The organism is Leptotrichia trevisanii DSM 22070, assembly GCF_000482505.1.
In the GTDB taxonomy this organism is placed as follows: domain Bacteria; phylum Fusobacteriota; class Fusobacteriia; order Fusobacteriales; family Leptotrichiaceae; genus Leptotrichia; species Leptotrichia trevisanii.
In genome coordinates, this window is sequence record NZ_KI519443.1 from 1 (window position 1) to 115,343 (window position 115,343).

The window sequence follows — 115,343 nt, forward strand, 5'->3', positions numbered from 1 at the left end:
CATTAATTAATCATTTGAATAATTTAAATTATTAAATTATCTATTTTGTTATGCAAAAATTTACATAAATTCTTCAAAAAAAATTTTTGCTTTTTTTTGAAAAAAAACTTGACATTATATAGTTAGTCTTTTTATTTTTATTGTTATTAATTAATTTTTATGATATTATCTAAGTAATAAAATACTGGAGGTTTTTTTATGTTAAAATATTTAGGTTCTCTCTTAACATCCGCTTTCGCTACTTCAATAATGGTTGTACTTGTTGATAAGGGATTCTCTTATTTCCTTAATCGAAACATTTCCTTTAGGGAGGAAAATAATCAGGTAAAAATACATAACATTATTGACGGCTACCATAATTTTATGGCTTTACTGCCTGAAATCTTTAATCATATAGGCTTCATCTACAATACGCTATCCCAGTACAAATCCATAATATTAGATAAGGATATGTATAATTTTCATCGTAAGAATGTAGGAGATCCTGATGTTGATTATCTAAATCATCTTACCAAAAATTTATATAGTCTTGATTCCATTATAAAAAAAACTGATAAATTTTCAGCAGATTTATTATTTTTTGACAGAAAATCCTTTAATGCCTATACTGATTTTTGCACCTATATTTTAAATGGTGAAAATGCTAAAAATATTAATTATCAAGAAATTAGCAAAGAAAAATTAATCATCTTCTTAAAAATTTTCTCTAAAAACTTTTCCTTGAAAAAAGATTATGATTTTCACAATTTAAACTGGTTTACCGATATGTTAAGATACAATACTGTCATTCTTGATAAATCACTTGTTGAAAATAATGAAATAACCCGTTAGAAATACTATCATTATCAGCAATATAACAGGATAATATAAATATTTACTTTTTTCTTTAGTTACGAAAGTATATACTAAACCAAAAATAAATAATATTATTCCTGTTGCCGCTAAGTAAATCAGAGTATTTATATATGTCGTTCTGTCCATTTCTTTTTCTCCGTTTCAAATCTAATTTCCTAAACTATACTCTTATATGTTCTCAAATCAATTTTAAGGGGGTAATTTTACTCTCAAATCAATTTTTGGTATAAATGGTTGCCTATTACATAAAATTCTCTTAAAATCAAAATTTAAGTGTTTTAGATGTATTTTCATTTTTTACCCTCTCTTCTGAATAATCATAAATTTTTTCTAATACTGCCTTTTCTGGTATTCTTCCCTTTATAAATCTAAATCCTCTTTCTAGCAGTTCCTTTTTTATAGTTGAATGAATTTCTTTGGCTTCCCATTCTTTTATTTTAAATTTTTTCTCCAAATCGTTAATTGTTAAAAATTTTTCATCATAATATCTTTCCCTAAAAAATTTTCTCCAAATTTTTGCACGAAAAATAATATAACTCTTTTTTTCTTTTTTATTAATTTCTTCAAGTTCCTGATTTAATTCTTTTATAATTTTATACGCTGTCTGTAATGATATTCCTGCAACTATAATTAAATCTTCAGGAGAAAAAACTACATCTGAATGTGTTATTTTACGCATTTTTATCATCCCTTATTCCAAAATTCTTCAAATAATTTCTTTCCTATTTCCCTTCTTCTGCTTTCCCACACAAATTCCAATGTATCCAATCTCTCACGAAATCTATCTATCAAAGCATCATTTCCTTGAGTATCCATAAAATCAGCAATTTCTTCTTTTTCTAAGTTTGTTGATATAATAATACATTTTTCTTTTTCATAGAAAAAATTAAATATTGTATATAACTTTGACTTTCCCCAAGTTTCTGATATATTTTCCTTTCCCAAATCATCCAGTATTATTAAATCTGCCTCAAGCAAGTCCTTAAAGACTTTTTCCTCAGTTAGATTATTAAAATTATTGAAAGTTGACTGGATTCTCTGATAAATTCCATTTAAAGTTGTTCTATAGACTTTATAATCATTTTTTAGCAACTCATTGAAAACACATAGACTATAAAAACTTTTTCCTGTCCCTACTTCTCCACAAAGATACAATCCTAAGCCCTTACTTTTCGCTTCCTTAAAATGTCTGCAATAATATTCGAGCCTGTATTTGATTTCATTCTCTTCTTCTGATAAAACTTCTGATTTTTCAAAAGTCTTCTCCCACCAGTTTGCAGGCAGATTAGAAATTTTAAGAAAATATTTTATTTTCTCCTTCAATTCCTGTTCCCTAAGTTCCCTACTGGCTTCCATTGCTTCCCTTAACCTGTCATTGTTCAATTTATTATTAGAATCCATACTCCTTTTTTGCTCCTGCCGATTTTGCAATTTTTGCACTTTGTCTTTTGCCATTTGACTTAATTCCATCATAATAAGCTCCTTCCAGTATCTTTATAAACTTTTCTTCATTTAGAAAATCATCAAACGAAATTTTCCAATTAGACTTTTCAGTTCTTCCAAGAAGAAAGTTTATGTTCTTTATTTTCATCATAGTTTCTATTATCTCCTCTTCAGTATACTTCTTAAGTAATTCAGATAATTTTTTCTTCCTATTCTCTGTAAAAGATTTAATTATACTTAACTCACATTCATTTGCTAATTCATTCCATTTTTCCATAAAGAGAGAATAAGTATTTAATAACTTAGTATTTAATTCTTTAGTACTTAATGTATTAGTCTTTAATTGTGGTTGATTTTCAACACTTTGGTTTTCAACATCTTCATTTTCAAGATGTTGATTTTCAACACCTTGATTTTTGCTATCTTGCTTTTTTTGCCTTTTTTCAATGCTAATAGGAACTTCGTATATATTGTATTCGTATTCTATTTTTTTTCTGTCTGAATCTGGATACAGTTTTTCTATTCTCAAATATCCAAATTCTTTCAATTCATCCAAAGCATTCCTAATAGCCAACCTGTTTTCAACACAAATAGAAATTAATCCTTTGATTGAATAATCCCAATCTTCTGGTAAACTTAACATTAGTGTCAATAATCCTTTTGCTTTTAAAGACATTTTCCTTTCTTTTAGATGAATATTTGAAATAACTGTAAAATTTTTATTTTTATTTATTCTAAATGTAGACATCTATCCACCTTTCTTTATTGTATTAATTAAAATACTATAAAATAATAATTTTTGAACTTATAAAGTGCTTTTTTTCATCTTATTGTACTTTTTTGTTAATATATGGTATAATTTATTAATTTAAAGGAGCTTCGTTATGAATAAAAAAAATATTGGAGAAAGAATATTAAGTTTAAGACTTAAATTTAATATAACACAAGAAGAACTTGCTAAAAAATTAAATATTAAAAGACAAACTATACATAAGTATGAAAATAATATTATTAAAAATATAAAATATGAAACTGTCGTAAAATTAGCTAAAATTTTTAATACTACTCCTGAATATCTTTTAGGCTTAGATGATAATGAAAATGAAGATATTATCATTTCTCAAGAAAAACTAACTAAACATAATATGGCTTTTTTCAAAGCCAAAGATATTAGTGATGAGGATAAGAAAAAAATGATTGAATCAATGCAGGAGTTTTATTATAAGCAGAAATTAGAAAAAGATAAAGAGTAATTTTTAATAATTATTTATAAAATAGTACAAAGTAACTATAAAAAGGGGGAAAATCTGATAAGGAGAGTTCGATGAAATACATATTTGATGATTTTGTTACATACTATAAATTTGTGTTAGATAAAAAAATATCTAGAAATGCTGATATTGAAAATCAAGTAGATGTTTCAATGCAAAAGGAAATTTTGAATAAACTAAGCCAATATACAAAGAACAAAAAGGAACTAATTGATTTATTTCCTGAGATTTTGAATTTTAATTTTTCTCCAAGTCCTAATAATTATAAAATTAGTTGGATAAGTGGATATAATATTGGAAAAAAAATAAAAGAAGATTTGAATAAATTGAAAATTGGAGAAGAATTTTATATTATATCCCCATATATTGGTGATAATGATTTTTCCGACTTATCCACTATAATTATGTCTTTAATAGAAAAAGGTGTACAAGTAAAAATATTAACCACTTTTGAATTACAAGATAACAAAAAAGAATTTTTTAAAAAATTTATAAAATTCAACAAAAACCAAAATGCCTATTTTTTGGTTTATACTAACGGAAGAACTACAAAATTTACCGATAAGAAAATAAATTTTTATATTATTGAAGGTATCAATTTACATAGTAAAATTTATATAATCAACAACACTATCTATGTCGGTTCTAGCAATTTTACAGGAGATGGATTTTACTCAAAATTAGAAACTATCAATAGAGCTGAATTTATCGGAACTAATTCAAAAGAAAATGTTAAAACAATTTTTATAGAAAAACTTGATTTATATAAAGAATTTTATAATACTTATTATTCTTCAAATTTTGAAGACTGTCAAGAAATAGGTAAACAAATATATAAGCAAAAAAGTGTAAAATCGTAACCTACCTTTATTTTTCTATAAAATTTATTTTTCTCACATATGAGAAAATCAAAAATTGTATTAAATATTTATATAAGTAAAAACTATATGAAATAAAAATAAATTGTTGTATTATTATTTATGGAAAACTACATAAAGGAACAAATAAAAATTTTAATGCTTCTTCATAATACCAAAGATATTTATTTTTTGTGTAGACACTATAAAATTCATATATTATACAATAATTTTGTTTTAAAAGGCTCTTTTTTTATTGATGAAAATAACACAAATTTTATATTTTTGAAAAAAGGACTTTCTCCTCAAGAAGAAATTGATATTCTAATACACGAGTTTGGACATTTTATATTGCACAGACAGTATTTATTAAATCGGAGAGGCTGATAAATATAATCATTTAATGGAAAAAGAAGCTAAGTTATTTGTAAAATATTTTAAAAATTATAAATTAAAATAACAAAATTTGATTTTCCCACGTGTGAGAAAAATTACAACATCATAATGAGGTGTTAAAAATAGGAGTTTATAAAGATAAGATACTGAATGAAGAATTAATTATTAAAATAAAGGGAGAAAAATGGAAATATTAAATATATTTAAAAATTTATCATTTACAAAAATGTATAACAAAAATGCTATGGCTGTACTAGGAGACTGTTTAGATATTTTACGTTCTATTAAGGATAACTCTATTAATCTTATTTTTGCTGATCCACCATATGGCATTGGAAAAAATTTTGGTAATGACAGTGATTTTTTTAAAAATAAGGAAGAATACTTTGAATGGGCAAAAAAATGGATAGATGAATGTATGAGAATCTTAAAAGAAGATGGAACAATGTATTTCATGACTTCAACTCAATTTATGCCTTTTCTCGATGTATATGTTGATAATAATTATTACATAATCAACAGAATTATATGGGCTTATGATTCCTCTGGTGTACAAGCCAAAACTAAATTTGGCTCTTTATATGAACCTATTTTGATGGTTACCCATTCTAAAAAAAGCAAATATACGTTCAATTATCAAGATATTTTAATTGAAACCAATACTGGGGCCAAAAGAAAATTAATTGATTACAGAAAAACACCTCCACAACCTTATAACACTAAAAAAGTTCCTGGAAATGTTTGGGATTTTAGCAGGGTTAGATACAGAATGGATGAGTATGAGAATCATCCCACACAAAAACCAGAAGAATTGCTTAAAAGGATTATTTTGGCTTCAAGCAATGAAAACGATATTGTTTTAGATCCTTTTAGTGGTTCTTTTACAACTTCTGCTGTTGCTCTAAAATTAAATAGAAAAACGATAGGAATTGAAACTAATTTGGAATATTTTAAAATAGGATTGAGAAGACTAAATATTACTGATGAATACAACGGTGTCAAACTTGAAAAAGACAAAAGTAAAAAAACAAAAAATAAATCAAAAAAAGATCATATTTCTGAAACTCAAATTATATAGATTGAAAAAAGGAGTATTCAATGAAAGACTTTATAAAAGACATATTATTTCAATATTTTCCTAATGATTATTTATACATTTATGAAAACAGTCCCTTAATCAAATATTTAGATTCTAAAATGGGGGCTGTATATGGAAATTCTAAAACTAGACGTAATTTAGGTAATATATATGCCATATATTCTATTTTATTTTATTATAATCAAAATTTTTTTAATAATCCTGAAGAATATAGAAACTTTGAAGGCTATGAATTTACTCTGTTATTTAATTTTTGCAGAAGTCTTTATGGTGGAAGCAAATTGCAGAATCATGCACTTAATTCACGAGTTAATGGAGAATTTAAAAATAAAATTGTAAAAGAAAATGATAATGATTTAATTATAATAAATTCAGGAAATTATTTATTGCATATTGATTATTTATACGTAAATGATACAAATAATCTGTCTTATGACATAAGTAGAGTTGCTATTGAAATAATACAAAAATATATAGAACTGCTAAAAGAGAAAGATTCTCAATTAATAAAAAAATTAGAAGAACTGATGTCTATTGGTATTTATCCTTTTAAAATAATAAAAATTTCAGAACTGCTCACTGAAAATGCGGAAGCTAGAATTTTTGAAATAATTTCATATGCTATTTTAAAAAATCATTATAAAAATACAAAAATATATATCGGATATTCTCCTGATCAATTAGAGGAACAATATTTAACATTATATAAAACGGGAAGAACTAATGCTAACGATGGTGGCATTGATTTTGTTATGAGACCTCTTGGAAGATTTTTTCAAGTTACAGAAGTGAACGATTATGGGAAATATTTATTGGATATTGATAAAGTTTTACATTTTCCAATTACTTTTGTGATAAAAACTGAAAAACCTAGGTTCGTAATTCAAAGTGAGATAAACAATTATATAAATTTTAGATCGAGTGGAATGAAAGTTATTCAAAAAAGATATATTCAAGCTATTGAAGAAATTATAACCATAAACGAATTAAAGGACTGGTTAAATAATTTGGATAATGAAGCAATAGATCAATTAATAAAAGACATTGATTTTTATTATAAATTAGAATTGAATATTTTATAAAACTATATTTTCGATTATAATAAATGTAGTTCTATATTTTCTCAAGTGTGGGAAAATCAATGCGAGGTGTTAAAAATGGGAGTTTATAAAGATACTGAACGAGGTACTTGGTTTGTTCAGTTATGGTATAAAGATATTTTTGGTAATAACAGGAAAAAGAAAAAACGAGGATTTAAAAGACAATCAGATGCTAAAAAATGGGAAGTTGAATTTATTAACTCTCTTTCTTTAACTTCAGACATTACTTTTGGTAACTTATACAAAGAATTTATTGCTGATTTTAAAGTTAGAGCCAGAACATCAACTGTAAAAACTAGAAAATTAATTGTATATAAACACATTTTACCATTTTTTGAAAATTTTAAGATTAGAGATATTACACCTAAGATTATTCGAGAATGGCAAAATATGTTATTAAATCAGAACTATTCTTTAAATTATTTGAGAACTATTTCTCAGTTGCTTTCATCTATTTTCAAATATGCTGAAAGATTTTATAACTTAAAAAATAATCCTTATAAAATAAGCGGTCCAATTGGAAGTACTGAAAGAAAAAAGGAATTTAATATATGGACAGAAGAAGATTTTTCTATTTTTATAAAAGAGATTAAAGAGCCTGTTTTTAGTATTGCATTCAAAATTTTATTTTTATGCGGATTGAGAGTTGGCGAACTATTGGCACTTACATTTGAAGATATTAATTTTAAAACCAATGAAATTGATATTAACAAAACAATTTCAAGGGACATTACTGGAACTACAATTGCTCCTCCCAAAACAAAAAATTCAATTCGTACCATTTATTGCCCTGAAGATCTTGTAAAAGAAATTGAAAATTATAAAAATTCTTTTTATGAATTTAATGAAAAAGAGAGATTATTTCCTTTTTCTTATGATGCTTTACGAAGAAGACTTGTTTCTATTTCTAAAAAATGTGATTTAAAACAAATAAGAATTCACGACTTTAGACATTCGCATGCTTCTTATCTTTTATATAAAAAAGTCGATATTGCAGCCGTTTCAAAAAGGCTAGGACATAAAAATATAAAAGTAACTTTAGAAACTTATGCTCATCTAATACCTAAATCAAATGATTATTTACAGGAAGTATTAGATGATATTTGTTTTTAGTCTTAAATTTGCCCCCAAATTGCCCCCACAAAGCAAAAGGAGAGATTTTAAGAATCTCTCCAACCCCTATTTATACTCATTCAAGTCAATCCCCTGATCCATCGCAGCAAACACGCAGCCACAATAACACTGCCTATACACATCATATTCTGCACACATATCTATCGAACGTTTATATCCGTTATTTTTCTTAAAGTCGGATGGAAGATATTTTACGTCAAAGATTTCCTGAATTTCCAGCCCCAACGTGTTTATTAATTGGCTATTCTTATGCGGGCTTAACGTCAAGGCACTTCCAAAATAGTCAAACCCCAATTCCTGAGCCTTTTTTGCCACAATGTCAAGCCTCATCTGAAAACAGACTGTACATCTTGCTCCACCCTCTTTTTCCTTTTCCAGCCCTTTCACAGCCTTATAAAAGTCCATCGGCTTATACTCATCCTCAATAAATCCAACATTATTTCCAGTACGCTCATTAAACTTTTTGATAAATTCTTCCTGCACTAAGGCTCTTTTTTCATATTCTGCCTTCGGATGAATGTTGTTATTTGCAAATAATACTGTTACATCTGCATACTGTGTAAGAAATTCCAATGTATATGTGCTGCAAGGAGCACAGCAGCTATGAATCAGTATTTTGGGACGAATATGTTTATTTCCCCAATCTGAAATCAACTTTGTCAAAATTGTATGATAATTGATTTTCTGGTTAGGATTCATTCTTTCCAGAATTTCCTTTGCGTTTTTTATATCCCTTTCAATATGGCTTTCTGTACTTTCCGTCTGTTCAATATTTTCATTGTTTTTCATCAAATTAATTTCTCTCCCATTTTTAAGCTATGTTCAAATCCTTTTAAATTTATTATAAAATTAGACTTGCTTTCATAATCACAAAAAAATTCCATAATTTTGAATTACTAAACAAGTCTACAAAAATTTTAAAAACTATTTTCTTTTATTGTATTCTTCCAATGACTTTTTTAATACCTTCATTCCATTTTCAATTTCAATCAGGTTATGTGTGCAGAAAGAAAATCTTGCTTCCTTCGTTCCTTTTCCTGGCGTTGTATAAAATCCAGGCCCTGGTGCAAATGATAATGTCTGATTTTCATATCTAAATTCTGTTAATAGCCAGATTGCAAATTTTTCAATATCATCTACTGGAAGTTCTGCAATCAGGTATAGTGCACTGCTTGGCTTGTACGTTACAACTCCTGGTATTTTTATGATATTGTTATAAATCATATCACGTCTTACTTTATATTCTAACTTCGTATTGTCAATGTAAGTATCCAATGTATTAATTAAGTTTGTACTTGCATATTGCTCAATTGTTGATACTGACAATCTTGCTTGACAGAATTTTAGTGCCTGTGCCAGAAAATCCTCATTTTTTGAGGCAATAACTCCGATTCTTGCTCCACATGCACTGTAATGTTTTGAAATACTGTCAACTAGAATTACTCTGTCTTCAATTTCGGGAATTGACATAAATGACTGATAACTTTTTTCAATTTCCTCATCATAAATAAACTGTCTGTAAACTTCATCTGTAATAATATACAAATCATGTTTTATTGCAATATCCTTTATCAATTCCATCTCTTCCTCTTTAAACACAATTCCTGTTGGATTGCTCGGATTTGAAAACATTATTGCCTTTGTCTTTGGAGTGATTAATTTTTCAATTTCTTCTCTTTCAGGTAAATGATAATGATTTTCAATGGAAGTTTCAATTGGAACCAATTTTGCATCGGCAATTCTCAAAAAACTGTCATAATTCGTATAATATGGCTCAGGAACTAAAACTTCATCTCCTGAATTGCAAATTGTCTGAAGTGTAATCTGAATAGCTTCACTTCCACCTTGAGTAATCAATATATTCTCAGGCAAAATATCAATTCCCACTTTTGCATAAGATTTTGAAAACGATTCCCGCAATTCCATTATTCCGGCCGAATTTGTATATTTAACAATTTTTTCCTTATAATTATTCAATCCTTCAAAAAACGTATCTGGCGTTTCCACATCAGGCTGTCCTATATGTAACTGGTACACTTTCACACCAGATCTCTTAGCTTCATCAATGTACGGCACTAATTTTCTAATTGGTGAATAGTGCATGTTCAAAACTCTGTCTGAAAATTTTTTCATCTTGTAATTTTCCTTTCCTTACTGTAAATTTTTTAAATATAATTTTTAAAAAGGGGCAAATTACCCCTTAATTAATTATTTATTATTATATTTTTCGTTTAATGCCTTTAAGATTGCAAAAGTTTCCAAATCAAGTTTCCCATCATATTTTGCTGGCCTGAAGTGATACTGGAATACCTTTATTACATTTTTAGTTTGTTCATCCCATCTTCCTGTTGCATTGATGGAATATCCAAATTTACTAAATTCTGCCTGCACAGTTGCGGCTGGCAATGTGTTCCAGGTGCTTGCATATTCGCTTTCATATGCTGATTTTCTATCATTGTCATACCACATTCCCAAGTTATATTTTTTGTATAATTCTTCCCATGGGAATAATGGACCCGGATCAGGCTTTCTTTGAGGGGCGATGTCTGAATGTCCTAAAATATTTGTTGCGGGAATTTCGTACTTATCAGCCAAATATCTTACAAGAACTGCCACTTCCTTAATTTGAAAATCTCTAAACGGCTCAAAATTTCCACTTACATTTCCATTATTAACAATTTCAATCCCAATTGAACTGTCATTTAGATTTTTACTTGTTTTCCATTCACTTGCTCCAGCATGCCACGCCCTTCTGCTTTCATCCACGAGTGAATAAACTGGATCACTCTTTTTATCCGAAATTAAATAATGGGCACTTACCTCATCAGTTGTCAAGACTCGAAGAGAGCTATCCCTGTTCAACGCTGTATAATGTAATATTATGAATCTTTGTCTATAATTTTGCCCTTTTGATGTATAAGAAGAATCCACTGTTATTGAACCTGCTGAATTTCTGACTGTCTGAGTTCCACCTCTTCCTGCCTGATTATTATTGTTACCACTATTATTGCTGTTACCAGTCTGTTCTTTTATTACTTGTCCATTTCCATCAATACGTATATCTATTGATGGTTTTTTCACATCATTGGAAACATCTTTGTTATGGGCATTCAAAATACTTCCGACTGACAATATTGATGCCAGTAATAATAATTTTGTTATATTTTTTTTCATTACATTTGTCCTCCTTCTATTTATTTATAGTAAAACTATTTAATATTTTCAAGTTCTGGATTATCAGTTTGTTTAAAACTGTATTTTATAATGTTCTTTAAAAGAATATAATAAACAATTGCCAAAATAGCGATAATAATTCTCATGATAGCTGTAATATTTGCATCAAAGTCCAGCCAAATCATTACTGAAACTCCCATATTTAATACTGAAATGGAAATTAAAAATACATTTCTTCTGCTTACTGCAATAAAAATAAATACTATTGTTGAAAAAATGAATAGAACTCTTGTCCCACCAAAAAATAAAACATACGAATTTACTGTTGAAACAACATCATTCATATACGGCGAACTTTGTAAAATAACACGTGAAATATTTACACAGATTAAACTTACTAAAAATATTGAAAAACAAATCAGTAAATCACGTATATCCTTTCTTTCCTCCAGTTCAACAGCTTCTCTGCCTTTCCCATCCAAATTATTGCTAATATTTCTGTTTTCCAAATAAAAAACCGAATAAAGCAACATAATCCAGAAAAGCACTTCCACAATCCCAAGCCACAGTGTTATTTGAAAAATTCTGTCATTTGTATATTCGTGAAAAATAGAATTATAGAAATTGTAGTTTACAAGGATGTAAAAAAAGGATATTATTATTGCCAATATTTTTTTATAATAAAAAAACATAGTTATTCTCCCGAAAATTTATTTATCCAGCTCAAATAATTTGAATCTGTAATATTCAGAGCTTCTATATTTGCCTGAAAATTAATGTCATCATCATAGATTTTGAATATAATTGGTGCAAGTATTTTTAGTGTCTGTGTCTCAAAAATACCATGAATATTCATACTATAAATGATTGGCTTCTGGAATTTCAGCAACTGGCTGTTTGTCTGTTTTATTTCGTACAGAAGCTCCAGCAAGTTGATTTTTTTCAAGTCGTTATTTCTATCTTCCAGAACTACGTCAATCTGATCAGAAAGTAATTTTTTGTACCGCCATGACTGGTGTTCCTTATGAACCTTGCTTTGAATTAAAAATTTCATTTTAGGTGAAAATAAAATCAAATTATCCAAATTTTTTTCATATTTTATTGCAAAATCCCTTTCAAAAAAACTGCTTACTGATTTTAATAAATCATTTTGAACATTATAAATTGTATTTTCATCATAAATTTTATTAATCAAACTTGATTTTTGTTCATTAAACGTATCATACAAATAAATCTCAATCTCATATTTTTCAACATTAGGCATTTTCAGAATATTTCCTGCCAGCACAAAATTCAAATTATTATTTTGCTGTCTTATTAACTTCATATAATCCGTACTGTATCGCTTTTTCGACACAAATAAATTTTCATTGTTATAGGCAATTGCCAACTGATAATTCAAATTTGTCTTGTAATGTAAATTTTCATTTAAGTGCAAAGGCAACGATACTGCAAGATTTTCAGCCAGTTCCGATTTTTCTCCAATCGAGGTAAATGTCAAAATAAGAATATTTGGTTTCACACGTCTATTTTGATTCAGCATAAATTCAGGATGATTAAATTCATAGTACCACAACGGCTTATTTGTCGAGAAAAAGTGATTTGCTGTATTCACCTGTTTATCCTTACTTTCCGCCTTCACCTTTAATTTCCAGAAATAATCCTCATACTGCATAAACTTCTTATAATGCTCTATCCAAGGAAATTTTGAAGTAAATTTACAAAGTTCCAGCCCTTCTTTATACATATTTTTTACTTTATAATACTTTAATACATTTAAAGCAGTGTGGGCATTATGATTTTCAGGATTGTAATATGCCAGAACATATTGCTTAAATTCGTCATAAAGCTCGTTCAAAATATAAATACTTGACGTAATGTACATTACTTCCGAATTGTAGCCAGACTCCTTCAAGGCTGTTATCAAGAAATAATTTCCAGTTTCCTTGTCGCCCTTTTTGAAATAAACAATCGCCTGCATCATTTTCGCCCGCCAGTTTCCTCTTATTTCAGAAAGTTTTTCCATTTTATTTTCATATTCACTACTGCTTCTTTTTTTCACAATATCAAAATATTTTTTGAATGCTGTTGCAGAATTTGGATTTATTTCCAACGCCTCGTAATATTTTTTCTCAGAATCCGCTGCCCTTCCACAAAGCTCCAACGCCTCAGCATAAGCTATACAAAGTCCTTCCGTCATATTATTAATATTCAGATTTTTTTCATACAGCTCAACCGCATTCTGATAAGCACCTGTTCTCACATGATAAGTTCCAAGCAAAATCAGCTTTCTCTCAAAATCCTCATCAGCCGCATAAAATCTTAGCACAGCTTCCTTTATTTCAGGATAGACTTCCTTTGAAAAAGCGTCCTGTATTATAGGATATAACCCGTCCATATTGCTCCAGTTCTTCCTTACAGATGGATACAATTTTTTATTAAGCCAGTCCTTTTTGGGCATTTTAAATTCTTTTCCAAATTCATCATAATAGGAAATTTCCTTAAAATCATCTGAATAGCTATTATTTTCCATAAGTTCTGATTCACTATTTACAATATCATAAATTTCCCGTCTAATTTGACGATTAGGCTGATTAGTATTTATATTATTCTCATTTATTTCCTTATTTTTATTTCTCTTTTTATCAGAAGATTTAAAAAAATCAAAAATCCCCATACATCCTCCTATCTAAATTAGTTTTTTACAGCAATTTTCTTTTTAAAATATAATCACCATAATATTGTCATAATATAAGTATAGCATAATTTATTTATTTTTGTTATATTTTTTTTAAAAATTTTCTAAAAAAGTGGAACTATCCAAAATTCCACTTAATTTATATTTTATTCCAAGTTATCATCTTTATTTTCAGTTTCACTCTTAAATTCATCATCTAGAACATTATCATTTTTTTGTCTATTTTTCAAATTAAATTTACTGTATTCACCTTTATTTTTTAAATAATCATTTTCAACATTTAAAAATATTACAATATTTAAAATTTCCATATACACTATAATGATTGCGGTAATAGACAAGAAAACAAGAAAACTCAATATTGACATAACAGTTATCATTTCTGATTCATCTTTTAAAAGGAACATAAGCAGTATAACTTCCAAAATAATTACTATAACAGTTAAAACCATTGGAACTATTACTCTCGTTCTATTTCCCTTAGATAATTCCATACTATATTCTATTGACTCTTTAAGTCCAAAACTACGAACATAATAACCTTCAATATATAACAATGCCCATACATATACAACTATTAATAAGAAATTGAGCATTCCAGCTACTTTATCATCAACAAAAAAGAATACTAATCCTAAAACTAGACATATTCCCAATGTTATAACAACTTTTATAAAAAGTTCAGATAACTTTAAATTACTTTTGTTATTCTCCATTTTGAACGCCACTTTCCTAAAAAAATACCCTTTAAAAAAGCTAGAAATCATATTAAACAGTAACAATATAATACTCATTATCATCAATCCAGCCGCAACATCCTGCTCCCATCCTCCAATTTCCAACACAATCTTTAAAATCTGTACTACAACCACCAACGTTACAGTAAAAAATGTAATCAGAAACGAGAAAAACATCAAAAATTTATTTTCTTTTAAAAGTATTTTAAAAGCATCAAATGCAACTCCAAAATACTCCATTATATTCATTTTTCTTTCAAACAATTCCTGTTGTAAATTCTTTAAATTCATAATTCACTTTTCCTCTCTTTAATCTTATATTTCTATTTATTTTCATCACTTTTGCTAGTATTTTCATCTTTATTCCTACTCAAAAATCTATTTAAGACTTGAGGATTTCCTTCAATTTTATCGACATTTTTAAAATTAAACTGACTATCTTTATGATTTTTGAAATAATCATATTCTACATTTAAGAATATTACTGTGTTCAAAGCATATGTATAAATACCAATGAAAGTTAGAATAATCACTAAAACGACAGAAATTAATATTTTTACAGAAACAACAGAAACATCTGTTATAAAAATTTGTAAAATAGCATAATAAACTCCTATTGCTCCAATTTCAAAAACAATCGTAGGAAATATTTTTCTAAACCTGTTTTTATCACATAATTTTAAGCTGTAATCCGCTAAATCCAAAAGTCCAATATCCCGAATATAATATGCCTCAAAATACAAAAATATCCCTACACTCAGACACAAAGTCATAACAATGCAAAACATAGCTATAATTGCCCCAAACATTCCTAAAAATCCTAAAATCACCAAAATAACCTCTCCAAAAACAATTAACCCTATCAAATTTAACATCTTTAGGAAAAAATCCTTTAAATCCATTTCATTTTCCCTATTTTCAATCTTCAATGCTATTACTCTATGAAAATATCCCGAAAAAATAACCGTAATTATAAAAATCACGAAATTCAAAGCATCAAAAACTTTTTTTAATGTTGCAATTATCTCAAACTGTTCCCCAGAAATATTATAATAATCTATGTCTATTGTATACTTATATTCTAATCCACTCATTATAATTCTTGCCCCTATTATCAAAAATGCAAAAACTACAAACAGCTTATTCTCTTTCAAAATTACTCTAAATACATCAAATGCAACTCCAAAATATTCCATAATCCGCAATTTCTTTACAGCCAGCTTACTATGTATATTTTCCAAGTTCATATTCTACTTTCCTCTCTTTATCTAGCCATTATCAGCTTCATTTTTATTCTCGTCATTATTCAAAATTTGATTATTCTCATTCGAGATATTTCTACTTCCAAATTTTAATTCTTCATTCAAATTTTTTCCCAAATAATCATACTCCACATTTAAAAATATTACAGTATTTAAAATTTGTGAATACAGCGCTAATAAAGTAAAAATCATCACAAAGACAAATACTATTATTAAACCTGCTGCAAAATTCTCTATGTTTAAAACATTGAAAAATATCCTTGTCATAATAATAAAAATCAGAACTCCTAAAGCAATAAAAAATCCCGGTAAAAATTTTCTAATTCTATTTCCACCAGACAATTCCAAACTGTAATCAATTGATTCCATAAGTCCGAAATTACGAATATAATAAGCCTCAAAATACCAGAAAGCCCAAAGTGCCACACAAAGCACAACAATAGAGAATATAATTAAAAAAATACTCCCAATTATTGAATTTTCCATCTTATTCCCAATAATCCCTGCTACAAAAATTATGACTGACAGTATCAAAGTTTTAAAAAATAATTCCTTTAATTTCATATTTTTCCCATTTCCTTCAATCGTTAATGCTACTTTTCTAAAAAAATAGGCTGTAACAAAAAATGAAACTGTCGAAGCGACTGCATTTAAAACATTAAATATTTTAGCCCATAATATCATTATTTCATTAGCCCCATAATAAACCAGAAATTCCTCATTCAATTCTGAATGCATAATTCCTATTACAATTAATGCAACCATAAATACAAACATTGAAACCATCATTACAGGATTTTCCTTCCAAAATCCTTTAAATGCCTCAAAAGCCACACCAAAATATTCCAAAGTAGTCAGTTTTTTCTCCATTAATTTTTCTCTTACATTTTCCAGACTCATAATTTCACTTTCCTTTCCATAAATTAAATATTTTCTTCAATTTTTCTCATTTCTTCATCTTGTTTTTTTAAATAATCGTATTCCACATTCAAGAATATTATCATATTCATTATTATACTGACTAAACCTAAAACAGAAGAAATTATCCCACATATTATAGAAACAGGAAATACAATATATGATGGAATATAAATAAAACTTTGTATAAATAGTGGTATTATAAATATACAATTTATCAATCCCAAAATGAGCTGTGGAACCAATATTCTCAATCTGTTCTTTTTAGATAAACTTAAATTATACTTGAAGGTGTCTATTACTTTCATATCTCTTGCATAAAAAGTTTGTATGAAATAAAGAATGTTTAAAACTATCAAAAATATAATAATTAGATACATTGTCATTGATATTATCAAAGGTAGATACTTAAAAAATCCTATTTCTGTATTTTTTGTTAATACTAAAAAAATAATCGTTGTTATTGTTGCTAACAGGGATACTACAATTCCAATAATTAATACAGATAACAAATATATTCCTATAAACTTCAAATATTTAAGAGCTACATTTTTAAATCTGTACTCATTTTCCCTACCTTCTATTTCACAGGCGATTTTTGAGTATACAACTGCTCTTATTAATCCCGTACCAGCTGAAATCATTAAAACTCCAACTGAAAGTAAAAAACTTAACATGCTTCCTCTTAAAATAGCATCTGTATCTCCAACCTGACTTGCAACCTTTATCTCTGCTTTAATAATCTGTTGTAAAATATTGAAAAAAAATGTACATATATTTGCAACAACTAATAAACTTACTACTTTTTTGTTTTTCTCAATAAAAACTTTCAAACTCTCAAATGCTCTTTTAAAATACTCCCCCATTTTTAACTTTCTCTCAAATAACTCTCTTTGCAAATTTTCAAAATCCATAATTTATTCATTTCCTTTCAAATTTATTTTTAATTTTTATTTTTCAAATAATCATATTCTACATTAAAAAATATTATAACCTCCATTACAGTTGCAAAACTTCTTATACAACTTAAAATAATTCCAGAAAAAATAGAGATTCCACACACAACAGGTAATGGAACATTATGGGAAACAAAAAATCCATTAAAAAACGGCACCATAATTCTAGCTTCCATAAATCCTAATATAATAATAGGTATCAGTATTCTTAATCTATTCCCTTTGGATAATTTTAAATTATACTTTAGTGCATCCATTATTTTCATATCTTTAGTATAATAAGTTTGCACAAAATATAGAGCATTTAATACGATTATTAGCCATAAAAAACTTGTTATACCCGATATTGCAGATAAAATAATCATCAAAATTTGATTATTTCCTGTTTTAAAAATCACATTATCTCCTACAAAACCAAGTATAAATGTAATTGACACATATATTGCTGTATATTTTACAAATTTTAAAAAAATATTTTTAAATTTATAATTCTCTTCATCATTTTCAATTTTTTTAGCAACGTTTGTAATTACAACTGCGCTAAAAATATTAACGAATATCGGTATTAATGCCTGACGAATCGTAAAAATTCCAATGTATTCAAATATTGAAATTTTTAACATAAACATAGAATTAATTACACCTAAAAATAACCATCCTGCATTTACCATTATAAAAAACATTACCCAAAGCACATTTTCCTTCATAAATACCTTCAAAACTTCGAATGTCCGCTTAAAATATTCTCCCATTTTCAATTTTCTCTCAAATAACTCTCTTTGTAAATTTTCAAAATCCATAATTTATTCACTTCCTTTTAAAATACTTCTTTCTCAAAGCTATTATTCACATATTCTCAGATGGAAAGATATTTTTCTTGTAAATTATTTCTTAAATCCATCAAAACTATCTTTTTCTATAAAATCAAGTTTAAAATTTTCTAATGTTAAAATTATAACATATTTTATTTGTTTTTAAAAATTATTTTTCTAAATCAAGTAAAGGAAAAATTTTCATTTTTATTCTAAGATAAATATAATTAATTTTTGATATAATGAAAATAATGTTAGAAAAAGGAGGCAAATTTATTATGCTAAAATCATTCAAAAAATCAATGGTTGTTTTATTTTCATGTGTATCTGTGAGTATGCTGGCTTCTGCTGCAACCCCAAACGTTACACCAAAAAGAAGTAGTGAATATTTATCACAGTCATCACGTGCATTAAGCTCACATTACAGCACTGTTGCTGATGTTACTATTTCTGGAAATCTTGCAACTTTAAAGGAAACTGGACAGCCATTTACTGGGACTTATGTTGAATTTAATCAGGCTGGAAATGCCCAAGCAGTAAGAAATTATCAAAATGGTGCATTAAACGGGCCTATGTTCCTATACTATGAAAATGGAAATTTACTAAAAGTTGTAAATTATACAAATGGTGTTAGAAATGGTGAGGACATTGACTTTTACGGAAACGGAAATTCAAAAGCACTAAAAAATTATCAAAATGGTGTATTAAATGGGAAAAGTTATGAATTTGACGAATTTGGACGTTTAACTTCTTCTCTTGAATATGCAAACAACACTAAAAACGGAAAAGAAATAAAATTTTCAAACGGTGTTGTAACAAATGAAAATACATACGCCAACGGACAATTAAACGGTGAAGCAAAATCATACTATTCCAACGGAAATGTACGTTCAAACGGAAATTATTCACATAATTTAAGAAATGGACAATGGACTTGGAATTATGAAAATGGTTCAAAAAAACTGATTGAAACTTATCAAAATGGTTTAGTTACAGAAATTTTAGGATATTCAAAAAACGGCGGAAAAGAACGTGAAATGAAACTTACAAATGGAAACGGTAATTTTACCCAATATTATGATAATGGAAAAGTTAAAGTACAAGGTGCATTAAGAAACTATAAAGCCTATGGTAACTGGAGTTTTTACAACAAAGACGGACACTTGACTGATACTCAGGGATTTTATTAAAAATAGTTGATTTTTTTAGAAAATGGTGTATAATGACAATAGGAAAACTTTAAAAACAAGTAGAAAAAATTAAAATAAAATTAGTTTATATATGATTTTTAGTTAATTTTTATAATTTAATTTTAGAGTAATCCGAATATATATTTAAGGAGATTTGAGAAAAAATTTTTATTTTGGAAAGTGGTGTTGAATATGAAGAAATTATTGTTTATATTAATGCTTTTACTAAATGTTTTGGGATTTTCGGCAATGAAAAATGGTATTTATTCTGTTGAGAAGAAATATGATGGCAACTGGACTTCATTCGTAAAATTAACAGTTAAGGATGGAAAGATAATTGGTGCCCAATACGATAGAAAAAACCAAAAAGGTGAATTATTCTCAATGAATCAAAATTCATTCAGAGATGTAGCCCTTGAAATTTCAAGAAATCTTGTAAATTCCCAAAATGTAAGTTCCCTAAAAGGAAAAGATGCAAAAGCAGTATCAGAATTTAAAGAAATGTCAAACTTTTTAATTAATAAGGCCAACAATGGCGAAACTGGAAATTTCAAAATGTAATTAAATTAAGAAAATAAATAAATTTTGATTTCTGAAAAATTAAAAAGTTAAAGTAATAAAAAAGGAGTCTTCTCATCATTAATTTGAGATTGCTCCTTTTTTCATTTTATTTATTTCTATTCCATATCATAAATATCTTCTATTTTAAAGCGTTTAACCCTGCTAAATTCAAGAAATTCCAAGGCTTGTTATAATGAGGCTGGAAGAAAAAGTCTACAAATGCCAGTTCTTCTACAGTCATTTTATTTTGGATACATACTGACAATGTGTTAATTGATTGTGTCAAATCAATTTTAGAATTTAACTGTGCTCCTAAAATTACTCTGCTATTTTTGTCATAAACTACTTTTAATGTTACTTTTTCATAAGTCGGCATAAATTCAGGACGATAATTGTCAACTGCTATAATACTTTCCACTTCCAGTCCATTTTCTTTCGCAGCTTCCTCTGTCAAACCAGTCGCCGCCATATTATTTTCATAAATTTTTATTCCAGAGGTTCCTTGAGTTCCCAAATGTCTTATTTTATTTTCAAGCAAGTTTATTCCAGCTAGTGTACCCATTCTTACAGCATTTGTTGCAAGCGGTATATAAACTTCTTTTTGTAAAGAATTATAAAATACTGAACAGCAATCTCCAGCAGCCATAACATCCTTGTTGCTTGTTCTCATGTATTCATCAACTTTAATCGCTCCATTCGGTAACATTTCCAACTGTCCTTTAAACAATGAAGTGTTTGGCAAGAATCCAACACACATAATTACCATATCTGCCTCATACACATTTTTATCAGTAACCACTTTTGTCATATTTCCATCGTTTCCTTCAAATTTTACAACCTTTTCTCCAGTTGCAATAATAATTCCCCTATGTTTAAACGATTCTTCAGCAATATCTGTAAATTCCTTGTCAAAATATTTACTTAAGATTCTTTCTTCGGCATCCACTAAGACAACTTCCTTCCCATTGTCCCTAAACGCTTCCACAAGTTCCACTCCAATGTACCCTGCTCCAACAACAACAACTTTTTGAGAATGTTTTGTTCTTTCAATAATTTCATTTGAATGGTTATAATTTTTACAAAGTAAAATGTTATTCAGATCAACTCCTTCAATTGATGGGATAATCGGCCAAGAACCAGATGTTATAATCAATTTGTCAAAAGTTTCGTTAAATTCAATCCCAGTTTCCAAATTTGCCACACGGATTGTTTTCCCTTCAATATCGATATTTTTCACATCGTGTCGCATTCTCATGTCAACATTCAATTCTCTCAGTTTTTCAGGCGAAGAATAAAATAACCCTTGAGGATCTTTTACAACTCCCCCCACATACAAGGCAATTCCGCAAGATAGAAATGAAATGTTATCATTTCTCTCAAACACCACTATCTCAGCCTCAGGATTTGTTTTTCTCAAGTTCACAATCGCAGCCGTTCCAGCATGCGTACATCCAATTACTACAACTTTCATACTTTTAAATTCTCCTTTACAATATCTAAATTTTAATTTTTATCCCAGATTTCAATAATTTTCAAATCAAATTATTTTTTTCTCAATCTATTTAAATTATACTATATTTTGAAAAAAAATCAATAGTATTTTGAAATTTTTACAAATTTATATTCAAATTATTTTAAAATAGAAAAAGGTTACCTAAGAATTTGTCTCAGATAACCTTGATTTTATTAAAATATTCTTACAATATCCCTTGATACTTTATCCCATTTCCCCAATACACATTATTCACCATAACAGTTTCTTCTGGCAAATTAACATCTTTTAGTGCCCACTTCTTAAATTCTTCAAAGCCTGTTCTGTCAACAATGTAACCAATATGTTCTTTTGGAAGACTTCTGTCGATGTATTTATCAACATATTCGTAAGTATTTTTTATTATTTTTATTATTGATTCCTCATCTGCCCAGAATAACCAGTCTTCTGCCAATCTTGGATTTTGTTTTCCACTTCTTCCCATTATTGCAAGTTTATAATACTTTTTAGGAGATCTTGTCCATGCTCCTGTTGGGCAGTTCAGTACACATTCTCCACAACCAATACATCTTTGGTGATCTCTTACAGGTTTATAGTTTTTATATGAAATTGCTCCTGTTGAAAGCTTTTTACATTTTCTTTCACACATTCCGCAAGAAACACATTTTGATTCATCCAGTTCAGGCTTTGCCATTCCGATTATTCCAAAATCGTGCATTCTAACTTTTTGACAGTCATTTGGACAACCTGTTAATGCCACCTTAAAGTGAAAATCATTTGGAAATATTGCTTTTTCGATTTTCTTTGCAAATTCTGTTGTATTATAGGCGGCTTTTGGACACACCTTATTTCCGATACAGGCAGCAACATTTCTTGTACCAGCAGCGGCATATCCCTTATCTTTGTCCTTATAATTAATTTCCAGTTTTTCCATAATCGGCTGCACCATCTTATTGACTTTCTCAATATCGTTCCACGAAATTCCCAATACTTCAAAACCTTGACGAGTTGTAATATGAACATTTCCATCTCCATAAGTATTAGCTATTTTTGCAACCATTTCCATTACTTCTCCAGTAATCGCACCTCCTGGCACTCTCACACGCAATGCCGTTTTAGATCTGTCCTTTGTTACCCTGAACGCATTTTTGGTAACTGTTTTTCTATTTATATCCATGCTCATTTTTTTACCTCTTCTTTTGTTTTTTCTTAAAATTCATATCTTAATCAAGCAGTTTTTTTGCAAAATCATATCTAAATACTGGCCCTTCAAGGCAAATATATGTTTCATCAATTTTACAATGTCCGCATTTCCCAACGGCACAGGACATCTTTCTTTCAAAGGAAACCCAGATTTTTTCATCTGGAATACCTGTTTTTAATATTTCAAGGCAAGAAAAATGCATCATTACTGGAGGCCCTACAACAATATATTCGACTTCATCCATATTTTCAGGAATCTTTAAGTCTGGAATATATTTTGTAACCATTCCTTCGTGCATTTCATTTTCTGTCTTTCCAATATTTCTTGCTGTTTCTACATTATCCAATGTTACAAGTATTTCAATATTTTCTCTCCAACGTGAAAATTCCTCTTCAAAAATAACACTTTCATAATTTTTATATCCAACAATGATTTTAAAGGACTTCATTTGATCAGGATGCTTTGTAAAATATTCGATAATTGGGCGAACTGGAGCAATTCCACTTCCTCCAACAATCATTACAATATGTTTATTTTTGTATTGTTCAATTGGAAAACCGTGTCCATAAGGTCCTCTCAAAAAAATTCTATCTCCTGCCTTCAGTTCAAAAATCCTGTCTGTAACTTTCCCAACTTTTCTAATCAGAAAATCAAGATAGCCTTCCTCCAAGTCAAAATTTGCAATGGAAATAGGAGCTTCCCCAACTCCCGGCAATGAAACCTGCATAAACTGTCCAGCATTTACACTTCCATTTTTATATTCCACACGAAATAGCCATTCCAACCCGGTAACTTTCTCAATAGACAAAAGTTTGTGAACAGTTGGCAAATATACGTTCATATCCATTATAGCCTGTTCATCCATATTTATTGTATTTAATGTGTTAATTGCTGTCATTCTGATTTTCCCCCCTTTTTCTCAGCTGAAATTTTTTTTAGTTCGGCACTTAGTTTATTAATACAGTTTGAGAATGAGATGTATTCAGGACAGGCATCATCGCATCTTCCACAGCCTGTACACATCTGATAGCCAAATCTCTTTTTAAAATCAGATATTTTGTGCATCACTTTAAATCTCATCCTATCTCCGTGTCTTTGTCTAAATGAATGTCCACCAGCCATATCCGTAAAGCCGTTTACATGACACGAAGCCCATACACGCCGTCTTTCTCCATTATTTTCATTCTCAGTGTAAAAAATGTCCTGTGTAGTCGTACAAGTGCAAGTTGGACAAACAAAGTTGCATTTTCCACAGGCTATACAACGGCTGTCGTATTCACGCCACAAATCCAGATTTATAATATCCTCAAGCTCAATATTATCAGGAATATCCACGTGAATTTCATTGTCTTCCACAAATTCCATTTCAAATTCCACATTTTCTTTTATTTTATTGTTATTATTTTCAGCGATAAGCTCATCAAAATACACTTTCAGCTCATCATCTCTTATATCAGCAAATATTTCCTCTTCTGTAACCTTTATTCCAATATTATATTCATCAGTCCTGTTAGTCCCCATATCCACACAAAAACAGTTCTCAAATGAATTTGGGCATCCAAACACTACAAATTTAACCTTATCCCTTACTCTTTTATAATAAATATCCAGAAACTTGTTATTCAAGTAAACTTCATCAACTCTTTTTACAGAATGTAAATCACAGCTTCTAAGAAATATTAGATATTTTTCATCTTGCTCCTTAGACATTTTGCATCCTTCTTCTGTAAAATAGAACATTGTCTGTGTTATTGGCAACATTACTTCCTTTGCTGAAAAATTGGATTTCTTGTCAAAACATATTTCATCAATCTTGTCAATTTCAGAATATCTGATGACAGAAGTATCTGAAAATGTCCCACGAAACGGTATCTCAACTGGTGCATATATTTTATATTCCTTTTTCAGCTTTTCAAGTACCAAATCAAAATTTTCACGATTTAAGCTAATTTTCATTTTCCCTCCAAAATTTATTTATTTCTCTCTCTATTAATTTTCTATCCAAAATTTTTTTATTCCAATTATTATTTATCCTTTTTTGCCAAATAATAACAGGCAAACCCAATAAATCCTCCCCCAACAATATTCCCCAGCGTTACAAAAAGCAAATTGTAAAAATATCCATTTAATGTTATTTCCTTTGCCCCATCATATATCATTCCCATCAATAAAAGCGTCATGTTAGCTACACTATGCTCAAATCCCGCTGTTATAAAGGCAAATAGACACCAGAAAACCATAATTAATCTGGCAGTTTCCTCTTTTAATTTCATTCCTGCCAAAACAGCTAGACAGACAAGAATATTACACAAAATCCCCTTAAAAAATAGACTTTGTGGTGAACCTCCTATTTTTGCCTTTGAACTTTTTATAATAAATTCTACAACTGGTTTTGAAGCCGCATTTGACATCACATAAATAACAGCTGTTGCAATAGAGCCCACAAGATTTCCCAGATAAGACACTATCCACAAAAGCAGTACATCTTTTATACTCAAAGCCTTATTCAAAAATCCAGCTACCCCAACCAGATTGTTCCCCGTAAATAAGTCTGTTCCGAATATAACAACAAGACTTAACGCAATCCCAAAACTGACACCCATAAGAATCTTATTAGTTGGCAAACTACTGCTAACTCCTCCCACTGTAAAAGCCAGCAAAATTCCAATCCCAATAAACATCCCTGCCAAAAAGGCTGATAAAAAATATTTCCCCTTACTTTCTTTTAAAAGCCCTATTTTACTTTTTGCAGCATTCGTCACTAGTTCTAAAGTTTCTTTATTTTTCATTCTTTTATACTGTAATAAAACTGTTTTTTATTACATTCTCCCTTCCAGTTAAATTTATTTGTGAAAAATTTCTTGTATTAAATTATCACATAAAAATTTAAAAAAGTCCACAAGGAATTTTATTTATTTTATATTTGTAATTATAATATTTTGAATATCTAAATTATAATAAAATCACTTTAAAATTGAACTCAAAAGTTATAATTATATTCCTTATACTAAACCCTATTTAAATGGGAAATAGTATTAAATTTCAAGAACATTTAATTTTAATAATTTACTACTAGATATAAATAAAACTATTTTAAAATTAATTTTAGTAAAAAAAATTAAAATTTCACAAAAAAGACACAATTTTTCCATTTTTTTGTCAAAATTTGTTGATATTATATTCTTGTCAATAAGAAATGACAAAAAATAAAACTATGAATAAATAATCGGAGGAATTATTATGAAAAAAATAGATAAAAATAAAATTTTAGGAATTGCTATATTAACCTCACTGTCAGTATTTGCAGGAACTACCCTTACAGCTGCAAATAGTACCGGCAGAACAACTACTACTGCAAACAGTACACCTAGTGATGAATGCAAACCACCACATAAATTACAACAAAAAGACAGTAATGGAAATATTATAGATGAAAACGGAAATATTATAAAAAAACCTGATTTTACTAGAATCGAAGAATTAAAGAAAAAATTGAACAATGGAAAAATTACAAAGTCTGAAGGTACTGAAATTGCAAAAATGCTGGAAAGAAAAGGACAACATAAAAAACCAAACGATAAATGTAAGCCAAAAGATGTACCAAAAAAATTAACTGATGCAGAAATTCAGTCATTAACAAATTCATTAAATAATGGAAAAGTTTCAAAAGAAGAAGCTGCTAAACTGATTGAAATGCTAAATCATAAACCTAGAGAGCCTAAACCCAATGATATGCCACCTTTAGACTAATAAAACAATCATACTAATAATAATGCTAACAAATATATTTTTAATAATTCATATCTTGAATAGTGAATTATTCTAATTCTCTCTCCATATTCACTATTTTAAGAAAAAAATGGCAATCCTGCAAGTTATAAAAAATTATAATTTAGGACTGTCATTTTTTTATTTTTTAATTAATCCATTTTTTATCAAATATTCCTTTGCCACATCATAAGCCTTTTTACCATTGACTCCTACTTCAAAGTTCATCTTACGCATTTCATCATCTGTAACTTTATTATGTAATTTATTCAAAATTTGCTCTAATTTTGGATATTTTTTCAGAGTTTCTCTTTTCATTAAAGGAGCTCCCTGATATGGAGGGAATAAATTCTTATCGTCTTTCAGAACTGTCATTTTATACTGCTCCAGCTCACTATCCGTAGAATAGGCATCAATCACATTTATATCTCCACTTTGCACCGCCACATAACGTAATTTTGGCTCAAATTCCTTCACACTTGAAAATTCAAAGTTATATAATTTCTTCATTCCTTTGTACCCGTCCTCCCTGTCAACGAATTCTCTTGTGAAACCAATTTTAGCCTTATCTTTTACTCGTGCCAAGTCTGATATTTTTGTAATATTATTTTCACTTGCAAAGTTTTGTGAAACTCCGACTGCATAAGTGTTATTATATGCCATCGGTTTTAACAGTACCATGTCGTATTTTTTCAAGATTCCATTTCTAGCCTGCTCATAAACTTGCTCTTTTATATTGCTTACTGGCGTTTCGTTAAGGAATGTAAATACTACAGTCCCTGTAAATTCAGGATAAATATCAACTTCTCCTGATTTCAATGCATTAAAGTTAAATGATGTAGTTCCAAATCCTGATTTTAGTTCCACATCTACATTCATTTCATCCTCAATAAGAAATTTATACATATTTATCAATATTTCCGGCTCTGTTCCCAATTTCCCTGAAATTACAATTTTATCTCTTTTGTTTTGCTTATTCATAACTAAATTTCCAGAAAAAAATATTATAAACAGACTTATAAATGAAATTATAATTACTTTCCAGTTTTTATTTTCCAGTTTTCTCAACATAAAATCAAATAAAACTGCTAATAATGCAGATGGAATTGCTCCAAGCAAAATTAAGTTCATATTATTTCTGTCAAGCCCAAGCAAAATCAATTTTCCAAGCCCTCCTGCACCAATTAACGAAGCAAGTGTCGCTGTCCCAATGATAAGAACTGTCGCTGTACGGATTCCTGCCATAATTACAGGCATCGCAAGTGGCAGCTGAATTTTAAAGAGCTGTTGTGCCTTATTCATTCCCATAGCCCTTGAAGCCACCATATATACTGGATCTACTCCATTTATTCCAGTATACGTGTTTCGCAAAATTGGAAGCAAGGCGTAAATTACAAGTGCTGTAATTGCAGGTTTTCTACCAATTCCCATAACTGGAATCAATAATCCAAGTAATGCTAGTGAAGGTATAGTTTGCATTATCGCTGTAAGTCCGATAATTATTTCTGCTATTTTCTTATTATATGTCAAATAAATTCCAAGCGGAATTGCAATAATCAAAGCAATTACAAGTGCATAAAATGAAATCTGCATATGCTCAATAACAGCCTTGAAAAACTCTTCTTTACGCTCATAAAATACTTGAAAAAAGTTATTATTCATTATTTTCTCCTTTTATTTCTAAAATTTTATCATTTAAAGTTAAATCAGGGAGTGTCTAAAAAATTCAAAATCTATGTTGTATTTTGTTTATGAATTGTTATAAAACTAATACTGTTGTTTTTGACTTAAAAAATTTTCAAAAAATCATCATTTTAATAGTTTTCAGCATACCTAATTATGACTATTTATTTAGAGTTTTATCTAATCTTATAAATTATTTTCTATATATTCTGCATATTTTTTTGCACTTTCAGCAATTTTTTCATCGCTTAAATCTGGCATTACTCCAAATAATGAATAAATTGGCAATTCAATACCTTCAACATAAGCTATGCTTAATAAAAACGGCTTTAACACTTCTTTTATTGTCAATCCATTTGTTCCATCATATCTTGATGCAATTCCTCCAGTTGTCACTGCAACTCCAATTTTTTTACCTTTAAGCACTTTATTTTCGCCATAATGAGCTGCCATAAATACAGTATCTATCCATTCTTTAAGCAAAGATGGACAATTAAACCAAAATAAAGGAAACTGCAATATTAAAGTCCCTGTTTCAGACAATAATTTCAGTTCTTTTTCAACGTCAATCTTTCCATCAGGATATTTTTCATAAATATTATACAATTCTACATTTGATAATTTTTCTGCTTCTTCTTTAAAGGCTTTGTTCGCTCTTGAATTTTCCATATCAGGATGTGCCATAACTACTAATGTTTTTTTCATTTTTATTTTCCTTCTTTCTTTCAAATTTTTCATATTTGTTTTATTAATAATTCATTTTCAAAAATTATTAAAGTTACTTCTTTATTAAGGTATGTCCGAAAACTATTAAAATGATGATCTTTTGAAAATTTTTTAATCTTTACTTCTACAATTTTCTATTTCCATAACCAGTTTTGCATATTCCCCATTTTCCTTCAGTTTTTCAATAATTTTTTTATCAATTTTATTTTCCGAATTTTCATTTGTTTCCAAACTAATAAATTCCCTTACAAATTCATCCTTCGGATTATTAATTAATTCAGATTTCGTTCCAGATTGAAGAATTTTCCCATCCCTAATTATAAAAATCCTGTCTCCTAAATAAAAGGCTTCCTCAATATCGTGCGTTACAAAAACAATCGTTTTATTGATTTTCTGTTGTAATTTTTTTATATCCTTTTGCAAACTTTTTCTTGTAATCGGATCCAATGCACTAAAAGGCTCATCCATCAATATAATTTCAGGATCTCCCGCCAATGCCCTTGCTATCCCTATTCTCTGTGCTTCTCCACCAGACAGCTCAGCTGGCATTCTTTTCAGATATTTTTCACTTTCCAGTCCAATCATTTCCAGCAATTCCTCTGTCCTTGCCTTAATCTCTTCTTTCTTCCACCCTTTCAGCTCAGGTACAACACTTATATTTTCTTCTACTGTCAGATGCGGAAACAAAGCCACCTGCTGCAAGACATACCCCATATTCCAACGCATTTTATAAATATTATATTCAAAAATATTTTCCCCTTTTATTTTTATTTCTCCAGAAGTCGCATCTTCCAACCGATTTATCATTTTCAAAGCTGTAGTTTTCCCACTTCCCGAAGTCCCGATAAACACAATAAATTCTCCTTCATTTATCGAAAAATTTATGTCTTTTACAGCTTCATTTCCATTTGGATATTTTTTACTCACATTCTGAAATTCTATAATTTTTCTCATATTTGCCCCTTTCTATCAATATTTCTACTTTTTGTTTTTCTTTTTTTCAGCTTTCTCTAAATTTTGCGAAATCCTTTCCAAAAACTCTTCACACATTCCAATTTCCTCTTGAGAAAACCCTTCATAAACATAATTTGTCATAGTTTCAGAAATTTCCTCATATTCCTTTTTAAAGCCCTGTGCATACTCTGTAAGTCTTATCAGCACTTTCCGCCTATCATCAGGATGTGGCGCTCTTTCTATTAGCCCAGCCTTTTCAATTCTATCTAACATCGGTGTAAGTGTATTTATCGCAAGCCCAGTTTTTTTCGACAATTCCTTGCACGTTACATTATCCTTTTCCCAGAGTATATGCAAAATTTTTCCACGCTCACCATTAAAAACAGTAATTTCTCTTTTTGAGAGAATATAATTTAAAATTCTATCATGTGTCTGCTTAATTTTGCTTATATATATTCCCAAATTTACTTTTTTATTCATTATAATCTCCTAATCTACACAAAATTTTCTTGACTTATTAGTTCTATATAGTATAATACTATAAAGATTTATTTTTGTCAATTAAAATTTAAAATGTAAGAAAGGAATTTTATTATGTTAAACAAAAAAAATACTATGAAAGCCGTTGTTCTTGAAAATCCTTGTACTGCTGATGAACTAAAAATTCAAAATATTGAAATTCCGAAAGTAAAAAATGGCTGGGTTCTTATAAAAATTAAGTCTTTTGGAATAAATCGGGCTGAAATATTTACTAGAGATGGGTTTTCTCCTTCTGTGAAATTGCCACGCGTGATTGGAATTGAATGTGTTGGCGTTATTGAAGATGCTTCTGATAGCCATTTTCAGAAAGGAAATAGAGTTTTCACAATGATGAATGGTTTGGGGCGTGAATTTAATGGAAGTTACGCCGAATACACGCTTGTACCATCTTCTCAAGTTTATCCAATAACTCTTTCAGAAACAGACTGGGTAAAACTTGCAGCATATCCTGAATTATACTACACAGCTTACGGCTCTTTATTCAAAAGCCTGCAGTTAAAAAACACTGACACTCTGCTGATTCGTGGCGGAACAAGTTCAGTTGCCCTTGCTTCAATCCAGCTTGCCAAAAGTTTTGGAAACACCGTGATTGCAACATCAAGAAGTAAGACTAAAGTTGAATTTTTAAAAGAAATGGGAGCAGATTTTGTCCTAATTCAAGATGAAACTTTTGACACTCAGTTACAAGAATATTTTCCAGACGGAGTTGACAAAGTCCTTGATTTAATCGGCACTCCCACTTTGAAAAATTCTTTAAAATCTGTGAAACAAGGTGGAATAGTCTGTATGACAGGCTGTCTTGGAGGATGGGTAATCGAAAATTTTGAACCACTTGACGAAATCCCTTCAGAATCCTACCTAACTTCATTTAACAGCACAATTGTCAAAAAAGATACAATAAAAGAAATGTTTGATTTTATTGAAAAACATCTCATAAAACCAAGAATTGCAAAAATTTTTACATTAAATGAAATTTCTTTGGCACATAAATTTTTAGAAACGAATAGTGCTAATGGAAAAGTTATTGTAGAAGTAAAATAATTGATTTTGAACTATTAAATATGCTATAAATTCAATTTAATTTACTTTAATTTAGTTGTTTCAAACAATTTTATAAGTTATACTTTCGTTTAATTAATCTAAAATTAATTTTTTAAAAATTAAAATAAAAGACAATGTTGCTATAATATATTTACCAAAGTTCAAAGGTAGATTGGAGGTTCTAATGAAGAAAATATTGATGCTAGCTGGAGCTTTAGTTATATCTGCTGTATCATTTGCGGATTTACAAAATACAATCAAAAATCATTATAGTAATAAAACTATAGATTTAACTGTTGTATCAAAACCAAGACAAGAGGTGAGAAGTAGTGGAAGTTCTTCTACAGCAGTAAGAGATCAAATTATCTCTTTCGCACAAACAAAATTAGGTTCACCGTATGTTTGGGGAGCAACTGGTCCTAACAGTTTTGATTGTTCAGGCTTCGTTGGTTACGTATTCAAAAAAGCTGCTAATGTAAACTTGCCTAGAGTTTCAAGTTCACAAGCAACATTTAAACCAAGAATTTCATCAATGAATATGACGAAAGGCGATTTGGTATTTTTTGAAACAACTGGAAAAGGGCGTATTTCTCACGTAGGTATCTACATGGGTAATAGACAGTTTATTCATGCTTCTTCTGGAAGTAGAAGAGTAACAGTTTCTAGTTTAGACAGTAATTTTTACAACAAGACATTTAGATGGGCAATTAATCCATTTAGTTAATCTATGAATTAATTTCTTATAAATAAATATATTCTTTACATAAAATTCTTGTATAACAAGTAAAAATAAAATCATATAGATTTTAAAAAATATAAAAAACTTTGGAATGAGGAGTTATATCTTAACAGAGATATTACTCCTTTTTTTTCTCAAATTTCAAATGATACTAAACCTAAAAACTGTTATTGCGAAATAAAGGAAAATGGCGATCGATTTCCCTTGCTTATATAAAAAGAAAAAATATAGAATTATGAAAAATATTAATTAACAATAAGAAGTTTTTCAAATTCTGAATAAGAATCCCTTATATGGATACTTAAAAATTAGATTTGATTTTTTTTTATGAGGTTATCAGATTAATTGTTATAAAATTTTATTTCTATTTTTTAAATGGGGTTTAGTATTATTTTATAAAAATAAAACAGGAAACTCCATAAATTAGAATTCCCCGTTATTATAAACTATTATTTTTTCTCAGCCACCTTTTTTACAGCTTTACTTTTCTTCGCTTCTTTCTCCACAAAAACAATCTTTTTCACATCATCATAAGTTTTAGCAAAGTAGAATTTCATCTGGTCTGCAATTTCCTTTGGCAATTCCTCTGTATCAACTTTATTGTCATAAGGAAGCACAACATCTCTTATACCAACTCTGTGAGCCCCAATTACCTTCTCCTTGATTCCACCAACTGCTAAAACCTCTCCAGTAATCGTTATTTCTCCAGTCATTGCCACATCCTGTCTAACTTCCTTATCCGTCAATACTGAAATAATTGCTGTTGTAATTGTGATACCTGCTGATGGCCCGTCTTTTGGCACTGCTCCTTCAGGGAAGTGTAAATGAACATCTGTTGTTTCGTTAAATTTTTCCTTGATTCCAAGTTCATTCTTTATATGCCGTACGTAAGAATAAGCCACTCTAGCTGATTCCTGCATTACATCTCCTAGTTTTCCTGTAAGCTGCAGCACACCTTTTCCTTCCATTTTTACTGCTTGCACTTCTAAAGTTGTACCTCCAACTGCTGTCCATGCAAGTCCATTGACAACACCAATTTTACCTTCTTTTTCTTTAACTTTATCTACTCTGAATTTTGCATTTCCTAAATATTTCTTGATTTTTGCTTCAGAAACAGAAATCTTTTTGCTGTCAGATTTTGATACAAGTATTTCTTTTGCTATTTTTCTGAACAATTTACTAATTTCTCTTCGTAAATTTCTTACTCCAGCTTCCCTTGTGTATTCGTTTATAATCTTCATAACTGCTTTATCAGAAAATGAAATTTTATAATCCTTTAATCCGTTTTCTTCTTGTGTTTGAGGTATCAAATATTTTTTTGCAATATTTAATTTTTCAAATTCTGTGTAAGATTCGATTGAGATAATCTCCATTCTATCACGAAGTGGACCTGGAATTCCGCCCAGATCATTTGCCGTACAAATAAAGAATACATTTGACAAGTCAAAAGTATGATCAATGTAGTGATCTTCAAATGAATTGTTTTGTGCAGGATCTAAAACTTCCAGCATTGCTGAAGCAGGATCTCCTCTAAAGTCAGAAGCCATCTTGTCAATTTCATCAAACAGCATTACCGGATTATTTACTCCAACCTGTTTCAATGAGTTTATAATTCTTCCTGGCATTGCTCCCACATAAGTTCTTCTATGCCCACGAATTTCGGCTTCATCTCTTACTCCACCAAGTGAAATTCTTGTGAATTTTCTATTCATTGAACGTGCCACCGAATGTGCAAGCGATGTTTTCCCTACACCTGGAGGCCCCACAAGACAGATAATCGAACCTTTTAATGTCTTATTTAATTTTTTAATTGCCAAAAATTCCAATATTCTTTCCTTAACTTCTTCCAGCCCATAATGATCTTCGTTTAGAATTTTTTCAGCTTTTTCAATATCAATTTCATCATTAGTTGAAACTTCCCACGGTAATTCAAGTACAGTTTCAAGATACGTTCTGATTACCGAAGATTCAGCAGAAAAATCTGGCATTTTCTTCATTCTCGAAAGCTCTTTTACCAACTTATCCTTTAGCTCCTGAGGAATTTTTGCATCCCGAACTCTTTGATCAAGTTCCTCCAGTTCCTCGTCTGAATCAGTTCCTTCTCCCATTTCTTCACGCATTACCTTGATTTTTTCACGCAAGTAATAGTTTTTCTGAACTTCTGCCATCTGTTCTTTCACACGATTTTCAATTTCACGTTCAAGCATAAAAATCTCAATTTCTCTTTCAAGAATACTCAAAATTTTATACGCTCTTGCCTCCACATCCAATATTTCCAATAATTCCTGCTTTGTTTCAACTGCTATCATCAAATTCGTACAAATCAAGTCGAAAACCTTGTCAATATTGCTAATCTCTTTTATATTGTAAATAATATCAGGCAGCACCTTATTAGTTTTTTGTGCATAATTTGAAAATTCATCAATTACCCTACGTTTCAAGGCCTCAGCTTTACTTTCGTCGATAGGCTTTGAAAAAATTTCTTCATATTCAGCATAAACAACGCCATTATCATCTTTTGGAAATTGATTGATTAAAACTCTATGTTTAGCTTCAACCAGTACCTTTACATTTCCATTTGGCATTTTCACTGTCTGTATAACGTGAACTAAAACTCCAGTTTCATAAATATCTTCTGGAAATTTTGGCTCTTCCACATTTGCATCTTTTTGTGCCGAAAGAATTAGCTTGCTGTCAAATCTTGAAATTGCTTCTTCAAGACTTTTCAGGCTTGACTGCCTACCGATAAAAATCGGAGTTACAACACCTGGAAATACAACTAATTCTCGTGTAGCTATAAATGGTTTATTTTGCATAATTTCTCCTTTCATACTTCTAAATCCATTCTTTAAACAGTTACAATAAAACAATTTTAAATTTCTATTATTCAATAATTACTTTTTCTTTATCCGTAACTGCTTCTTTCGTAATTATCACTTTCTTAACATTTTCCTTCGATGGAATTTCATACATCAAATCAGTCATAACACTTTCAATAATTGAGCGAAGCCCCCTCGCCCCAATTTTTCGTTTAAGTGCCAGCTGTGCAATTTCAACAATTGCATCCTTCTCAAATTCCAGATCTACATTTTCCATTTCAAAATATTTTTTATATTGTTTAACAAGTGAGTTCTTAGGTTCTGTCAATATTTTTATCATTGCCTCTTCATCCAGTCCGTGAAGTGCCGTAATTACCGGTAAACGTCCTATCAATTCAGGAATTAACCCAAATTTTATCAAATCTTCTGGCAACACATTTTCAAACAAAGTTAAGTCATCCAGTTTCGTATTATTTGTTTCAAGCCCAAATCCAACTCTTTTTTCATTAACTCTATCCTTAACTTTCGCTTCCAGTCCTTCAAATGCTCCACCAACGATAAATAAAATATCCTTTGTATTAATTTCAATCATTTCCTGATTTGGATGTTTTCTTCCACCTTGTGGCGGCACACTTGCAACAGTCCCTTCAATGATTTTAAGTAACGCCTGCTGAACTCCTTCTCCAGAAACATCCCTTGTAATTGACATATTTTCCGATTTTCTAGCAATTTTATCAATTTCATCAATATAAATTATTCCATGCTCTGCTGCTTCAATATCATAATCAGCCGCTTTTATCAGTTTTAAAAGTACATTCTCGACATCATCCCCAACATATCCTGCTTCTGTCAATGTTGTTGCATCTGCAATCGCCAAAGGCACATTCAATGTTTTCGCCAATGTCTGTGCAAGCAAAGTTTTCCCGCTTCCAGTAGGTCCCACCAGCAGCACATTTGACTTTTGCAGTTCCACATCATTATCTACATTTTTTTGTTTGTGCATTATTCTCTTAAAATGATTATAAACCGCCACAGATAACACCTTTTTAGGCTGTTCCTGTCCGATAATATATTCATCAAGTTTTGCCTTTATTTCTTTTGGCTTTAACAGCGTGATTTCCCTGTTATGCTCATTTTCATCATATTCCCTAAAACTGTCCAGCAATTCCGCACTGTCTTCTATACATTCATTACAAATAAACACATCATCCTCTTCAGGACTCTGTATCAACCGTTCCACTTCATGCTCTTCCCTGCCACAAAATGAACAGTAATTTTTTTTCTTATTTGCCAATATTTTTCACCTCGTTTTTTCTTTATATATAATTTACTATTAACAATAAATTTATTTAGCAACTTCATCAAGATGTTATAATTTCAAAAAATTAAATACAATCTTTAAATATTTATGTAAATGATTTTTCTTTAGATTTTATAAAGTGAATTATATTATATAGATATTTTTTCTTTTTTCTACGTAAAGGGGATCAATCGCCATCCCCTTTACAATCCCCGCTCGTCTAAGTATTTTTTGAAAATAAAAATTAAACTCACTTCGTTCAGACAGAAATTTTTATTTCCAAAAAATCACGACATTTTTAATCCAATTATAAAAGCCTTTACAAGAAATACTTAATGATAAATTTTTAATTTAAGAACTGTTTTTAAAGTTACCAAATAAGTTTTACAATATCTTATCTATTAATCCATAATTTACAGCTTCTTCTGGTGACATAAAGTTGTCTCTTTCAGTATCTGCATAGATTTCTTCTACTGATTTTCCAGTTGCTTCTGATAAAATTTCGCTTATAATTTCTTTCATTCGTTCGATTTCTTTTGCTTGAATCTGAATATCCGTTGCTTGCCCTCTTGCTCCACCTAGTGGCTGGTGAATCATTATTCTTGAGTTTGGCAATGAATATCTTTTTCCTTTTACTCCAGCTGACAATAATACTGCTCCCATACTTGCTGCCTGTCCTACGCATACTGTAGAAACATCGCTTTTAATGTGACGCATTGTGTCATAAATCGCAAGCCCGGCGGTAATTACTCCTCCTGGACTGTTTATATACATAACTATATCTTTTTCATTATCCTGTGCATCTAAAAATAATAATTGAGCGACAATCGCATTTGCCATTCCATCCTCAACTTCTCCACTTACAAAAATTATTCTATCCTTCAAAAGTCTTGAATAAATATCATAGCTTCTCTCCCCACGTCCATCATTTTCAATAACTACTGGACTATATACTGACATATTATTTCCTCCTCTTTCTGTCAATTTTTCTTTCATTTTTTATTTTTTCTCATTATTGTAAAACTACGTAATACTAAACCCTATTTAAAAAAACAGAAATTATATTTTATGTTATTTGCTAACAAGGGCTCTTGACCCCTTGCTAAAAAAATTCATAACTAACCTGCTATTCAAATGGAAAATAGTATAAAATCATTTTAAAATTTTGCAACTTAAATATAGAGAAAAAGAATTTCGCAATAAACTATTTTATCACAAAATTCTTCTAAAATCAAAATATTCTTTTTATTTAACAATTTTTTCAAAATTACTATTTAACTTTTGCTTCATTTACTAATAAATCAATTGTTTTTTGATTTACTAATCTGTAGTTTGTTTCATCAATGAATCTTTCATAATTTCCATTTTTTCTTACATCAGCGATTAATGCATCTTTTTCAAGTCCGTACATTGCAGCCAATGTTTCTATTTCTTTTGATACTTCTTCATCAGTTGCTTTGATTGATTCAGCTTTTGCAATTTCAGCTAGTACTAATTCTGTTTTTACTGCTTTTTCAGCATTTTCTTTTGAGCTTTCTCTCATTGCTTCCATTGTTTGTCCAGTCATTTGGAAATATTGGTTAAGGTTGATTCCTTGCATTTGTAATTGTTGTGCAAATCTGTTGATTTGGTAGTCAATTTCTCTTTGAACTAATGCTTCTGGCACTTCAACTTCTGTTGCACTTACTACAGCGTCAACAACTTTGTTCTTGAATTCATTTTCAGCTCTTGCTTCTTCTCTTTTTGTAATATTTTCTCTAGTTTTAGCTGTCATATCTTCAACAGAGTCAAATCCCAATTCTTTTGCCAAATCATCATTTAATTCAGCTTCTTCTTTTCTCTTAATTGAATTTACTTTTACTTTGAATAAAGCTGGTTTTCCTTTTAGGCTTTCAGCGTGATATTCTGCAGGGAATGTAACATTTACATCAAATTCATCGCCTTTTTTGTGTCCTGCGATTTGATCTTCAAAAGTGTCAATAAAGCTGTGAGAACCTAATGTCAAGTCATACCCTTCAGCTTTTCCTCCGTCAAATGCTTTCCCATCTATAAATCCTTCAAAATTGATGTTTACAACATCATCATTTTTAGCTTCTTCATTTTCTGCAACTTCTTTTAATTTTGCAGCATTTTCTCTTAATTTTTCGATTTCTTCATTTACTTTTTCGTCAGTAATTTCCACTTTTTCCTTTTCTACTTCCACACCTTTATATTGCCCTAATTCAAATGAAGGCAATACAGGTATTGTAAATACTACTTCAACTTTGTCATCATTAAGCTCATATTTTTCAAGTTTAATATCAGCAATTGGTTTTAATTCATTTTCTGCAATCGCTTTTCTGTATTCGTCAGAAATAATATGGTTTAAGATTTCCCCTTCAATATCTTTCTTAAATTTTTTTTCAATAACTTTTGCAGGTACATGCCCTGGACGGAATCCGTCAACTTTTGCATCTTTGAAATGTACTAAAACGTGTTCCTTTAAGTGTTTTAATTCTTCTCCTTCTCTAACTGCTGATACTTCATAAGTAGATTCATTTAATTTTTTTACTGCCATTTCTTTAATTCCTCCTAAATTTTTTTATTATATATAATTTTTTTTAATTAATTCATTTTATTTAAAATCCTTTATTTTCAGTTCGATAAATAAATCCGAATGAACAGATTTAAATATCGGTGTATAAACCATTTTAAACTTTTTCTTATAAAAATTATTTGTCTTCAATTTATGTCCTAAATTATATCCAATTACCGAAATAATACGGTTATTCTTTCTGACAAATCCCTTAAAATGCCGATTATTTATCCCGAATCTCGTTAAATTCAGAAAATTAATGTCTGAATCCATAAAGTTTGGTTCCTGATTATCCAGCCCAAAAGGTGATAGCCTATTTATCTCATGTAATTTTCTTTTGTTTAAATGCTCGATATTCAGCCATGCATCTACATGTAAAGTTTTTTGCACATTTTCCCTGTTCTTTTTAGCAAGCCTTTGCCGCAAATGTTTTTCAATTTCGCCTAAATATTTTTCCGAAATAAGAAATCCTGCCGCCAAGTCATGTCCTCCAAATCGCTCCAATTTATCTGACACACTTTTTAAAATATCAAAAATGTTAATTCCTTCGATACTTCTACACGATGCCTTTCCATATCCGTTTTTTATTGAAATAAGAATTACTGGAATATTGTATTTTATTGAGATTCTTGAACATACTACACCTATTACGCCAGAATGCCATTTCCTGCTTTTCATAAAAATATATTTTGGACGTTCTAGTCGCTGTATTTTTTCTTCCAGCTCATTATAAATCTCATTTTCCAAATAACGTCTGATTTTATTAGCTCGCTTCATTTCCTCAATAATCGAGAAAAGTTTAAAGTCATCTTCCTGAATAAAGAAATTTACAACAATTTTTGAATTATCAATTCTTCCAAGTGCATTAAAAATTGGTGCAATGAAAAATCCAATATCACTGGTTGTTATATTTCTAGGATTTATCTTCAAATAGTTAATGATATACTTCAAACCTTTTATTTTGGTTTTTTTTAGGTTATTTAACCCTTTTTTTATGATAAACCTGTTTTCATCCGTCATTGGCACAACATCTGCAACTGTCCCAATCATTATAATATCCATATAATCATACAGTATTTTTTTATTTACACCATATCTTTCATAGACAGCATCAGCGAGTTTAAAGGCAACTCCTGAGCCTGACAGGGATTTATTAGGATAAGTCTCACTAGTCTTTGGATTTATTGTAAGAATGCCTAATTCTTTTTCCTGCTCCTTATCCTCCAGCACCCCAATCTGTCTATGATGATCCGTTATAATTATGTCAATGCCACTATTTTTTAACATTAATATCTCTTCACGGTTATTTATTGAAATATCAACTGTTATAAACAATTTTGCATCCCGTTTTTTCAGAAAATTCAAAAGATTTTTATTTATACCTATTCCCTCGTGAACACGATTTGGAATGTAATAATCGACATTAAGCCCCAATTTTCGAAGCATTATTACCAGATATGCCACTCCAGAAATACCGTCAACGTCATAATCTCCATAAATTACAATTTTTTCTTTATTTCTTCCAGCTTTTTTTATTCTTTCTACGACTTTTTCCATATTTTCAAACAAAAATGGATTATGTATGTCCCCCTTGTCTGAATTTAAAAATTTAGAAACTTTTTCCTTCGTATTAATTTCCCGATTTAAAAGCAATCTTGAAATTAACCTGCTTTCACCAAATTCAGAACTTTTTGATGTCAAATAATCTTCATTATAGCTTTTTAATTCCCATTTCATTACAAGATTAATCGCTTCCTTTTTTGTATAGTTGCAGGACTGCCTCAAAATTCAATTTATTTTTATAATTTTCAAAACAGCCCAGTATTTCTGTTATTCGATATTGTCGTTTTCCTTTTTTATTTCATTCAATATCGAAGCAATTTTCACACCATATTCAACGCTGTCATCCAGATGAATCCTTACTTCTGGAACAAATCTTATCGACAGCTGTGAACCAATTTTTTTTCTAAAAAAACCTTTTAATTTATTCAAATCTTCAGCGATTTTTTCCTTGTTTATATTATCTTTCAAATCCAATATCGAGAAGGTTAAATCAAGGTATCGCCCATCTTTTGTCAGCTCAACCTTGTGAATTGACACAAGATTTTTTATTTTATCATTTTTTATATCTGTCAAAAGCGTCATTCCGATAATTCTTGATATTTCCTTCTCCAGTCCTCTTTTTCTTCTGTCATTCATACAATTATCACCTATCTATCTGTTATCTTGGGATTTCTTCCATAATGTATGATTCAATGATATCCCCGGCTTTAATATCATTAAAGTCCTGAATACCAATTCCACATTCCTGTCCCGTTACAACTTCCTTAACATCATCCTTAAATCGTTTCAATGAACCTAATTCACCGTTAAAAATAATAATTCCATCACGAATCACACGAATTTTCGAGTCTTTTGTAACTTTTCCGTCAACAACGCTAGCTCCAGCGACATTCCCAACGTTTGATACCTTGAATACTTGCTTAACTTCGATTCTTCCGTAGTAAACTTCCTTGTATTCTGGATCAAGCATTCCTTTCATCGCTTTTTCAATTTCCTCAGTTGCGTGGTAGATCACGTTATAGTTTCTAATTTCCACTCCCGTTTTTTCAGCAATGATTCTGGCTGGTGTCGTTGGACGCACGTTAAATGCGATTATAATTGCATTCGATGCTTCTGCAAGTTTTACGTCCCCTTCCGTTACAGCTCCTGCACTTCCCTGAATTACATTAATCACAACTTTTTCAGTATTAAGTTTTTCAAGCGATTCCCTAAGCGCCTCAACAGAACCTCTTGAATCGGCCCTTATGATGCATTTCAATTCTTTTAATTCCTGCTCTTCCAGCTCTTGAGATAAACTTTCCAGTGAAATATGTTTTTTCTTGTTCTGCTCATTTACTTTTCTTTCCCTGATAAAGTCCTCAACAATTTTCTTAGCCTGTTTATCGCTTTCTACGCCGTACAAAATATCCCCTGCATTCGGCACGACATTAAATCCTATAATTTCAACTGGCTGTGAAACGATAGCCTTGCTTATCTTTTTACCTCTGTCATCAAGCATTGAACGGACTCTCCCATGAGATTCCCCTGCTACAAACACATCTCCTATTTTAAGCGTTCCTTCCTGCACAAGCACATCAGCAACTGCTCCCATTTTCGGATCCAGTCTTGATTCCACAACAACCGCTTTTGGACGTTTGTTTGGATTAGCCTTCAATTCTTGAAGTTCCGCTGTAATTAATATTGTTTCAAGAAGCTCTTCCAGATTAATTTTCTGTTTTGCAGAAATTTCAACAAATTCAGTAGTTCCTCCCCATTCAGGTGACATCAGACCATATTCAGTCAATTCAGTTCTAACTTTCATAGGATCCGCACCTGGCTTGTCAATTTTGTTAATTGCAACAATTATTGGCACACCAGCCTCTTTAGCATGCGAAATTGCTTCCACAGTCTGAGGTTTTACCCCGTCATCAGCTGCTACAATCAGAATCGAAATATCAGTAATATTCGCACCTCTTGCCCTCATTTCAGTAAACGCCTCATGCCCTGGAGTATCAATAAATGTAATTCTCTGTCCTTTCCAGTTTACTTGGTAAGCCCCGATTTTTTGTGTAATTCCTCCAGCTTCGTCGCTCATTACGTTTGTATGTCTAAGCGCATCCAGCAATGAAGTTTTACCATGATCGACGTGTCCCATTATCGTAATAACTGGTGCTCTAGTTACAAGTTCATCGGCTGTGTCTTCCTGTTCAAGCTGATATTTTTCACCATAACTGATTTCCTCTATTACTTCCTTTTCTACGATTACTTCATATTCAAGTGCTACTTCCTCGGCTTCCTCGAATGATAAAATAGCGTTTGCAGTAAGCAGTTTTCCTTCCATAAAGAATTTTTTGATTATATCAGAAACATTGATTCCCAGTTTTTCGGCCAAGTCCTTAATAACAATTTCTTCTCCAATTGTTATCATTCCTATGCTCTCTCCTTCAATTCTGACAATTTCATCCTTGACAACTTTTTCCTGTTTCTTATTTTTCTTTTTCTTTTTGTCATCTTTTCTAAAGTCAGAACGAAGTTCTTTTTCCTGCTGTTCCCTATCTCTTCTGTTTTTCTCGTATTTTTTCTTATCGAATTTTCCTTTTCCCTTTCCACCTGCTTTTCCTTTTTCAGCCACTGTCGCTGCTGGAATTTCAGATGATGTTTCCTTTTTGGCATTAGAAAAGTTTCGACTGTCTTTTCTAAAGTCATCTCTGTCCTTATTAAATCCACCTCTATCAGAAAATCCTCTATTATCCTGTCTATCTCTAAAATTTCTTCCGCCACTTTGGTTATCTCTGTCTCGATTTTGAAAACCTCTGTTATCACGACTATCTCTTGCCTGATTGTTTCCATCTTTATTAAAGTTTCGATTATCTCTTCTAAAGTTATCTCTTCCTTCTTTTCTAAAGCCTTCTTTTCTGTCTTCCCTATTTCGATTATCTCTATTTTGAAAATTTCTTCCACCGTTTTCTCTGTTATCTTTACTATCTCGGCTATCTCTATTTTGAAAACTTTGCTTTTCCCTATTTAATTCATTCGCTTTATTATTTTGGCTACTCAAATTAACTTTCATCTCCATTTTCTTATTATTTTCTTTTTTATCAAATCTATTTGGTTTTTCAAATTTTTGATTTTTATTATTATCTAAATTTTTTGTATTATTCAGATTACTCTTATTAATATTACTGTTATCTGATTTTTTTTCTACATTTAGTTTAATATCTTTTTCCAATGGCTGTTTTGGTTTTTCATAATTTTTATTAATGTTTTTATGCTCACTAATTTTACTGTGTTCAGCATTATTGTTTTTTTGACTGTCTGAATGGCTACTTACCATTTTTACAATATTTTCTTTTGTACTTTCTGTTGTTTTATTTTCACTTTTATTCAGATTTTCTGTTTTACCGTTATTTTGATTATTTTGGACTCCCTTTTGAAGTTTTTTCCTTATAAGGCTTACTTCTTCATCACTTAGTACATTCATATGATGTTTTTTATCTATCCCAAATTTTCTGATTTCCTCCATAAACTTAGTTGCCGTAAAACCATTTTCCTTTGCTAATTCATGCACTTTCATCCATTCATCACCTCCACTTTGCTTAATATTCCTTTTATTACTTTTTTATTAAAAATACCTATAACATTCACATCTCTTGAAAAAAGCCTTATTAATTCTTCCTTCTTTTTAATGAATATAATTTCAAAATTAAAATTTTTCTTCAATTTTTCAAATTCATCAATATATTTTGCCTTTATATCCGCTGGAATAATCACAAGTTTTATCTTTTCACGCTTTATTCCCTCAAAAACTTCATCTATTCCAAAAACAAAATATTCAGAATTTTTCATTGGCTTTAAAATATTAATTATATTTTTTTTTTGTTTTTTTACCTCTTCCAGCATTTGCACAAGCTGTTCCATTTCAATATTATATTTCTTATGTTTTGAAAGCCTCTCAATACATTCATTCATTTTACAGACATAAAATCCTCTTGCCTGCATCTTCATTTCCTTATCAAAAACATATTTCCCGTCTTGTTCGGCTATCCTTAAAAAATCCGATTTTTCACCTTTTTTTCTACAACAAATGCACATTCTCTCAGGTTTGTTAATTTCTCTTTTTTCTTTTCCCAATGTATCCAAACTCTCTAATCATCTCCTTGTTTGATACTTTTTTAATACTTATCATTTATAATTTTTTTTGTAAAATTAAATTTTATTCTTCTTCATGAAGCCCAGCAAATGCACTTTCCTCAACTTCATAATCATCATTTGAATCAGAAGTTTCTCCAACATTTTCAATTTCATCTTCAAACGAATCGTTAAAAGCTGTATTTTCTTCATATTTTTCAATTTCAGCAGCTTCTGTATGAATATCAATTTTCACACCGCACAATCTTGCCGCAAGCCTCGAATTTTGCCCTTTCTTACCGATTGCAAGTGATAATTGATTTTCTGCTACAAGCACTCTTGCAACTTTCATATTTTCTTCACCTTCCTCGATGATTTCCACCGACAGAACTTCCGCAGGATTCAAGGCATTTTTTACAAATTCCGTTATATCCTCATTCCAGAGCACAACATCAATTTTTTCCCCGCAAAGTTCATCAATGATATTTTGGATTCTCATACCATTACGCCCAATGCACGCCCCTTTTACATCCAGATTTTTGTCATTTGAGTAAACAGCCACTTTAGAACGGCTTCCTGCTTCCCTTGCAATATTTCTGATTTCAATTATTTCCTCATAAATTTCAGGTACTTCCAGTTCAAGCAGTCCTCGAAGCAGTTCCTCAGATTTTCTTGAAACAAAAGTCTTTGTAAATTTTGTAGACTCTTCCACAGCACCGATATAAATTTTAATTCTATCCCCTTGTCTGAATATGTCTACTGGCGATAATTCCTTTGCCGGCACAATTGCTTCAAGTCCGTTTATATCCACATACAGATTCCCTTTTTCATCAGTCTTTCTAACATTTGCAGAAACAATTGAATTTTCAATTTCCTTAAATTTGTTAAAAATATTTCTTTTTTCACATTCCCTAACCTTTTGCACAACAATCTGCTTTGCATTCTGAATCGCATTTCTCTTAAAACTTTCTGCATTAATTTCCAAATCCAGAATATCTCCCAGCTTAGCACGTTTTTTCACAGAAATTGCATCTTCCAGGCTAATTTCCTCATCAGGATTTTCCACATTTTCCACAATCAGCCTTTGTGAATAAACCTTTACATCTCCGCTGTTTCTATTAATCGTTACCTTTACATTGTCCTTTTCACCATAATTTTTTTTATACGCCGCAAGCAATGCAGTTTCTATTGTTTCCAGCAATTCTTCCTTTAAAATTCCCTTTTCTTTTTCAAGTTCATCAAGTGCTTCCAAAAATATTTTTTGATCTCGCCCTTTCATCATTCCTCCTCACTATTTAATATGCCATTTGGCAATTCATATATTAAATTTGCCTTTTTTAATTTAGAAAGTGGTATTTCCACTATTTTTGCCAATTTATCGTCTAAAAGAAAAATTGTATTATCTTCAAATTTTTCCAATTTTCCTAAAAATCTCTTCGCCCCTTCAATATTACTTTTAGTTTGAACATTAATCCTCTCTCCCAAAAATCTCACAAAATCCTTAGGCTTTCTCAATCTACGCTCAATCCCTGGTGTCGAAACCTCCAGAAAAAACTTCTCCTGAATCATCTCATCCGCAATCCCATCAATCTCACGGCTAAAATCAATACAATCATCAAGTGTCGTAGTTCCATCCATTTTCTCCACATACACCCTCAAATAATTATATCCCCCATCCCTCACATATTCCAAATCTGCCAATTCCAGATTCATTTCCTTTAAATACGGTTCGATTTTCTTCTCAAACTCATCTAAAATCTGTTCCATAAAATTACACCTCATATCTAAAACTAAAGAGTGGGATAACCCACTCTCTACCTAAAATTATTTTCTATATGTATAATAGCACATTTTCGTTTTTTTTTCAACCCCCTAATTTTATTCTCAAACAAAAAAACAACCTTATACAAAAGTTGTTATTTTCTAAACCTTATTTTAATGGATAACTTACTTTAACTTCATCTAACGAAATTATATTAGTAAACTCTTCAATGTTTCAATCCTTGTTTTAATGGATAACTTACTTTAACAAGTCTAATGCTAATGATGATTATTTTGAATATACAGGTTTCAATCCTTGTTTTAATGGATAACTTACTTTAACACATTATAAGTATTATGATATAGAAATTATTTACGAAGTTTCAATCCTTGTTTTAATGGATAACTTACTTTAACATAAATATAGGAGGTAACTATGAAAAAGATTATAGAAGTTTCAATCCTTGTTTTAATGGATAACTTACTTTAACGTCTCCTTTATACGCTTTGCAACCGCTTTCCGTTCTTGGTTTCAATCCTTGTTTTAATGGATAACTTACTTTAACCCGTACTTTTGAGAAAATCCTTTATTAATCGGTATTACAGAAATTTTTTCAGACATTAAAATCACATTTTTTTGCTTAATTTTTATCATTTTTTGCTGTTTTTTTGACATTTTCCGTAACTCCTAACGTGCATTTTTATTGGCTTTGAATGGATTTTTCTCTGCTTTTTTAATTTTTAGTAGTGGTAGGAATTTTTACCACGAACTTATTGTACCACATTTTTTTGATTTTTCAAAATTTTTTTAAAAAATTATTATCAAAATTTATTCTCCTAAATAAAAAGATACCAAAAAACAAATTTTGTAATTCAGTATCCTTCTTCAAATCTGCTTTCAATAATTTTATTTCATAGATGAAAATATCTTATTCAAGGCTTCTTCAGCCTTTTTTGAAAGATTACTTTTTGGAAATTCTTTTACTGTATAAGTACATCTTTCAGCAAAGCCTTTTTGTGACATTCCTTTATTTATTTTTGCTAATTCGCCTTTTTTTACAATTATAGCCATAATAATTTCTCCATTTGCACTAAATATTTAACTTTTGTATAAAATCAATAAACCTCCGCACCCTTCAAATTAATCTTCTTTTTCTCAATAGTCCAGTTATCCGACAATTCTGCAAGTTCTTTTTTCATATTTTCCAAAAACTCCTCATTATCATAATTTAATGAAATCAATGTAGGCCCTGCACCGCTTATATATTCTCCCAAAGCACCATGTTTTTTAGAGGCTTCAAAGATTTTTTTTGAATCGTTTATTAATGCGAATCTGTAAGGCTGGTGAATTTTGTCGCCTAAAAGGAAACGTAAATTGTCGTATTCTCCTTTGTTAAAGGCGTTTACTAGTAATCCCAGTTTTGAGATGTTGTTTATTGCGTCAGAAACCAAGTACATTTTTGGCAGAACGCTTCTTGCTTTTTCTGTTGATAATTTAAAATCTGGAATCATTACGTAGAAACATAAGTCATCAGAGTTTATTAATGAACTGTATACAAGGTTTTCCTTATCATGTGCAGTAAGCACCATTCCACCAAAGATTGCGGGTACCACATTATCAGGATGTCCTTCCATTTCCACAGCAAGTTTTGCAACTTCGTTAATATCCAGCACATCTCCAGCAAATTTGTTTGCAATCAGAATCCCAGCAACGATTGCCGATGAGCTGCTTCCAAGCCCACGTGAAATTGGAATATCATTTTTCACAATATTTACCTTATAGCTCGGAATATTTTTTACCAAATGCTTTTCCGTATATTTTATCGCTTCAAAAATTAAATTTTCTTCAATCGGAATCGAAAACGGCTCCCCATTTTCCAAAAATTCAATTTTATCACTTTCCTCCACTTCAAGTTCCAAAAAATAATCCAATGCAACTCCCAAACAGTCATACCCCACACCAATATTAGCCGATGTTCCCGGTACTTTTACTTTAAATTTTAAACCCATTTTATTTTTAAAATTGAGAAAAATCTAACTTTCCCAATTTATCTCCTTTCGTTTTTTACTCTTTCCTTCTGATATTTATTTTTTTTGCTCCTAAAAACTTGCTTCTAATTCTAATTTTATTGAGCTATTTTTTGAATCTGCCAGTCCATATCCAAGACTTGCTTTTACATAATCATTTATTCTATAATTTGTCCCCAGTTCAGCATTAAATACACCTCTTGAATAGGACAAAGGTGCGATTTTATAATTTCCATATTTTCTTTCGCCGTGATATGAGCCTTTTTTACCTCTAAGTTCGTATTCAGCCTTTCCGAATATATTAAATTGTCCAATTGTTTTTTCAGCATACACTCCAAATAACCATTCTAAACCACTTTTTTTCGATTCCGAAATATCCAGTTTATCCATTCTGCCTTCAGAAACTCTTATTGCTGCCAAACCTATGTATGGTTTTACAAATCCATTATCTATAGAAAATTTATATCCTAATTTCGTAGTATAATCCAAAATTCGTGATTTGTATTTTACGTTATTCATCAGTCCAGCACCTGTTTCTGTTTTAAATTTATGGCTGTTGCCAGAATATGTTAATACATTTGTTAAGTCAATGTTTTCATTGAACTCATATTTTCCACTTAATATAAACTGATGTGACTTTATTTTTTCATCTATTCCCTCAAAATTTCCTTTATAATTTACTTTTGAATCCTGATAGCCCATACCTCCACCAACTGTAAACTTACCAAAATTTTTCATAAGTGAAATTAATATTCCTCTGCTGTCTGAATCGTATTCCACACTGCTTTTCTTATCTTTGTAGTCTGTACTAAAGTTACCAATGAATGTAAAATCAACGTCTGTCTTGCCTTCTTCTGTATTCTGTAGATTTTGAAAAATAGACGATTTAACATTTTTTACTAAATCAAGATTAACTTTTGATCTTGGTGCTTCTAATGGCACTTGTGTTGAAGAAGCTGAAGGCGAAATAACTCTAGTCATCAGTTTATTAGAATTTTGTGAAAGTACAGGAACAACTAAAGGAGTATTTATGTTATCAACTAATGATGAAAAATTGGTTGGCAAATTATTATAGTTTGTATCATTTACAATATATAGCCATCCAACATTTCTTTCTCTTGACAATCTTATAATTTCATCATATTGTGCTGGAGTTGCCCCATAAATAATGTGCATAATACGATTTGCATTCGCAGGATTATTTTCAAAGGCTGAAGTTGGTGCATGATAATTATTTAAATATGTATTAGCACTGACTTCCTTTGTTACAAATATATCTGAATACGGTACAATTGAATCAGTTATGCTTTTCCCGGGATTTCCGACAACCATTAAATTAGGATATTTGGATTTTATGCTTTTATATACATTTTCCATATATCTTGCATTTGCATCTGTCCCACTTGCCACTTCATCCAGAAAAACTCCCGAAAAATTGCTTATTCCATATAAACTTCCATATTTATCAATATCTGCCATAATATCTGCTGTACTTCTTGATTGATAACCTGTCGCCACATAAGCTATATTTTTTATTCCCGAATTAATGTTTGACGAAATTTGCCGAACATAATTTGAATCAACTGACGTTCCTGGCCCGCTTGCTGGATTTACCACAACATAAGGTATTTTTGAACCACCCATATTTGTCACTTGCTGCCAATAAGGATCATTTAAGTGAGGATATTTGTACATCGGTATCAATATTTGCTGATTTATTACCCTGGTTGTCTGTGTCGATGGTGTTAATTGTGTTGATGAAGTTCCTATACCTGAACTTGAATTTGAAGGTGCCAAAGAAGCGTTTCCTGTACTTTTCAAGTTATTACTGCTATCAGCTCCATTTTTTGAATTTCGTTTCGATAACAGCATATCAAATTTTGTATTGAATGAAAATCTGATATTATCCTCCTTTGTTGCAGCTCTTACCTTAATTTTATCCAATTTTTCATTATTTGCTACAGTTTTATTCAAATTCTGGCTTATCAAAATATTTTCTGCATTTTCAAAATTTGACTTTTTATCAATTTTTTCATCAGTTCCTGTATTTGCCATATAATTTACTGTATATCCAGACGGCTTTAAAGTTTCAGTTGATTCTGCATTCAATAAACTTGCAATACCTGTCATTAACGATGTTACAATTATTCTTTTGTCTGAAACAATTTTTTTATTCACAATATTTCCAAACTTTTTATTAAATCTGTTTTTACTCTCTTTTTTAATTTCCAGTTTATATTTTGCACTGCTGTAATTTGTCTTCTTTCCAGCCTTTTTAATTTTTTTTGTAAAAGTTTCCTCTTTTACAACTCTATTTATACACCTGTTACTAATTTCTAAAAAATCATATGAAATTTCTTTTTTATTCATCTATACCCTTTCTTCAAAGTTGCTATTATTTATTTGCTACGAGTATATCTTTACTCACACCCTTTCTACAATCACAATTTAATTCTAAAATTGGCACCAACAAATTTATTATTCTTTATTTTTTATTATATTGTCAAATCCAAATAATAAGCCCATTTTATCTGACTAAGCCCTCTTAATTCCTTCAATGATTTTCCACCAACTTCACTATCTACTGTAAGCAGCATAATTGCACTATTTTCACGTCTACCAACGTTCATTGTGGCAATATTTATATTCTCTTTTCCAAGAGTTGCCCCCACAGCTCCGATAACTCCTGGCACATCATCGTTTCCTAAATAAATCATATTATCAGAAATTGCCATATCCACATCATGATTCTTTATGCTGATAATTCTTTCCTCGTTGTTCATTCCAATTGTTCCAACAACGTAGATTTTTTTACCTTCCTCATTTGTTATTACAAATTCTATTGCCGAAGAATAGTTTTTATATTTACGTTCCTTTTTATTTATTGAAATATTAATTCCTCTTTTTTCAGCAAGCGGCTTTGAGTTAATATAATTAACTTCTTCTTTTAAAACTGGCTCCAAAATCCCTTTTATTGCCGTCGAATCCACAAGTGCAGTTTCCTGTTCAGCAATTTCTCCATAATAATTAAGCACAACATTTGTAATTGGAGTTTTTTCAATTTGGAAATAAATTTTTCCTAATTTTTCTGCTAGATTTATAAATGGTTTTACAATTAAAAATTCTTCCCTTCCAATCGCAGGCAAATTTACAGCCGTTTCAACTATTTCCCCACGAAGTCCGTTTAATACCTGCTTCACAACCTGAGTCCCCACATTTCGCTGCGCTTCATAAGTTGTTGCCCCAATATGCGGAGTTGTAATTGCATTTTCAAATTCATAAAGAATACATTCAGAACGTGGCTCAACCGTGTGAACATCGTATCCAAAACTCGTAATTTTACCACTTCTTAATCCTTCAGCCACAGCCTCTTCGTTAAATAGCCCACCACGTGCAGCATTTACAAGCCTTACGCCATCTTTTAGCTTATGAAGATTTTCAGCATTTATCATATCCACAGTTTCTTTAGTCTTAGGCGTATGAATAGTTATCACATCCGCTTTTTCCATCAATTCATCCAATGTTTTAGCCTTTTCACAACTATATCTTTTAAAACGCTCATCTGAAATATACGGATCATAAGCAACAAGTTTCATCCCAAACGCCTTCATTCTCGTAGCAACCAGTCCACCAATTCTTCCAAGTCCGATAATTCCCAATGTCTTTTCAAACAATTCATTTCCTACAAAAATCTCTCTTTCCCATTTCCCGCTTTTTATAAAATTATTCGCCGCAACAATATTTCTCGCAGACGCAATCATCAGCCCAATTGCAATTTCACAAGCCGAAACTGTATTGCTGTCAGGAGTATTTGCCACAATCACCCCATGTGCAGTCGCTTCTGGAATATTGATATTATCTGTACCATTTCCCGCACGCCCGACTATTTTCAGATTTTTAGCCTTATCCAGCAGTTCCTTATCCACCTTTATAACGCTTCTCACAATCAAAGCATCATATTCGCCAATTATATCCAAAATCTCCTCACGTGAAATCCCGACTTTCACATCCACTTTCACATCCCTAGCTTCCTGCAGCCCTGCAATCGCTTCATCATCAATATATTCCCCAACTAATACTCTATACATCTATTTTTCCTCCTAAATTCTAATCCACACATTTATTTATTTAATATATTACCATAATTTGTGCTACAATTCAACAACATCACTTCTTTACGTCAAAATAAATTAATTTTAAAAACTCTTTTACACAAATAAAAAGCAATACAACAAAAAATTATTAAATTCATTTGACAAACTACATTTTTTTATATATAATAAATTATATTTTGCGAATGATTTGCAAATTTGCTAAAGTAAAAAACGTTTTTTATTATTAGGAGTATTGTTATGAAATTAACTAAGAAAAGGCAAAAAATTTTTGAACTTGTACAGGCTTCAAACAACCCTGTAAATGCAAAATTTTTGAAATCACAGGTGGATTTTGATTTATCGACTGTTTATCGGGCTTTGGAATTTTTAGAAAAAAATAATTATATTTTTTCGTTCGACTTTGAAAATGAAAAATATTACTTTAAAGAAGAAAATGCCAATTTTTTTATTTGTGATTCTTGCAAGCATATTGAAACCGTGCCTGAATTTTCAAATGAAGAAACAGAAAAAGAAAAAAGCGAATTAAAAAAACGAGGCTTTTCACTATTGTCACATCTTTCGATTTTTAAAGGAAAATGCAACGATTGTGATTAAATTTATGATTTACAAAAAAATACATATAGGAGGAATTAAAATGAAAAAATTATTATCATTACTTTTATTATCAGCTCTGTTTATTTTTTCTTGCGGAAATAAATCAGAAACTAAAAAAGAGCAAGGAACTACTGGAGGAGCAAAGGAAAAAATTGTAACAAGCGTACCGCCTTTAAGATGGCTTACTCAAAAAATTGCAGGAGATGATTTTGAAGTTATTTCAATTGTGCAGCCAAATATGAATCACGAACTATTTGAGCCAAAACCTTCAGATTTGAAAATTCTGGAAAATTCAAAAGTATTTTTCACTTACAATATGTTGGGATTTGAAGAAACAATTTCTGACAGCCTAAGTGATAAAAATAAAATTGTTAATGTTTTGGATGGTGTTGATAAAAATTTATTTATCAAAGGAGATCATGATCATGACCACGAACATGAGCATGGACATGAACACGGTAAAAAGGAAGAACACGAACATCATCACGAGCATGAAGGACACGGTGGAATTGATCCGCATGTTTGGTTCTCGCTTGACATGATGCCTAAAGTTGCTGAAAATATAAAAAATGAATTGTCAAAACTTTATCCAGACAAAAAAGAAACTTTTGAAAAAAATTACAATGCTTTCATCACAGAACTTAATCAAGTAAAAGCAGAACTTTCACAAAAAATGGCTTCAAAAACTAAAAAATCATTTATGATTTATCACCCTGCATTAAACTATTTCCTAAAAAATTATGCCATTGAAGAAATTTCAATCGAGCAGGAAGGAAAAGAACCATCAGCACAGCAAATAAAAGAAATCATTGATGAAGCAAAAGAACATAACATAACTACAATCTTAGTTCAGCCTCAATTTCCAAAACAAAGTGCCGAAGCTATTTCAAAAGAAATTCCTAACTCAAAAGTTGCTGAATTTAATGTTGACAAGGAAAATGTCTTTGAAAATCTAAAACAATTTGTAGATTATTTAAATTAAAAATTTTTATTCAAAAAAAGAACGAGAAGAAAACGAAAGGATAAAAATTTGATGGCTAACGGACAGAATAAAAAACTTGTGAGTGTACGAAATCTTAACTTTAAATACAAGAATGATTATATTTTGAACGATATAAACTTAGATATTTTTAAAGGAAAAAATGTTGCAATTCTGGGAAGAAATGGTGGCGGAAAATCGACTTTGGTAAAAGTTATACTGGGATTTTTGAGAAAAAATTCTGGCAGTATTGAGTTTTTTACAAGTGAAAACAAAATTGGTTATTTGCCACAAATAAGGGAGTTTGACACTTCCTTTCCCATTAATATTTTTGACTTGGTAATATCAGGATTAACTAATAAAAATAACCTTTTCAGAAGATTTAACAATGAAGAAAAAAAACGTGCTGAAACACTTTTGAAGGAATTTGATATTTTTCATTTAAAAAATAAATTAATAAACGAAGTATCTGGTGGACAGCTTCAAAGGGCATTAATTGCACGTGCCTTAATTTCTTCGCCAGAACTTATTTTTCTTGATGAGCCAGAGTCATTTCTGGATAAGGAATTTGAATTTAAACTTTTTGAAAAAATAAAGGAACTGTCAGATTCAACAATAGTTGTAATTTCTCACGAACTTGAAAAAATCTACGATTACATTGATTCAATTTTTGTCGTGGAAGGAAATATTCAAGTTTATGAGAAAAAGGAAGATTATGTGTGCAGCAATCCTTACTTACATTCACACAAATAAAATTTACAAAATTAAAGATAAATTATTAAAGATTGGGGAATTATGGAATTTATAAAAATTTTTGAATACGCTTTTATGAGAAACGCCCTTATTGTAGGGCTTCTTTCTAGTATATGCTGTGGAATAATAGGAACTTATATTGTAAATAAAAAAATGGTCTTTATTTCATCAAGTATCAGCCATGCCTCTTACGGCGGTATTGGAATAGGAATTTACCTAATTTATTTCTTTAACTTGCCAATAAAAGATCCATTATTTTTTGGACTGGTTTTCTCAATATTGTCAGGTGTGCTAATTTTAGTCCTAAAAGACACTCTTCATGTTGACGGTGATTTGGGAATAGGTATCGTTATGTCAATGGGAATGGCTATCGGAATTATTTTTGCCTTCTTGACACCAGGCTATCAGTCCGATATGTCAACTTATTTATTCGGAAATATCCTTTTATCCAACACCCTAAACATAATTTTACTGCTAATACTGGACACAATTACAGTCACATTTTTCATCATCTTCTACAAAAGCATCGTCTACACCAGCTTTGATGAAAACTTCTACAAAATCCACAGCGTACCAGTAACCTTCATAAACTACTTTATGATAATCCTAATATCCTCCGTCATAATAATAAACATAAAAACAATAGGAATCATCCTAATAATCTCAATCCTGACAATCCCGCAGGCAATCGCAGCCTCACTCGCAAGAAAATACTCAACAATCATAATTTTATCCATAATTTTTTCATTCATCGGAATACTGTCAGGACTATATTTTTCCTACACACTAAATATTCCATCAGGCCCTTCAATTATTGTACTGCTTACGATTTTATTGGCGTTAGTTAAGGTTGGGGGATTGGTGAAAGGAAAATTTTTGAATTAATTTTTATTATAAACAAGATAAACAAAAATAGAGAGTATATATCTAAAACTCTCTGTTTTTTAAATTATTTAATTATTAAAATGCAGACTAATATAATTATAATCTGCCAGATTTTCAGTTTCTGTCTTATATGGTGCTTGTTCTGAAAGTTTTAATAAAAATTTTCTTTTTTCCTCAGATATTTTTTTATCTCTTATCACAGTTTTATCTTTTGAAAATCCTAAAACTCCCAATAATAAAAAAATCAAGATTAATTTATTCATATATATATCCCCTTCACAACTTTATAAAACAATACTTTCTCTTTTACGATCATCTATTGTTACTTTTTCACATAAACAAATTTTCTCTCATCCGACATATCCTCATCAAAAACATACCCATCCAAAGTAATATTTCTCAATTTTTTCACATCACTAATCTTATTTTTCACAATATAATTCAAAGTAAAACCTCTCATTTTCTTCGAGTTTGTACTCACTTGCTTCAATTTCCCATTTGAATCTTCCCAAAACTCAAAATCAATTAATTTATCAGAGTTTATAAGTTTAGAATATTCTTTTGAGGCAAGATTTAAAACAATGTCTTCCTTTTCAAAATATTCATTTACACTTGATTTCCAAACCTCATAAAGCGACTTACTTTCAAAAATTGAATTTGTCATATCAAGCCGATATTCCTTCACATTTGTATAAGGTGTTAAAATTCCATACAAAGCAGACAAAATAACCAGATGCGACTCCAAATATTCAAAATCACTTTTATCAAACGTTTCAATCTTTATAGCCTTATACGCAACACCAGTATAACTTGCCAAAGCATTTCCACTTTTCTCATTTTCATAATTTTGATAAAATCCTAATAAATTTTGCGCTTTTTCATTTTTTAATTTAAACTTTTTCTCAATTTCCTCTACAGAAAAGGTTTTTATTTTTTCAATAATTTCCTTTGTTATTTCTAGATAAAAAGGCTCTTTTTCAATCAAAGAGCCAATATCTTTTATTGGCAAATTGTTAATTTTTTTAGTTTTGCTTGGTGATATTATAATTTTCATAAATTAAATCTCCATAAATTTCAATTTCTTTAATATATCTCGTTTCATTTTTATAAAAATTTATTTCTCAACTTTTACAAACGTTCCATAACCTAAACTTTTTCTTTTTCCAAGCGAAAAATAATCTGGAAATTTCATATTTGTATAAAAATTTCCAATAAATGCTATCATATTTACATTTTTCAAATCTCTTGAAGTTATTTGCAAATCTGCGGAAACATAAATTTTATTTTCTTTCTCAAGCCAAATTCCCAAGCCTTTTAATACTTCTAAAATGTTATTCGTAATCGCTTGTTCCAATGTGTACTCTCTCCTCAAGTATTTAGAAAAATTTTTGTCATTTAATGGTAAATACGGCGTCACAAATCTATATTCATACATTTTATCCCACGTAAACTCTATTTCATCATCAAAAATTTCAATTTCCTTCTGAATATCAAAAATCAAATTTCCATCAATATTTAAATAATCAATTTCTTCAAAAAGTTTCTTATTTATCTCAGTAACATCTTCACCAATTCCCATTATAGAAAGCATATTTTTAATCAGTTTATATTGCAACTTAGGATATGTATAATTATAGCCATCCGACAAGTGATTATGAAAAACCATATTTTCTCTGTACTTATCCGCTAAAAAGCCTCTTAACTTTTCCAAATCTCTCATTGTATGCGTTTCATTTCGTTTGAATTTTAATATTGAGTATTTCACTAGTAGAACTCCTTAAATTTTATTTTGGATTTTTATCCAATATAGATAATAAAACTATCTTTCTATCTCCTTTTTTATTATTAACAAACCAGTTTAAACTATTCGTTTCTCCTTTTTTGTTAATATCTTCAGGAAATGAACTTTCACTAAAATCTAAATCATTTGTTTTAGAAAGTATTGCTTTTAATTCTTTAATATTTTTTCTATTTTCATCAAAATATCTTTTTTCTTTTGCTTTATTTATATAGTCTTCTTTTTTACTTTCTTTTTCAAAAGGTTCAATCAAAAAATCTTTATATTTATCTTTATTTTCCAATAAAAATTCTTTTATTTCGATTTTGCAACTTCCAAATCCAAAGGCTTTCCCTTTACCTACTTTATGCAATAATCCATCTTCAAGCTCTATAGCATAGATCAATACTCCCAGCTCTTCATCCGTTAAATTTTCAAAATTAACATTAAATTCAAATTCATTGTTTATATCCATTAACTCTAAACTCGAATTATATGCAAATTTATTTTGTCCATTTTTATCTTTTGGCATTTCTACTGATTTCCTGTATTCTGAAAAAAGTTTTCCAATTTTTTCCTTATGATGCCAATAAAATTTTCTACCTCGAATACTAACACCTTTATTTTCGTTATAATTTTTCTCAATATTGTCTAAATAAAAGGTTGTTAAAGTAGGGTGTGGCTCCCCAAATGCTTTTAAAGTAACTGGATTTCCATTATCTATCATCTCAGGTTTATAATTTTTAGCATCTTCAAAAAATACCCTTCCAGAAAGTGCTACTAATTCCTCTTTTTTCCCTTCCTCTTTTTTTGTATTATCTCCAATTGTTCCAAATAATCTTTCTGAAAAAGATAAATTATCCAATGAATCACTTGGACGAAACTCCTTTGGTACTAAATCCAATGGAGAAAATTTATATCTCAATCTTGGAATTTCAGAAAAAGCCAAATGTTCTGCTCTTTCTCCATTTTCTACTTGAAATAAAACAGGATCTCCAACTTCTAAACCCTTATCATAATAAAACGATGAAATACCTTTTTCTTTACCATTTTTTATTCTGTCTTTTCTTTGATTTATTATATATTCAAAATCCTGATACTCTTCTTGTGAAAATTCAAATTTCTTGCCATTTTTTTTAGGAATTAATAATTTTTCATATATTTTCCCATGAATTGGCGATGAAAACCATAATACTCCTTGAACTCCATTCTCATCCTCATCATCCGTTAAAAATTTTTTATATTCTTCTGAAGTTCTAATCAATTTTTCTACTACTGTTACTTTATTTTTTATTTGAATTTTAGTTTTTTCCAATTTATAAATTGAATCTTTTAATTTTACTCTCTCTATTAATCCATCTTTATTGTTATATTTCTTTGAAAATTCCTTACCATTATCTTCAAAATTAAATCTTTTATGCCCAATTTCTATTTTTTCTTTCGTCTTAACTTTTATTCTTTCTGCTTCAATAATTACTCCATTTTTACCATTTTCTGGAAGGGATTCTATTATTCCAAATACAGATTCAAATTTCCCTGCACCAATTCTTTGTTCTAATTTTTCATCTTCTACATTTCTAATAACACTGTTTGTTAAAACATCAATTACATTTCTAACCGCACCTTTTAAAGAACTTGCAGGAATTGCAGGTATCCCCTTTTCTCTATAAAACCATTCTTTAGTATGTCCATTATTATCTTGTTCACTTTCTCCCATAACAAATAAAGGTGTTCTATTTACTAATTTACAAACTAATTTTCCAGTATTTGTTCCTAATTTTCTTTTTCCTTTGTCTATAATATCCTTCTCATCTTTAAAAGAAACAAAATTATATGGATATTGTTTCACTTTTACTGGTTCTTTTGAATTATTATTTTTACTAAAGTTTTTATTATTTCTATTATTTAAAAAATTATTTTGTTTATTTCCCATTTCTTCACCACTAATTTTTTTTAAAAATTCAAAATTTTTACCTTTAAGATTATACTCTATATTATCTCCTTCCTGAAACTTTTTTTGATTAAAAATAGCCTTCCCTACAATATGTTTTTCTATTTTCCCTCTAACTTCTATCTCAACTTCTTTTGTGGAGTTATTCATCTTAACTACTTTCCCTTTCATCTTCCTCACCTCCTAAAAATTTCAAAAACTGCACCATTTCTTTGCCTGTAACTTTATTTTTCCCAATCAATATTTTTAAATGACGATATCTTTCCCCCTCTGGATCTTCTTTGACATTTAACAATATTTTTCTATATTTTTTTGTATTTTCATCAAATTCTTCTGAATTTATTTCCAAATATCTATAATCATCTTCTCCGAATTTATAAATTGTTTTCATAAATTTGTTATTAAAAATATAAATTTTATAAAAATCATTAAAATCATTTTCATCTAAAAAATTTAGAGCATTTCCTTCATTTTTAAATGTTTTTATTCCATCTTTTTTTTCATAATTTATATAAACCAGATTATAAACATCATTTTGTAATTCTTCTTTCATTTTTTCCTTATCAAATTTTTTAAATTCCATCATTCCACCTCACTAAAAAGTGTATTTATAAATTTATTTGGATTTTTTACATCAATTTCTCTAAATTCTCTTTTTAATTTCAAATTTTCTCTCAAAAATTCATTTCCTAATTTTATTGAATTTAGAAAATCTACTTCAAAATAATCCTTTAAATTAACTATAAATTTTGTTTTATCTCTATAATTTTCAATTACCATATTTTGAATATTAAATTTCACTTGTCCAAACCCTCTAGTTTTAGAGTTTCCAAGCCGAATTTCTCCTAAATGGCTGTCTCTTAATACAAAAAATATATTTTTTAATTCCTCCAAACTAAGATTATTTACTATCAATTCTGTTACAAATGGTTCCATAGTACACTCATAATTCAATGGAACAGTTGCCTTACCTGTAAATCCATCTATCGGAGTTATATCTCTGTACATAATAACCTCCAATGCTTCATTTATATCTTTTGTATAAAAATTTTCTCTTAAATCTTGATTTTCAAGATAAGCATCTTCTATAAAAATTCTTCCTCTTTGAGCTTTATCTCCCTCTGTCCAACCAAATAAATTGTCCACTTCCTTATGATTTTTATTTTCTGCCTTAAAATTCAATTCATCATCTTTTTTTATATCATAAATTTTATTAAATCTTTCCCTAAGCAACCCTTTTAATGTAGAACCTGGAATAAATATTTCACCTTTTCTTTTATCTTCTTTTTTTGAATTTCCTTCATATTTTACTAAATTTCCTCTTGGCGAATCAGAAGTTATAAACGATATTACACTTTCACTTTTTTCTTTTTTATTATTTTTTTCAGAACTATCTCCCAATTTCACAATCAAAGGAGAAGTCGGCTCTATCTCCAATTTCAATATCAGCCTATTCTCTAATCTCAAAAATTCTTTTACCATTTCTATTCTCCCAATTCCAAACTAAGATTTTTTGTGTCAAACATTTCATTTTGATTCGAGATTCCATAAGGAAATTTTCCAGTAAAAATATATTTAGCTAAATTTTCTTCATCATCTGCTTTAACATATTCCATTTTCAAATTTTCCAATTTACATCTTCCAATTCCTCTCGAAGTTTTTCCACCTAGTAAATCTCCTTCATTTGACATTATATCTCTTAACGCCAGTCCCAATAATTCTAGCTGATAATCTTCAATATTTTCCAATTCTATACGAACATTAAACTGTGTTCCTGCAGGCACCACATCATAGTCAAATTTTGCACCTTTTTCAGTTGCACCTGTGTTTCTATCTATTTTTATCCCGTCTCTTGTCACAAAAACATCTTCTGTTAAACTTTCCATATCAGATATGTGTATTCTTCCTGCTAAAGATTTTACTTCATCTAATTTCTCTGCATTTAATTTTTTTACTATTCTATCTTGTATTTTTTTATTATTTTCTTTTAACTTCTTAATCTCTTCATTATCCTTATTATCAATTTTAGTTTCTAATTTATCCAAATTAGTATACCCAAATATCAATTTTACATCCGCTTCATTTAATATTTCCCCATTATTTTTAATCTTAAAACCATTTCCACTATCCAAAAATCTTTCTAGTTTCGTACTCAAATATCCTCTAAACGATGAACCTGGGACGTAAAAGTTTTTATCTTCATCTAATGAAATAAAAGGTGCATCCCTATCATCTTTTTCCTTTCCACTTCCTATGTGCAAAGCTGTTTTTACTGTTAATTCTCCTGTTATTACATATTTATTTTTAAATGTTGAAAAATCCATTATTTTTTACCTCCATTTTTTCTAAAAATCTTAATTTGGGAACAACCATGCTGTTGAACAATTTATTACTTCTTCAATTTTTCATTTTTTCATCAATTCTTTTTTTACCTAAAATATATAGCAAATATCCTTCAATAATTTTTAATCTTACTTCAGTTTCCTCTTTTATTTCTTTTTTTAAAATTTCATCTGATTTTATAGATTTTACATTATCTACTACTAAATTTTCTACTTCAAATTCTCCTATTTTTTTCTTTTCTATTTTCATTTCATTTTTTAACTTACCTTTTGAAATTTGACAACAAAATTCATTCCAGATAAAAATATAAAATTTTACTGCATATTTTCTTTCTAATTGTTTTTCAATAAATTTTTTTAATTTATCTTCTGCATCAAAAAAACCATAATCATTTTCTTTAACAAAATTATAAAATCTATTAAATTGTGCCAAATTTAAAACTTTTTTCTTATCTTCCTTATTTTTTTCTATTTCATCAAAAATTTTTTTAAAATTAGCATTCTTTTCATAGTCACTCAATATTTTTTCTCTCAATTCTTTTTCATAAATTCTCAGTTGTTCCTTCAATTGTTCTTCTGATTCTTCTTTTCTTTTCCCTTTAATATCTTCCTTCTCTTTTCTTTTTCTTATAGGTACAAAATTATTATTCATTTCCCCCTCCATTCACTTTAAATTCTCTCTCACTACAAATTTTTACTCTTCCAAATCCTTCATTTCTTCTAAGTCCAATTCCATCTTTTTCTATTTTTTCCAGCTCTTCCAAAATTCCCTCAAAATCCTCATTGTCAATACAATAAGAAATTACACTTCCTTGAGTTATAACTATTTCGTCCATTTTTCTCATATTGTTCACAATGTTATAACCTCTCAATTTCTCAACATTCACAAAAGTTCTTCTATTATTCAAAATTAACCTTTTCCTAAATTCTCCAAATAATATTAAAATTTGCTCTCCAACATTGCTAACCTCGTTAAATGGCAAAATCATATCTGAAAGAAAATCAAATGTTATCAATTTTTGTTTTCCTTCTTTTAATAACTTGTCTTTATCATAAACTTTTTCTTTTTTATTTTCCTCTTTTTTACTATTTTCCTTGTCAAATCTTAAAAAATCTTCTCTAATTTGATTATTTAATTTTGAAATTCTCTCTCTAATACTTATACCTTGCTTTTCAGAGTATTTTTCAAACTTAATTTCTACTTTTCCAAATCCTTTTGTTTTATACTTCCCAATTTTTAATTCATATTCCTTCCCAATTTCAAATAATCCTTTTGGAATTTCCACATTCCCTTTAAAAAAAACTTCTTCCTTATTTGCTACATTAGTCAAATCTGTATATTCTGTACTAAATAACAAACTTTCTTCTGTAGTTCGTGTTTTTTCATCAATTTTTATGCTTAATTCTGTTCCCGTTGCATTCAATAACACTAATGAATCCCTTTCTAATTTTATCCCATTTTCATCTTTTTTATTCACTTTATATTCTTTCATTACACTAACTGCTTTATCTATCTTTTTATATTCATCTGCTTCAACAGGATATTTTGTTTTAAATCCACTAGCTAATTTGAATTCTTCTTTCTCATCTCCACCTTTTTTCACAATTTTTTTCACTTCAGCAATTTTTATTTTCAGTAAATCTTCAATTTTGAAATTATTATCTAGTCCATATTGAATAATTGCTCCTCTTATTGAAGATCCTTGCAAAGAATTTCTTAATTCAACTTCGTTTTGTCTGACTTTTCCTTGAAATACCGAAAGTTCTAAAAAATTCAAAGTATAGTTATATTTTTTTAATTCTTTTAATTTTTTTGACTCTGTTTTTTTAGGTTTATTTTTTAATATAATTTCCAATAATCTCTCTATTGTTTCAAATCTATCATTTTCTTTTTCTAAAGTTTCATGTTTCTTATCAATTTCTACCGAAGTAACCCGAAGTTCAACTTTTCCCAGTCCTCTCGATTTCAGTCCTCCAATTTTATCAATATGCAAAAAACTTGCCAGCAAAAATTTTAAATTTTTTTCTAAATTTGTCTCATCTTCATTTTTTTCAAAAAAATTATCACTTATTTCAAAATTTCCTGCAAAAACGTTTTTTGATTTTACAAATTCGTAATTAAATAATGAGTTATCTTCTGCTACTCTAGTTTTTCTATTAATTTTTACACCATATCTATCCCCAATTTTATGATTAATTTCCTCTTGATTTTTTTCCGTTTTTAATTTTAAATCTGAGAATCTAATTTTGCTTGGATTATTACCTTCACTTCCAAAATATTTTTCTACAAATTTTTCTCCAGTTAAACTGTCTCCAAAATATTTTTCACTATTCCCAGCAAAAGCATTTCTAAATTCCAAAACTTTTCCTCTAAAAATCCCTTTTATATGTTTTGCTGAAAAATACGGCATTCCGTTTTTATCTCTTTTCACTTCTACATCAATTTCTTTTCCGATTGTCCCAGTTTCAGCTGTACTTACTGGTGTCAATAATTTCGCTTCATATCCTATTTTAATTCCCACTCTTATTATCCTCCTTTTCTAAAGATTTTTCATCCTTTTGAATAAAATCATAAATCTCTAACACATCAAAAATATTATCAAAAAGTTTCTTAAATTCCTTATTTTCATTATTAAAATCTAATTTCATCTTATCTTTTATTCCCCATAATTTATTCAAAACTTGAATATCTTCCTCGCTCATTTTAGATAAAATATTTATTGATTCCATAATTTTTTCATTATCAGTTTTCGTTTCATCTTTTTTTAAATCATAAATATATCGAATTTTTGTATTCGGAAAATTTTCTTTTTTTAAATCTTTTACATTTTCAATAAGTTTGTCAATACTTTCAGAAACATCATCATCTATTTTGTTAATGCTATATGGCCTTTTTGAAATATGTAATTTATTTTCATTTTTTTTATTATCAAATTTATCAAACCATTTTTTTCTATACCCTTTTATATCAACATTTCCTTCATTACCAATTACCTGAAAATCAATATATCCCGTTCTTTTTGCTTTTTCATCTCTAATCTGATTTTCATTGTATCTTTTCCCTTTAGCCAATTTTTGCAACTTGAGTCCTTGCTCAAATAGTTGGAACATCGGTATTTTCCCTTTTGCAATAACAACTCCACAAGAAGAAGTTATATTTTCTGAATTTTTCACTTCATTATTCTTATTTTCATTTTCAGTAAATTTGTTCATTTTCTCTTCAAACTGCTTTTGAAATTCTGCTGAAATTTCTAGTGCCAAATCCGCTGGAAATACTGCACAAACATCATCTCCACCAACAATCAGAAATTCTCCAATTACAGATTTTTCAATATTTTCCCCTTTTTCATCTTTCACAAATTTTCCATCTTTCAAAATCGGTTTTTTCTTCACAAATTTACCTTTTTCATACATTTCCTTAATAACTTCTTTCAACACATATTTCGTATTTCTATCCAAAATAACACTAAATTTTCTCATAAATTTTAAATATTCTTCTTCAGTTGTATAAACTTTTTTTACATTTTTTAAAAAGTCTCCAAGTCCATCTCCATCACTATAAATAAACCCAATAAAATTATCACCTACAGCATAATCATCAATTTCAGTATTCAAATGAATATCATCTTTAAGAGCTTTCTTTATAATCGAATAAAATCCAATTTCATTCACATCATCTTTAATCATTTTATTAGAATACTTAATTTTTACTGCACTTTCTTCACTAATGTTCAATCCACTTTCTTTGATAACATTTTCAATTGCTTTTATCGTATCTTTTTTCTGTTTGTCAGTGTCATTCTGAAATTTCACTATTCCTTCACTATTTCTCTTTTCATTATTTAATTTCCAATCATAACCACTTTTATGAATATCTATACTGTCTAAATCATTTTCTACACTTTTTATACTTTTCCAACTCACAACTGCTGGTTCCGTTCCCGACAAATCACACTTCACAGCAAACGGCAAATCAATATTTAACATTGGGAATCCTTCACTTTTTTTTTCAGCAGTCTTTTGTGCCAGCTCATCAATCGCATCCCATATTTTTTCATCTTTTTCCATAGGATGAAACTCAGCTACCACTTTTGCACTCGGAGCAATTTCACTATAAAGTTCTTTTATCTCTTTACAAATATTTTTAGCATCTTTTTCATTTTCAACCAAAAATTTAGCATTCCCCGCTCCAACATACAATATTCTTTTATCAATAGCACCATCTATTTTTTCGTCTACCTTTCTTAAAAATTCTTCATCATCACTAATATCATAAATTTTATCTACAAGCCCTTTTGTATTATATTCCAACCCGTACTTTCTCAATATTCTTGGCACTTCCACCTGATTCATATAATCCAAAAGATAACTCGCTCCTCTAATTAATTTCAATTTATTTGTTGAAAAAATAAAATCTTTTATTTTCACAGTTTCAATACTAACTAAAAATTTATTTTCGTCCAATACTTCTTTGAATGTTTTATTTTTATCCATTTCCACTCCTTAAAAATTTATTTTATTTTTTTATTAATTTCTGATTATCATTTCTCCAAAACCACATTCCCTAAATTCTCCCACTCCAGCATATTTCACATACTGAAGAAAACTCAAAAGCATTTGCCCATAATATCCTTGTAATACAATTTCAATATCTCCTAAATATGCTTTTTTTATTTTGCTATTCAATAAATCCACTCTCTTTTCCCTGTACAATTCTCTTTTTACCGTGATCGAATTTAAAATACTCTCTTTTAACCCTTCCATTTCAAATTCTACTTCATTTTTTACATTTTCCAAAATAATTTCCAATATTCTCTCAAATCCAAAAATAGATTTTTTATTTATTAGAATAGGATTAACAATTTTTAAATTCACCTCTTCATAAAAATCAACTACTTCCGTATCCAAATTATCCAATTCTCTTTGTAAATCATATTCACCACACCAAGTATTATTTTTTGTTACAATTCCGTCTAACCTAAAAATTCCTTCACCAATTATGATTTTTTCTTTATTTACAGCTATCTCAAATAATCGCTTTTGTAAATTAGAAAAAACCTTTTGCGATTTAGTTACCACCCTAATTCTACATTTTTTATCTTTCTTCAATTGAATCATTTGATTAAAAAACTCTCCAAAAATATTAGAAACCCTCAGTTCTTCCTTTTTTTCGATTCCTAACACCCCAGCTAATTTTTCATAAATCATAAAACTATACATTCCTGTATTATCTATTATTTTATCTTCCATTGTAGAAAGTTCTAAAATTACACTATTCACTTATTTCCCCTTCTTAATTAGAATTTATACTTTTTATTCTCTTAGTAATTTCTGTTTTTACAATATAATTTGTACCATATTTTTTAAGAAATAACAATCTTTTACAAATATTATTTTAAAGAATTTTTTTATTATCTTAATTAATCTTTATATTTTTCTCTTCCTCTTTTCATTATAATCCTATTATATATTGTATCTATAACCTATTCTGAAGAATATTTAACCTATTTTTTATTCCTTATTTTAATAGATATTCTACCTTTACCCGTTCTACAGAAAAAACTTTGTTTATCATTATTACAGATATTTTTCAGATATTTCGTCTTGTTGATAGTATTTTTACAAAAGCAATATTTTCAAAAAAAAAGAACAGCAAAAATTAAATTTCACTGTTCTTAGTTATTCAAGTTAATTTCTTAACTTAAATTCTTGAGGATTTTATAAGTTAGTAAATGGCTCTGAATCCGATCCCACTTCTGACATTCTTACCTTTAGTGTCGTACCCTGCATTTACTGTTACTCCAAATCTTGTATTATCAATACCAAGGTTTAAGTCAAATTTACCGTTTCCACGTCTGTCATCTTTTTCTCCTCTTATTCTGAACCAATCAGCCGTTGTATATCTTACTCTTCCTCTATTGTTTACATCCCCAACTTTCCCTAGTTCACTTTCATAGGCAGCTGTTAATCCTAACGAAAGGTTCGTTCTTACTGCCATTGGTTGAACATATTTAAATTCCATTCCAACTTCTGGTTTAACTGAGAAGTAGTCATTTCCTTTTACTTCCAGTCTTATTTCCCCTCTATCCTCTTTTATGTTGTTAAATTTCCCATATTCCATTCTTAAAGCTCCATATGGACGTAAATGAGTTCTTTCCCCCATTCTTATATCATATCCTAAATCTGTCTTAATTCCTGCTCCATAAGAATGATAATCGGATTTAGCCTGGAAGATTTCATTTACAACTAAATATCTACGTTTCATATCGTTAATTCCCGCAAATACATCTCCACCGATTGTCCATTGCAATGCTCCATTATGATCCTTTTTCGGCGACATTGTCTTGAATACTCCAGCTTTAAGTATAGTCTGATTTTCTTTTGAGTGTCCAATATCTTTAAATCGGAATCTATTTGTTACAGCTCCTGCATACCAACCACTTGAGTTACCCATTTTAATTTTTTCATCTTCATGAACATAGGCCACTCCGTAAGCATTGCTTGTGTAGTTAATAATTCCGGCTGTATCTGAATTATACTCATTTCTCATACCAAATACTTTAATTTTGTTATTTTGTTTAGATGGATTTCGCCAGTCGTGTTTTAAATAAGTAAATTCTTTATCCAGTAATGAAGCTGTTTCGTTGATTCTTTGCTGCGTATTTCCATATTGATGTCCCATCATTTCATCAAATGCCTGTTGTAATAGAATTCTTTCATTATTTCCTATACTATTCAATTTATCAAACAAATGTTTTTCCCTTGAACCGATAGCCTCTACACCGTATCTTTGTTCCAATCCATCAGTAAAGTTAAAAGTATCCCTCGTTGTTTTCTTATCTCCTGCAAATACTGTATACGGGATTTTTGTCAAATAGGCATTTCTTATTGTGTAGTCAGGCAATTGAGTTGCACTCGCCATCCAAGTTAATGACGCTGAATAAATGGCCCATTTTTCTATTCCTGATGTTCTGATTGTATGATTGTATGGAGCTATTATATCTTGTCCCAGCTGAATTGTCTTATCATTTACATATTTTGTAGCTTCCACTCCAAATATCAAATCTGCTTCCTTCAAATAAGTCAATGCACCTAAATTATTTATTGGCCGAGTATAGTTAATACCTGATGTATCTACATACATTCCAATTCCTGATGTTGATATTTCGTTAGGTTTTTTATTTGGTACATTTACAACATGTACTACTTTAGGAGTCTGTCTTACACCATTTACAGTTATTGTAGCATCTCTTGCTCCTGCCGGTGCATCAATTTTGACTTTATCAATTCCAAAGTCACCTATTGTTTTTGATAAATCTGCCGCTTTTACATCTTTTACCTTTTGTGCTCCTCCAGTGGCTGTTATGTTTATTTCACCACGGTTTATAACGGTTGCACCCACAAGAAGTAATCCATATCCGCCTTCCGCATTGATGTTTATTGTTCCTCTGTTATCCAGTATTCCTTTTACAACTGCTATTCCTATTTGTCTTTTATTATTTGAACCAACTGTTGTAATTGTACCTGTATTGATGGCTCTTGCTCCATTTTCAACAAACATTCCTATATTTCGTTTATTTCCGCTAAGTTCTATTCTGTTGGCATTCCAAGCAACTGAACCTGCTCCTGTGGCATACATTCCTATGCTGTCAGGTTTTGTAACTCTTATTATTCCGTGATTTTCTACATTTCCAAGCCCTCTTGTAACTTTATTTCCTGAACCAGCTGGAGATTCTTCACTGTATCCTGCGGCCATTCCTATTCCATATTTTCTATTATTAGGATCTGTCATTACATCTGAACCTGAAACATCTATTGTTCCATAATTCTTTATTGCATTAGGTGTAGTTGTGGCTCCTTTTGTATAGCTGTAGGCCCCAACATTTCCTATTCCATTTCTAAAGTCTATGTTTCCTCTATTTTCAACAGAACCCGAAGCATAGATTCCATAATTTTCATTTCCGTTTGATTTTAAATTATTGTAGTTTGTTATAGTTCCTGTTTTATCTAACGAATAAGTGAAAACAGAATTATTGTTCAAAGTGATTTTTCCTGTTGTTCCAGCTTTCCCTGTTCTAACGGTATTTCCCTGTCCTGTCATAACATATCCTAATGAACCGTCACCAATCGTCAACTTATCAGTATCACTTTCAAGAGTTCTGTTATTTCCAGCCAGATAAACACCTACTCCTTCTTGCTTATCTCCCAGTGATTTCCCAACAGAAACTTTTGCATCTTCTTCTATTTCAACTTTTCCTCTGTCAGAATAAACTCCTATTCCTCCATCTCCCGCCGAAGTTTCCGAAGCTACTCCACTCGGAACACCGCCTAATCTTACATTTCCACCGTATATTCCTATTGATTTCGCCCCCGCTTTTACTTTACCTTCATTAACAATATGACTATCCAGATTGTTTGCAGAATACATTCCTATACTTGGACTTGCAGCCGAAGAAGAATCTCCTACTGTGATTTCCCCTTCATTTCTAACCTGATGAACTGGAGCATGCGTATTTTTTGCATTTTCAGAGTGCATTCCAATGGACTGATCACCTGTCAATGTTATTTTACCTTCATTTACTATATCCCCATCTCCACCACTTTGGGACATTCCTATCGCCTTAACTCCTGTACTGATTATTTTTCCAGTTGCCCTATTTGTTACTACATTATTTTCTGCACGCATTCCAACAGATTTTTCACCTATAGTTATTTCACCATAGTTGATTCCTCTACTATCTATACCATATATTCCTGAACCATTTTTTCCAATAGTAATTTTACCACTATTTATCAAGTCTGAACCATTTTTCCCATATAAAGCAGACGATTGATCACCTGTCAATGATAATATTCCAGCATTTGATACAGGTGAATTGTCTGAATAAATCCCTGTTACTTTTTGATTTTTAGAAGTAATAACAGTTCCCGCTAATAAATTAATAGTTGAATTATTTGAATTTACAAATACAGTTTCATCATTGTTTATAGTTTTTGTATTTTCATAGTTTAACGTACTATTTTTCGTATTTATATATGTATATTTCTTTGTAGAAGTTAATGTCAAATTATCTTTAAAATTAGTTCCAGAAGTAAATGTTCCACTTTCTAACAAATATGCAGCTGAACCATTTCCTGTTATTGAAATATTCCCAGAATTTCCTAATAGTTTAGTATTGCCTTTTACTGAAAATCCTGCTGATTTTTCTCCTATCGTATGAGTTCCACCATTTATTGTTATATCTGAATCCTCTGCAGTTATTCCAACACTGGCATCATTAACGGATATATTTCCAGTTGAAGTCAATGTTCCCTTGTTCATCAGTATTCCAATGCTCTTTTTAGCTTGTGACAAGTCTATTGTTCCTGAATGGAAAACTTTTGAATCTGCTCTTGCTACTTTACTGTTATCGGCATATATTCCAAAGATATTTTCTTTTCCTGCAAGTCCTGTAATTTTACCTGCATTTTCAATATTTATATTTTTGCTCCAAGTGCTGACTGATGATTTTATGTTATTTTTACCCCAAATTCCTACTCCATTTTTCCCAAGCTGGATTTCTCCAGTTGAAGAATTTTTCAAAATAGAATTGGAAGCTCCAAACAATCCTACACTTGTTTCTGTACTACCATTGGCTGCATCCATTTTAATAAGCCCGTTATTTGTAGCTTGCCCAAAATCCACAACTACCGCTGTTGCACCTTTTTTAGAATAATTTATCGTTCCGTTATTTGTAACTTGTATAGTATCAGATTTCGTAGCCCCTTCAAAGTTAGCCTGAGCTATCACTTGATCAAGTTTTCCTGCGTCAGTCCCGCTTATAGTCTGATTTTTTGCCACTGTAACAGACGAATTTATAAATTCTACCCTATAATAATCGTCTATCTTTGAACCACCAACACTTGTATGATTATCCAAATTAACATCTTTATTAACATTCAATGTCCCTTTAGAAACTTTATATGCCTTGTAATTTTTTCCAGACACTTCTACATGATTACCTAAATGTTTATTTATTGCATCTGGATCTACATCTGACAAATTAACAGCCGTTTTATTAGGCGACTTATTATCTAACACAAATAAAGTAGAATGTTCATCCAGTGACATTTTTAATTTTTTCCCTGATACAGAACCTCCAAACATACTGTTCAACTGGCTAGCAGTCGTTGTTCCTGAACCTGAACCCGGCGTAGTATCCCTAAAGTAGAATCCAGTCGCTCCATTTTTCAATTCAGCAGTCACATCATTTTGAAGCGAAAATTTACCATCAGTATTACTATAGTTTGTTACCCCACCTGTTACTGTCTTAGTGTAATTATAAAACATCAAAGTTCCTTCACCATCAGCTTCCAATGTTAACGCTTTAGAACCTCCTCCTAATTTTACAGTAGCTCCATCTGCAAAAAGCCCCAAAGCCTTGTTTTTAGCTGTTATAGTTCCAGAATATATATCTGTAACTGAGTCCTTTCCTTTTGCGTATAATGTTATTGCCCCTTCTCCAGAAGTAGCAATTTTCCCTTTATTTACAAACGTTCCTTGATTGTACACTCCTGTAACTTTATTTCCTGTTAAATCTATTTTTCCTTTATCGTCGTTTATACCACTTGAAGCCACCATATTTTTCTTAGCATCAGCAGGTTGCACTACCATTCCTAAAGTTCCTTCTAACTTAGCCTTTGTACTTCCTCCCGTGATTTCTCCCTTATTTAGAATTTCTCCACCATTTTGTGAGAACATCCCAATTGCCTTTGTTGATTTACCTGTAAAATTTATTTTTGCAAGGTACACATTTTCGGCAACCGCTTTACTCTTACCATCCGAATTATTTGCAACCATTCCAATATTTCCTGTACTACCAGCTTGATCATCATTTATAGTAATTGTTCCTTTATTTATAGCTTTAGGCGTAAAAGTAGTAGCAGGGTCATCTGTAGTTACTGCTCCCAAATCCACCCTCATACCAATATTTTTAGTTCCTGTAACTCTAATTTTAGCATTTTCCGTATTAGTAATATCGTCGTTGGCTTTTACTTTCAAAACCATTCCACTGTTACCTTGTCCACCTAAAACATGTATTGTTCCGCCATTAACATTCTTTACTAAATTATTATATGCTCTTATTGCTTTAGTTCCCTGCATGCTGTTATCTTCTAATACAGCAATTCCTGATGAAAGAGATTGCTCTTCACCATTTCCTCCTGAAATATTTATCTGTCCTCTATTCTCAAATTTAGACTTATTATTACCTGCTCCTTCCAAAATTCTCGAAGAAAGTTTTAATCCATAACTTTTTATTCCACCTAATGATATTATTTTGTTTCCGCCAACACTTTCTCCATTTATTACCTGTACCACCGTGTTAGGGGCACCTGCAGGTGGAGCATATACTTGTATTCCTATAGAACTATCTCCCTTAAATGAGATTACACCATTATTTATTAAACGATAATAATTTGTAGTCGGTGATGGGTCATCTTTTTCATGAGTTAATATCATTCCTACTTTATACCCAGTATATCCTTTTTTCACCGTTATTTTTGTTTGCCCATAAGTTCCTGTCCCTTTTCCCCCAAGATTTGGAGCCAAATTCAAATCAAGTGATGAATTATTTCCAAACACTCCATTTAAAGCAGCATCTGTTGGTTCTGACTCATCTGTTAATGTTCCACCAACTTCAGAGTTTATTACTTCTCTTTTTCCTGTTCCTGCATCATCATTTTGTATCTCATACCCTACAACGAGTGGTCCAATCATACGAACAGTTGCTTTATTTAATATTGTCCCACCATTCTGTGCATTGTCAAGAGTAGCTATTCTTGAACCACCAACTAAAAAGGGTTGATTATTCCATGGTCTATTAACAGGATCAGGATCTTGGATATTTCCCCTAATAGAATCTATCCTCACATCTCCTTCTACTGTTGCCGTGCCTCCTCCAGAACCTCCACGGTAAGTATAGTCAAAATATGCTTTTAGTAATGCTGAATCAAATTTCGCCCCTGGAACATGTCCACTTGGAGTTGCCCAAGCATAAATAACCGTCGAATTTCCTAAATCAGCTCCATTTATTCTTGGACTATCAGAAGTTCCGTATGACTTCCCATCCCCTGTATGTCGTCCACCATCCACATCTCCTAAAAAGTTTTGTGTCATATAATTCCGATACGAACCCAATTTAATATTAAACGTCGGTGGTGTTGGCAAATCAACTGTTATCGGATTCGGTGCTACAGGATTGAATTTGTCTATTTCTATTGTTGGCGGATTCGGAGCACTTGGGGCTGCTGGTGTGCTCAAAGGAGTAACTGTGTTCACCTGTATTCTTGGAGGTGTTACTGTTACTGGCGATTTTACTATTTCCTTTGGTTTTACTGAGGCTCCAAGTTCGATACGTACCACTGGTTCATAACGTATTTCTGAATTTTCCAGTCCATATCTAGATCTTACCTGGTTTGAAGAAGTTGTTGCCGGGTGTCTGTATTTACCAAGTGCATTTGCTGCTGAGGTGTATGAGTCATAATGGACACTGTCGCTGGAAATTGATCTTAAGAATATGTCGTCACTTCGCTCAAAGATTCCTTCATAAGGATATTTTTGTTTTTTATCCCCACGTCCTCTAAAAGTTCCACGCCAATCATTATAAAAATAATTCATTCCGTATTGCCAGCTGCTCCAAGGTGATTTTGTCACATGATCTCCTTGTTCCATCAATTGAATTAATTCTAAATTTGTATTTTTAAGTAATTTATTGTTTTCTGCCTTTGTTTTTTTCAGTTCCTGCTGTATTCCTCTGATAGATGTGGAAATTACCTGTCTTTGACTTTCTATGCTTGTGCTTTCTACTGCTGAAAATGCGTTAACTGTTGTAAAAAGTGTTCCTGTTATTAAAAATGTAATTAACAAATCATCTGTATAGTGTAAATCCTTACACCTTTTTGCAAATGTTCTCAAACTCTGCTTTATCCGTCTAAAATTATTCATTTTTTCCTCCCTGTAAATATAACTTTAGTTAAACGTAAAATTTTATAAACTTAATAAAATCAATACTCTCAAACACACTACAAACTCTTGAAAATTGAACCGATAAAATCACATAAATTTTAGAATGGGGTAAATTAGCTATAATTTTTATATTTAAATTAAAACGATTTTGTTAATATTAACTGGAAAAGTAGCATAAAAAGTGATTTAAAGTGATTTTAGTGATTTCATATCTATGAACTCTTCCAGTTAAATTTATATTTTCAATCAACAATTAATTTTAAAATAAAAAAAATCTAATTTTTTGTAATAAAATGTGTCAATATTTTTAATATTAAACTTCTCCAAAGCTGTGCCAAATAAATCAAATATTTTAAAATTTGTGTAGGATAAGACTTTAATTCTAATATTTCGTAATAATAAAACACACACAGAGAAAATAACATTTGCTTTTTTCATGCAAAAAAACCAGTTCAATTTTTAAAAGATTTAATAAAAATTAAAAAATTCTTTACGTTCTTAACCCAATTATAACTCACAAAATTTCAAAATGAAATATTAATTTTATAATATTTTTCTATAATTTTATAATATTTATATATATTTTTTTTAAATAAAATTAAATTTATTGGTTCCGAAAGAAAATAAAAAAGAGAGAACTTATTATTAAATCCTCTACTTCTTATCTCAAAATATACTAAAATCTTCTATTAAAACTATTTATAATAATTGGCACAAGCAATTATCACAATCTCATTTTCAGTCAATTTATAAATAAATCTATGCCTGTCAGTTATCCTTCTGCTCCAATAACCACTTAACCCATGTCTTAAAGGCTCAGATTTATTTAACCCCTCATTCCCATTTTTCTGAATATCTTTAATAATTTCATTAATCTTCTTAACAATTTTTTTATCTTTTGATTGCCATTCTAAGTATTCTTTCCATGCTTTACTATTCCAATTTATATTCATATTATTCCACCTCAATTAAATCATGTTTTTCAACTTTCCCTTTTTCAACTTCTTCCTTTCTTTTAAGTAATTCATTATAATAATCCTTATTAGACATAATATACAAATTTTCCATCAAATTATTGTATTCGTCTATACTCATCAACACAACATTTTCATCATTTTTTCTAGTTATAATTATTGTTTCAGAATCTCGTGTTGCCTTGTCACAATATTTTTTTAGATTATTTCTAATATTAGAATAATTTGTAGCTATCATATTTCTCACTCCTTTTATTTTCGTTGTTCTATTTATTGAACAATATATAAAAAATTTGTCAACAGATATTTTATACTATTTCCCATTTAAATAGTAGAAATAAATTTATGGAATTAAAGTTTTTTTACAAGATTATGCTATTATACAATCTATGTAACTATTAAAATATCCTTTAATTAAATTTTATCATTAAGTATCCATATAAGGGATTCTTATTCAGAATTTGAAAAACTGCTTATTGTTAATATATGTTTTTCATAATCCTATATTTTTTCTTTTTATATAAGCAAGGGAAATCAATCGCCATTTCCCTTCATTTCGCAATAATAGTTATTCTAACATATTTAAATAATGACATATTAAAGAGAATGGCGAAAGTGCTACGCACTAACCCTGGCTCGTCTAAGCATTTTTTTGAAATATTCCCAAATTTTATTTGAGAAAGTAGTCTAAACTTTATTATTTGGATAAACTTGAAGTACTATGAAAACGAAACTCGTTAACGCTCACTTTCGCAAATAAAGATTAGAACAACTCTATAAAATATATTTGCTATAAAGATTCTGTCGAAAGAAACACATAAATGTGTTTAGTCGTTTTCATTCCAAAAAAATCACGACATTCTATATTAAATCATAAAGATTATCATATTTAAGTTTTAGGCTTTTATATTTTAAAAATACTAAATAAGCAAAATTTTGTTAAAGGAAAAATAACTAAATACAAATGTATTTCTTTCGCCATAATTTTTATAATATTAAAATTTATTTATGTTAAAATAACTCTTATTTGCGAAAGTGAGCGTAGTTTTACGAAGCGAGTTTTATTTTTTCTTTATAAGAAAGTTTTGCGTAAAGCGGAGTAGTTCGTAGAACGTTTCGCCATTATCTCTAAGTAGTAGCCAGTTATACATGTTAAAATAACTGTTATTGCGAAAAAGGGCATGGCGTTTGATGCCCTTACGTTACAAAAAAATTCAATAAGAAATAGAAAAAACTATTATTAGTCATAATATTTATAAAAAAATTATAAAAGTCCTTAAGATGGATACTTAAAAATTAAATTTGATTTTTTTTATAAGGCTATCAAATTAATTGTTATAGAATTTTATTTCTATTTTTTAAATAGGGGGTAGTATTATACTATTTTCCATTTAAATAACGAATTTTTACAAACTTTTCTAATAAAGGGTATAAACCTAATATTTTCAAATAATTAAAATATAATTTTCATTTTTTAAACATAGTTTAACCGTCGGAGCATTTTTCTGTATTGGCAATACTGTTTGAGCATAGCGAGTTTTTTGTCAGTGCAGAAAAATGTCGTAGACTAGCCATAGATTATTGCGTAGCAATCTTGCCACAATTTTAATTATCAGGATAAATCTTTACTGCAAGATAAGGATTTGCGGCAATGAGCAATCCTGCGAAAATAAATAAAGAAAAAACATAATAAAAATAGTAAAAACTGTTATTAAACATTCGCTATTTAAATGGGAAATAGTATAAAATAGAAAAAAGAACAGTAAAACCTAAGTTCCACTGTCCTCAATTTTTTAATTAAAATAATTTTACTTTAATATTTGGAATTAGTAAATAGCTCTAAATCCTATTCCACCTCTTACATTATTACCTTTAGTGTCATATCCTCCATTTACTGTTACTCCAAATCTTGTGTTGTCGATTCCAATATTCAAGTCAAATTTACCGTTTCCACTTCTATTTTCTTTTTCATTTGCAAGATCATACCATCCAGCTGTAGTGTATCTTACTCTTGCCTGATTTTTTTCCTGAAGTTTTCCGATTTCATTTTCATATGCCGCTTTTAACCCTACTGTTAAATTCGTTCTTACTGCAAGTGGCTGAACATATTTAAATTCCATACCGACTTCCGGTTTTACTGAGAAATAGTCATTTCCATTTACTTCTAATCTCATTTCTCCTCTGTCTTCCTTGATGTCGTTAAATCTTCCATATTCCATTTTTAATGCTCCATATGGACGTAAATGTGTTCTTTCACTCAATCTTATATCGTATCCCAAGTCAGTTTTAAAAGCCGCACCATAAGAATGGTAATCAGATTTTGCCTGGAATATTTCATCTAAAACTAAATATTTACGTGTCATACTGTTAATCCCTGCAAATACATCTCCACCGATTGTCCATTGTAATGCTCCATTGTGATCCGCTTTTGGCGACATTGTTTTAAATATTCCAGCTTTAATCATAGATTGGTTTTCTTTTGAGTGTCCAATATCCTTGAATTTAAATTTGTTTGTTACAACTCCTGCATACCATCCGCTTGAGTTACCCATCTTAATTTTTTCATCTTCATGAACATAAGCCACACCGTAGGCATTATTTGTGTAATTAATAATTCCAGCTGTATCAGTGTTGTATTCATCCTTCATACCAAACACTTTAATTTTATTGTTTTGTTTAGACGGATTTCTCCATTCATTTTTTAAGTATGAAAATTCTGTATCCAGTGCATTACCTGTACTTGTAATTCTTTGCTGTGTATTTGAATATTGGTACCCTTTCATTTCGTCTACAGCCTGAACAAAAATTCTGGATTCACCTTTTCCAATTTCATTTAATTTATTGAACAATGTTTTTTCACGTGAATTTAGTCCTTCCACTCCATATCTCTGTTCCAATCCGTCAAGGAAATTATAGTTATTTCTATCCCCTGATTTTGCATAGGCGGTATACGGAATTTTCGACATATAGACTTTCGCCAGTGTTCCATCTGTCTTATATGTTGCAGTTGCAATCCAGTTCAATGCTCCCGAAATATACGACATAGTCAATCCATTTTGTGCTAATGGAGCTAAAACGTCATTGAAAGGTTTTAAGATGTTATCCCCGACTTCGATATCCTTGTTTTGAGTATATTTTGATATTTCTGAACCAAAAATCAAATTAACATTGCTTAAATTCAAATGTTGCAGTCCTTCAATAGGTTTAGTGTAATTAACTCCTGATGTGTCAACATACATTCCTAAAGAAGAGGCTCTTGACAAGTTTACATTTGTAATACCATTATTTAATTTACTCAGATCAATTAATGAAGTAGAGTTTACTGTAACATATTGAGGCTGTGGTACTGGTTTTACAGTATCAACAGAATCAATTGAGGCTGGAACTCCATTTCTTTCGATTTTTGCAATTTTAGCACCTGCTGGAGCAATTATGTTTATTCCTGCGATTTTTTTATCTGTTGGCACCTGTTCATCATTTTTCTTGTCTGTCGCACCATTAGAAGCTGTAATGCTTCCAGTAGTTAATACTCCACCTTGAGCAGGATTTGAACTTGTCTCTTGGGAATAAGTCCCGTTACCAGCAGTATAGACACCTATATTTCCAGTTCCAGCAACAATTATTCTACCATAGTTTTTAATTACCGAGTTATTTAATGCTGCAACTCCTATTATTCCAGTTTTTGATGGATTAGCAGAAGTTTGGATTGTACCATAATTTATTCCTACTGCATTTTGATCCAGATACATTCCTGTCGTACCTTTTCCATCCAGATTAATTGTACCGTAGTTTATCGCTTTTGAACCGCTTCCTACAGCATACATTCCGATTCCATATTCATTATTTACATTTATTGTTCCGTGATTTTCAATGTTTCCTGTCTGTTCAAGTCTTCTTGTGTCTTCATTGTAATATCCTGCAGCCATACCAATACTGTAAAATTTATTTTCCCTGTCAGATGTTCCTACATCTATTGTTGCATAGTTTTTGGCATTCCCATTTTCTATACTGTAAATTCCGACATTTCCTGCACCTGAAGTTAAGTTCATATTTGCCGAAGCCTCATTTACAACGTTTCCTGCCGCATACAATCCGTAGTTGTTACTTCCAGTTGTAGTTATTGCAGTTTTATTTGTAATTGTTCCCAAAGTATCTGCCGAGTAAACATATACAGCCTGATTTCCCAATGTTACATTTGAAGTATTACTTGTAAATGTTGTAGGTGCAAGTCCTGTAGTTCCCCCATTTGCCTGTATTCTTTCAGAGGTTCCTCCACTTCTAAGCACAAACCCGTACGAACCATCACCAATTGCAACTTTACTTGCATTATTTGCTACATTCATAGCACCATTTCCAGATGTAAATACTCCGACAGCTTCGTTAGGATTTATATTTAATTCACCATTTACAGTCACAGAATTCCCGTTTGAGAATATTCCAACTCCATTATCTCCTACATTTATTTTGGAATTTGCTCCTGTAGTTACATTTTTACCGTAAACTCCGTAAGAATTTTTACCAATATTAAGAGTTCCGTCATTTGTAAGCGAAGTTCCTGTGTCATTTGTAAACATACCGATGTTTACAGGATCAGTAGTGGCAGAAGCACCTACATTTATAGTTCCTGTATTTGATAAAGCCGAATTTGCATTACCAAATATTCCTACCGCCTTTTGTCCAGTAATATTTATGATATTATTGTTTTTTAGTGTTGCTCCTGCTCCAGACATTCCGACAGCACCATTTCCTGACATTGTTATTGTTCCTGTATTTGTAGCCGTTATATCTGATAATGTGGCACCAGAATTATTTTTCATATAAATTCCTGTCGCAGCTTCTCCATCCAGATTAAGTTTTCCGCTGTTTAAAACAACTGATTTTCCCTGTCCAGCTGCACCTGTTCCAAATTCAGCTCCAACGACTGCTCCAGAGGTATTTTCCCTGAATCCCATTCCTAAAATTCCGATAGAATTATTTCCTCCTACATTTACAGTTCCGGCATTATTCACTTCCGAACCATTTACAGAGTAAATTCCTACTGCATTATTATTGACAGTATTAGCCTCTTTTTCCACATTTACAATTGCAGAAGCAGCTGTATTCACTTTTCCATAATTTATATAAAGTCCTACTCCACCTGAGCCAGAATCAGATCTGTCAGCAGTTACCGTAGTATTTGCCTCAAGATTTATCTGAGCTTCATTATTGGAAGTCGCATTTTTACTTGAACTCATATCCAGCCCTACAACAGACGAAAGTCCTATTTTTGTCATATCTGCACCACTTAGAACAGCTTTTACATTATTTCCAGCCTTTAAGTTCGTTACAGCTCTTTGTACCAGCAAGTTTTTTGTAAACACATATGAATCATTATTTTGCTGAGTATCATCAGCCGCAATGCTTTTATCAATATTATACACATTATAAGCTGTCAATCCATCTATTGCAGCCAATTTATAACCAGTAAATCCGTGAGAAGAGTTTATTGAAAGAGCTCCTGCCCCAGACATCACCCCTACATTAGCCTGCAACCCAGTAGTATTCAAAGTTCCACCATCTTTTACATTGACAACTGTAACATCGTTAGAGTAAATATGTATAGTTGAACCTGTCAAATTTACAGTTGAAGTATTTTTTTCAAATCCTGTAGCCTTTCCATATAAATTTATAGTAGCGTTATTGGATAAGTCTATATTTCCGCCATTATTCGCATAAATCGCATAACCATCACCATTATATGTCAAAGTTGAACCTTGTAAATTTAAACTTGTACCGGTACCTTCGGCAGTTACTCCCGCTGCACCGTTCTGAACATTAATCTTAGCACCAGAAAGATTTACATTTGCACCATTTTCGGCATAAACACCCAATCCTTTTTTAACAGTATCATTTACAGTTATGTTTAAATTGTTACCAGAAGTCGAAGTAACAGTCCCTCCTGATGAAAATATTCCAACAGAACCGTTATTTGCAGTAATTGAATTTGTTCCGCTAATATTAACAGTTCCTGTGTTATTATAAACTGCAGAAGAAGATTCCCCTGTAATCTCTATATTACTATTGTTTCCAATAGTTGCAGTTCCTGTACCATTATTATATATTCCAGCCTTATTCTTACCTGTCCCCAAAACCTTCAACGTTCCTGTATTAGCAACATCTGCATTATTTAGTGCCGCCAATCCCACAAGATCATCCGAGTTGCTTGTAAGCGTAATAGTCCCAGTATTAGAAACTTTAGATTTAGTTGTCCCATCACTTCCTGATGATACCATTCCCGTAAATTTATCAAGGCTGCTTGATAAAGTCCCCTGATTTGTTACATATCCACCATTACTAGATTGTACAAAGCTGTTTCCAGTAGAGCCTTTAGTGGAATTTATAGTTTTATTAAGAAGAATTCCGTATTTATCACTACGTACAAGTGTACTTCCTTTTGCACCATCTCCGAAGTTCAAATCTCTTACAGTTGTGTCGTTTAAAACTATATCGTTTGTATTATTGCTCGAATAATTTTTATTTCTTAAAAATCCTACTGTCTTATTACCTTTAACTTCTATATCCAAATTTGTTATATTATGAATTGGATTTGTGTCAGCATATGCTGTATTTGTTTTAGGATTAGTTATACCTAATGATTGAGAAATAGAAACTCCTACGTTTTCTTCTCCACCAACTGTTATTTTACCATTTCCTCCATCAACACTCATACCCCAGTCATAGTAATCTGTATTTTTTATAACAGCTCCATTATTATAACTTCCTTGAGTCATAATATTTCCCCCACCATCTTTAATTTGTGGAGTTGACATTCTAAATCCATAGTTATTTTTTCCATTTACATTTATTGTCCCTAACGAAACATCTGTCTGCAAATATCCAAAAGAATATGAACCAAAATCTATTCCGATACTATTATTACTATTAACATTTATTTTACCACTATTTATAGTTTTATGACGTTTTTTATTCTTATCATTGGAATGTTCAACATCAATCATAATTCCTACAAGGTTATTTCCACTCTTTAATGTTATTTCCCCTTTATTTTCCAATGTAGTATTAGAATTTGATTTATTCCATTCAGCTTGATCTGCTGCATCAGATGATAATGGATCTTTTGCCCATAACTGATGTTCTAATCCGACTAATACATTTGTATTATTAGTAGAAGCTATTCCATTTAATTCCAAATTTCCATTAAATACTGCTTTTCTTTCTACATCTTGTCCAGTTCCGTCACTCCATCCCCATTGATTTTGATTAGGATTATAAGGTTTTCCACCTACTCCTGATGGATTGTAACTAAAGAATATTTTTGTTTCTTCACCCGTTCCATTATCTGTAACTTTATAATTTCCTTTTATTGTAGTATCATGATCTCTTGAATCACTTATAAAAGCATTTACAGTATCCCATTTTGGAGTGTAACTTTTTGATGAACCACTCCCTGAATACTCAGTATCAAATATCCATCCTTCTTGAACATTTCCAGGTTTTAATGTATGAGTCAAAGTTGCTCCTGGAGAAGTATAATAAATTATAAATGGATCGTGTGGTATTGTTTTAGTAACTGTTGCTCCTCCCGCAACATCTGTTGTTCCTATTTCAACATCATCATTTATCGAGTAATTTCTCTGATCAGAAGCATCATTTGTAGGTAATGTAGTCTTTCCTTCAACATTCGCCCCACTCCAAGTAGTCGTACTTCCCATAGTAATATCCAATGTTCCGCCAGTTGTATTGTATTCATCATAATTTTGCATAACAACTGAGTTATTAAATCTTGGACTGACTTGAGCATTTTGTCCAGCTGCAACATACGAATTACCAACTTTATTGTATCTGGTAGTTGTATACCCAGTTTCTCCTCCAGTAGTCCTATTCCCCACAATAGGCCTTTGAGAAAATCCTTTTCCTTTAAAGACAAGACTTGGTGGAGTAAAGAATGTTGGTGGTGTAGGATTTGGTGATCCCGGTTTTGATGGAGTGCTTACCATTCTTGGTTCAAATGGCGGTAATGCTCCACTCGGTGCTTGAGGTACAAAATTAGTTTCTGTCTTATTTACTGATTTTGGCCGTATACCTGCACTTATGCTTACTGTTACAGGATATTCAGGTATAATATTCAAATTTGTCAAATTATATGAATTATCTTTCTTATTATCTGTCAAATATCTTGAAATCCTATTAGCAGATAAAGTATTTTGTCTAAGATAAACCTCATCCTCATAAACTTTATTGCCTTTCCCTTTATACGTCCCATGCCAATCATTATAATAATAATTTATCCCATATTGCCAACTGCTCCAAGGTGATTTTACAACGTGATCCCCCTGCTCCATTAGCTGAATCAATTCCAGGTTTGAATTTCTAAGCAGCTTATTATTTTCAGTCCTCACTCTTTTGAAATTTTGATGTATATCCTTAATTGATGTTGAAATTACCTGTCTTTGGCTCTCTATACTGGAATCTTTCGTTACAGGAAACAGATTTTTTACTGAAATAATCATTCCCGTTAACAAAAATGTAATTAACAAATTATTAGTATAATGCACATTTTTACATCTTTTCGCAAATGTACGCAAGTCTTTTCCCAATTGTCTAAGATTATTAGTCATTAAAACACTCCTTCTTAATAAATTTTTTTATAACATACTCAATCTAATTTAAACTCTCATCTAAACAATTAATTCATCATTATTTGTTCAATTCTCAAACTCTTACAAAATCAAATTAACAAGATTAAATATAATATTCATATAGAATAATTAGATTTTTCTGAGTCAGATTTTTTTTAACATACCATAACATTTTACTTATTTAATAAAAAAATGTCAATACTTTTTTTTAATTATCTTGAAATTAAATTAATTAAATTTCTCAACTTAACCATTTTAACTATATTCTTTTGATTTGTTTAATAAAAAATTAATGAAACAAAATAGCTAAAACAGTAATAACATTAAAATTATTTTATTAAAAAATAAAGAACATAAAATATTATACTATTTTCCATTTATATGACAAATACTTAATAAATTTTGAATTACATACTATTTAGCAAGGAATCAAAACTTCTAGTTTCTAATGGGTTTTAGTAGTAGTAAATTATTTTGTTTAATAACAGTTTTTACAGAATTTAGTGTAAATATTATAAAATTTAATTTTTATTTTCCCAACAAAAAAAGACAACAAAACCTAAGTTCCACTGCCTTTTATTTTTTTCTTTCTTCAAGTCCTTAACTCAAACATCTATTGAATCTCTATTTGTTAGAGTTCTTCTCTTTCTTTCCAATTCTTCGTTCTAGTAAATAGCTCTAAATCCAATACCTGCCCTTACATTCTTACCTTTGGTATCATATCCTCCATTTACTGTTACTCCAAATCTTGTGTTGTCAACTCCAATGTTCAAGTCAAACTTACCGTTTCCTTTTCTGTCATCCTTTTCCCCTCTGATTCCGAACCAGTCAGCTGTCGTGTATCTTACTCTTCCTCTGTTGTTCACATCTCCAACTTTTCCTAACTCATTCTCATAGGCAGCTGTAAGTCCCACTGTCAAGTTTGTTCTTACTGCTAACGGTTGCACATATTTGAATTCCATTCCAACTTCTGGCTTAACTGAGAAGTAGTCGTTCCCTTTTACTTCCAGTCTCATTTCCCCTCTGTCTTCCTTGATGTCGTTAAATCTTCCATATTCCATCTTCAAGGCTCCATATGGACGGAAATGTGTTCTCTCACTCAATCTTACATCATATCCTAAATCAGTTTTCAAAGCAGCACCATAAGAATGATAATCAGATTTAGCCTGGAATACGTCATCCACAACCAAATATCTACGTTTCATGTCATTAATACCTACAAATACATCTCCACCAATTGTCCATTGCAATGCCCCGTTATAATCCTTCTTCGGCGACATTGTCTTGAACACTCCTGCTTTAAGTATTGTCTGATTTTCTTTTGATTTTCCGATGTCCTTGAACTTGAATCTGTTTGTTACGGCTCCTGCATACCATCCGCTTGAGTTACCCATCTTGATTTTTTCATCCTCATGAACGTAAGCCACACCGTAGGCATTGCTTGTGTAGTTAATAATTCCTGCAGTATCAGTGTTGTATTCATCTCTCATACCGAACACTTTAATCTTGTTGTTTTGTTTAGATGGATTTCTCCAGTCGTGTTTTAAGTATCTGAACTCTTTGTCCAGCAAGTTTCCAGTTGCGTTGATTCTTTGTTGAAGATTTCCATATTGATGTCCCATCATTTCATCGAATGCCTGATACAGCAATACTTCCTCGTTGTTTCCTATTCCATTTAGTTTTTGGAATAATAAACGTTCTCTAGTTCCTAAAGCCTTGACTCCGTATCTTTGTTCAAGCCCATCCGTAAAGTGGTATGTGTCTGCACTGTTTACTGGTGTACTTTCTCGCCCTGCCCAAGCTGTATACGGTATTTTAGCCATATATAGACTGTTTATCGAACCATTTGAACGATCTAATGTTGGTGTAGCCATCCATGTTAATGAACCTGAGTAAATATTCCATTTTATATTATTATTTTGCAACATAGCTTGTTTATATGGATTTATTATATTAGGATCATTTACCAAAATATATTTGCTATTTGTCACTTCTGTAGCTTCTGTACCAACAATTAAATCCGCCTTGTTTGTTAATTTATTCAATCCATCTATTGATTTTGTAATATTTACCCCTGAAGTATTTATATATAACCCAATACTCGAAGCTGACACTGTTATTGGATTTTTACCTGTTGTATTTACTACTGTTGGTGTTTGAGGTACTCCATTTACAGTAATTGTGGCACTTGTTGCTCCTGCAGGTGCATCAATTGACACTCCACCAACTTCTTTACCTGTTGGAGGTGTTGTAAATTCTGCTTCTCTTTTCGCTCCTCCAGCCACTGTTATAGTTCCATAATTTGCTACTATTCCACCTTTTAGATAAATACCTGTTCCATTATCTGAATCAATATGAATTGTACCAGTATTATTAAGTGTTGCACCTTTACCTAGATACACTCCAACTACTTTTGAATGTGAACCCGAAGTTGTAATTGTACCTCTATTAATTGCAGTAGCTCCATTATCAGCATAAATACCTGTGGTATTGTCTGCATTTAATGTTATAGTCGATCCTGCATCATTTATAGCCTGACTTCCTGAGCCACTTGCATACATCCCTATACTGTCTTTACCATTTACAGTAATTGTACCTTTATTTATTATAGTTCCACGATCTGTTGTACCGTACCCTGCACCCATACCGATTGAAAATAAATTATTTTTTGAATCTGATTCCCCTACAATTATCGAAGAATTATTTGTTGCAGTTCCTCCACCAACACTATATATTCCAACATTTCCTTTACCATTTGACAAATTAATGGTTGCATTATTATTTACAGTTCCAGCTGAATAAAGTCCGTAGTTTTGGTTTCCAGTTGAAGAGATAGCAGTATTATTTGTTACTGTTCCTTTAGTGTCGTTTGAATAAACATATACACTGTTGTTTCCAAGTCCTATATTTGAAATAGTTGAAGTTATTGTATTTCCACTACCTACATTCACAAATCCAAATGAGTTATCACCCAAATTAAATGTCGTTCCATTGTTTGTAATATTTTGTCCACTTCCAACAGTATAAACTCCCACTGCCTCATTAGAACCCGTTGTAATTGTTCCTCCAGTTAAGTTTACATTTCCACCTTGAGAATAAATTCCAATTCCACCATTTCCAACAGTAACATTACCTGAGTTATTTGATGTATAACCATATAATCCAATTGAGTTTTTACCTACAGTAACAGTTCCTCCATTTGTTAATGTATGATTTGCATTGTCAGTATAAATTGCAACATTAGGATTTGATAATGAAGCAGAATCTCCCATTGTAATTGTTCCTGCATTTAACACATTATATGTAGCAGCTGCACCTTCTGTAGCATACAACCCTACATTTTTATCTCCTGTCATTGTAATCGTACCTGTATTTTTTAACATATCTGTTCCAGCTGCTGAAATTGCTTTAGGTTTATACGATACTCCAATAGAATTATTACCTGAACTTGTAATTGTTCCATCATTTGTAATTGCCTGATCAGTATCTTCCGAGTATAGTCCTGTTGAGTTTGAGCCTATTGTAACTGCACCTTTATTAGTAACTATTGAATCGTCTTTCCCATATATTGCAGTTGAAGAATCTCCCATTGTGATTTTTCCTGTAGTATCATTATTCAATATTCCATATTTAGCATACATACCGGTTGACTTTGCTCCTGACAAATTAACTGTACCATAGTTATTTATTGTAACATCAGCTCTATTTGTATGTGCTTTGTTTTCCTGTGCAAGTGCTACCAATCCAGTTTTAGTTCCTGTTATTGTTTGACTGTTATTATTATCTATAGAAGAATTTGCAATTTCAAGCTGATTAAGTGCATCATTATCATCATCAAGATTTACATTTTGATTTATAGTAAGTTTACTTTTGTACAACATAAACGTTTTATAACCTGCACCTTGTATATTTGCTCCTGTAGCTTTTGAAACAGAATCTCCTGTTGTATCAGATAAATTCATTCCTACATCTGAAGCTACAAATAACCTTGAACCTTTATTCATATTCAATGTTAAATTCTTTAAACTTCCATTAAAGATATTATTTGCCCAAGTAGTTATATCTCCTGAATTAAATGAAGCATAATGTGAAGGGGCAGTATAGTAAAATGCAGTTCCTCTACTATTAACATCACTACCTCCTGCAACATCAGCAGTCAATTTACCAGCTATATTGAATTTTCCGCCATCTGAATAAAATAACAATGAACCTTGTCCAGTTTTAGCAGTTGAATTTTTACCTGCCGCAAATGTAGTAGTTGATGAAGTATTTTTTCCTTCAAAAAAGTTTACGGATCCATCATTAGCAACAACATTTGTTTTTCCTAATGTTAAATTACCATTTGAAAAAGTTCCTATAGATTTATTACCCGTTACAGTTATATCAATTTCTCCATTTGTACTATCTAAAGTTCCACTTTCCATTGGAGTCGCATTTCCAACTATAACTCCAACTGAACCGTTTCCAGCACTGTTAAGGGTTATCTTACCTTTATTTGTAAATGAACCCGTTCCTTTAGTTACAACTCCTTGTGAAACATCAGAAGAAGTGACATTAATTTCTGCACCACTTTCATTTTTCCCTTTTCCAGTACCATAAACAACCATACCAACATTTTTCCCAGCTGTTACATTTACTTTACCTGTATTTATAACCGTTCCATTACTTGTATAAAGTCCTATATTTGTATTACCTGTACTTGAAATGTTTATATTACCTGTATTTGTCATACTACTGTTTGCATCATTATCAATATTATTATTTCTAAGTCCAATCGAATTATTTTTTGAACCTGTTATATTTATATCTCCTGCATTTGTAACATTTTGATGTAATTCCGAATACATCCCAAAAGAATTTTCTCCACTTACATTTATGGTTCCACCACCGGAATTTTCAACTGTCAAGGCACGACTAGGATCAGCTTGTTTTTGTACCGCTATTCCTCCTGAATTATCTCCACTGATGTTCATTATTCCACCTGATGCATTTTGAAATACTGAACCTGCTGCTACATTATTATTTGCAGTTCCTCCACCAGGCAGTGTAGCTTTCGTACTTAGCCCTATACCGTAGCTAGTATTACCAGCCATAGTAACATTACCTTTATTTATAGCTTTTACAACCCATCCTGGACTTTTTACATAAAAACCAAATCCCGTTGAAGTGTTTCCTGTTAAATTGATGGTTCCACCTGTTTCATTTATTGCTGTATATATTCCTGTAGGATTTTGTTCCTGAGTAAATGTAAAAGCTGATTGTCTATCAAACTCCCCTTTTATTGTACCTTTATTTATACCTGTTACATTTACACCATTTTCTTGTGTTGTTAGTTCCATTCCTGCTGTATTTGTAGCATTTAAATTAATTTTCCCCTCATTAGTAAATTTACTTTCTCCTGAACTACTTTCTATGGGATCAAAAGATAATGCTCTTTCACCTGAAGCATTTACATTAAATGTAACACCTGTCCCTATACCATAATTACCTGCTTTAGTTATCTCTAATATTGCATGTGCTTTATAATTAGGATTATCACCATTTGCTCCACAATAAGGGGTTGGATGAGTTTTACACCATGCCTCATCATTAGCTCCTGTTAAATTGTATACTCCATCAGAAACAGTAGTTAAATTTCTGGCCAACACTGTTTGTTCTTGAGCATTCCAAAAAGCGTTTAATGCCACTGCTGTTATATTTACAGGAACAGTATTTATCGTTGGTACATTTGGTGCTACTGGGCTAAAATTAACCGGTGTTGGTGTTTGCGGTGTTGTTGCTTGTTTTGCTGGAATAGTTATCGCACCTTTTTGTACTTGCCTTGGCGTTATTCCCGCATTTACTTCAAATCCTACGATTGGTTCTTTTACTGGCTTTGTACTCGCTATTCCATAATTACCTGATAAACCTGTAGCTGATTTTGGATTTCTTGTTTTTGAAAACAATGAGTATTTATCACTATCTGGAGATATAGTTCTTTCATAAACATTTAAACTTCTTTGAAATATTCCTTCATAAGGATATTTCGCCTTTTTATCCCCTTTACCTTTATAAGTTCCGTTCCAGTTATTATTGAAGTAATTTATACCATATTGCCAGCTGCTCCAAGGTGATTTTACAACATGATCTCCTTGTTCCATTAATTGAATAAGTTCAAGATTTGTGTTTTTTAGTAATTTGTCATTTTCACGTCTTGTTTCCTTAACTTTTTGATGCATACCTTTTATTGAAGATGAAATTTCCTGTTTCTGATTTTCTATGCTTTTATCTGTAGTTGCAGAAAATAAATTGCTTGTGATTGATACCATTCCTGTCATTAAAAACGTGATTAATGCAGAATCTGTATACTTAAAATCTTTTGTTCTCTTTGCAAATGCTCTTAAATCCTGTGAAACTTGTCTAAGATTATTCGTCATTTTGATTCTCACTCCTTCTCAACTAAATTTTTTCATATTTAACAAATTAAAATTCTAATTATGATTAGTGATTTCATTTTAAGATTAGATAGTTTTTTATTAAATATCCATATTATTACGTTTTTTCAAACTTTTATCAAAACAATTTCTCAACTCTCTTATTAAAAATCACATAAAATCAAACTTACAAATCGAATAACTTTTAAAATTCAGCATTAAATTAATAAAGCACTTCAAATTTTTATGTTTAACTTTATAGTAATTTTTTACAAGCAGTCTAACTATAATGCAGTTTATTACAATTCAAATTTATTTAAATAACAAATTTATACTTAGTTCATTGCAAATAAAAGTTTTAAAAAACTTATTATTCTTTATTTTATCAAATTTAATAAAAAAATACAATATCTTTTTCAAAAAAACCTGTTTTTTTTAATATTTTTTTATAAAAATAGCTATATTTTTTTACTAAAATAAAATATTTCTTTAAATTTAAACCAAATTTCATTAAAAAAAGCATACACCTTTTTTCTTGACAATCCCCCAAAAACTTGGTACAGTCTATTTATGATAAAATTATTTTGAACCAGAATCCAAATTATTTAATTTTTATTCCGATTCCAAAGTAATTTACGCATATTAAACGTTAAAAATTTTAAAAGGGGGAGCAGCTGACATGAATAACGAAATAATTATTTATAATACAGAAGACGGAAAGGCCCAGATAAGTTTACGCCTGGAAAACGGCATGGTTTGGCTAAGCCAGTCTGAAATAGCCGAACTCTTTGACACAACTAAACAAAATATAAGCAAACATATAAAAGCTATTTTTGAAGACAGAGAATTAAACAGGGAAGTGGTTGTAAACTATCAGTTGACTACCACTCAACACGGAGCAATTAAAGGTAAAACTCAGACAAAAAAAGTTGCCTACTATAACCTTGATATGATATTAGCCATAGGTTATCGTGTACGTTCACCTAGAGGAATGCAGTTCAGGAATTATGCAACAACAATTTTAAAAGAGTATCTTGTCAAAGGATTTGCTATAGATGACGAAAAACTTAAAAATTTAGGCGGTGGAAATTATTTCAAAGAACTGTTAGACAGAATCCGAGATATTCGTTCAAGTGAAAAAGTTTTTTATCGCCAAATTTTAGATTTATTTTCCACAAGTATTGACTACAATCCTAAAAGTGAAGAAGCGAAACATTTTTTCGCTACTGTTCAAAATAAAATGCACTTTGCCATACACAGCCACACAGCAAGTGAATTAATTTATAATCGTGTTGATAGTGAAAAATCATTTATGGGGCTTTCGACATTTAAAGGGGAGCTCCCTACTCTTAATGAAGCCAAGATCGCTAAAAATTATTTGACAGAAAAAGAACTTAAAGGGTTGAATCAATTAGTTTCGGGATATTTAGACTTTGCAGAAAGACAGGCAGAAAAAGAAATATCAATGACAATGCAGGACTGGGTAAATCATGTAGATAAAATCCTTACAGCTTCTGGAGAAAATTTGCTTTCAGGAAATGGAGAAGTTTCACACACTCAAATGATAAAAAAAGTAGAAAATGAATATAAGAAATATCAATCAAAAACTTTAAGTAAAGTTGAAAAAGATTATCTCAAAGAAATTAAAAATATTGAAACAAAAATAAATAAAATCAAAATTTAAAAGGAGGTGCAGATAATGAATTTAGAAAATATTGAAAGCTATTCCGATAATGAAAATACAATGGATAAGGAACAACTAAATGCTGGCAAGATTGCTTCCACTTCTCTTGGAAGTGCAGTCTGTGAAACGATTTTGCCATCTGTTCCGCTTCAACCATTGGAAACTATTGAAAAAAGTATTCAGAAAAAATACCGTTCAGCACTTTGGACACCTTTTGTAAAAGCTTTAAAAGAATTTGAGATGGTAAAGGATGGAGATAGAATCGCAGTTGCCATTTCTGGCGGAAAAGACAGTCTTTTGCTTTCAAAACTGTTTCAGGAGCTGAAAAGAGCCAGCAGAACTAATTTTGAACTGGTATTCATTTCAATGAATCCTGGATTTAATCCTGCCAATTTAAATAATTTGAAAAAAAATCTGAAACATCTGAATATTCCGTGCGAAATTTATAACGATAATATTTTTGAAATTGCAGAAAAAATTGCAAAAGACTATCCCTGCTACATGTGTGCCAAAATGCGGCGTGGAAGCCTTTACACAAAAGCAACTTCACTTGGGTGTAACAAACTGGCACTTGGGCATCATTTTGACGATGTTATCGAAACTACTCTAATGAGCATGTTTTATATGGGAAAATTTGAAACAATGCTACCAAAATTAAAGTCCGATAATTTTGAAATAGAATTAATCCGTCCATTATTCTACGTTGAAGAAAAAGCAATTATAAAATGGGTACGAAATAACGGAATTTTGCCAATGAACTGTGGCTGTACAGTAGCCGCCGAAAAGACTTCAAGCAAACGACGTGAAACAAAGGAATTAATCGCACAGCTTGTAAAAAGCAATCCAGACATAAAAAAACGTATAGTTCAGTCAACACAAAATGTAAATTTAGAAAAAATATTAGGCTGGAAAGACTCTGACGGAAAATACTCATATTTAGACAAATTCTAAAAAGAAAGGTAAAAAATAAAATATGGAAACTAAAGAAAAGCAAATAAAAAGCTGGGAATACATTATTCAAACAAAAAAAGAACACATTGACTTTATCAATAAAATCATAGAAGCCTACGATGGTTTAGGAAATGTAAGAACACTTGACAACCAGAACGGATTAATAAAAATCCTCACAAATTCATATCTTTTAGACGATATGGACAAAACAATCAAAACATTACAGCAAAAAGATATCGAAATAGAAATTCTAGAAAAAAGAGAATGGCTTGGAGTATTATAATTCCAAGCCTATTTATTTACAAATTTATTCAATTCACTTAAATTCTTAACTAATCTTCTGCTCTTATTTTAAACTATAATTACTATAAAATAAAATTACCATTAATTTACTTTTCCAAAATCCCAATAAAATCAATAAATTCCTGAACAGAAAATTCCTCAGTCCGTGCGAGTCTCGTCTTTCCAACTTTTTCTAGTGCAGTTCCAACTGCATCTTTGGAAAATCCTAATTTTGTCAAATTATTAGCAATACTCTTTCGTTTGTTTGAAAAGGCTTCTTTCAAATATTTAAAATATTTTTCTTCTGAAATCTGGCTTTCATATCTTTTATCTTTCAAAATCTTTATTCCTAAAAATGCTGAATCAACTTTCGGAACAGGATCAAATTTTTCCTTTGGGACAGTGAACAAATATTCGGCTTCGGCATAAAATTGAACTGCGTGTGTAAGAAGACTCATATTTTTACTGTGAGGCTGTGAAGCAATCCGCTCTGCCACTTCCTTTTGCACCATCAAATAAATTTCATCAATATTTTCACGGTATTCGAGCAATTTGTTAATAATTGGCGAAGTTATGTAGTATGGAATATTTGCCACAACTTTCACATTTTGTTTATTTTCAAAAAATTTTTCTAAATCTGCTTCCATAAAATCCTGATGAATCAATTTAAAATTTTCTTTTTTCTCAAATTTCTTAGTCAAAAACGGTATCAAATCATCATCTATCTCAAAAGCAGTCAAAAATTTAGAATTTTCAATCAGCTTTTCCGTCAAAAATCCCAATCCCGGCCCTATTTCCAGAACTTCTGTTTCCTCATCAATATTCGCCACATCCAAAATTTTATCCGACAAATTGCTATCATTTAAAAAATTCTGTCCATATTTTTTTTTAGCCTTATGATTTTCATTTTCAAAATTTTTATTTTTTTTCTGATATTTCTCTTTTTTTCTTTTCAAATTTTCTCCTTATTCAAATACTGATGGCTCAGCAACCCCTACATATTCAAGATTTCTATAATTTTCATTAAAATCAAGTCCATATCCCACAACAAATTCATTTGGAATTTCAAAACCAATATACTGCACGTCAACTTCCATTTCTCTTCTTTCAGGCTTGTCTAAAAGCGTACACAATGACACTTTCTTAGGGTTTCTACTTCCTAAAAGCTGCAATATTTTTTTTAATGTAAATCCTGAATCAATAATATCTTCCACAACCAGTACATTTTTCCCACTGATTGTACTTCTCAAATCCTTCAAAATCTTAACTTCCCTGGAACTTTGAGTTCCTTCCCCATAACTTGAAGCCTCAATAAAGTCAATTTCAAGTGGTAATCTTATCTCTCTAATCAAATCCGCCATAAACACAATCGATCCTTTCAAAAGCCCAACAACTATCAAAGGCTCACTTTCATTTTTAAAATCCTCTGTAATTTTTTCTCCTAATTCCCTTACTTTTTTCTGAATTTCTTCTTTCGTAATCAACTGTTTTTTTATTCCAAATTCAACATCTCTTGTCATCAGTTTTCCTCCATCATTAATTTTTTTGCAACACCTATTTAAAAACAAATACACAAAAATTAAATATTTTTTCTCAAATTCTATTTTACCTCAATTTTCAACAATTTCAAGCATAATTTAAATTCATTTAAATCCTATCTCAAGAATTAAAAATATATATTTTTGAAAAATTTCAAAAAAAATTTAAAATTATTTAATTTACACTATTGACTTTTTTAACTTCCGTGTTATAATAATACTGTCAAAGAAAAGTTAATTAATAATTAACAATCATTTGGCTGTATAGGGAAATTTGTTTTTTTGAATAAAAGACCATTTTATGAGATAGCCCAAAAAAACATTATTTATTTAATTTCCCTATATAAAAAGGGCTATCTCATAATCCACAATTTATCTATTTTACAAGGTTTATAAGTATAGCCTTTTCTAATCAAATCTAATTCATTTTTAATTACAATTATTAAATATCTTAAATTTTAATATTACAGTTTTTATTTAAAACATTTATAATTAAAAAATTTTTTATATAATTATTCTTTGAAATATTTTTCAAGCAAAATTTTATTAAAATAAAAGAAACTGTGTTTCTTTGTATCATAAATATCAATTATTTGAATTATTTTAACTTTTATTGTAAAAAAATACGATATATAATCTTCTAATTTTAAAAATACTCAAATAGCTTATTTTATTAAAAATTACCATTTGAGTATTGATTTGTTATTTATTTCTATTTAACTTTTTCTACTAATTTTGCAAATTCAGCAGGATTATTTAATGCTAAGTCTGCTAAAACTTTTCTGTCAAGTTCAATTCCAGCTTTTTTAAGTCCGTTCATTAATCTTGAATAAGAAATTCCATTTAATCTTGCAGCAGCGTTAATTCTGATAATCCATAATTCACGCATTTTTCTTTTTTTCAATTTTCTATGTTCAGTTGCGTAAGCCATAGCTTTTTTAACTGCTTCATTAGCCTTTTTATAATTTGTTTTTATGGCTCCTCTATAACCTTTTGCTTCTTTTAAAACTTTTTTATGTCTTTTTCTTCTAACTATTCCTGTTTTTACTCTTGGCATATTCTTTCCTCCTTGATATTTTAGCCGTTTTCTGTTCTTTATACTTATATTTAGAACTAACTTTTGTCAATTTTTAATTTTTTAAATAAAAAGCTGTTGATTCTTGTTTTAAACTGCTTTTTTTATTTTACTTTTAAATAAAAGTTATAAATTTTGTTAAATTGCTTTTTTCAAAATAATTTTAAAACAATTGCCAGAACTATCTTCCTTCTTGTCCAGCCAATACTTTTTTGATTTTTCTTTCAGCACCTTTTGGAGCGATTGCGTCTTGTCCTAGACGTTTTTTTCTTTTATGAGTTTTTTTAGTTAAGATATGGCTCTTTCCTGAGTGTCTTAAAGAAATTTTTCCACTTCCTGTAACTTTAACTCTTTTTTTTGTTCCTTTATGTGTTTTCATTTTTGGCATTTTCTTTCCTCCTAAATCACTTTTCACTTTTTTAAATTTTGCCTTTATTTTTTAGGCGATAATAAAATAAATTTTTGAACCTGTTCTTTTCCATATTTTTTCTCAACTGTTGCAGTTTCTTCAAAATGGCTTGCAAATTCGTCTAATACTTTAATAGCAGATTCTGCGTGCAATCTTTCTCTACCTGTAAGTCTTAAGCTGACTTTTACCTTATGCTCCTTGGCTATAAATTTTTCAATCTGAGAAATTTTTGTTTCCTTATCATGTTCGTCAATATGAGGCTTGATTCTAATCTCTTTAACAACGACATTTTTTTGCTTTTTCTTATTTTCCTTGTCTTTCTTCGTTTTCTCATACTTGAATTTTCCATAGTCCATAATTTTGCATACAGGCGGTGTTGCATTTGGTGAAATCTCAACTAAGTCCAGTTCTTTTTCTGCCGCAAGTGCCAATGCATCTCTAGCCGACATTACTCCAAACTGTTCTCCATCATCACCAACAACTCTAATTTCTCTTGCCCTAATTCGCTCATTCATTCTTGGCTCATCAGATCGGTTATTTCCTCTTATAAAAAACACCTCCTAATTTTTTTACAATAAAAAAACAAGATATAAGAAACCTTGCTCAATAGTTATCATATAAATAAATCCTATAACAAAATTAGTATAACAAACATACTTATTTCATTATAACATATCAAATAACTAATACCCAACTCATCCTGAAATAGAACTCATTATTCTATTTCTATTTGGAAAATCAATCCAAAATCTAAATATATTGATGGAAAGGTGAGAAACAATGTTTCTACTTCTAATTTAATTACTAAAACAGTTTATCATATTTATTTTTATTTTGCAAGGAAATTTTGAAATTTTTTTCCATTTCTTGTCCTTGACATTTTATAAAAAAAATAGGCATATCTTTTGGATATACCTTCGGTAATCCTTAATGAATAAGGCTCTTAATCTTTTATTACCATTCTTTCCTTAAATAAATAAGGCTTTAATGTAAATAAATTATAATATACGTTAAATATTTTGTCAACTACATTCTTTATTTTTTGACAAAAGTTAATTTTTATGCCAATCATTTGGAAAATCCATTCTCGATAAAATATCATTTATATTTACAATATTTTCTAATTTATCTTCCAAAGTTTTGATAATTAATTTTAATTTTTCTGTTAGTGCATCAAATTCTTCTTTAGAAAGACTAACTATAAAAAGTCAAGCATAAATCGTAAAGAGCTTTTGATTTCTGTTTGATGTCATATCACTAACTCTTTTTATATTAACAGTTTCTCTCGAAGAAAATTCGTATAACCTTTCGTTATGGGCAGCAACATTTCTAAAATGAGAGCTAGCAACTAAATAAGTTCTTACAAATGAATGAGTTATATTTGGAAGATTGCCATATTCTTCTTTATACAAATTTTTAAAATGATCGCAAATTTTATCATATACATTTTTATGTAAACAAGAATATAGTTTGCTAATATCTCCAAAAGTTAAATAGTGAATTATAATCCAAAAAGGAATATTATCTTTTGTAGTGTTATAATGTCTTATTATCATTTTTTCATTATCTTTTTTTATCTTTTTCAACGTATTCACCACCATTGAAATTTTAAGAATATTTGAATTTTTCTTTCCAGTATTGTAATTCTCTAAAAGAAGATACGAATTTTTTTTCAAAATTCCGTTTGTTTCAGAAAAATAATATGAAATAGCTGTTTTGAAAAAACTTTCAAGCAATGTCAAATTATCAAAAAATAAAATTCTCAATTCCCTATCAAAATCATGAAGACTTTTTAAATATTTAAATTTAAAATTTTCAATGTATTTATCTTTTCCTCTCAAATTTTTATTTTTTTCTAAAAAAGGAGCTTTATAAAAATTTATAATAGAATAGTAATTAAATCTTTTCAAAATAGAAATTGTATCTTTATCAATGCTCATTCTGCTTGATATAATTATTTCCTGTTCTTTGAACCTTTTAAATGGCTGATCCACAAAAATCTCCTTTCCAAAATATCAGAAAAGCCCTCTAAACAGAGAGCCTTAATATTAATTTAAATTATAATTTCAGCCTATATCGACTTCTATTTAAGAAATCATTGATATAGTACGATCCACATATTATTTATAACACTTTTGTTACTTTTTGTCAACCACATTTTTAAACTTTTTTTAATAAATCCCAAAACCTCCTCAATCCTACACTTCCTTTATTTTCTTTCTCTTCCAACCAAAAGTTCCCTATTTCAAAACCTAAAAAAATGAAAAATCATAAAAACTAAATTGTTCTAACAATACGAAAGCTGGTACGATAGAACCAAACCCATTCTCCATCCCTCCATACTCTTTCAGAAATAAATTCATCTCTACCACAATTAAATATATTACAATTCTTTGTATCACTACGAAAAGACCCTCCTTTTAATCTATGGTTTGATACACTTTCCTCATACCTGTATGGTGTTTTTTCAGGTATATATGCATCACTAGATATATCATAACACCACTCCCAAATATTTCCACTACAATCGCAAATCCCTAATTGATTTGGTTTCTTTGTTCCTACATCATGAGTACGATTTTCTGAATTACCATCATTCCAAGAAACTTCATCTATATTATTACTGCCTGAATACTCATAATTAAATGTCCCATCTTGTATTGCAATTTCTCCACCTCTTGCAAACCATTCCCATTCAACTTCTGTTGGCAATCTAAATCCTTCAGTTTTTCTAAAATCTGCTACATTTGGGTATTCTATTTTGCCATTTGATTGATGTATTCTTAATATACCTTCTTCTTTTCGGCTCAAGTCATAAACTGGTTTTAATCCATGTTTCTCACTCAATTTATTACAAAATTCCAAAGCATCCCACCAAGATACGTTTTCAACTGGACGTCTTCCACCTTTAAATTCTGATGGATTATTCTCCATTACTTCCATCCACATATCTTGTGTTGTCTGATATTTACAAACTTCTAAATTGCAAACTTCTCTTTCTTCATTAAAGAATGATGGCGTGTATTTTCCTCCATTTACTATAACCATATCTTTGAATGTCGGTCTTCCAGCTATTCTTTTACCATTTTTTATTTTTTGAGAAGCTGATTTTATTTTGAATTTTTTATAGCTCTTTTTCAAAACATCTATTTTATCAGATAAAATATTCGATAAAGAATCTATACTTTTAGTTGCTTCTAATAAATTATTTGTTGTGATTTTCTTTTCTTCTTTATTTTCAGTTTCTAATATAAATTTATTTTCAACTGCGTTTTTAACGATTTCTTCTATATCAGCACCACAGTAGCCTTCTGTTTCTTCTGCCAGTTCTTTCAAGTTTATGTCGTCTGACATTTTTCCTCTTTTTTCAAGGTGAATTTCAAATATTCTTTCTCTTTCTTCCTCGTTAGGAAAATCTATAAAAAATACTTCATCAAATCGTCCTTTTCTTAGAAATTCTGGCGGGAAGGCTGTTATATCGTTGGCTGTTGCTACTACGAATACTGTGTTTTCTTTTTCCTGTAACCAAGTTAAAAATTGTCCAAATAGACGTTTTGTTATGTCGCTTGCTCCACCGTTTTGATCTATTCCTGCAAAGGCTTTTTCTATTTCATCTATCCATAAAATGCACGGACTTATTGATTCGGCTGTTTTTAGTGCGATTCTCATATTATGCTCCGATTCACCAACGTATTTTCCCAAAAGTCTTCCTATATCCAGTCTTAATAATGGAACATTAAACAATCTTGCACTTGCTTTTGCTGCCAAACTTTTACCACAGCCCGGCATTCCTACAAGCAGTACTCCTTTTGGCGTATCCACTCCAAATTTCTTGGCTTCATCCAGTCTTCTAAATACTTGTGCCTTAGAGCTTAGCCATTCTTTCAACCCTTCAAGCCCACCAATTTCTTCTATTTTTTCCTTAAAATCAATAATTTCCAAAATTGAAGACTTTTTAATTATTTGCCCCTTTTCACGAATGATTATTTGATTAGCACCTTTTGAAATAGCTCCATAATTTTCTTCTAATATCATATTTAAAATATGATCCAAATCTAACTTGGTTAAACCTTTTAAAGAAATTGACAAATCTCCCAAATCATCCCAATATATTCGAGCATTATTTTTTTGAGCAAAATCTTGAATATATTGATTAATTGTTGTTTCATCCATAGTTTCAATATCAATTATACTTGTAAATTTTTCTAATCCTTTTGGTACATTTACATCTTCATCAACAATTATTATATTAAAATTATAATTTATATCATTATACATTTTTTCAGCTATTTTTTTAATAAAAGCAATATTTCGTGCCTCTTTCATTTCTTCTTCCGTATTTTTTATCAATAAAAATACATTTGTTTTAAAACCAACCGAAAAAAGAATATTTAAAAAGCTATACAAATCTGCAACTTCATCACTTTTAACCTTGGTTTCAAAATTTACAGCTCCAAAGGCCCTATATTCAAAAATCGCCTTATTTTTATATTCTTTAGTCGCTTCTGTTACAATTGTGTCAACTTCCTTGTAATCTCCACTGTGTACCCAAATTATAGGTCTTCTTGCCCTTAAATACTTTGATAAATTTGTTTCCATTTTTCCTCCTGATTTTTTATTTATTTCATTTCTTTATAAATATGCTCGAACTCATCTAAAATTAAACTGATAAAAATTAAATAAACCTAACATTACAAAGTATAATTAGAATTTTTTAACTTCAATTTTAAAATGATATTATTATTTTTACCATCCAAATAGTCCTCCAATAAAACTTCCCACTGCTCCAACTGCTGAACTTAAGGCACTTCCTACCGCTTTTACACCTGAGGCTACTGCTGTTCCTACTGCTTTCACTCCTTCCCATGCTCCTTTTGCAACGCTTTTTACTGCCTCTGTCCCTTTTTTTACTATTTCAGTTGATCCATCAATTACAGGTTTTGCAATAGTTCCCACTCCTTTGGCTATCGCTCCGCCAACTTTACTTCCAACTATTCCACATACTGCTCCTGCCGCAAGTGCTACCGCTCCACCAACAACTGCTCCAGCAACTCCCAACGCTCCCAGCCCAATTGCTCCAGCCATTGCCAATCCACCTATAAAACCAGCATTTGATGCAACTATCGCTCCATAAGCAGAACCTACTGATGTTCCTACCCTTTTTGTAGCTTCTCCTAGACTTATTTCACCTGAACCTAATTTAAACGCCGTTCCTATAATATCCATTGAAGATGCCGCAACTGCTCCAACTGCATTATTATTTGCTAAAACTCCAGCAAAAACTTTCGGCACAACATTCTTTTCAACTGCAACCCTTATTCCCCCAGCAACTGCTGTTGAAAGTCCCATTGAAGTCCCAGTCTTCACTCCAGCCTCAATTACTTCAGCAACTTCCACTTCTTCTCCAGAAACAAGTTTTGTTCCAACATCTAAAGCCATTCCAATACCAACTCCCATAGTTCCATTGATTACAGCCTGTTTTCCTATCTGTTTACTTATTGCAAGAGCGTCTACATCTTTTTCAAAACTGAATTTCACTGCTTCTTTGTCGCCAGACTGGTATTTTTCCTGAATATTTTTTATTTCTTCCTTGCTTATATTTTTACTTTCCACTTCTCCAAATTTCAGCTTATCTACTGAATTTGGGATATCTCCAGCCTGATCTGACGGAACTAATTTTGACTGAAATTTATATTTGTAGCCTTGCTGTCTGTCGTAAAATGATTTTGCAGTTTCATTGGCATTTTTATAGGCTTTTGCCTGATATTTTCTTACAATCCTGCCAGAATCTTCTATTGTCATATCAATCGAATTTTTTCCATAAGTTTCGCCTATTTCTGGCTTTAGTGCCTTTGCATAGTAGTTTTTTTCTTTAACTGCCGCATCTATATTGAATGTTCCAGCGTGACGTTCTTCAAATATAAATCCATCTAAATTAGGGTTTTGACTTATTTCTCCAGTTTTAGTTGTAAGTGCTGACAAAATTTCCTCATTTGACTTGCCTATAGTTAAATTTACATTATCAACATAAACATTTGCTTTAGCTGCACTTAATGTGTTTGCCACTACTTGTGGATTATTTATTGCAGCCGCTTCATATATCATTGCCTCATTGTAATTTGCTAAAATTTCACTACTTTCTTTCATATCTCTAATAATTTGCTGTCTATCCACAACTTCCGCATTTATTACATCTTCCGAAATTTTATCCAGTATCACATCTCCCACATAATCACTGCTATTTATCCCAACTTTTTGATATTTTTCCACTTCCTTTTTCTTATCAAAATAAATTTCAACTCCTTTCATAAGTTCATCAGCTATTTTTTCTATTTCCTCTGGCTTCTTTACCACTAGTTCATTTTGTAATTCATAAATTAACCAGCTTCTCAAATCTTTTTTATTTTCACTATTCTTATTTTGAGCATAACTTTTTAAAAATTTTTTGATAATTTCCTCAGTTTTTCTTCTTCTGCTCCCTCTTAATCTAAACATTTTTTTCCTCCTCAGTTTCATATATTTCTATTGTCCTTTTAAGTTCACTTTTTAATCTTTTTCTCAATTCAATTGGTTCTAAAATTTTTACATTTGAAAAAAATTGTGCAAAATATACCAATGCAAGTTTGTTATCACATTCAAAGATATAAATCCCATCCTTCTTATTTAAAAGTCTAGGCCTGTTTGTCAAAACTTTTTCATAAAGTTCCACTCCTTTTTCTGTAAATTCAACTTTAACTGTGTTTTTATACGATAGAAATGGATCAAAATTTTTATATACATTATCAATATATTCTTTATCTTTTATTTCAATATTTTCATTTGTAAACCATACTTCTTCTATTTCTGAAATTCTGTAATTCCTATAATCATTATTCTTTTCACAGTAGCAGAACAGGTAAGATCTGTTTTCATCATCTGCCACTTTTACAAAATACGGATTTACTAGCCTTATATATTTGTGATATTTTATTTTTATCTTTCTTTTTCCCTGCATTCCTTCCTTAATTTTCCTAAAAATCTTTTCAAATAATATTTCTTCACGTCTATATCGTAAATTATTAATATATGTAAAAATTATATTTCTCCAATATTCGGCTTCAGTTTCAACTCTACTTCTAACAAAAGTATCCATAAAAATTTCATCATTATTTTTATTCAAGTTAAACTGTAACACTTTCCCCGAAAAATTTTCCAATTCCACTTTATTCAAATTTTTGTCCATATAATATTTAAAAATTATGTTTCCTATCCTTCCCACAGGCATCTTAAAATACTCCGAATCACTTTTTATAATCTCATTCATAAAATCCGAAATTGTAACTCTAACCTTCTTCATAGCCAATCTCCTAAAACAATACTTTTTTTAACTTCTAAGCTTAATTTTAAGTTATTTTGCTTAAATTTAATACTAGTTTATTTTTTTCTACACAAATTATATCTAATTTCAAAGTAAAACTCAAGGAAATGTTTAATCCTAATTTTTGTTCCCCCTAAAAAATAAAAAACCTTAAAAAATCTAGCTAAAAACAAGAAATTTTAATTATTTCTGTTCCTTAAAATAGAATTTAATCTTTTATATTATATAATAAAAACATTTTTGATAATACTGCTCCTACATTAATTTTGAAAAAAATTGAGGGTTACTTTTAATAAAAAAACTTTTCTATATAAAAATTTTTAAAATTAATCTTAATGAGGTATAATATATAAAAGATTCATAATCTTTAATCTTTAGCAAAGGAAAATAACTTATGAAATATATTTATAACGTTGATAAACTAAAAAATCATAATGAAAATACAGTATTTGAGGAAAAAATAGGTAAAAAGGCACAAAATTTGGTTGAACTGGCTGCTGCAGGCTTTAATGTTCCTTATTTTTCAGTAATTACAAATAGATATTTTAAGGAAGTTGTGCTGAAAGAAATTGAAGAGGATAATCGAAAAGCAGGGAATAATGATGAAATAAAGGACTGGGATGATGTATTTAGTGGAAATTCTGAAAGAAAGATTGAAAATATAATTGGAATTATAAAAAATCATAGAATTAAGGAAGAATTTCAAAAGGAAATAGAAAATACGCTAAATGAAGAAAGCTATTATGCAGTGAGATCGTCTTCGATTGAGGAAGATAGCAGCAATTTTTCATTTGCAGGGCAGTTTGAAACGTATCTTTATGTGAAAAAAGAAAATATACTGGAAAAAATAAAGGAAGTATGGATTTCGTCCTTTTCTCCACACGTGATGAAATATAGGAAGGAAGGGAAAATAAATAACGAAATAAATGTTCCGGCGGTAATAATTCAGGAAATGGTTAATTCTGAAAAGGCTGGAGTTGGATTTAGCGTAAACCCTGTAAATAATAATTATGACGAAGTCGTTATTTCTGGAACTTATGGACTGGGAACAAGCATAGTTGACGGAGATGAAAATGGAGATCTGTTTATATATAATAAAAAAATAAAGGAAATTAAAAAAGAGATAAGAACCAAAAAAATAAGACAGGTTTTAGATTTTGAAAATCAGAAAATAAAAGTAGAAGAAATAAATATTGAAGAGGAAGTTTTAAGTAGTGATGAAATACGTGAACTGGGTGAAAATATCATAAATATTGAAAAATATTATGGAAAGCCTCAGGATATGGAATGGGCATTTGAAAAAGGGAATCTGTATATATTGCAGTCAAGGCCCATAACTACATTGGAAAAAATAAATGAAAAAACGTCCAATACAATAATATGGGATAACAGCAACATCGTAGAAAGTTATCCTGAAATTACATTGCCACTCACATTCAGCTTTATAAGAAAGGCGTATTCTGATGTATATAAAAGATTCTCAGAAATTACAGGAGTGCCTCCGAAGGTTGTTGAAAGCTATCAAGTTGTGTATGACAATATGCTGGGGCTTCTAAAGGGAAGAGTTTACTATAACCTCATAAACTGGTACAAACTTCTAATGCTGTTTCCAAATTCCAAAGGTAACAGCAAGTTTATGGAACAGATGATGGGGGTAAAAAAGGAGCTGTCAGAGGAAAATCTTAATGAAAATCTTCTGGAAGCAGAAGAAAAAATGACAGGCTTGGAAAAATTTAGGAATAGACTGGAAAAATATAAGGCAGGATTTACACTATTTATGAATATGTTTCTCATAGAAAAAAAAGCTGAGAAATTTTATAAAATTATTGATGAAAATCTTAATGGGAAAAATAGTAATCTTGATAATAAAAATATAAAAGAACTGAAAAAATACTATAAGTTCCTTGAAAATAAGTTTCTAAAAAATTGGGAAATCCCCATTATAAATGACTTTCTTGTGATGGTATGGTTTGGACTTTCAAAAAAAATGGCAGAAAAATATATAAAAGAAAATTTTGAAGAAAAACATAATATTCTTATCGCTCAGGAAGGAAACGATATGATAAGTGTCGAACCTTCAAGATACATAAAAAAAATGAGCGATATGTTAAGGCAGGATAAATCTTTACAGAATGAAATAAAGGATATAATAAAAAATGATGGCGAATTAATGCCTGATGTGCTAAAATTAATTAAAAATACGAAATTTAATTCTCTTATGAACGAATACATGGAAAAATTTGGCGACAGGACAATCCACGAACTGAAATTGGAAGCACCCACATTAAAGGAAGAACCAATATTTCTGATAAAAATGATATTTTCTCTTTCAATGACAGAAAATACTCAGGAACACACTAAAAGAAACATATCGGAAGAACAGAAAAAAATATATGACAATCTAAAAATAAGTCCTGTAAAGAAATATTTATTGAAAAAAACTGTATTTTATGCGAAAAAATTTATAAGACTGAGGGAAAATCTAAGATATGAACGGACAAAGGTTTTTGGAACAGTAAGAAAAATTATGAAAAAAATGGGAATACACTTGAAAAATGACAACCTTATAAACAATGAAAAAGATGTATTCTACCTTACTGTTGATGAAATTTTTGGACTTGTTGACGGCTCAATAATTGATGTTGATTTAAAAAAACTTATAGAACTGCGAAAAGAGGAATATAAGAAATACGAATCGGCAGCAATTCTTCCTGACAGATTTTTAACGAAAGGATTTCTAGGAGAAAATTTTTATTATGAAGATTTGGCAGAAAATTCACAACTGGATGAAAATACTTTAAAGGGAACAGGATGCAGCAAAGGAATTGTCAAAGGAAAGGTAAAAGTTGTATTAAATCCGATGAATACGGAAGTTGAAGATGGAGATATAGTTGTAACAAAATCCACAGATCCAAGCTGGGTTATGGTTTTTCCTTTATTAAAAGGACTTATTGTAGAAAAAGGAAGCCTTTTATCCCACAGTGCAATTATTTCACGAGAGATGAATATACCTGCCATAGTTGGAGTACAGGGAGCAACAAGCATTCTAAAAACAGGAGATATAGTTCAATTTGACGGAAGTACAGGAATTATTAAAAAATTAGATGACTGATTTTTATTAAAAATTTAAAACTACAAACAAATTAGGAGGGAACATAATTGAAAACGGAAGTAAAAGAAAATAAGGTTGATTTTTCTTTGATAAGATACTCCCAATGCTGGGAAGATACTGAAATATTGCTTGAAAGCCTTGATATAAATGAAAAAGATGTGTGTTTTGGAATTTTGTCAGCAGGGGACAATGTATTTTCGATGCTTGCTAAAAATCCTGAAAAAGTAGTGGCTCTTGACATAAGTTTTCCCCAGATAGCTCTTGCCAAACTTAAAAGAGAAATATTTAAAAGTTTCTCGTATGAGGAAATGCTGGAATTTATAGGGATAAAAATTTCATCTGAAAGAATTGAAATGTATGAAAAAATAAAGGTAAATCTTGAGGAAGATGTGAGGAACTACTGGGATTTTAATAAGGAAGCGATTGAAAATGGAATAATCCATATTGGAAAATTTGAAAAATTTTTTAAGATTTTCAGGGAAAAAATACTTCCTTTTGTGCATAATAAAAAAAGAATTGAAAAACTTCTTGAAAAAAAATCAAGGCAGGAAAGAATTGAGTATTATGACAGTCATTGGAATAATTTTAGATGGAAACTGATGTTTAAGCTGTTCTTTTCAAAATACATAGTTGGGAAACTGGGAAGGGATAAGGAATTTTTCAGATATGCAGAAAAAAATATTTCTGAGGAAATGAAGGAAAGAAGCAGATATGCCCTCTGTGAACTCCCTCCACATGAGAATCCTTACATTTGCTATATTCTGACAGGAAATTACCGTTTGGAACACCTGCCTTACTTTTTGCAAGAAGAAAATTTTGAAAATATTAAGAAAAATCTTCATAAATTGGAAATTGTTCAGAATTCTGTTGAGGAATATCTTGATGGGATAGATTTTAAAATAAATAAATTTAATTTAAGTGATATTTTTGAATATATGTCTTTGGAGAATTATAGAAAATTAATGAAAAAAATTTATGATAATGCTGATAATAATGCAATACTGGCATACTGGAACTTAATTGTGGAAAGAAATTCATCAAAATTAGAATCTCTAAAGGGAAAAGAAAATATAAAAAACAATTTTCACAGGCTGGAAGAGCTCGATAAAAGGCTTCATAAAAAGGACAAGACGTTTTTTTATACTGATTTTGTAGTTGAAAAGGTGATAAAATATGGAAATAGTTAAAATGACAGCTGTTCTGGCAGCTTTTATCCTGTTTTTCCTTTTACTGAACCAACTTGAAAAAAGTGAAAAACTAAATTCAGAACTTATACGGAAAATCCTGCATATAGGCTCAGGAATCGGAGGGCTGGCACTTCCCTTTATATTTGAAGAAAAAAGTTCAGTTATAATACTTGGAGCAATTTTTCTTATGCTGCTTATTTCCATTAGAATAGTAAAACATAAAATAACGGGATTTAAAAAGGTGCTGGAAACAAAAAACAGGAAAACTTTTGGAGATATATATTTTATTGTGAGTATTCTTGGGTTATGGATTGTATCAAGCGAAGACAAGGTAATGTATGCCCTTCCACTTATAATCCTTATGTTTTCCGATGCCTTTGCCGCTCTTATAGGTGAATTTTACAGCAAATACAGGTTTAATACAGGATTTGGCACGAAATCAATAGAAGGCTCAATAACATTCTTTCTTACAACATATTTTATATGTATAAATTTCTTTTTATTCTTTAGTGATATTGGCAGCATAAACATCGTGCTTGTTTCCCTGCTTTTAAGCATTCTTACAATGATTCTTGAAGTTATTTCGTGGAATGGGCTGGATAATCTTTTTGTACCGTTCTTTGTGTATCTCTTTTTGAGATTAAATTTGTATTTGACAGCACAGGAACTGATGTACAAATTTTGGGTAATAATAATACTTTTTATAATTATAATTTTGAATAGAAAAAAGACTACACTTACAAGGGTTGCACAAACTGCAAGTTTATTTTTTCTTTACATCGTAATGATAATTGGAGGGATAAAATGGCTTATTCCGCCACTAATAATGTATCTTGGCTATTATCATTTCACTCCAAAGGTAAAAGGGCAAGTAAAAGATTCTCTTAAAGGACTTTTGGCAATAGCATTTACTACAGCAATGTGGCTTGCAATGAGTATTATTTTAGATAAAAATAAAATGTATCTCATTTATATTTTTGCTTTTTCACTACATTTTGGAATTATAAATTTGATAAGAGACAATGCAGGAAATGTAAAACGGGAAACATTTAGAATGAATTTTCTCATAGGAAGCATTGGAAAAGCAGTGATTTTTTTTATGATAAACTATTTTACTTTATCAAGAATTTGGGATTTTAAAATGCTGGCTGGAATAATAATTTTTATATTTGGCGGAATATTTATTTACGAAACAAGTATGAAGATTTTTTATATTATTGAAAAGGAAAAGGAACTTAGTGGAGAAACAAAAGTATTTATAACTTCTGGAATAGTTTTTGCCTGTTCTATATTATTACTAGGATTAGGAATGTTATAAAAACTTACTATTTAAAATCGAATATTTAATAAATCAATTTATTTTTAGAAATAGTAGGTTTTAATTCCTTACGAACAGATTATATAATAAAATACAACAAATTCATCACTTAAATAGGGTTTAATATAAATACTATAAATTATCAAAAAGGAGAAAATTTAAAAATGAAAATCAAGCGATATGTAATAACAGAAAATAATCAAATAAATAAAAACTATTTAGAAAAATATGTTACGGAAAATAACATTTCACAAAATGAAATTCCAAAAATACAAATAGAACGTCCATCTGAAATTATTGTTTTTTATAATGAGAATGAAGAAACAGCTGGAAGTCTTAATTTATGGCACAATCGCCCTAATTACAATGGAAAGACAACATCGTATATTGGCAATGTAAATATTTTGGAAAAATATCAGAAAAACGAAACAGAAATATTTAATCAAATTTTTGAAAATCTTAAAAAAGATTGTATAGAAACAATAATAGGCCCTTTAAATGGGACTACTTGGAATACATATCGGTATGTTACGGACAGGGGAAATCATCCTCCATTTTTGCTGGAACCTTTTAATAAAGACTATTATGTGAAACTCTTTGAAAAAATTGGTTTTAAGCCACTTACCTACTATATTTCAACAATAATGGAAAATATGAATCCTGTTCAAAGGGGAAATTTATCTAAAAAAATTGAAAAGTTGAGAAAATTTGACTTTTATAAGGATATAACAGTAAAATCTGCGGAAAATGAGGATTTACTTGTTGTGCTGAATAAAGTTTACAACTTGACGATTGAGGCATTTAAAAATAATTTTCTATATTCTGAATTGGATAGAGAAATATTTTTGAAAATGTATATGAGTTATGAAGATAAAATTGTAAAAAAATTCTTTAAAATGCTTTATTTAAAAGACGAATTAATAGGCTATGTATTTGGAATACCTGATTATGCCGAACTTCAATACAAGGAGAAAATAGAAACTATGATTCTTAAAACGATTGCAATTTCTCCCAAATATAATGGAAAAGGGATGGGATATATTCTGATAGATGAACTTGTGAAGGAAGCGGAACATTCAGGATATAAAAATGTGATTTATGCCTTGATGCATGAAAAAAACATATCCAAGAATATTGGCTTATTACTAGGAAATGAATTAAGAAAGTATGCCCTGTTTATAAAGGAACTTTAAATAAAAGGCGGTGTAGAATGACAATAATTGACAAAATTAAAGATTTGAGAAAACAATATCCAGACAATACAGCATTATTTGATTTAAAGACAGGAAATAAGATTACTTTTACTCAAATTGATACAAAATCAGATGAAATTTGCAGCTATTTGATACAAAAAGGATTTGAAAAAGGAAATAAAATCGTTGTTTTTGTCCCCATTGGCATAGAATTTTATCTTATTCTGACTGCAATATTTAAAATGGGACTGCAAGCTGTGTTTATTGATCCGTATGCTGGTATTGAGCATATAAATAAATGCTGTGAAATGATTTCCCCTGACGGAATAATTGGAAGCGGAAAGACACTTTTAAAGGGATTCTTTTTGAAAGGAATCAGAAAAATTGGTAAAAAAATTAATTATATTAAAATGATGGAACATTCTGAAAAACTTTCGATATATGAAAAAAATAAAAATCAGAAAATAATACAAAATGAAAAAATTGACGGAAATACTCCTGCTCTTATCAGTTTTACAAGCGGGAGTACAGGCTTTCCAAAAATTATTATGAGAACTCATGAATTTTTACTTGGACAGCACAATGTACTTGAAAAAAATCTAAAATTTGAAAAAGAAACAGCTGTTTATTCTTCATTCCCGATATTTCTTCTTTCACATATGGCAACAGGAACAACTACCTTTATTCCTGATTTGAACTGGCGAAAACCTGTCGAGTCAGATTTTAGGAATATTGTTAAGCAAATAACAGAAAATAATATACAAAACATTATCTTGCCTCCTGCCATATTTGAAAATATCGTGAAATTTTGTAAAGATGAAAAAATAATACTTGAAAATGTCCAAAAGGTATACACAGGTGGAGCACCTGTCTTTTACAGCCTTATGAAAAAGATTAAAGAAGTTTTTACAAATGCTAAAATTATAGCTTTGTATGGAGCGTCAGAGGCTGAACCCATATCAGTATTAAATTTTGAAGACATAACAGAAGAAGATATTGAAAATATGAAAAATGGCGAAGGGCTTCTGGCTGGAAAAATTGTTAATGAAATAGAACTTAAAATAGAAAAATTAGAGGAAACAGCTGAAAAAAATAAAATCCTAAAAGATAACAATGTTGAAGATTTTTCAACATTAAAAGGTGAAATACTTGTAAAAGGAGAAAATGTAGTTAACGGTTACTTAAATGTTGAGAAAAATCCCAATGAAAACTGGCATAAAACAGGAGATATGGGATATATTAACAAAAAAGGGCAACTTATACTGCTTGGAAGGGTTAAAGGGCGAATACAGATTGAAGAAAACATTTATTATCCTTTTACTGTAGAAACTGCCTTTTCATTTTGCAAAAACTTGAAAAAGTCAGTCCTTACTTCCAAAAATAATAAATTATATCTTTTTGCCGAAAGAAATCCTGAATTTAAAGGAAATTTATCTGAGGATAATGAAATTAAAGGGCTAAAAGAAAAATTTGGAATATTTAAAATAATCGAAACTGAAATTCCTATGGACAAAAGACATAACAGTAAGACGGATTATAAAAGGCTGGAAGAGATAGTTGAAAAACTTTAAAAATTTAGATTCAGAAAGGAAATTTTATGAAAACAGAAGCAAAAGAATTAATTCAGGAAGGATTAAAATTATTTTCATTATATGACAGAAGAGCTTTGAAAAGATTTTATCTTTCAGCAGAAAAAAGTGAGGCAGACTTGTCATATCTCGATGAAAAGTATCAGACTCATATGCGTTCTAAAGCAAGAGGACTGTTTTTTGATTTTTTAGGAGGAGTCATAGAAAGCATTGCATCTTCAGGAACTCCATTCAGCCATTCTCTTGATAGAGCTATGCGTAATGAAAAATTTGCACAATACAATGAAAAAAAATTAATATTAAGATATAAAATTAAAGATTTTCTTGAAAAAACACCGGTAGACAGTAATACAGGATATTTACTTTCCATGATTGACTTCTATTGTCAGTAAAATTGTTGTAATTATAATATTGTAAGAGGAGAAAATAAAAATGAACGAAAGTAATATAAATTCAAAAAAATCAATAATCCAAAATATAAAAAACTTCAAAATATATCTAAATGAGCGATTCCCATTAGGAAAAAACTCTTTTTTCGTATTAATTTTTACTTTGTCAGGATATATTTATACAAGTTTATTATACAATTCAAAAATTATGTATCTTTTTACAAACGGAATTAAAATAGGGATATTTCAATATAAAATAATCGCTCTATTTATCATAATTTTTATGTTTTTCTTTCAATTAAGAATTACAGATGAATTTAAGGATTATGAAGAAGACTTAAAATATAGGGCTTACCGTCCTGTCCAAAGAGGTGTAATTTCGTTAAAAACATTGAGAAAAATAGGAATTGCAACTGTTATAATACAAATAATGCTTGCACACGTTATAGATCCTGAAATTATCTATTTTATGATATTTGTATGGATTTATATGTTCTTAATGGCAAAGGAATTTTTTATAAAAAAATGGCTTACAAAAAGAATTTTGATTTATGCTCTCTCCCACGTTGTAATAATGGTATTCATTACTCTTGTTATTGTAGAAGCTACACAATACATTGTACCAAAAAATATTTTTGACGTTTTTATATTACAACGGTATAGACATAATATTGATTTTGCATTAATTCCTCTTTTTGCATTAAATTATTTAAATGGAATCGTACTGGAAATAGGAAGAAAAACGAGAAGAGCTGATGAAGAGGAACATGGAGTGCAGACATATAGCAAACTTTGGGGGAGAAAAAAGGCTGTGATTATTTTAAGCCTACTTTTTATTATTGAATATTTTTTTGTCATCCTTGGGCTTGCCCATACTTATGAAAAATATTTTTTATTCAGTGGATTAACATTGCTTATAATATTTATAATTTCGATATATTTTATGGTAAAATTTTTGAAAAAGGATTTATCAGGAAAGATTGTAGAAACTGTGTCGGGACTTTGGATTATTTTTTCAAGTATGAGTATGGGGCTTCTTCCGTATTTATTTTTTAGTTTAACAAAATAAAAAATGATTTATCTGTTTTTTATCAGTTACATCGAATAAAAAGTATAAATTTTAGAATTTTGTCAGTTATATCGAATAAAATTTTAAAAATAACTTTTTTATCAGTTATATCTGTGGTATAATTTATTCGAGGTGATAAATATGATAAAAAGAGAAATTTATATAAAAAAAATAATTCCTTTTATTGATAAAGATGTAGTGAAAGTTTTGACAGGAATTAGGAGAAGTGGAAAATCGTATATGTTAAAATTAATCATGGAAGAACTAAAAAATAACGGGATTACTCATGAACAATTTATAAATATTAATTTTGAAAATCTGAAAAATAAACATTTAACTACTACTGAAACTCTTCATGAATATATTATTGATAAATATAAAAAAATAAATAAAAAATGCTATATCTTTCTAGATGAAATTCAGGAAGTTAAAGAATGGGAAAAATGTATAAATTCCTTGAGATCAGATGACAATTATCAATTTGATATTTATATTACAGGATCAAATGCGAAACTTTTGTCTGGGGAACTTTCAACTTATTTGGCAGGCAGATATGTTGAATTTGTGATATATCCTTTTTCTTTTAACGAATTTTTGGAAGCATTAAACAACACAAAGAAAAATACAAATATAAGGGAGGCTTTTCATAATTACATAAGACTTGGCGGAATGCCTTTTTTACATAATTTGAATTTTGATACTGAAGTATGTATGCAATATCTGAAAGACTTATATGCTTCCATAATTTTAAAAGATATAACTCAAAGAAACAGTATCAGAGATACAGACTTGCTTGAAAGAATTATAAATTATCTGATTATGAATGTTGGCAATACTTTTTCCGCCACTTCCATTTCAAAATTTTTTAAAAGTGAAAACAGAAAAGTATCAGTCGAAACTATATTAAATTACATAAGGGCGTGTGAAGAGGCATTTTTGATTTACCAAGTTCCACGTAATGATTTAAAAGGAAAAAAAGTGTTAAATGTAAGTGAAAAA

General features: G+C 30.0%; 88 protein-coding genes and 1 CRISPR repeat array (1 of these 89 running past the window's edge). Of the genes, 27 read left to right on the plus strand and 61 right to left on the minus strand.

All coding sequences use genetic code 11. The features are described from left to right. Positions 1 to 198: 198 nt before the first annotated feature. Complete coding sequence (locus K324_RS0109710; protein ID WP_026748943.1) at positions 199 to 831, plus strand: hypothetical protein; 633 nt, start codon at positions 199 to 201, stop codon at positions 829 to 831. Between the two features lie 286 nt (positions 832 to 1,117). Here K324_RS0109710 and K324_RS14815 read toward each other — a convergent pair whose 3' ends face one another. The 3 genes from K324_RS14815 to K324_RS15280 are packed head-to-tail and all read right to left on the minus strand — an operon-like array spanning position 1,118 to position 3,046. Further along, the gene (locus K324_RS14815; RefSeq protein WP_146996602.1) at positions 1,118 to 1,534 is read right to left on the minus strand and encodes a hypothetical protein; all 417 of its coding nucleotides are present in this window, start codon (positions 1,532 to 1,534) and stop codon (positions 1,118 to 1,120) included. Positions 1,535 to 1,539: 5 nt separating this feature from the next. Then, positions 1,540 to 2,256 carry an ATP-binding protein gene (locus K324_RS0109720; protein WP_051354441.1) on the minus strand — a complete coding sequence of 239 codons (717 nt, stop codon included), beginning with the start codon at positions 2,254 to 2,256 and terminating at the stop codon, positions 1,540 to 1,542. Next, positions 2,246 to 3,046 (minus strand): hypothetical protein, encoded by an 801-nt coding sequence (locus K324_RS15280; protein ID WP_051354442.1) that lies wholly within the window; start codon positions 3,044 to 3,046, stop codon positions 2,246 to 2,248. The genes K324_RS0109720 and K324_RS15280 overlap by 11 nt, the downstream gene beginning before the upstream one ends. Positions 3,047 to 3,182: 136 nt before the next feature. On the opposite strand from K324_RS15280, the gene K324_RS15285 reads away from it, so the two are divergent. From K324_RS15285 to K324_RS0109755, 6 genes are all read left to right on the plus strand, one after another. Then, positions 3,183 to 3,551, plus strand: a complete 369-nt coding sequence (locus K324_RS15285; RefSeq protein WP_051354443.1) for a helix-turn-helix domain-containing protein — start codon at positions 3,183 to 3,185, stop codon at positions 3,549 to 3,551. A 71-nt stretch (positions 3,552 to 3,622) separates the two neighbouring features. Beyond that, a complete protein-coding gene (locus K324_RS0109735) occupies positions 3,623 to 4,429 on the plus strand; it encodes a phospholipase D-like domain-containing protein (RefSeq protein WP_026748945.1) in 807 nt (268 codons plus the stop codon). 156 nt (positions 4,430 to 4,585) lie between these two features. Then, positions 4,586 to 4,813 carry an ImmA/IrrE family metallo-endopeptidase gene (locus K324_RS16635; protein WP_026748946.1) on the plus strand — a complete coding sequence of 76 codons (228 nt, stop codon included), beginning with the start codon at positions 4,586 to 4,588 and terminating at the stop codon, positions 4,811 to 4,813. Positions 4,814 to 5,006: 193 nt separating this feature from the next. Continuing rightward, complete coding sequence (gene yhdJ / locus K324_RS0109745) at positions 5,007 to 5,900, plus strand: adenine-specific DNA-methyltransferase (protein WP_036095601.1); 894 nt, start codon at positions 5,007 to 5,009, stop codon at positions 5,898 to 5,900. 20 nt (positions 5,901 to 5,920) lie between these two features. Further along, positions 5,921 to 7,003, plus strand: coding sequence for a hypothetical protein (locus K324_RS0109750; RefSeq protein WP_026748948.1), 1,083 nt, complete (start codon positions 5,921 to 5,923; stop codon positions 7,001 to 7,003). Between the two features lie 75 nt (positions 7,004 to 7,078). Then, positions 7,079 to 8,134 (plus strand): tyrosine-type recombinase/integrase, encoded by a 1,056-nt coding sequence (locus K324_RS0109755; RefSeq protein ID WP_026748949.1) that lies wholly within the window; start codon positions 7,079 to 7,081, stop codon positions 8,132 to 8,134. A 66-nt stretch (positions 8,135 to 8,200) separates the two neighbouring features. Here the strand turns inward: K324_RS0109755 and K324_RS0109760 are convergent, their stop codons facing one another. From K324_RS0109760 to K324_RS14830, 10 genes are all read right to left on the minus strand, one after another. Beyond that, positions 8,201 to 8,944: an epoxyqueuosine reductase QueH gene (locus K324_RS0109760; RefSeq protein ID WP_051354444.1), complete on the minus strand. Its 744-nt coding sequence runs from the start codon at positions 8,942 to 8,944 to the stop codon at positions 8,201 to 8,203. Between the two features lie 135 nt (positions 8,945 to 9,079). Next, positions 9,080 to 10,288 (minus strand): pyridoxal phosphate-dependent aminotransferase, encoded by a 1,209-nt coding sequence (locus tag K324_RS0109765; protein ID WP_026748951.1) that lies wholly within the window; start codon positions 10,286 to 10,288, stop codon positions 9,080 to 9,082. 75 nt (positions 10,289 to 10,363) lie between these two features. Beyond that, on the minus strand, positions 10,364 to 11,329 hold the full coding sequence (locus K324_RS0109770) for an N-acetylmuramoyl-L-alanine amidase (RefSeq protein ID WP_026748952.1): 966 nt from the start codon (positions 11,327 to 11,329) through the stop codon (positions 10,364 to 10,366). A gap of 35 nt (positions 11,330 to 11,364) precedes the next feature. After that, positions 11,365 to 12,021 (minus strand): hypothetical protein, encoded by a 657-nt coding sequence (locus K324_RS0109775; protein ID WP_026748953.1) that lies wholly within the window; start codon positions 12,019 to 12,021, stop codon positions 11,365 to 11,367. A 2-nt stretch (positions 12,022 to 12,023) separates the two neighbouring features. Then, complete coding sequence (locus tag K324_RS0109780; RefSeq protein ID WP_026748954.1) at positions 12,024 to 14,006, minus strand: tetratricopeptide repeat protein; 1,983 nt, start codon at positions 14,004 to 14,006, stop codon at positions 12,024 to 12,026. 167 nt (positions 14,007 to 14,173) lie between these two features. Then, positions 14,174 to 15,055 (minus strand): hypothetical protein, encoded by an 882-nt coding sequence (locus tag K324_RS0109785; protein ID WP_026748955.1) that lies wholly within the window; start codon positions 15,053 to 15,055, stop codon positions 14,174 to 14,176. Positions 15,056 to 15,087: 32 nt separating this feature from the next. Continuing rightward, a complete protein-coding gene (locus K324_RS0109795) occupies positions 15,088 to 16,011 on the minus strand; it encodes a hypothetical protein (RefSeq protein WP_026748956.1) in 924 nt (307 codons plus the stop codon). Positions 16,012 to 16,032: 21 nt separating this feature from the next. Further along, a complete protein-coding gene (locus tag K324_RS0109800) occupies positions 16,033 to 16,926 on the minus strand; it encodes a hypothetical protein (RefSeq protein WP_026748957.1) in 894 nt (297 codons plus the stop codon). 23 nt (positions 16,927 to 16,949) lie between these two features. Further along, positions 16,950 to 17,858 (minus strand): ABC transporter ATP-binding protein, encoded by a 909-nt coding sequence (locus tag K324_RS0109805; protein WP_026748958.1) that lies wholly within the window; start codon positions 17,856 to 17,858, stop codon positions 16,950 to 16,952. Positions 17,859 to 17,887: 29 nt separating this feature from the next. Then, the gene (locus tag K324_RS14830; RefSeq protein ID WP_036095606.1) at positions 17,888 to 18,700 is read right to left on the minus strand and encodes a hypothetical protein; all 813 of its coding nucleotides are present in this window, start codon (positions 18,698 to 18,700) and stop codon (positions 17,888 to 17,890) included. A 290-nt stretch (positions 18,701 to 18,990) separates the two neighbouring features. On the opposite strand from K324_RS14830, the gene K324_RS0109815 reads away from it, so the two are divergent. Beyond that, a complete protein-coding gene (locus K324_RS0109815) occupies positions 18,991 to 19,902 on the plus strand; it encodes a toxin-antitoxin system YwqK family antitoxin (RefSeq protein WP_026748959.1) in 912 nt (303 codons plus the stop codon). 192 nt (positions 19,903 to 20,094) lie between these two features. Then, a complete protein-coding gene (locus K324_RS0109820; RefSeq protein ID WP_026748960.1) occupies positions 20,095 to 20,463 on the plus strand; it encodes a pheromone cAD1 o protein in 369 nt (122 codons plus the stop codon). Between the two features lie 139 nt (positions 20,464 to 20,602). On the opposite strand, the gene K324_RS0109825 is transcribed toward K324_RS0109820, so the two are convergent. The 5 genes from K324_RS0109825 to K324_RS0109850 form a co-directional block, all read right to left on the minus strand. Further along, on the minus strand, positions 20,603 to 21,934 hold the full coding sequence (locus K324_RS0109825) for an FAD-dependent oxidoreductase (RefSeq protein WP_026748961.1): 1,332 nt from the start codon (positions 21,932 to 21,934) through the stop codon (positions 20,603 to 20,605). A gap of 226 nt (positions 21,935 to 22,160) precedes the next feature. Then, complete coding sequence (gene asrC / locus K324_RS0109830; protein ID WP_026748962.1) at positions 22,161 to 23,138, minus strand: sulfite reductase subunit C; 978 nt, start codon at positions 23,136 to 23,138, stop codon at positions 22,161 to 22,163. Between the two features lie 40 nt (positions 23,139 to 23,178). Further along, positions 23,179 to 24,057: an anaerobic sulfite reductase subunit AsrB gene (gene asrB, locus K324_RS0109835; RefSeq protein WP_084533621.1), complete on the minus strand. Its 879-nt coding sequence runs from the start codon at positions 24,055 to 24,057 to the stop codon at positions 23,179 to 23,181. Beyond that, the gene (asrA, locus tag K324_RS0109840; RefSeq protein ID WP_026748964.1) at positions 24,054 to 25,115 is read right to left on the minus strand and encodes an anaerobic sulfite reductase subunit AsrA; all 1,062 of its coding nucleotides are present in this window, start codon (positions 25,113 to 25,115) and stop codon (positions 24,054 to 24,056) included. Before asrA ends, asrB begins: the two co-directional genes overlap by 4 nt. Before the next feature lie 68 nt (positions 25,116 to 25,183). Next, the gene (locus tag K324_RS0109850; protein ID WP_026748965.1) at positions 25,184 to 25,948 is read right to left on the minus strand and encodes a formate/nitrite transporter family protein; all 765 of its coding nucleotides are present in this window, start codon (positions 25,946 to 25,948) and stop codon (positions 25,184 to 25,186) included. A 451-nt stretch (positions 25,949 to 26,399) separates the two neighbouring features. Between K324_RS0109850 and K324_RS0109855 the strand changes: the two genes are divergently transcribed. Further along, the gene (locus K324_RS0109855) at positions 26,400 to 26,909 is read left to right on the plus strand and encodes a hypothetical protein (RefSeq protein ID WP_026748966.1); all 510 of its coding nucleotides are present in this window, start codon (positions 26,400 to 26,402) and stop codon (positions 26,907 to 26,909) included. 159 nt (positions 26,910 to 27,068) lie between these two features. On the opposite strand, the gene K324_RS0109860 is transcribed toward K324_RS0109855, so the two are convergent. From K324_RS0109860 to K324_RS0109875, 4 genes are all read right to left on the minus strand, one after another. Continuing rightward, a complete protein-coding gene (locus K324_RS0109860) occupies positions 27,069 to 28,589 on the minus strand; it encodes an ABC transporter permease/substrate-binding protein (RefSeq protein WP_026748967.1) in 1,521 nt (506 codons plus the stop codon). A 207-nt stretch (positions 28,590 to 28,796) separates the two neighbouring features. Continuing rightward, on the minus strand, positions 28,797 to 29,315 hold the full coding sequence (locus K324_RS0109865) for an NAD(P)H-dependent oxidoreductase (RefSeq protein WP_026748968.1): 519 nt from the start codon (positions 29,313 to 29,315) through the stop codon (positions 28,797 to 28,799). A 132-nt stretch (positions 29,316 to 29,447) separates the two neighbouring features. Then, a complete protein-coding gene (locus K324_RS0109870; protein ID WP_026748969.1) occupies positions 29,448 to 30,290 on the minus strand; it encodes an ABC transporter ATP-binding protein in 843 nt (280 codons plus the stop codon). A gap of 24 nt (positions 30,291 to 30,314) precedes the next feature. Next, on the minus strand, positions 30,315 to 30,770 hold the full coding sequence (locus K324_RS0109875; RefSeq protein WP_026748970.1) for a MarR family winged helix-turn-helix transcriptional regulator: 456 nt from the start codon (positions 30,768 to 30,770) through the stop codon (positions 30,315 to 30,317). A gap of 114 nt (positions 30,771 to 30,884) precedes the next feature. On the opposite strand from K324_RS0109875, the gene K324_RS0109880 reads away from it, so the two are divergent. Next, positions 30,885 to 31,871, plus strand: coding sequence for a zinc-binding alcohol dehydrogenase family protein (locus K324_RS0109880; protein ID WP_051354446.1), 987 nt, complete (start codon positions 30,885 to 30,887; stop codon positions 31,869 to 31,871). Between the two features lie 184 nt (positions 31,872 to 32,055). Continuing rightward, complete coding sequence (locus K324_RS0109885; protein ID WP_026748972.1) at positions 32,056 to 32,595, plus strand: C40 family peptidase; 540 nt, start codon at positions 32,056 to 32,058, stop codon at positions 32,593 to 32,595. A gap of 464 nt (positions 32,596 to 33,059) precedes the next feature. Here the strand turns inward: K324_RS0109885 and lon are convergent, their stop codons facing one another. The 14 genes from lon to serA form a co-directional block, all read right to left on the minus strand. Beyond that, positions 33,060 to 35,426, minus strand: a complete 2,367-nt coding sequence (gene lon / locus K324_RS0109890; protein ID WP_026748973.1) for an endopeptidase La — start codon at positions 35,424 to 35,426, stop codon at positions 33,060 to 33,062. 67 nt (positions 35,427 to 35,493) lie between these two features. Continuing rightward, on the minus strand, positions 35,494 to 36,723 hold the full coding sequence (clpX, locus tag K324_RS0109895) for an ATP-dependent Clp protease ATP-binding subunit ClpX (protein WP_026748974.1): 1,230 nt from the start codon (positions 36,721 to 36,723) through the stop codon (positions 35,494 to 35,496). 390 nt (positions 36,724 to 37,113) lie between these two features. Then, positions 37,114 to 37,689: an ATP-dependent Clp endopeptidase proteolytic subunit ClpP gene (gene clpP, locus K324_RS0109900; RefSeq protein ID WP_026748975.1), complete on the minus strand. Its 576-nt coding sequence runs from the start codon at positions 37,687 to 37,689 to the stop codon at positions 37,114 to 37,116. A gap of 310 nt (positions 37,690 to 37,999) precedes the next feature. Next, positions 38,000 to 39,286 (minus strand): trigger factor, encoded by a 1,287-nt coding sequence (tig, locus tag K324_RS0109905; RefSeq protein ID WP_026748976.1) that lies wholly within the window; start codon positions 39,284 to 39,286, stop codon positions 38,000 to 38,002. A 57-nt stretch (positions 39,287 to 39,343) separates the two neighbouring features. Further along, complete coding sequence (gene recJ, locus K324_RS0109910) at positions 39,344 to 41,041, minus strand: single-stranded-DNA-specific exonuclease RecJ (protein WP_026748977.1); 1,698 nt, start codon at positions 41,039 to 41,041, stop codon at positions 39,344 to 39,346. Positions 41,042 to 41,134: 93 nt separating this feature from the next. After that, on the minus strand, positions 41,135 to 41,503 hold the full coding sequence (gene rbfA / locus K324_RS0109915) for a 30S ribosome-binding factor RbfA (RefSeq protein WP_026748978.1): 369 nt from the start codon (positions 41,501 to 41,503) through the stop codon (positions 41,135 to 41,137). Between the two features lie 22 nt (positions 41,504 to 41,525). After that, complete coding sequence (infB, locus tag K324_RS0109920; protein ID WP_026748979.1) at positions 41,526 to 44,420, minus strand: translation initiation factor IF-2; 2,895 nt, start codon at positions 44,418 to 44,420, stop codon at positions 41,526 to 41,528. Then, positions 44,417 to 44,986 (minus strand): DUF448 domain-containing protein, encoded by a 570-nt coding sequence (locus tag K324_RS0109925; protein WP_026748980.1) that lies wholly within the window; start codon positions 44,984 to 44,986, stop codon positions 44,417 to 44,419. The genes infB and K324_RS0109925 overlap by 4 nt, the downstream gene beginning before the upstream one ends. A 73-nt stretch (positions 44,987 to 45,059) precedes the next feature. Beyond that, the gene (nusA, locus tag K324_RS0109930) at positions 45,060 to 46,253 is read right to left on the minus strand and encodes a transcription termination factor NusA (protein WP_026748981.1); all 1,194 of its coding nucleotides are present in this window, start codon (positions 46,251 to 46,253) and stop codon (positions 45,060 to 45,062) included. Beyond that, positions 46,253 to 46,741, minus strand: a complete 489-nt coding sequence (locus K324_RS0109935; RefSeq protein WP_026748982.1) for a ribosome maturation factor RimP — start codon at positions 46,739 to 46,741, stop codon at positions 46,253 to 46,255. The genes nusA and K324_RS0109935 overlap by 1 nt, the downstream gene beginning before the upstream one ends. 153 nt (positions 46,742 to 46,894) lie before the next feature. Beyond that, positions 46,895 to 47,302: direct repeats of the CRISPR family, unit length 38 nt; unit sequence GTTTCAATCCTTGTTTTAATGGATAACTTACTTTAACA. 340 nt (positions 47,303 to 47,642) lie between these two features. Next, positions 47,643 to 47,807, minus strand: a complete 165-nt coding sequence (locus K324_RS16120; RefSeq protein WP_026748983.1) for a hypothetical protein — start codon at positions 47,805 to 47,807, stop codon at positions 47,643 to 47,645. 44 nt (positions 47,808 to 47,851) lie between these two features. Then, a complete protein-coding gene (gene thrB, locus K324_RS0109950; protein WP_026748984.1) occupies positions 47,852 to 48,745 on the minus strand; it encodes a homoserine kinase in 894 nt (297 codons plus the stop codon). Positions 48,746 to 48,835: 90 nt separating this feature from the next. Beyond that, a complete protein-coding gene (locus tag K324_RS14835; RefSeq protein WP_051354447.1) occupies positions 48,836 to 51,133 on the minus strand; it encodes a spherulation-specific family 4 protein in 2,298 nt (765 codons plus the stop codon). 125 nt (positions 51,134 to 51,258) lie between these two features. Next, on the minus strand, positions 51,259 to 52,851 hold the full coding sequence (gene serA / locus K324_RS0109960) for a phosphoglycerate dehydrogenase (protein WP_026748985.1): 1,593 nt from the start codon (positions 52,849 to 52,851) through the stop codon (positions 51,259 to 51,261). Positions 52,852 to 53,115: 264 nt separating this feature from the next. Between serA and K324_RS0109965 the strand changes: the two genes are divergently transcribed. From K324_RS0109965 to K324_RS15605, 4 genes are read left to right on the plus strand one after another with little or no spacing between them, the layout of a single operon-like run. Next, positions 53,116 to 53,472 (plus strand): Fur family transcriptional regulator, encoded by a 357-nt coding sequence (locus K324_RS0109965; protein ID WP_026748986.1) that lies wholly within the window; start codon positions 53,116 to 53,118, stop codon positions 53,470 to 53,472. Between the two features lie 40 nt (positions 53,473 to 53,512). Then, complete coding sequence (locus tag K324_RS0109970; protein ID WP_026748987.1) at positions 53,513 to 54,454, plus strand: metal ABC transporter substrate-binding protein; 942 nt, start codon at positions 53,513 to 53,515, stop codon at positions 54,452 to 54,454. Between the two features lie 51 nt (positions 54,455 to 54,505). Then, on the plus strand, positions 54,506 to 55,204 hold the full coding sequence (locus tag K324_RS0109975; RefSeq protein ID WP_026748988.1) for a metal ABC transporter ATP-binding protein: 699 nt from the start codon (positions 54,506 to 54,508) through the stop codon (positions 55,202 to 55,204). Positions 55,205 to 55,246: 42 nt separating this feature from the next. Next, entirely contained in the window at positions 55,247 to 56,089 is an 843-nt protein-coding gene (locus K324_RS15605; protein ID WP_084533623.1) for a metal ABC transporter permease, read from the plus strand. 68 nt (positions 56,090 to 56,157) lie between these two features. Here K324_RS15605 and K324_RS0109985 read toward each other — a convergent pair whose 3' ends face one another. The 16 genes from K324_RS0109985 to K324_RS0110060 all read right to left on the minus strand — a co-directional run bounded on the left by K324_RS0109985 (position 56,158) and on the right by K324_RS0110060 (position 91,194). Then, complete coding sequence (locus K324_RS0109985; protein ID WP_026748989.1) at positions 56,158 to 56,352, minus strand: hypothetical protein; 195 nt, start codon at positions 56,350 to 56,352, stop codon at positions 56,158 to 56,160. A gap of 59 nt (positions 56,353 to 56,411) precedes the next feature. Beyond that, the gene (locus K324_RS0109990; protein WP_026748990.1) at positions 56,412 to 57,143 is read right to left on the minus strand and encodes a YaaA family protein; all 732 of its coding nucleotides are present in this window, start codon (positions 57,141 to 57,143) and stop codon (positions 56,412 to 56,414) included. Positions 57,144 to 57,203: 60 nt separating this feature from the next. Beyond that, positions 57,204 to 57,854, minus strand: a complete 651-nt coding sequence (locus tag K324_RS0109995) for a CRISPR-associated endonuclease Cas6 (RefSeq protein WP_026748991.1) — start codon at positions 57,852 to 57,854, stop codon at positions 57,204 to 57,206. Between the two features lie 19 nt (positions 57,855 to 57,873). After that, positions 57,874 to 59,988 carry a TIGR03986 family type III CRISPR-associated RAMP protein gene (locus K324_RS0110000; RefSeq protein WP_026748992.1) on the minus strand — a complete coding sequence of 705 codons (2,115 nt, stop codon included), beginning with the start codon at positions 59,986 to 59,988 and terminating at the stop codon, positions 57,874 to 57,876. Beyond that, a complete protein-coding gene (locus K324_RS0110005; protein WP_211231557.1) occupies positions 59,969 to 60,403 on the minus strand; it encodes a hypothetical protein in 435 nt (144 codons plus the stop codon). Before K324_RS0110005 ends, K324_RS0110000 begins: the two co-directional genes overlap by 20 nt. Beyond that, a complete protein-coding gene (locus K324_RS0110010; RefSeq protein ID WP_026748994.1) occupies positions 60,400 to 61,299 on the minus strand; it encodes an RAMP superfamily CRISPR-associated protein in 900 nt (299 codons plus the stop codon). The genes K324_RS0110005 and K324_RS0110010 overlap by 4 nt, the downstream gene beginning before the upstream one ends. 2 nt (positions 61,300 to 61,301) lie before the next feature. Continuing rightward, complete coding sequence (locus K324_RS0110015; protein ID WP_026748995.1) at positions 61,302 to 62,141, minus strand: RAMP superfamily CRISPR-associated protein; 840 nt, start codon at positions 62,139 to 62,141, stop codon at positions 61,302 to 61,304. Between the two features lie 73 nt (positions 62,142 to 62,214). Then, a complete protein-coding gene (locus K324_RS0110020; protein WP_026748996.1) occupies positions 62,215 to 62,811 on the minus strand; it encodes a hypothetical protein in 597 nt (198 codons plus the stop codon). Then, positions 62,804 to 64,681 carry an RAMP superfamily CRISPR-associated protein gene (locus tag K324_RS0110025; RefSeq protein WP_026748997.1) on the minus strand — a complete coding sequence of 626 codons (1,878 nt, stop codon included), beginning with the start codon at positions 64,679 to 64,681 and terminating at the stop codon, positions 62,804 to 62,806. The genes K324_RS0110020 and K324_RS0110025 overlap by 8 nt, the downstream gene beginning before the upstream one ends. Beyond that, entirely contained in the window at positions 64,671 to 66,653 is a 1,983-nt protein-coding gene (locus K324_RS0110030; RefSeq protein WP_026748998.1) for a Cas10/Cmr2 second palm domain-containing protein, read from the minus strand. Before K324_RS0110030 ends, K324_RS0110025 begins: the two co-directional genes overlap by 11 nt. 33 nt (positions 66,654 to 66,686) lie before the next feature. After that, complete coding sequence (locus tag K324_RS0110035; protein WP_026748999.1) at positions 66,687 to 67,439, minus strand: hypothetical protein; 753 nt, start codon at positions 67,437 to 67,439, stop codon at positions 66,687 to 66,689. Between the two features lie 445 nt (positions 67,440 to 67,884). Beyond that, complete coding sequence (locus K324_RS0110040; protein WP_036095612.1) at positions 67,885 to 75,144, minus strand: autotransporter-associated N-terminal domain-containing protein; 7,260 nt, start codon at positions 75,142 to 75,144, stop codon at positions 67,885 to 67,887. A gap of 716 nt (positions 75,145 to 75,860) precedes the next feature. Further along, the gene (locus K324_RS0110045) at positions 75,861 to 76,118 is read right to left on the minus strand and encodes a Txe/YoeB family addiction module toxin (RefSeq protein WP_026749001.1); all 258 of its coding nucleotides are present in this window, start codon (positions 76,116 to 76,118) and stop codon (positions 75,861 to 75,863) included. A 1-nt stretch (position 76,119) separates the two neighbouring features. Continuing rightward, the gene (locus tag K324_RS0110050; RefSeq protein ID WP_026749002.1) at positions 76,120 to 76,377 is read right to left on the minus strand and encodes a type II toxin-antitoxin system Phd/YefM family antitoxin; all 258 of its coding nucleotides are present in this window, start codon (positions 76,375 to 76,377) and stop codon (positions 76,120 to 76,122) included. Positions 76,378 to 77,965: 1,588 nt separating this feature from the next. Continuing rightward, the gene (locus K324_RS0110055; RefSeq protein ID WP_026749003.1) at positions 77,966 to 84,757 is read right to left on the minus strand and encodes an autotransporter-associated N-terminal domain-containing protein; all 6,792 of its coding nucleotides are present in this window, start codon (positions 84,755 to 84,757) and stop codon (positions 77,966 to 77,968) included. 686 nt (positions 84,758 to 85,443) lie between these two features. Then, positions 85,444 to 91,194: an autotransporter-associated N-terminal domain-containing protein gene (locus K324_RS0110060; protein ID WP_026749004.1), complete on the minus strand. Its 5,751-nt coding sequence runs from the start codon at positions 91,192 to 91,194 to the stop codon at positions 85,444 to 85,446. A gap of 676 nt (positions 91,195 to 91,870) precedes the next feature. Between K324_RS0110060 and K324_RS0110070 the strand changes: the two genes are divergently transcribed. Genes K324_RS0110070 through K324_RS0110080 form a run of 3 tightly spaced genes read left to right on the plus strand, consistent with a single transcriptional unit; the run spans position 91,871 to position 94,109 of the window. Beyond that, positions 91,871 to 92,875 carry a virulence RhuM family protein gene (locus tag K324_RS0110070; RefSeq protein WP_026749005.1) on the plus strand — a complete coding sequence of 335 codons (1,005 nt, stop codon included), beginning with the start codon at positions 91,871 to 91,873 and terminating at the stop codon, positions 92,873 to 92,875. Positions 92,876 to 92,890: 15 nt separating this feature from the next. Next, positions 92,891 to 93,826 (plus strand): tRNA 2-thiocytidine biosynthesis TtcA family protein, encoded by a 936-nt coding sequence (locus K324_RS0110075; RefSeq protein ID WP_155282707.1) that lies wholly within the window; start codon positions 92,891 to 92,893, stop codon positions 93,824 to 93,826. A gap of 22 nt (positions 93,827 to 93,848) precedes the next feature. Next, positions 93,849 to 94,109, plus strand: a complete 261-nt coding sequence (locus K324_RS0110080) for a DUF4911 domain-containing protein (protein WP_026749007.1) — start codon at positions 93,849 to 93,851, stop codon at positions 94,107 to 94,109. Between the two features lie 106 nt (positions 94,110 to 94,215). On the opposite strand, the gene rsmA is transcribed toward K324_RS0110080, so the two are convergent. From rsmA to K324_RS0110130, 9 genes are all read right to left on the minus strand, one after another. Further along, positions 94,216 to 95,064: a 16S rRNA (adenine(1518)-N(6)/adenine(1519)-N(6))-dimethyltransferase RsmA gene (gene rsmA / locus K324_RS0110085; RefSeq protein ID WP_026749008.1), complete on the minus strand. Its 849-nt coding sequence runs from the start codon at positions 95,062 to 95,064 to the stop codon at positions 94,216 to 94,218. Between the two features lie 9 nt (positions 95,065 to 95,073). Then, the gene (gene hpt, locus K324_RS0110090; protein WP_026749009.1) at positions 95,074 to 95,628 is read right to left on the minus strand and encodes a hypoxanthine phosphoribosyltransferase; all 555 of its coding nucleotides are present in this window, start codon (positions 95,626 to 95,628) and stop codon (positions 95,074 to 95,076) included. Between the two features lie 730 nt (positions 95,629 to 96,358). Then, a complete protein-coding gene (rplT, locus tag K324_RS0110095) occupies positions 96,359 to 96,703 on the minus strand; it encodes a 50S ribosomal protein L20 (RefSeq protein ID WP_015769536.1) in 345 nt (114 codons plus the stop codon). 199 nt (positions 96,704 to 96,902) lie between these two features. Next, positions 96,903 to 97,109, minus strand: coding sequence for a 50S ribosomal protein L35 (gene rpmI / locus K324_RS0110100; protein ID WP_026749010.1), 207 nt, complete (start codon positions 97,107 to 97,109; stop codon positions 96,903 to 96,905). Between the two features lie 44 nt (positions 97,110 to 97,153). Then, a complete protein-coding gene (gene infC, locus K324_RS0110105; protein ID WP_026749011.1) occupies positions 97,154 to 97,687 on the minus strand; it encodes a translation initiation factor IF-3 in 534 nt (177 codons plus the stop codon). Positions 97,688 to 98,338: 651 nt separating this feature from the next. Continuing rightward, positions 98,339 to 99,124 carry an Abi family protein gene (locus K324_RS14840; RefSeq protein WP_232056171.1) on the minus strand — a complete coding sequence of 262 codons (786 nt, stop codon included), beginning with the start codon at positions 99,122 to 99,124 and terminating at the stop codon, positions 98,339 to 98,341. Between the two features lie 283 nt (positions 99,125 to 99,407). Beyond that, positions 99,408 to 101,729 carry an AAA family ATPase gene (locus tag K324_RS0110120; RefSeq protein WP_026749012.1) on the minus strand — a complete coding sequence of 774 codons (2,322 nt, stop codon included), beginning with the start codon at positions 101,727 to 101,729 and terminating at the stop codon, positions 99,408 to 99,410. 147 nt (positions 101,730 to 101,876) lie between these two features. Beyond that, positions 101,877 to 103,625, minus strand: coding sequence for a hypothetical protein (locus tag K324_RS0110125; RefSeq protein WP_026749013.1), 1,749 nt, complete (start codon positions 103,623 to 103,625; stop codon positions 101,877 to 101,879). After that, positions 103,618 to 104,466 (minus strand): WYL domain-containing protein, encoded by an 849-nt coding sequence (locus K324_RS0110130; protein ID WP_026749014.1) that lies wholly within the window; start codon positions 104,464 to 104,466, stop codon positions 103,618 to 103,620. Before K324_RS0110130 ends, K324_RS0110125 begins: the two co-directional genes overlap by 8 nt. Before the next feature lie 415 nt (positions 104,467 to 104,881). Between K324_RS0110130 and K324_RS0110135 the strand changes: the two genes are divergently transcribed. The 8 genes from K324_RS0110135 to K324_RS0110170 all read left to right on the plus strand — a co-directional run. Continuing rightward, on the plus strand, positions 104,882 to 107,599 hold the full coding sequence (locus tag K324_RS0110135; protein ID WP_026749015.1) for a PEP/pyruvate-binding domain-containing protein: 2,718 nt from the start codon (positions 104,882 to 104,884) through the stop codon (positions 107,597 to 107,599). A 47-nt stretch (positions 107,600 to 107,646) separates the two neighbouring features. After that, positions 107,647 to 108,786, plus strand: coding sequence for a BtaA family protein (locus K324_RS0110140; RefSeq protein ID WP_026749016.1), 1,140 nt, complete (start codon positions 107,647 to 107,649; stop codon positions 108,784 to 108,786). Further along, positions 108,773 to 110,104, plus strand: a complete 1,332-nt coding sequence (locus tag K324_RS0110145; RefSeq protein ID WP_026749017.1) for a diacylglycerol/polyprenol kinase family protein — start codon at positions 108,773 to 108,775, stop codon at positions 110,102 to 110,104. The genes K324_RS0110140 and K324_RS0110145 overlap by 14 nt, the downstream gene beginning before the upstream one ends. Before the next feature lie 164 nt (positions 110,105 to 110,268). Further along, positions 110,269 to 111,297, plus strand: a complete 1,029-nt coding sequence (locus tag K324_RS0110150; protein ID WP_026749018.1) for a GNAT family N-acetyltransferase — start codon at positions 110,269 to 110,271, stop codon at positions 111,295 to 111,297. 17 nt (positions 111,298 to 111,314) lie between these two features. Then, entirely contained in the window at positions 111,315 to 112,868 is a 1,554-nt protein-coding gene (locus tag K324_RS0110155) for an AMP-binding protein (protein ID WP_026749019.1), read from the plus strand. Positions 112,869 to 112,894: 26 nt separating this feature from the next. Further along, positions 112,895 to 113,278, plus strand: a complete 384-nt coding sequence (locus K324_RS0110160) for a hypothetical protein (protein ID WP_026749020.1) — start codon at positions 112,895 to 112,897, stop codon at positions 113,276 to 113,278. Between the two features lie 40 nt (positions 113,279 to 113,318). Continuing rightward, positions 113,319 to 114,344 carry a UbiA family prenyltransferase gene (locus tag K324_RS0110165; RefSeq protein WP_026749021.1) on the plus strand — a complete coding sequence of 342 codons (1,026 nt, stop codon included), beginning with the start codon at positions 113,319 to 113,321 and terminating at the stop codon, positions 114,342 to 114,344. 141 nt (positions 114,345 to 114,485) lie between these two features. Beyond that, positions 114,486 to 115,343, plus strand: partial view of an ATP-binding protein gene (locus tag K324_RS0110170; protein WP_026749022.1) — the 5' portion only. Its footprint extends 369 nt past the window's final position; only the first 858 of its 1,227 coding nucleotides appear in the window; its start codon is at positions 114,486 to 114,488; its stop codon lies off the right edge, out of view.

Bases quoted from the DNA above. Each gene is read 5' to 3' on its own strand.
- K324_RS0109710 (WP_026748943.1), top strand. From the start codon at position 199: ATGTTAAAATATTTAGGTTCTCTCTTAACATCCGCTTTCGCTACTTCA.
- K324_RS14815 (WP_146996602.1), bottom strand. From the start codon at position 1,534: ATGCGTAAAATAACACATTCAGATGTAGTTTTTTCTCCTGAAGATTTA.
- K324_RS0109720 (WP_051354441.1), bottom strand. From the start codon at position 2,256: ATGGATTCTAATAATAAATTGAACAATGACAGGTTAAGGGAAGCAATG.
- K324_RS15280 (WP_051354442.1), bottom strand. From the start codon at position 3,046: ATGTCTACATTTAGAATAAATAAAAATAAAAATTTTACAGTTATTTCA.
- K324_RS15285 (WP_051354443.1), top strand. From the start codon at position 3,183: ATGAATAAAAAAAATATTGGAGAAAGAATATTAAGTTTAAGACTTAAA.
- K324_RS0109735 (WP_026748945.1), top strand. From the start codon at position 3,623: ATGAAATACATATTTGATGATTTTGTTACATACTATAAATTTGTGTTA.
- K324_RS16635 (WP_026748946.1), top strand. From the start codon at position 4,586: ATGCTTCTTCATAATACCAAAGATATTTATTTTTTGTGTAGACACTAT.
- yhdJ (WP_036095601.1), top strand. From the start codon at position 5,007: ATGGAAATATTAAATATATTTAAAAATTTATCATTTACAAAAATGTAT.
- K324_RS0109750 (WP_026748948.1), top strand. From the start codon at position 5,921: ATGAAAGACTTTATAAAAGACATATTATTTCAATATTTTCCTAATGAT.
- K324_RS0109755 (WP_026748949.1), top strand. From the start codon at position 7,079: ATGGGAGTTTATAAAGATACTGAACGAGGTACTTGGTTTGTTCAGTTA.
- K324_RS0109760 (WP_051354444.1), bottom strand. From the start codon at position 8,944: ATGAAAAACAATGAAAATATTGAACAGACGGAAAGTACAGAAAGCCAT.
- K324_RS0109765 (WP_026748951.1), bottom strand. From the start codon at position 10,288: ATGAAAAAATTTTCAGACAGAGTTTTGAACATGCACTATTCACCAATT.
- K324_RS0109770 (WP_026748952.1), bottom strand. From the start codon at position 11,329: ATGAAAAAAAATATAACAAAATTATTATTACTGGCATCAATATTGTCA.
- K324_RS0109775 (WP_026748953.1), bottom strand. From the start codon at position 12,021: ATGTTTTTTTATTATAAAAAAATATTGGCAATAATAATATCCTTTTTT.
- K324_RS0109780 (WP_026748954.1), bottom strand. From the start codon at position 14,006: ATGGGGATTTTTGATTTTTTTAAATCTTCTGATAAAAAGAGAAATAAA.
- K324_RS0109785 (WP_026748955.1), bottom strand. From the start codon at position 15,055: ATGAATTTAAAGAATTTACAACAGGAATTGTTTGAAAGAAAAATGAAT.
- K324_RS0109795 (WP_026748956.1), bottom strand. From the start codon at position 16,011: ATGAACTTGGAAAATATACATAGTAAGCTGGCTGTAAAGAAATTGCGG.
- K324_RS0109800 (WP_026748957.1), bottom strand. From the start codon at position 16,926: ATGAGTCTGGAAAATGTAAGAGAAAAATTAATGGAGAAAAAACTGACT.
- K324_RS0109805 (WP_026748958.1), bottom strand. From the start codon at position 17,858: ATGGATTTTGAAAATTTGCAAAGAGAGTTATTTGAGAGAAAGTTAAAA.
- K324_RS14830 (WP_036095606.1), bottom strand. From the start codon at position 18,700: ATGGATTTTGAAAATTTACAAAGAGAGTTATTTGAGAGAAAATTGAAA.
- K324_RS0109815 (WP_026748959.1), top strand. From the start codon at position 18,991: ATGCTAAAATCATTCAAAAAATCAATGGTTGTTTTATTTTCATGTGTA.
- K324_RS0109820 (WP_026748960.1), top strand. From the start codon at position 20,095: ATGAAGAAATTATTGTTTATATTAATGCTTTTACTAAATGTTTTGGGA.
- K324_RS0109825 (WP_026748961.1), bottom strand. From the start codon at position 21,934: ATGAAAGTTGTAGTAATTGGATGTACGCATGCTGGAACGGCTGCGATT.
- asrC (WP_026748962.1), bottom strand. From the start codon at position 23,138: ATGAGCATGGATATAAATAGAAAAACAGTTACCAAAAATGCGTTCAGG.
- asrB (WP_084533621.1), bottom strand. From the start codon at position 24,057: ATGACAGCAATTAACACATTAAATACAATAAATATGGATGAACAGGCT.
- asrA (WP_026748964.1), bottom strand. From the start codon at position 25,115: ATGAAAATTAGCTTAAATCGTGAAAATTTTGATTTGGTACTTGAAAAG.
- K324_RS0109850 (WP_026748965.1), bottom strand. From the start codon at position 25,948: ATGAAAAATAAAGAAACTTTAGAACTAGTGACGAATGCTGCAAAAAGT.
- K324_RS0109855 (WP_026748966.1), top strand. From the start codon at position 26,400: ATGAAAAAAATAGATAAAAATAAAATTTTAGGAATTGCTATATTAACC.
- K324_RS0109860 (WP_026748967.1), bottom strand. From the start codon at position 28,589: ATGAATAATAACTTTTTTCAAGTATTTTATGAGCGTAAAGAAGAGTTT.
- K324_RS0109865 (WP_026748968.1), bottom strand. From the start codon at position 29,315: ATGAAAAAAACATTAGTAGTTATGGCACATCCTGATATGGAAAATTCA.
- K324_RS0109870 (WP_026748969.1), bottom strand. From the start codon at position 30,290: ATGAGAAAAATTATAGAATTTCAGAATGTGAGTAAAAAATATCCAAAT.
- K324_RS0109875 (WP_026748970.1), bottom strand. From the start codon at position 30,770: ATGAATAAAAAAGTAAATTTGGGAATATATATAAGCAAAATTAAGCAG.
- K324_RS0109880 (WP_051354446.1), top strand. From the start codon at position 30,885: ATGTTAAACAAAAAAAATACTATGAAAGCCGTTGTTCTTGAAAATCCT.
- K324_RS0109885 (WP_026748972.1), top strand. From the start codon at position 32,056: ATGAAGAAAATATTGATGCTAGCTGGAGCTTTAGTTATATCTGCTGTA.
- lon (WP_026748973.1), bottom strand. From the start codon at position 35,426: ATGCAAAATAAACCATTTATAGCTACACGAGAATTAGTTGTATTTCCA.
- clpP (WP_026748975.1), bottom strand. From the start codon at position 37,689: ATGTCAGTATATAGTCCAGTAGTTATTGAAAATGATGGACGTGGGGAG.
- tig (WP_026748976.1), bottom strand. From the start codon at position 39,286: ATGGCAGTAAAAAAATTAAATGAATCTACTTATGAAGTATCAGCAGTT.
- recJ (WP_026748977.1), bottom strand. From the start codon at position 41,041: ATGAAATGGGAATTAAAAAGCTATAATGAAGATTATTTGACATCAAAA.
- rbfA (WP_026748978.1), bottom strand. From the start codon at position 41,503: ATGAATGACAGAAGAAAAAGAGGACTGGAGAAGGAAATATCAAGAATT.
- infB (WP_026748979.1), bottom strand. From the start codon at position 44,420: ATGAAAGTGCATGAATTAGCAAAGGAAAATGGTTTTACGGCAACTAAG.
- nusA (WP_026748981.1), bottom strand. From the start codon at position 46,253: ATGAAAGGGCGAGATCAAAAAATATTTTTGGAAGCACTTGATGAACTT.
- K324_RS0109935 (WP_026748982.1), bottom strand. From the start codon at position 46,741: ATGGAACAGATTTTAGATGAGTTTGAGAAGAAAATCGAACCGTATTTA.
- K324_RS16120 (WP_026748983.1), bottom strand. From the start codon at position 47,807: ATGGCTATAATTGTAAAAAAAGGCGAATTAGCAAAAATAAATAAAGGA.
- thrB (WP_026748984.1), bottom strand. From the start codon at position 48,745: ATGGGTTTAAAATTTAAAGTAAAAGTACCGGGAACATCGGCTAATATT.
- K324_RS14835 (WP_051354447.1), bottom strand. From the start codon at position 51,133: ATGAATAAAAAAGAAATTTCATATGATTTTTTAGAAATTAGTAACAGG.
- serA (WP_026748985.1), bottom strand. From the start codon at position 52,851: ATGTATAGAGTATTAGTTGGGGAATATATTGATGATGAAGCGATTGCA.
- K324_RS0109965 (WP_026748986.1), top strand. From the start codon at position 53,116: ATGAAATTAACTAAGAAAAGGCAAAAAATTTTTGAACTTGTACAGGCT.
- K324_RS0109970 (WP_026748987.1), top strand. From the start codon at position 53,513: ATGAAAAAATTATTATCATTACTTTTATTATCAGCTCTGTTTATTTTT.
- K324_RS0109975 (WP_026748988.1), top strand. From the start codon at position 54,506: ATGGCTAACGGACAGAATAAAAAACTTGTGAGTGTACGAAATCTTAAC.
- K324_RS15605 (WP_084533623.1), top strand. From the start codon at position 55,247: ATGGAATTTATAAAAATTTTTGAATACGCTTTTATGAGAAACGCCCTT.
- K324_RS0109985 (WP_026748989.1), bottom strand. From the start codon at position 56,352: ATGAATAAATTAATCTTGATTTTTTTATTATTGGGAGTTTTAGGATTT.
- K324_RS0109990 (WP_026748990.1), bottom strand. From the start codon at position 57,143: ATGAAAATTATAATATCACCAAGCAAAACTAAAAAAATTAACAATTTG.
- K324_RS0110000 (WP_026748992.1), bottom strand. From the start codon at position 59,988: ATGAAAGGGAAAGTAGTTAAGATGAATAACTCCACAAAAGAAGTTGAG.
- K324_RS0110005 (WP_211231557.1), bottom strand. From the start codon at position 60,403: ATGATGGAATTTAAAAAATTTGATAAGGAAAAAATGAAAGAAGAATTA.
- K324_RS0110010 (WP_026748994.1), bottom strand. From the start codon at position 61,299: ATGGTAAAAGAATTTTTGAGATTAGAGAATAGGCTGATATTGAAATTG.
- K324_RS0110015 (WP_026748995.1), bottom strand. From the start codon at position 62,141: ATGGATTTTTCAACATTTAAAAATAAATATGTAATAACAGGAGAATTA.
- K324_RS0110020 (WP_026748996.1), bottom strand. From the start codon at position 62,811: ATGAATAATAATTTTGTACCTATAAGAAAAAGAAAAGAGAAGGAAGAT.
- K324_RS0110030 (WP_026748998.1), bottom strand. From the start codon at position 66,653: ATGGATAAAAATAAAACATTCAAAGAAGTATTGGACGAAAATAAATTT.
- K324_RS0110040 (WP_036095612.1), bottom strand. From the start codon at position 75,144: ATGAATAATTTTAGACGGATAAAGCAGAGTTTGAGAACATTTGCAAAA.
- K324_RS0110045 (WP_026749001.1), bottom strand. From the start codon at position 76,118: ATGAATATAAATTGGAATAGTAAAGCATGGAAAGAATACTTAGAATGG.
- K324_RS0110050 (WP_026749002.1), bottom strand. From the start codon at position 76,377: ATGATAGCTACAAATTATTCTAATATTAGAAATAATCTAAAAAAATAT.
- K324_RS0110055 (WP_026749003.1), bottom strand. From the start codon at position 84,757: ATGACTAATAATCTTAGACAATTGGGAAAAGACTTGCGTACATTTGCG.
- K324_RS0110060 (WP_026749004.1), bottom strand. From the start codon at position 91,194: ATGACGAATAATCTTAGACAAGTTTCACAGGATTTAAGAGCATTTGCA.
- K324_RS0110070 (WP_026749005.1), top strand. From the start codon at position 91,871: ATGAATAACGAAATAATTATTTATAATACAGAAGACGGAAAGGCCCAG.
- K324_RS0110075 (WP_155282707.1), top strand. From the start codon at position 92,891: ATGAATTTAGAAAATATTGAAAGCTATTCCGATAATGAAAATACAATG.
- K324_RS0110080 (WP_026749007.1), top strand. From the start codon at position 93,849: ATGGAAACTAAAGAAAAGCAAATAAAAAGCTGGGAATACATTATTCAA.
- hpt (WP_026749009.1), bottom strand. From the start codon at position 95,628: ATGACAAGAGATGTTGAATTTGGAATAAAAAAACAGTTGATTACGAAA.
- rplT (WP_015769536.1), bottom strand. From the start codon at position 96,703: ATGCCAAGAGTAAAAACAGGAATAGTTAGAAGAAAAAGACATAAAAAA.
- rpmI (WP_026749010.1), bottom strand. From the start codon at position 97,109: ATGCCAAAAATGAAAACACATAAAGGAACAAAAAAAAGAGTTAAAGTT.
- K324_RS0110120 (WP_026749012.1), bottom strand. From the start codon at position 101,729: ATGGAAACAAATTTATCAAAGTATTTAAGGGCAAGAAGACCTATAATT.
- K324_RS0110125 (WP_026749013.1), bottom strand. From the start codon at position 103,625: ATGTTTAGATTAAGAGGGAGCAGAAGAAGAAAAACTGAGGAAATTATC.
- K324_RS0110130 (WP_026749014.1), bottom strand. From the start codon at position 104,466: ATGAAGAAGGTTAGAGTTACAATTTCGGATTTTATGAATGAGATTATA.
- K324_RS0110135 (WP_026749015.1), top strand. From the start codon at position 104,882: ATGAAATATATTTATAACGTTGATAAACTAAAAAATCATAATGAAAAT.
- K324_RS0110145 (WP_026749017.1), top strand. From the start codon at position 108,773: ATGGAAATAGTTAAAATGACAGCTGTTCTGGCAGCTTTTATCCTGTTT.
- K324_RS0110150 (WP_026749018.1), top strand. From the start codon at position 110,269: ATGAAAATCAAGCGATATGTAATAACAGAAAATAATCAAATAAATAAA.
- K324_RS0110155 (WP_026749019.1), top strand. From the start codon at position 111,315: ATGACAATAATTGACAAAATTAAAGATTTGAGAAAACAATATCCAGAC.
- K324_RS0110160 (WP_026749020.1), top strand. From the start codon at position 112,895: ATGAAAACAGAAGCAAAAGAATTAATTCAGGAAGGATTAAAATTATTT.
- K324_RS0110165 (WP_026749021.1), top strand. From the start codon at position 113,319: ATGAACGAAAGTAATATAAATTCAAAAAAATCAATAATCCAAAATATA.